Here is a 115,343-nt window from a genome sequence, read left to right as displayed (position 1 = left end):
ATTTCGGCCAACCAATGGATCAGGATTGCGGTCAGTGCACGTATTGCATCGGCGACGGGCCACGGCAAATTCCACGGACGGACCAACGAGTCATCGGCGATGCGGTCAAGCGGGCAATCGAGCAGGTCGCTCGCGAATACCCCGATCATTTCACGACCGCACGTCAAAGGGCGAGGTTCCTATGCGGATTGTCGTCGCCAAAAATGGTACGCTCTCGGTTATCACGACACGCCAGTTTTGGTGTCTGTGAGCAGATTCCTTTTGAAGACGTCTTGAAACAAGTTTGAAATGAAAACCATCGTCGCACCCAACGCCAAAGAAATGGGGCGTTACGCCGCCGAACATGCCGCCGCTAACCTCCGACAAGCGATCGCCGATAAGGGCAAGGCCAACTTGATCGTTGCCACTGGCGCCTCGCAGTTTGAAGTTCTCGATCACTTAGTCAGCCAAGATGGAATCGATTGGTCGCGTGTCGATGGTTTTCACCTCGACGAATACGTCGGTATCGGAAACGACCACCCAGCTTCGTTCTGTCGTTACTTGAAAGAACGCTTCGTCGATCGAGTTCCATTGGCATCGTTTCTTTTCCTTGACGGAAAAGCCAATCCGGCAGAAACGATTCAAAACGCGTCTGAAGTGATTTCACAAATCGACGTCGATGTCGCGATGGTCGGCATCGGCGAAAACGGACACCTCGCCTTTAACGATCCTCCGGCAGATTTCGAGACCGAGCAACCGTATCTATTGGTCGAACTTGATGAACCGTGCCGTCTGCAGCAGGTCGGTGAGGGCTGGTTCGGGTCACTCGAAGAGGTCCCAACGCATGCGATCAGCATGTCGGTCAAACAGATTCTAAAGACAAAGCATATTTACTGCAGCGTGCCCGATGAACGCAAGGCATCGGCCGTCAGCAAGACCCTTTCCGGTCCAGTCACCCCCGATGTCCCGGCAAGTATCTTGGCCGATCACCCCGGCACAACTCTGGTAATCGACGAAGCCGCCGCCAGCCAGATCCCTGCATCTTCCGCCGCATCGCTGGGGCGTGTTCAGTGAGTGGTTACATCGACTTGCAAGTCAACGGATATGGCGGCGTCGATTTCAACAGTGACGACGTGTCGGTCGAACAAATCACCGGCATCGCAGAAAGACTGTGCCAGGAGGGGACGTCGAAATTCCTGCCGACAATCATCACGGCAGACCTGGATGTGATGATCCGGCGGATTGGAAAAGTTGCCGAGGCGATCGAATCGTCGACCAACGCCGCCAACCGCATGCCGGGGATCCACGTCGAAGGCCCATTTATCAGTTCGGAGCCCGGCTACGTGGGTGCCCATCCGATCTCGGCGACCCGTTCGGCGACAATCGATGCGATGGATCGATTGTTGGCTGCCGGACGAGGCCTTGTGCGTCTGGTCACGCTTGCCCCCGAGGTCGACGGTGCCGCCGAAGTAACACGACATTTGGCCAATCAGAACATCACCGTCGCAGGCGGCCACTCAAACGCATCGCTGGATGAGCTAAAGGCGACGATCGACGCCGGGATGGCGCTGTTCACACACCTGGGGAATGGTTGCCCGGTCACGATGCATCGCCATGACAACGTCATCAACCGCGTGCTCTCACTAGCCGAATACCTGCACATCTCACTGATCGCCGATGGGCATCACGTACCGTGGTTTGCAATGCAGAACTACTTGCAAGTGATCCCGGATCGACACGTGGTGATCGTGACCGACGCGATCAGTGCCGCTGGACTTGGGCCCGGAAAACATCGCCTGGCCGATCAATGGGTCGAAGTCGACGAGTCGCTGGCTGCGTGGGGGCAAGGGCGAAAGCAATTCGCCGGTTGCGCGACGGACATGAACCAAATGATGCGACTGATGCAACAGCATTTGGGTGCGGAGCAATCAACGTTGCGACGGTGGACGATCGAAAACCCCGCCCGACTGATCGGACTGTCGGTCTGAGGGTTCATCCGAAATCGGTGAGCCGAACGTGCTAGGGCTTCGTCGACCTTTGAAACTGGGATTAGCCGCGGTTTCGGTTCAGTCACCGGTGCAATAGCCGGGGCTAGCACCGTCGGGTAACGCAAACAGCCGCGAACATCAATTGTCCGCGGCTGTTTCTAAGTCTCGATGGTAATCAGAGCGCTGATGCGTCTTGATTAATTCTTGACCAATTGTTGTCGCTGCAATCCGGCGATGTAGTCACTCGTGATGTTTAGCACCTCGCGGTTGTAAAAATCATCACGGAACACCTCTTGGTCGCTCTGTTGATTGAGCTCTTCTTTTTCTTGCTCCTTCTGAGCGTCGAGTTGCTTTCGACGGGCAAGGAATTTCTCTTCGTTGAGTGGAACTTGCGACTCTTCTTTTTGCTTGACAAACAATGCGATTCGTCGAATTCGATCGAGGAATTCTTCGTTCGATTGAACGCGGGTTTCTGACTTTTGTCGCAGTTCATTCAGCAAGCCAGCGGGGACGAACTTGTAAATGTCGTGTCGTACTCCGTTGATACGATCGGCTTCGAGCGCGTACTGCAAGTCGCCTTCGGCGACGTCAAAGTTCTGCGTAAAGCTGGGCAGAATGATGTCGGCCGACACACCATCGCGTTGGGTGCTTTTTCCATCGGGAAGGTAGAACTGTTGCAAGGTGACTTTGAGCGCGCCAAAGTTATCTCGGTTGCCGCCGAGCAATCCTTCGGCAAGGTTCATCAACGTTTGCACGGTGCCTTTGCCGTGGGTTGCCGGGTCACCGACGATGATACCGCGGTGATAATCTTGGATCGCACCGGCAAAAATCTCGCTCGCCGAGGCGCTGAACTTGCTTGTCAGGACGACCAATGGTCCGCTCCAAACGGTGCCGGAATCTTCGTCGTTGTACTGTTGCACTTCGTCGTTGCTATCTTTCACTTGAACGACGGGGCCGCGATCGATAAACAGTCCGGTAAGGTTGATCGCCTCGGTCAAGGAACCGCCACCATTTCTGCTGAGATCGATCACAACGCCTTCGACGCCCTGTGATTTAAAGTCCAGCAAGATTTTTCGAACGTCACGGGTGCTGCTGCGGAAGTCGGGGCGGTTCTCACGGGCCCCGTCCATGTCCATGTAAAAGCTGGGCAGGTTGATGAAGCCGATCTTTTTAGCGGTGCCATCTTCGAGTTTGTGATCGATAACTTCACCGCGAGCGGCGGAGGTCGCCAGTTCGACGTTTGCGCGTTTGATTTTGTAAACCTTGGTGTCACCTTTTCCGCCGGGTTTAACACCCAACCGGACAATGGTCCCGGCATTACCGCGAATCATACTGACCACTTCTTTCAGCGGCATTTCGACGATGTCGACCATTGGGCCGTCATCACCTTGTCCTACAGAGACGATGATGTCGTCCGCTTGGAGGCGTTTATCCAAGTCGGCGGCCCCGCCGGGGATGACCTGCATGACGACGGTCTTGCCATCTTTTTCGCGGAGTGCTGCACCGATACCTTGCAGCTTCAGCCGCATCGAAATTAGAAAGTCGTTGTACGTCGTTGGCGACATGTAACTGGAGTGCGGGTCGAATGCACTGGTCACCGCCGTCAAAAAGGCTTCCAACAAATCGTCCGAGCTGTACGTTTTGAATCGTCGCGCGTAGCGTTGATAGCGACGACGAAGAACCGAACGCGGGTCTTCTTGTTCGACGCTGGCGTCTGCATCATCATCGCTGTCGTCATCGTCACTGTCACGTAGGTCTAGCAGCGTGTACTTGATTTGTCGGCGCCAGCGTTCCCGAGCTTCTTCGGGGGTTTTAGCGAAGGTGGTTTCGTCTGCTTCAACGACAATGTATTCGTCTTTGGTGTAGTCAAACTCGCCGTCGAGCAATTCGAGCGCCACCGCGACACGTTCGTCGACGCGTTCGGTGTAGCGTATGAAGATCTTGTAGGCCAGATTCAGATCGCCTTTCTTGACGAAGTCATCGATCGAATTGCGATACGCTTGAAATTCGTCGACATCGGACTGATAGAAGTACAGTTTCAGCGGATCGAAACGTTCGATGTAGAGATCCAAGGCGCGTTGACTGATGTCATCATTGAGCTTATCGCCAGAGATGTGAAAACGCTCAATTCGCTGGGCGATGATCTTTGCGATCAAACGATCTTGCACCGAAGGTTTCTGTGCTGCCGCACCGATGATCGGTGTTTCCTGGGCGGAAAGCGGCTCCGCAGTCCAGCCCACGGCGAGCGAAAGAAGAAAGGCGGAAGCGATTGCGCCCAGTCGTCGCTGAAGAACCATATGTATCTACCCAAGGGTCGAGGGGGGACTAATTTCGATGGAATGGTAGGAAAGTGGCGAAATCCAGGCAATGTTGGTTTTGATGCAAAATTTGCCTGCCGTGATTGCCTTCAAAGCTGAACTTGCGATGGTCAGGCACCGTCACATCCCGACACGTCCCGCCGTAGAGCATCACGGCCGAGTCATTTGCCCGCTTCACTTTACTCCCGTTGGATCGTCGACGGTGGCCAATTGCACGGTAAGTTCGACAAGTTTTCCGTCTCGGCGGACAACGATCGGATGCTCGGAACCAATTTTCTGGCGTTCGATCGCACGTTGCAGGGCGGTCGAATCGCGAACTTTTTCGCCGGCAAACTCGACGATCACGTCGAGTCGCTCGATCCCGGCAGCTTCGGCGACGGAGTCTTTGATGATTTGGTAAACGAGAATTCCGGAGTACGGAGGAAGATTGAATTGCTTCGCGATCCGCGGCTTGAGATCCACCAGAGTGGTGCCGATGGCGGCCCGGCGAACCTCGCCATGTTGGTCGAGTTCTTCAGCGATCCAAGCTGCTTGGTTGATTGGGACCGCAAATCCGACGCCTTGGTAAAAGCCCGTCCGGGTGGCGATCGCGGTGCTAATGCCGATCATCTGGCCGTTTAAATCGATCAAGGCACCGCCCGAATTTCCGGGGTTAATGGCGGCATCGGTTTGCAGCATGTTGCTGCGGGGAATCTTTTCGATATGCCGATCTTTGCCGCTGATGATCCCCGCACTGACGGTCGCTTGCAGTTTGAACGGGCTACCGATCGCGAGCACCCAATCGCCGATTTCCAGCTTGTCCGAATCGCCAATCTCGATCGGTTGCAATAATTCGCTGGGTTTGATTCGGACGATGCCGACATCGCTGTCCGGGTCACCGCGGAAAACCTCGGCGTCGAACCAAGTTTCGTCCGGCATTTGCACCACCACGCGAGTCGCATTTTGAATCACGTGGTTGTTGGTGACGATCAATCCATCGGCGGAAAGCACAACGCCGCTGCCCAGCCCGGTTAGCTTGTCCGGATTGGGCGGCAAATCGCTCGCTTGGGGCGGAATCACGGGTGTTTCGGGTGGCTCCATCCGTGGCAGCGGAGGTTCGTCGTTGGATTCATCGTCCCCGGCTTGCTCAGGCTGCCCTTGGCCATAGGCGAATAGCACCACGACCGAACCGGTGGCGCGTTTGGCGGCCATTCGGAATGCGAGCGAAAGCGCTTTGGGACCGGCCTGGACCGCCGCGATCAGATCCTCGTTCGCAGCGGTTTCGTTGACGGCCAGCTCGCGCGATTGGCCGTCCATTGGCTGCGATGCGGTGTTTTGTGTCGATGCTTGCGGAGCTTCAGCGTCTGCTGGATCGCCGTCAGGGTCTGCTGTATCGCCGGGGGATTCTGTTTGACCGGGGGCGGTTTCGTAGGCATGGACATGATTGCCCAAGAGTCCTTGACCGCCGAAGAATCCGGGGTTGGACAGACAATGGTTCAACAGCCCGCTGGCCAGGTAAGTGAAGACCAGCGCCGTGATCATTCGCGAAATCTGCATCAATCAATCCGTTTCAATTCAATGGTTCAGTCAAAGTGTCACTCAACGGGGCGGCGATCGGTCACCTCCGCGACCTGACCGGGATTGCGTCGGCATGTGACATCGCACACTTGCGATCCCGAGCGGATCATTCTACACCTTTTGTCGTGCTCACAGCATTGCACTATAGCCTTCTCACCAACCCCAGTGATCCGAATGCTCGCCGCCAACCTGCTGGTCAAGAAACGTGAGGGAGAGCAGCTCTCCGACGACGAGATCCGTTTTCTGATTGACGGATTCTGCGACGGCAGTGTCACCGATTATCAGATGTCTGCGTTCGCGATGGCGGTTTGCCTGAAAGGAATGTCTCCCGGCGAAACTGAGTGCTTGACCCGCGCGATGCTCGAGAGCGGTGGCCGGATGCCGCGAACTTGTTCGGGTGACACCCCACGCGTGGACAAACACAGTACCGGTGGGCTGGGCGACAAAGTCTCTGTGATTTTAGCACCGCTGTTGGCTGCTTGCGGGGTTCACGTGCCGATGATCAGCGGGCGCGGACTTGGGCTGACCGGCGGGACGCTCGATAAGCTGGAATCGATCCCCGGTTTTCGAACCGATCTAAACGAATCCGAGTGTGACGGGGCCTTGCGCGATGTCGGCGCGTTCATTGTCAGCGCGAGCGACCAAATCGCCCCCGCCGACCGCCGGCTGTACGCCCTACGCGACGTCACCGGAACTGTCGAATCAATCTCGTTGATCACGGCCAGTATCTTGAGCAAAAAACTGGCGGCCAATCTGGATGCGTTGGTGATGGATGTCAAAGTCGGCTCGGCGGCATTCATGCCCAGTCTGAACCAAGCAAGCGCGCTCGCCGAGTCTATCTGCCGCGTCGGTACGGCGTGTGGCCTGCCGACCTCGGTGTTGATTTCAGACATGGATCAGCCGCTAGGCTCCGCCGTCGGAAATGCGATCGAGATCAACGAGTCGCTGGCAATCCTGCGTGGGGAATGTCGCGACCAACCGACGGTGGAGCGAGCGCGTGAATTGACGATGTTGCTTTGTAGCGAATTGTTGGTCGCAACGAAGGCATCGTCCGATTACAAGCAGGCTCGCGATCGCCTGGAAGACGCGTTGCAAGGCGGTCACGCATTGGAACGGCTGATGGCGATGATCGCTCAGCAGCACGGTCGGCTGGATGGACCACTGCCGCTGGCGAAAAAACACGTCATCGAGGCAACTCATGACGGCTGGGTGCGGCGCATCGATAGCCGCACGATCGGATTGACGGTCGTCGAGATGGGTGGCGGACGTCGCCGAGTGGGTGACCCCATTGACCATTCCGTTGGCGTGGCAATGCAGGTGCTTGTCGGTGATCGAGTGGTCCGGGGCCAACCGTTGATGGAAGTGTATTGCTCCAGCCCGGGGCAACAAGACGAAGTCAATCGCCTGAGTGCCACAATCGAGCTGGGTGAACAACCGGCTGAACCGATACCGTTAATCTTGAACGCCGGTTCGTAACCAGCGAAACACGAGTCTTTGCGATGAAGCATCTGGGCACCCCCTCCCGCTTGGAGGTCGTGCGGTTCTTAACCCCTGACTTTACAGACGTCTACGACTTCATCCTCCCCAAGGAGGGTAACGAAAGATGCGTAGATGCCAATGCCCAGTGAAAGGGCCGAGAAGGCGGCGACGCCGGAATTGGCGTCGCCAGAGCATTTCCGGTTGATCGTGATGATCAACTCGGTGGGGTGAATTTCGGTGCGGAGGGTTCGGACGGTTCGTCGTCGTCTTCGTCGGTCGACGAGTTCGTGTTCGAATCCATGTTGAAGGCCTTGGTCGCTTCGTATTCCGCGGCGCGGAATTCGCGTTGGACTTCGTTCAGCCGGCCGCGGAATTCGCGATACATGCCGCCGGCTTGTCGCGCGACCTCGGGCAAGTTGGCGCCGAACAAGACGACGGCAACAACACCGATCACCATCATTTCAAAGGGGCCGAGCCCAAACATAATTACTTATCCACGTCTTTGTCGGACGTGTCGTCGTCTTCCGCAGTCTCACTCATTCCACGTTTGAATTCGTTCGCACTGCGGCCCAAATTGCGCATCAGCGAGGGCAATTTGGCCCCACCGAAGAGCAGCAGGACGACAAAGAGAAAGATCAACATTTCCGTCGCGCCCGGCATGGCAAAGGCCAATGGCGAGAGCCCGGATAGACCGCTAGACAGAACTAAAGACATCGTTTCGCTCCAAAAGAGGCTTGAGAATTGGTAACCCTCACGCACAGATGCGGCGAAAGCGGGTCGGTCGGTTGGGCAAACGCCTCAACCACCTCCAGGACCGTCATGTCGGGGGCGGGCCGAGCCAACCGCACGTCGGCTCGATCTCCACCATTGTAAGCGACCCGGCGTGAACGTCAAACACCATTGCGGTCGTATTTTCTGCCCGCCTGGGCCCGGACCGGGGAGAGTGAAATGACTTAAGCCGAATCATTCGTGTTCAACTGCTTATCACTCCTTCATCCTGGACTGAATCGTCGCGATCGCCTTCTCAGCAACTTCGCCGAGATCGATCGTGGCGTCGTACTGCTCAACCAATGCGATGGCTTTTTGCGTTGGCTGGCAGTGCTGGGCGTAGTAAGAGAGGAGCAGGCCGATCTTGTTGTCTTCAATCGGATGCGGTCGCTTCCAGTGCCAACGATTTTCCGTAGCCTCCTCGGCCAGTTTTGGGTCAAGTTCATAGGCCATGCGAATCATTTCTTCCAGCTTGATGTCATTGGCAATCGTAAGTGGGCAGACGGCCTGGATGACTAAGAATTGCAGCGAACGTTCCAACATCAGGTCCGGAGATTTCTGCGCCGCAGCGAGACCTGCGAGGACAAGCGGTCGTCCCCAGACTTCGCCATAGGCCTGATTGAGTCCATTCTGGTGATCCTTCACTCGATCCTCGATCACTTCGGCCGCTTTTTTCTGGATCAGCGGATCGTCTTCGAGCGATTGCCCAAGAATCCATGACAGCAGGATGGGGGTTTCAACCAAGTTCGAATCGAGGTCCGCAAACGGTGCATCCTCTCGATCGCGAAGGTACTTCAACATGTGCTCCAAAATCTTGTTGAGAGTCTCGCCGTGATCTTGAACCAGTGATTCGTCACCGAAGTGACTTTTAAGGTATATCTGGGTGGGCCAGAGCATCGCGGTGATGCTTTTGTCGTTGTTTTTTTCAAACTCCTCTAGCAGCAACTTGAATCCGTGCTCGGGAAAAAACGATTGCATCAATGACGGAAACCTCACCATGAACCTCTCGCTGGGATCGCCGGCTCCGTTGGAAATCGGACCGCCGTAGAGTCGTGCGACGCGGACGATCGCACGGCCTGCTTCGAAACGTTCGCTGGCGTCTTGGTTCCGTGACAGAACTTCGACGGCTTCCATCGCTTCGATCAACGAATCGACGTCGAGTTCGACTTCCAGCGTCTGCTTCCAGGTCCGAAGTGATTTGCCGCGATAGGTCGATTTACGTGGCGATGTGGATGATGGCGGATCTTCCATGTCCATCCCCATTCCCATGCCTCCCGCCATCTCGCCATAGTCCGTGTCCATTCCCATTCCCATATCCATGCCCATACCCATGCCCATTCCCATATCCGCCGATTTCGTGGCGGAGTTTTGAGAACGCTGCGAACGCTGGATCAACTCGGCTTCGAGCTTTGACCGTTCGTCCTCGGGAACCGCTTCGACGACGCTGATCAGATCGGGGATGGAGTCGAGTGAAATTGCTGGTCCACGCGAAAGGTAGATCGCCGATTCCCTCGCCAATCGTGCCGACGCGGCTTGCTCCTCCGGCGGCATGCCCTGCCATGCGTCGGCGTGCGAAAGTCCGATCAGGCCGCGTAGCAACCGCAGCTTCAAAAACTTCTCATTGCGTTGCCGGCTACCGTCGTCCCCCATGCCCATCCCCATGTCCATCATCGAGTCGTAACCGCCGCCGTAACCACCCATTTCCATTCCTCCACCACGGGAGCGATTCGAGTGCCAACGGTGGAGTGAAACGATGATCGCCGCACGGCTGTTCGAATTCCCGTTCAGCAATTCATCGGCGGAATGTGCATTCCAAACACCCTGGTTGGGTTCGCCAAAGACCTGATTGAAGTACCACATGAAGTACTCCGATGCTTGGTCGGATTCGGTGCTTGTGGAGATCGAAATGACGGGCGGCGATTTTTGGGTGAGACCGCCGAGTGCACGCGAGCGCTCGATGATCGCTGCGATCACACGATCAAGCCAAACGTTGTCCTCCGACAAGCGATCGACGCCCTTGATTGCGGTCGTCATCGCTTGGCCGAGTTTCTCCCAATTGTCTGTCGTCGCGATGGTTTCGATCCAATGTTCCAACGATTCACCGTCGATCCAAACCCCCGATGCTCGTCCCGACACGTTGGCGGTGGATCCCATCATCATCATGTCCATCCCCATCATGTCCGCCCCCATCATTTCATCCATTTCACCGGCCATCATGTCCATCGAATCCATCGATCGGCCGCTGGCCCCCATGCCTAGGTCGTCACCGGACCCCATCATGGCTGCGTCTCTGGGGATCGCCGTGACGTCGATGGTCTGGGGTGATATCGACTTCCCAGTTGGATTCTCATTGACCTGAGCGACTTGATCACTGGGCAACGCCTTGACGGTGATTTCGCGAACCGCGCTGCGGGCAATCGTGACGACTTCGTCGCTTAGTTTTAGTGCTTGGTCACCGCCTTCGATGGCCACTTGATAGCTGCCTTTGTACAACGAGATTTGGTTGTCACCCGATTGAATCTTCAGACGCTCGACGACTTGATCGTTCTGCTTGACCGCCACCGTCAATCCGTCCAGGTCCGAATGGACGACCAGCAATCCACGGTCGGTTTGAATCTTGATGACCAAAGCGGCTAACAGCAGAAAGCCGGCCATCGCCAATCCGACCAACCAGCGGCGAACGATCGGTGGGCGGGCATTTTTTCCGGCAGCCGAAACGCTTGGCCATAGTCCGCTGCGGATCGGGTGCCCCATTTCGTCTCTGCGGCGAGCTTCTTGGATCAGGCGTTTGAGTTGATGACCTTTGCTTGGTCCTTCCAGTCGTTCGGCGACGAGTGACGCGGTCACGGGGCGTTTCTTCGGATCACGCGACAGCAACTCGGCGACAAGCGTGACGACTTCGCGATCGATGTCTTCACGCACCGCATCGAGCGGTGGTGCGTCCTTGCCGGTGATCTCCAGTACCTGCGCGGCCAAGCCTTTGCCGCAGCGATGGGGCGGACGACCGGCGATCAATCGGAAAAGCGTCGCGCCGAGCGAATACAGGTCGGACTGCGGACGCACATCTCGGCTGTCGGTCAACTGTTCGGGAGCCATGTAGGGCATCGTTCCCATCACATGCCCGACCGTGGTCAAGCGTTCGTCGCTGACGAGTGGATCGTCGCCGTCGAGAACTAATCCCAAGTCCAATAGTTTGACTTGGCCGTCTCGGGTAAGCATCAAGTTGGACGGCTTGATGTCGCGATGGACCAGCCCGCAATCATGAATGTGGGCGAGTGCATTGGCGGCTTGTCGGACGACTTCGCAGGCATCGGCCACCGACAGTTGCCCCATTCGTGTGGCCACCTGACCGACATCCAAACCGTCCAGGAACTCCATCACCAAGTAGTGCCATCCCGAATCATGCCCGGCGTCGGTCGCACGGACAATCCCGGGATGTTCCAGTGAGGCGACCGCTGTCATTTCGCGATTGAATCGATCCAGCCAACCGGGGCTCGCGACTCGATCAGGAGGCAGCAGTTTGATCGCACAATGGCGACGCAGCCGTTGATGCTCGGCTCGGAAGACCGTCCCCATGCCGCCGCTACCGACCAATTCCAGCAATCGGTATGTCCCCAGGGATTCGACCGGTGGCGTGGCATGCAATTCGCGGCGTGGGCGGGCATTGAATTTCCCGATGGCGATTTGACAAGCGGTCTCGTTGCGAAACACGTCCACTTCGTCGACTTGGTTGCCGACCGATTTCGTGCTGAGGTCAAGCACGCTCAGTTCAAGAGTCTCGGCTGCTTTGCGGCAATCGCTACATTGATCGAGGTGCGAGATCGCGGAATCAAATTCGCTTTTGGGGACACTGCCGCTTAAAACCGCCCGCAATTGCTGCTGATCCAAGCACTGCCCCGGGGTCCAGGGGCGGGTTTGCCCATTGATTTTGACCATCTGATCACCTTTCGATTGAACGTCGTTGGGCAAGCTGAATTCGTCGCCCTACCGAGACAACGGAGCGATTGGACAGTTCAAATCCATCGTCGCCTTTTGCTCCGCAAGAGTTGCGTTGAGGCACGCTACTTTCGGCGGAGAGTAGCGTGTCTTTCATCGTGAGCGTCGAACGATTTTGGATCCGCGAGGTCTGTTTTCCTCGCCCCGCTTGCGATCGGTTGGGATATTTTGCTGCCCCAGCGAAGCAGGCAGGTGAGAAAAAAACGAGAGCCCTCACCGGGCCGGAGGCCCGACTCTCCCAGCGGGAGAGTGAAGGATTCTTTTTGGCTTAACCCGGACCTTGTTCGTTCCCCTATGGCGTTTAACTCACCGCACAATCGCCAATTCAAAAACAGACGACACACGGTTTTGAACTCGCTACAAGAACCATCTGGAAACACGTCAAAAATCGTCCATCCCGTGCAGTTCGTCTTTCAAACGTTGCAGGACTCGTGCGCGAGATTTGTAGACGGCCCATTTGGAAACGCCCATTTGATCGGCGACATCATGGACGTCACGACCGATGATGGTGGTTTCCCAAAACATTGTCCAAGTCCGGTGGTCAAATCGGGTTCGCAGTAGCTCTAACATTCGGGTGCGAGCTGCCTGGGCATCCGACGCTGCGTCGGTGGGCGGTTCGGAGAGTGGCTCTGCCTCAGGAACCTGTCGCATCGCGAGGTTGGCGGCCGTGCCTCCGGCTGCTTCTTCGTGCTGTAGTAAACGCAAATGGTCACGGATCTTGTTTCGCGTGATGGTCCATAGCCAGCCACGAAACGTCGCCCCGTCACGTTGATGATCGAAACGCTGAAGCGCCGACGCGACGGCGCCCAGTGTTTCCTGCATCACGTCGGCCGCATCGGCAGCTTGGCATCCGCTGCGGCGGGCCCACGCATAAATGATCGGTCCGTAAACTTGCGCCAGTTGTTGCCAGCTTTCGGTGTCGCCATTCTGGGCGCGGGCCAGCATCGAACGACTGGTCGACGGTTCTTCAAGAAATGAAGTTTCGGGCATCATTCCAGCTCGGGCGGAACGGAACCATAAGTCCATCCTTCACCGGCAAATTCTCGCGCCGGCGGTCGCGTCGGTTGCGGCTGTGGCTCAAACTGCCCGGCAAGTTCAACGGCGGCATCGACCAACTGGGGGCCCGCGTTGGTTTCCAAATTGCTGTAGCTGGTCAGACGCGTCTCGTAGCCTCCGCCGTGTTCGCCGAACGCTTCCTCGGTCGGTACATAACCGACGCATCCGTTGGCTAGCGAAACGGGAAACGTCAACGGATGCTGACTGCCTTGTTTAATTTTCAATCCCAGTTCAACGAAGAATTCGGCGGGATCGGTCAGCAAGATAGCCGGTCCGATTTGGATTGCTTGCACCTCGGCATCCGCAACGGGGTGTTCTTGTAATTTAGCGTCGAGCAGCAAGACTTCTTTGGCAAATGTCCAGTTCGTCGCGCCGATTTTACCGGGGTTTTGGGCGACTAGCGTTTGGCATTTTGCGACGCGCTCGGGGCTGGGCCTTCGACGGGGAATTTGCAGGACTTTCGAATCGAATCGGACGCGAACCGAATCGGTGCGTGGTTCGCGAAGCAAAACTTTGACCGCCTCGGCGCCGACAGATCCACCGACAAAGCGGGCGGATTCGACGGAGGGGCGAGCCGCATAGGGTGTCACATTTTCGACCTGCGTGACATCACCGGACGCACCGGCCAAGAACACCAGGATGGCTTGGTCACCGAACGTCCCGCGAAGCACTTGTTCGACGAAGTAAATGTAGTTCGCCGAAATACCCGGGGGATTGGTCGTCGCATGGCAGGAGAAGTTGACGAGACAGCCGCGAAGCTGCCCTTCGTTATTCCAAACCCCGATCACGCCGACTTCGGGATCGGTCGGTCCGGCGGGACGAACGATTTCAGGATTACCGGGACGTGGGTGAGTGAACGTCAGTCCGTTCTTCATGCGGAATCGGCGATTGAATGCGACCTTGTCTTCACTGCCACGACCGAAGCTGGCGGTCGATGGCTTTCGTTCGTTGAAAGCTTCGGCGACCGCATCGACCAATTGGTCTTCGACATGTTGCAAATAACCTGCGTTCGCCATCGACGAACGGTTGTACGCCAGGTCCTGGATTGATTCGGGGGCGAAGTCGTATTCCCCCGGATAAATCATTCCCGTCGGACCCGACGAGTGCGAGTGTGTGGCATGGATCAGAACCGCTTGCGGCGCGATGCCGGTGGCAGAACGGATCCGCTCGCGAGCCGCTTGAACCAACGCGCGGCGAACCAGCAAGGCGTCGACACTGACGACGGCACTGACATTAGTGCCATCATCAAAAACCGCCGCGCGAACTTTGCACGGGTCGTGAATCTTGGTGTGATACGATTTCCCGTATCCACCCGGACGTTCCATACCAATCTCAGGAGTGATGTCACGCTCGGCAAAGCCGGCCTTCAGCGGAGGGTTCGCCGCGGCGTTCTCGTCGGCAACGGCTAGCGAGTGAATCATCAAGGCGACGATAATCGCGGACAGCAAAGGTCGATCGTTCAACATTACCAACCACAACAGAAGTAAGATGGACGCTTTTGGTTGGAAGATATCCTAGCAGCATCGATAGCACGTGATCATGCGATTGAGAAGAATTCAACGATCTCGCCAAAGACGCCGAAGTCCTATCGCGGCGTCTCTCACGATCGCCTTGGTGATCTTGGCAGCGCCGGCGACAGAGATCACCGCGACCGATCCGCCAACTGCAGCCGAGCCAACGGCGCAAGCTTCGTCCGCTTTGGAAGTGATCGAAAGCAGTCGAGGCGGGCGACACTGGATCGACGAATCGACCGATCCGCCCAAAACTCCCGAGCAAACGCTGCAATCGTTTTCGATCGAACCCGGATACGAAATCAGCTTATTCGCTGCCGAACCGCTAGTTCGAGACCCGGTCGCAATCTGCTTTGATGCGGCGGGGAAAATGTATGTCGTCGAATACGGTGACTATCCGATTGGTCCCGAAGACGGCGGCGATCCGTTGTCGCGAATTGTGATTTTGCAGGACACCGATGGCGACGGGAAGGCGGATCAACGAACGGTGTTCGCGGAAAAGCTTGATTTCGCGCACAGCCTAATGCCGTATCGGGGCGGGCTGTTGGTCGGCGCGAAGACCAAGGTCCTTCATTTGGTGGATACCGATGGTGATTCAGTTGCCGATCGCACGACAACATTGCTTGACGGGTTCACCCCGGCCCATCCACAAATGCAAGTCGGCAACCCTCGTTATGGCATCGATAACTGGATTTATTTTAACTACGGCCCCGGCGAAGTCACCACGCTTGAGAATGCGGAACAAACCATCAAGTTGCCTCGCAAGGACTTCCGTCTTGACCCAAAGACTATGGCGATTGAGTCCGAACCGGGAATGGGGCAGTTTGGCAACACGGTCGATCGCTGGGGAAACCGTTTCTACTGCACCAATCGAAATCCGATCATCACGACGCTGCTGCCGACGAACGTACTGAAACGGAACCCCTTTTTAGTTATCAGCGATGCTTCGTATGACGTGGCACCATCCGGCGGTGACTCGCGTGTTTATCCCAAGGTCGCGATGAAGAGCAACTACTTGTCACACGCGGGGACTCACACTTCAGCATGTGGGACGACCGCTTATGTCGGGCCGTTGGGTGACCCTTCGTTTCAAAACAGTGTCTTCGTTTGTGAACCGATCGGCCATTTGGTCACCCGCAGCGTCATCGAAGCCGACGGCGTTGGGCTTCAAGCTCGCCGGGCTCAAGCCAAGGCCGACTTCATCGCTTCGACCGACACTTGGTTTCGCCCGTCGAGTCTGGCGACCGGACCCGACGGAGGCTTGTACCTTGCTGACATGTACCGATTGTGGGTGGAGCATCCAAAGTTCTTGCCGCCAGAGATTGCTGCCAAGCTTGATTGGCGTGCCGGCGAGGACCGAGGAAGGATCTATCGCATCGTCCCGAAAGACGCATCGCTCGGACAATACCAGGCACCACAAACGATCGATGATCAGGTTGCGATGTTGGCAAGTGACAACGGCTGGCAACAATTCACCGCACAACGATTGTTGGTCGAACGCGGCGACGCATCCGTGGCGATGAAAGTCACGCCGTACTTAACCCACGCTCGACCGACCACACGAATCCATGCATTGTGGACTCTGCACGGCTTGGGGAAGCTTGACGCGGAACAGCTTCAAGCGATTTGCGAAGACTCCGATTCACGCTGCCGAACGCATGGTTTAAAGGTCGCCGCTTTGGTTGCCGACGCATCACTAAGAGAATCGATCGCGAAAGCCGCCGCCGATGATCCATCGATTCAAGTTCGTTTTCAACTGGCGCAGTTACTGGGCACCTTGCCAGCGGGGAAAGTGCTGACGGAAGTCGGGATAAAACTGGCACGTCAAGACGGAAGCGATCGCCGGTTTGCCGATGGTTGGCTGACATCGATGTCCAGAAATTCTGGAGAGATGCTGATCAGGCTTGCCGGGACAAACGAGGCATCATTTGGTCAAGGTCAAGCCGGCTTGATCAAACGACTTGCCGAAGTCGTGGGGGCTCGCGGCGACCAAGCCGAACTGCGCCGCGTCCTCGATTCACTTGGCCAAGGTGCGTTAAATTCGACTTTTGAATCGGCGGTCCTTTCTGGATTGGCGAGCGGGCTGAGTCGGTATCGCGGGTCGATGGGGCGGTTGTCGCTTGCCCAGCTAATCAACCAGCCACCGGAGTCACTTGCCGAATCCGTAGCCGGTTTGGACCGAATTTTGGAACGCAACCGCAAGCTCGCTGGGGATGATCGTGCGAGTGTTCGAGAACGCATCGCCGCGATTGAGTTGTTGTCTCATCAGTCATCCGAGGCAAACCAGACGTTGTATCTCGGCATCTTAGAAAACCACCCGACGACCGCGATCCAGTCTGCGGTCGTCGCCGCGATCGGTCGATCACCCTCGACAGAAAACGTGCGTGCTTTAGTGGAGCGATGGCAGGACTTGCGCCCGTCGGTGCGACCGGAGGTGCTGACAATTTTGCTACGCCGCCACGAGTCGACCACGATGATGCTGGACGCGATCGGTGCAAAACAAATCAGCGCCGCCGGGTTAAGCCTGGATCAACGTGTGCGTTTACTCAAGCATCCCAACGAAGCGATTCGTTCGTCGGCGACACGCTTGCTGGGAGGTGCGGTTTCCAAGGATCGCCAAAAGGTGGCCAAGACCTATGAAGCGGCGTTGTCGATGACCGCCGATCCCACGGCCGGAAAGCAGGTCTTTGCCAAAGTCTGTGCCTCATGCCATCGTGTCGCCGGGGAGGGACAATTGACCGGTCCCGATTTAACCGACGCCAGCAATCGATCCAAAGCCGCACTGCTGTATGACATCTTGGATCCGAACTCGAAAGTCGAACCGCGGTTCACCGCGTCGACGGTGTTAACGGTCGATGGCGATGTGTTTAGCGGTTTAATCGACCAGGAAGGCGACGAGGCGATCGTATTGAAGATGGCCGAAGGCAAATCGAAAACCATCGGCCGTTCGGAGATCGAGCAGATCAAAGTGAGTGAAGTCTCGTTGATGCCCGAAGGGATTGAGAAAGACATCACGCCACAACAAATGGCCGACTTGCTAGCGTTTCTGACCGGCCGTTAAGCCAATCGAGTTCGCGCTGCCTGACTAGACACGCTGGAAGTTCAAGCCGTCTTTGTTGGCACCTTCCAGGGTGAACTTGAAACCGTTTCCGCTCGGAACGAAGGTACCGACCATCTTTTGCAGGTCGTTCGAACGAACCAGAGTGAGCTTTCCTTGGTCGATACGGTACTGCCCCGAAAATGACTTGGGTGTTCCGTCACGGTTGACCGTCCAAGTGAACGTGCCGTCATTTCCAAGCTGCAGGTTCACCGCGATCGAACTCGGCAAGGTCGCTTCAAACGTTCCGACGTGCCCCGGTGCCGTTTGCGGCGGTGCTGCAGATTCGGTGGAGACTTGTGCGGCGTTTGTCGACGTTCCTGCCAACGCGGCGAGTGCTGCCAGGGCCGACGTTTCGGCGTCTTGAGCGGGCTTTGTTGCGTTTGACTGCGGTGTCGGGGCAGCCTGCGAATTGGGACGCGACTGCGAAGTCACCGGCGAAGACGTGGGTACGCTTGGAGTGCTCGCGGACTGCGCCTGCGTCACTGCCGATTGCTGGATCGCCGGTTGCTGGATCACTTGCTGCGGCGTCTGTTGTTGGACCGGGGCAGCCTGGATCGGTGACGCCGTTTGGACTCGGCCTTGTGAATAACCGTATTGCTGGGCGTGGGCATAGGTCGGCGTTTGATAGTACTGCGTGCGAGCCGGTGTGTAATGGGACGCATATCCGGCGGTGTAGGCGTTTCGGACGCGAGGCCGCGAGCCTCCGCAAGCCAAAACCGGGGCGGCGGCGCCCAGTGTCGTGGAAGCGATGGCGGTTGCGACGAGGGCTCGTTTGATGACGCGTTTCATGATTCGACCTGCGTTTGGCGTGTTATATTTGTCGCGGAGCGACGGTGACAAACAGCCAAGCGGGGACGGCAGCGAGGTGTTACCAAAAAGACAAAACTTTTTGGCTCACGCAGATCAAATTGCGTCAAACGCGAGGAATTTCAGTGAACCGAAACGATTACAGGTTCAGTTCCTCGTCGACGATTTCTTGTTGGTCACGTGTTCCCAGAGACCCCCACAAACCAAAATTACTTGGTTTTCCTGGGGCTTGCAGCCCTTCGCCGCCCAGAACAATGGTCGCCGATTCGTAGCCGTTGTCGATCGAGTTGGTCATGAACACCACGGCCCCGTCGGCGAGGGAAAGGTGGGTTCCGCCTTGGTGTCGACTGCTTGCCGTGACCGTTCCGACGGTCGTCGAGTCACCGCCGAAACAGAGCCCTGAGTTCGGCGGCAAAATGGTGTTGAACGACGTCATCAGCGGCATCGAATCCGCCCAGCGAAAGCCACGCCCTTGGGCAGCGTTGGTCGGTGTCGTGACGCCACCGGTGCTCCAGAAATGTGGTCGATTGACATCCGTTTGCCGCTTGCAGAAATTCGCATCGGCCAGCACCCCAGTTTGCCAACCGTTGTTGATCGACGGAACGGTGCGGGTATCGGAGTCGCCCAGATCGGTGCAGACTTCGCCCAAAAGGATCGTGTTAGATAAACCGTCATGAATGTCTTCCAAGCGAGTGATCATTCGAGGCACGAACGCCCCACGGCCGGTCGCTTGCATCTGCGTTTCGCCACTGGGAGCCCATTTGTTTGCTTCGTAGCGCCACATGCCTTGGTCAAGCCCTTCGATCGCATCGCCGATACACGCCGCATAGTTCGTTCGTCCAAAACCTGGACTGCCGATCCCTGGGTCCGAGGGGCAGCGGTACAGTGGGATTTCAACCAACCACGGCGAATACGATTCCAGTGACGGGCTGGGGCCCATGCTCGGATAGGGATGTTGGGGCTCGTCCTCAAGCATATCCATCCCATAGTCCATCATTCCCAACCCGGTGTTTTCGTCAAGCGCGTCACCACCGGGCGGCATGCCAACGTACTCGCCTGTGATCGTTTCCCAGGTCGCGACTTGTCCGACGAAGGGCGTGATCGAAACGAGAAAGCTGAGTCTGAATTGGTTGGTCGTGTTGGGATCGTTGGCGTGATTGAATGTGCCGGTCCCATGAGGCGGCAACAGATCGAACGCGGCGTGGTACTGAGAAACACCGAGTGTCACCTGGCGCAGATTGTTGCTGCAACTCATTCGCCGCGCCGCCTCGCGAGCCGCCTGAACGGCGGGTAATAGCAGCGACACCAGCACTCCAATGACCCCCACGACCACAAGCAACTCGAGGAGCGTAAATCCGTTATGCTGATGGCAACGTTTCATAGCGTTTCATTCTGGCGAGAAACAAAAGATTCACTTCGGTTCGTTTTTCTTAAACAAATTCGACACCGTCGTGAATCGTTAGCATTGGTGTTTGGCAGATGCGCCGACGCGTTGACTTTGTTTAGTTAATTTGCAATTTTCACGCCGAAGCATTCATCGCTACCAACATAACGGCTGGCAGCGGATCGCTGGCCAAGAACCGATCCAAAAATTGACGCACTCTGCTCTACTAAGCAATGCCGCTCGTTGGTGCACTCACCTGTTGGTGCCCAGTGGGCGGCGCTACGTGTTGCGGCGATTGGCGTCGGCGGCTTGACGCTTAACGCTATCGGCTGAAACGTTTCAGGTTGGTTCTAGAGTAAGCTTCTTTTTTTAACGAACGATGCAGCTTTCCTTGGCTCCCTTTAAACGCGCGACCGGCGATGCTTCGTTCGCGACCGAGATGGTCAAAGATTGTTTGACGGCCGCGCTCGATTGTGGTGCCAGCGACGTTCATCTTCAGCCTCGGCGTGATTGTTGGGAAGTTTCGTTTCGAATCGATGGCGTACTTCATCTCGCGCGAACGTTCGAACGTCACCCGGAAACCGATCCGGTCACAAGATTGATGGCGCTGGCAAACATGCCAACGTACCGCGGCGGTGCTCCCCAAGAAGGCGCGCTCCGTTGGCAACACGCCGACGGAAAGACGCGTGAAATGCGATTGGGGATCTTCCCCACCGTCCACGGCAACCGCGCGGCGATCCGGGTGATGGAACATTGTCAATCGTTTCGGCAACTCGAGAAACTTGGGCTGGATACTGTTACGCGAAGCGAATTGGAAGCGGTGTGCCATGCCCGAGACGGTTGGTTATTGGTCGCCGGGCCGGCCGGTAGCGGCAAAACCACGACACTTTACGCATGCTTGTCCCACATCGCGAATGCGGACACGCACCGTAGCGTGCTGACAATCGAAGACCCAATCGAATCGGTGATCGATTCGATCAGCCAAAGTCAAGTGCAGCATGGTGGCGGCTTGACGTTGGCAGCCGCCATGCGTGCTGCGGTCCGTCAGGACGCCGAGGTGTTGCTGGTCAGCGAGATTCGTGACGTCGAAACCGCCGAAACCGTCTTGATGGCTTCGATGACAGGGCACCTCTGTTTTTCATCGACTCATGCCGGTTCGATCGGCGCCACGCTGCATCGACTAGTGCAAATGAAGTTGCCGACCTATGCGATCCGAAGCGGGTTACGTGCGGTTCTATGCCAACGACTGCTTCGCCGTTCGTGCGATCAGTGTGACGGAATAAAAACGGCATCCGAGCGTGGCCCTGCAAACGCAAACGCTTGCCCCGGTTGTCACGGCACTGGATACCGGGGCCGACTTCCGGTCGCCCAGCTCGTCGATTTTCAATCGCATCGGGTCGGAGCAGAATTGTTCGACGCGCTCGATCAACATCGCTCCGCTGATGATCTGAACCGTTTATTGTCTGAATCCGGAAACGCAACGCTCTATGATCGTGCGATGGAGCTAGCTGACGCGGGGCTAACCGATGCCGAGGAAGTGTTTCGAGTGATGGGGAGGCAGTCATGACGACACAGATGCCACGACTTGATGACGAATCGTTCGCAATGTTGCTCGACGAGGTTTCCGCAATGGCGGCGGCCGGTCGATCCGTGATCGGCGGACTGGCCGAGCTAGACGATCGCTCGTTAGGAAAGCTGGGCCGGGCGGCTCAACTGGTACGTGCCCGATTGATCCAAGGGGCGCCCATGGCGGATGCGATCGCCTCACTTTCAGGTTCCTATCAAACCCCGGTACGGTTGGCGATCGAGACGATGTCACGGACCGGGTCGACCGAGCCGGTTCGCGAGACGGTTCGCTTGATCCGTGAAGCCAACGAAGACCGTCGCCGGTTTCGCCTAGCCGCGATCAATCCGACGATCAACGTGATTCTGGCCGCTTTGGTTGCGTTCTTCGTCCTGCCGTTGATCTTGATCACAACGGCCGAATTGGAACCGATCAAGTCCCGATTGTCTCCGACCGGTCTGGAGATTGGGCGTCTTTTCGCTCGCAATTTCGCCCTGTCGGCCGTAGCGACCTTGGCCGCCGTTGGTGTTCTGACGGGGCTTTTGTATTGGGCCTTTCGGCGGATCAATCATGCTCAAAAAGAGTATCAAAACGATGCCACATTCTGCCGTTGGTTGGCCCTGCAGATTGACCCGCCACACACCGACGCGAATCAGCATCAACAGGCTGCGATGACAGAACGGTCCGGCTTGGCGCAAGCGATCGAAACCTCCGCGACCGTCATCGGGGAAGGCTATGCACAGCAGTGGCAGCCGACGGCGAAAGCAGTTGCGGCGGGGGCGGTGACGGAGCCATCACTGGCGATCCCCAAGGACGCGCCCGACCTACTGCGTCAATGCGTTGTCGAATTGGCAACGGGGCAGCGTTCGCCGACTGCCATCGGAATCGATCTTCGCCGAGTCGCCGAGTTCTACGCCCAAAAGGCTCGTCGTTACCGATCGTGGTGGGTCGATTTTGTCTTGCGAGCGATTTCAATCGTCCTGATGCTGGGCGTGATTTTCATACTGATCCGCTCGATTTGGCTTCCGCTTTCAGAGGTGCTGGAGGTCATGGTCTGATGAACGAAAATACCGTCAATGACAGTTCGATGAATGCCCCGGGCGGACCCAACTACCTTGATAGTCCCGCTTGCCAAGCCGAGATGCAGATGTGGCAAAGCATCCGAGATGACACGCGCCGGCAATTGACGAAGGTGACCACGTTGGGGTTTTTCTACGTATTGGCGGCTTTGGCGGTCGGCGGCTATTTAATGCAAATCATGCAGCAAGCGGCCCAATATTTCGCCCAAATATCGGGATGGGAATGGGTACCGATTGATGCCTCGTGGATGACATCATTTATTTGGGGATATGCGTTGTTCGCCGTGGTTGCGGTGGCCGCCTATCTGATCGGTCAGCTTTTGATATGGGATCGTTTGCCGTCGTCGCTATACACCATCTGTAGTTGGGTCCCATGGGTGGGGTCGACCATGCGTGCGATCGCGTTGGGAGAGTGGTGTCAATCGATTTATACGTCAGTGTTGGAAGACCGCCCTTACGCGTCGGCACTGGGCCATGCTTCTGAATCGATTCGCAATTCAAGTCTTCGTTATTGGTCGGGGGTGATCGCCAGGCGGATGGAAGGTGGACAATCGCTTGCTCTTCTTATCACGACGTCCCCGATCCGCGACCAGCCAGTCTGTGCGACGTCGGTGTTCCTCGCTGGCGATCATTCGAAACAGGATTCGATTCGGATATGGCGACGGGCGACCGTGGAGTGTCATCAATTGGCTCAATCGCGTTTGGGGCGAACGACGCTTTTTGTTTCGGTGACCTGTTTGTTGATTTCGGTATTGCTGGCAGGGCTGGCGTTGTTCTTGACCGGAAAGTACATGCCAACGATGTGGCAGGCGTTTACGTACTGATGGATAACCTACACTTTATTGCGTTGGGATCGACAGTCGTGTTGGCGATGCTCGCCGGGACGTTGCGATCATTGAAAGGCAACTTGATTTACCGCCCCATACATCAAGCACGTTTCGTAGCGTCGCGGTGCGTGGGAGTCTTGGAGGGCTTTCTGTGGTTTTTGTGCATCGCCTCTCTGCTGGGTTTGGCGCCGCATCCGGTCGCCGTGGTCATTGTGTTCATGATCGTCGCGTCGGTGATTTCATCGTTCGCCATTCGCTACCGCGAAGAGCGGCGTTCGCTCAATCGTTGGCTACGTTTCGCGGGTGACCAACGGGTCGCATTGCCAGAGTTTTTGGACCGCTTCGCCGATGGTTGCCGCAGCGGGATCGCTCGGCGTGCAAAGTATTGTGCGTGGCGAATGGTGATCGGCGAAGACTTGGGGAAAGCCATTCGTCGTTCCAAGTTGCCCGTCGATGCCGATGCGGTTGCGGCTTATCTTTTTCCGGATTCCGAACACCCGCCAATGACCGCTACGGACCGTTCGCCGGTGAGTACGCAACAGGAGATCCAGCGAGATTACGAAGCAGCCCAGTCATCGATCAGATCGAATCAACAATTGATTTACATTGTCGTGACGTTCGTCGTCATGGTTTTCGTCGCCGCGTTTGTGCGGAACTTCATCGTTCCGACGCTGGACCAAATGCAGGAGGAGTTTTTCGACGGAGCGTCACATTCACCGTCGTATTTCTTAAACGATTGGCTGCAACTTTCGGAAACGCTCGGATACTTATGCTTGGTCTTGATGGGCATTCTGGGAGTCTTGGTCCTGCTATCGCCCTGGCTGCCGCGGGCGGCTCTGCGTTGTATTCCGTGGTTCGGCGTTCGGGTCATTGACCGTCGGCGAGGCGAGTTTCTTGAGTCGCTAGGCCGGGGGCTTGCGGCCGGTCAAGCCGAAAGCGAACTATTGAAAACATCCGCCAATATTGCGAAGAGCCATTGGATCCGAGTCGCATCATCGCGAGCGATCTTAATGCTCGTCGACGGTGTCACTGCCGTCACCGCACTTTGCCGAACCGGCTTGGTGACCGAAAAGGAAAAGGTTTGGCTCGCGAATGCTGAAAAAAACAGCAATCTTCCGTCCGCATTGATCCAACTTAAAGATGACTTGCAACGCCGACAAACGTATCGATGGAATCTGCGGATGGCTTGGTTCTTGCCACTGGCGACGATGTTGATCGGGGCCTTCATTTTTCTCCATGCGTTCTACATGTTTCACGTCCTGTGTACCTTGATCGGGAGGATGGCGGTATGAGGCGAAACGAGCTACCACGACACGTCCGCCGACGCGGAATCATGATGCTAGAGGCTTTGATCGCGGCCACATTTTTTGCCGTCACGATGGGGCTCGCCCTTAAGATTCATCAGCAAAGCACCAGCTTCGATCATGCCCGTTATGAGCAGTTGGCGACACGGTTTCAATTGGAAAACGTCGCCGAACGAATTGCCGGATTAGCGGATGACACGTTTGCCGATGAAGCCGCGAAGATCGCCGAGGCAGACGGATTGGAGTGCAAGATCGAAACGTTCGAGGCCGAACCCTACGGCGGAACTCACGTGACCTTGGCGAGCAACGCCGGTGGATTGCGTTTGACTCATCACGTGTGGCGACTGCAGGAGGCGGATTGATGCGACGAAAAGAATCGAATCGGCGGCCGACAAGGGCGGCGTTCACACTGATCGAAATTTTGGTGGTGATGTCCGTCCTATCATCGGTAATGGGCGGAGCGATCGCCCTGACGATCGTGATGCAACAAAGTTTGAAACAGTCGGACGAAAACCTAGTCGCCCGTCAGCAACTGGTACGTTTTGCCGACGACTTTCGAAATGACTTCCATCGGGCCCAGCGACATCGTTTTCAATCAGGGACACTGACGCTTGAATTCGGTGACGAACAACCTGAGGTGGTTTACCAAATCGATTCAAGCTCGATTTCCCGGATGGTTGAGTCAGATGAGACAAAAAAGAAACGCCAAGATTCTTACGTCTTCGGTGCCTCGTTTGCGATCGAACCAATGTCAACTGAGAAAGCCGGCACGTTCGGCTTTCGGGTCACCGATTCCCAAAATCGTCAGTCCGGCCAGCGTCGATCCGTCCAGCGACCCGAGTTCGAAATCATCGCCGTCCGAAGGCTAAGCCAATGACGTCACACATCGCAAAATCGCAGCGATTGCGGCTACACCGCGTGTGCTGTCGTTTCCGCCATGATCGGCGCGGAATCGTAGGGATCATGTTTGTGGTCGTCTTCTCGTTGCTGATCGGGACGTTCGTGTTGGCCCTCGGACGGAGGTCACTCGCCGAACACCAGCGTGACGTTCGGCGGCAAACGATTCGCTTGCTGGAATCGGCGATCAAAAGTGCAGAACAAATTGAGGTGCCGGTCGAACAAGAAATTCGCCTACCGGTTGATCAAACATCAGACGAATGGATCGAAGTCCGCTTGCTCGACGATTCCGATGAACGACGGCGCTACCGGGCGACCCATCGGCGGGGTGATCGCATCGGGATGTCCATTACACGTTCGGAAAGCCGTTCGGTAGGCGGCGAGTGATCTACGGATCGAACACCATTGAGGTGAGCTATTATGTTTAAAAATTGTCGCGCGTTTACCCTGGTCGAGCTACTGGTGGTGATCGCCATCATTGGAATCTTGGTGGGCATAATGGCCCCCGCGCTTCAAGCGATGCGAGAATCGGCCCGACGGACCCAATGCCAGTCAAACCTCATCTCGATTGGACTGGCAATGCAAAGCTACCACGATCGCTGGTCGCAATTTCCGATGGGGACGATTGCCGATTCGGGACCGATTCGCAACGAGCCTTCGGGAAGCCATCACAACTGGCTGGGACGACTCACTGAGTTTTTGGACCAACCGGTGATCGCGGCAAACATCGATCGCTCGGTCAGCATCTATGACGAAAAGAACGCCGATGTCTTGGCGTTGAGCTTCCCCGGTGTGCGATGTCCGTCGGACGTAGGCGTTGTGGCAAACGCCAGCAGTTACGTCGGGCTTCATCACCCGACGGCCAAGCCGATCGAAGAGTCTGATTGGGGGATGTCTGTGCTTAACCAAGCCCTCAATCGTGAGGACGTCTTGGATGGCTTGTCCAATACGGTATTTGTTTCCGAGAAGATTACGACACTCGGTGATTTGGGATGGCTTAGCGGAACTCGGGCGACGCTAAGAAACACCGGCGGCGGAATCCAAACGGATCTACCCGAACAAGTGCTGGAAGTGACCGAAGTTGGAACGATTGGCAGCCGGCACCCCGGAGGCGCGCACCTGTTATTCGGTGCCGGTGAAGTCCGCTTTCAAACCGAAATGACAGACCAACGAATTCTCGAACAACTTGCCGATCGCCGTGACGGTCAACTACCGCTGCAGTTCATGTCGATTGATCAGCAGCGTCGACAAAGCGTTCAATGAGTGCCAGCGACTCTAACTCCGTTGGACGCAATGACGTCGACGGAGTGTTCCTAGGCTGGGCATTTCTTTGGTCCTTGGTACTAATGATCACGGTCGCGGCCATGCTTGCCGGGGACCGGGCAACCGATCTCCCCATGCAGCAACAGTTTTCAGTCGGGCTCGCGTTAGGAGGGCTATCGGCAATCTGGGCGGCCATCGGCTCGTGGGTCAATCTGATCGAACTTCCGGCGATCGGCAACGCGATCGCCGGAGAAGACCAACCGAGAGACACAGAGCCGGTCGATTCCAAGCCCGTTCGTCAACCGCAGCAACGGCATGCGGCACGCTTCCAAGTCGGCGCGATCTTAGTCTTGTCGGTTGTCGCAATGGGATTTGCGATCCGCCATGATCCACAGTCGATCGCACAGGTAGCGCTCGCGGCACTGTTTGCCGTTGCCATCGTGGTCGTCGTGATGCAATGGACAGGACGTCGATTGCACCGTGGGCTCGTCGGAGAAACGGGGCAAAGAAGCATTCGCCAGATCATGCACCTGACGACAACGATCGCGCTATTGGTTGCCATCTTTAAACTCACCAATGACAAAATCGGGCTTTCCGATGAACTGTTCGCGATGGTTGTTTCGCTGGGGGGGCTCTGGCTTGCCTTGATGTTCCTGTTGCTAGGACGTTATTGGTGGCTATTGTTTATCTCGGTCCCGTTGTTGGTAGTTCAGTTGATGGCGATTTCCTTTTTCTTCGATTCTCAAAGTCGGAATTTGGAATCCGACCTGTCTCGCTTCAGCGGAACCGTTGTAGGATTTTATGTCTTGGCGATTCTGGTGCTCGGACTGATGCGTTCGAGTGGACACCGTTGGTTTGGCCGCCGCCGCTGAAAACCTTTCCGAAGGTTCTTTTTCGACGAAACATCGGTGCGTTCGACTGCTCGGTCTCCGGCTGGCTTGATAGTTCCATTTCGAATTGAACTCTGGCTGAATCGACAACTGCGTTTACCCATCTGACGAACGATCGATACGACCATGCGACGGAACTGTTTGATGCGATTCTTTTTGATTTGGATGCTCACCGGCTCGGCCTTGTTCACACTGCGGGCCCAAGAAGCCACAACGGTTCCGCAGGCCCAACAACTTGAACGCATCGACACGCTCGAAATCGATGATCGCTATACGATTCAATTTGACACCACTGAGACACCCGACCTACGACCTTGGGTGCGGAAAGAGTTGATGCCAGTTTGTCGTCAATGGTATCCCAAGATCATCGAAATGCTGCCCAGCGAAGGCTTCAATGCACCCACCGAAGTGAAGGTGACATTCAAGGCTGACATGGATGGTGTTGCCTACGCGTCGGGGACTCAAATTACGGCGGCAGGTCCGTGGTATCGGCGACAACTCCAAGGCGAAGCTCTCGGTTCGATCGTGCACGAGCTTGTCCATGTCGTCCAACAATACCGAAACCGACGAGGTCGCCAGCGCAACCCGAGCTGGATGGTCGAAGGCGTCGCCGACTACATTCGCTGGTTCCTATACGAACCAGCCAAGAATCGGCCGCGAGTTGACCCGAAGCGATCCAACTACGACGACAGCTACCGTACGACGGCCGCGTTTCTGGACTATGCCGTCCGACAGCATGATCCTGAGTTGATTCGAAAGTTCAACGCAGCAATGCGGGAGGGAACCTATACCCCCGATCTGTGGGATCGATGGACCGGCCATTCTGCTAAAGCGATTTGGTCGGAGTATGTAGAGACATTACAGAACTGAGATTCTGGAGAATTGGTCATTCACCGATCAATCGTCCTTTGGTTGCAATCGCCATCAGAACGATGTCATCCCCCCTAGGTTCGGAGGTGACTAGCTCATCCGAATGGTAGGGCGGGGAGTAAAAAAGAAAGAATCCGTATTTTCGGACGGGTTCAAGCGACGGCTTTCGCGATTAGTTTGGTGGCAGGTCTATGAACCGCGCCTTTCCCCAATAACTGTGTCTTGACGATGCACGGGCGTAGTCCCACCTCCTTTTTTCGGTACGAATGTCGAACTCAGCTGACTTGATCCAACGCAATCGAGAGCCCGAGCCACGGGCCTCGTCGCGCGCAGCTCGGCGTCAGCGCTGGCACTCTCGTCGTCGGCGTCGCGAGCTCTTTTTCTTTTGTCTGTTAAACATCTTGGCAATTTTGGCGATCATTGGATTCGTCATGTCCTATCGCCATGTCGCCAGGACCTACCAACCCGTCGACCCGGGGATCATTTTCGGCGAGATTTAGTGCAGGTTGGTTTGGTCGCACGTGAATCGGTTCGCCACGGTGAAGGTTAAAACCGTCGCGATCATCGCGTGATCGATCCAACAACGGTCGTTGCCAACCCATCAGCCGCCACGCGATAGCGTGCGGTTCATACAGCATCGGTAACCGCGAGCTAACGCTCTGCGGCTGATCATGGTGGAAGCTATCGCCCAGCCAGTTCGCTCGCTCGGCGAACCCGCGAAATGCCGATCATGAACGCCGCGTCCCGTAAGGAGATTTCACGTTCGTGGGCGGTTTGCCAAACGTTTTCGAAGGCATCTGAAAGGGTTCGATCCAGTTCCTGGCGAACTCGATCAAGGCTCCAGCGGTAGTGCTGCCGGTTTTGTACCCATTCAAAATAACTCACCGTGACGCCTCCGGCGTTGGCCAAAATGTCCGGCAAGATCGTGATACCACGGTCGTTAAGGATCACATCTGCGTCGGGATCGATCGGGCCATTTGCGGCTTCGATGATCGCCTTAGCTGAAATCTGGTGGGCGTTTTCTTCGGTGATCACTCCGCCGAGTGCGGCGGGGATCAAAATATCGACGTCTTTGAGTGTAAGTAGGGCATTGATCGGTAGGACGTCGCAACGGTCATAACCTTCCAACAAACCCTGGGGATGTTCCAACTTGTGGTGGAACACAGATCCGATGTCCAAGCCTTTTTCGCAGTAATAGGTTCCGGATATATCGCTCACGGCAACGATCGGAAACTGTGATTCGGCGAGGAATTTCGCCGCGTGTGAACCGACATTTCCGAAACCTTGGATCGCCACTCGGGACTGTTCGGGTTTCATGCCCAACCGTTTGGCCGTTTTTACCGTGAGTGATCCGACGCCTCGACCGGTCGCTTCTTCACGCCCTTTGGCGCCGTACTCTTCGACCGGTTTGCCGGTGATAACGGCGGGGTTGAATCCGTGGTACTTTTCCCATTGGTTTCTGAACCAAGCCATGACACGAAAGTCGGTGCCCATGTCGGGTGCGGGGATATCGGTATCGGGGCCGATGATGTCATGAATTTGATCGACGAAGGTTCTCGTCAATCGTTCTTTTTCGCGAAGCGACAGGGAACGAGGGTCAACACCGATGCCGCCTTTGGCACCACCGTAGGGCAGATTCACCACGGCGGTCTTCCAGGTCATCAAACTTGCCAGCGAACGGGTTTCATCCAAGTCGACTTCGTGGTGATAGCGCAACCCACCTTTCATCGGCCCCCGGCTTTTATCGTGTTGCACGCGGAAGCCGACAAAGTTGGCCAGTGATCCGTCGTCACGTTCGATTGTCACTTGCACTTGAACTTCGCGTTGCGGCATCAGCATCGATTCACGAACCCCCATATCCAGGTCTAGGTGGTCGGCCGCCCGGTGAAAGAATCGTCGAGTCGCGTCAAAGGCTTTCATGTGACTGTCTTAGGAAGATGAGAAGGACGACGGAGAAAAATACCAGCGGTGTTCAAGCGGCGCGTTGAGCGACCGGCTGATCGGTTGCGATGGTCCGTAGTTGGCGTTCGAGACGATAGACTTCGATCACGCGTTGCTTGATGTCAATTTCAGCCGGCAACGATTCGGTCAACCTTCCTTCAGAACGACTTTCACGAACGATCGATTTTACGGCGCCGCGATCGGACGCGTTTTTGACAAGCGATTTGACCAAACCGATCGGGGCGGTGACGGCAGCATGACATCGCGCGATCGTCGGGTGACAATTGGGCAATGGGTATCCGATGTACGATTCCGCCTCGGCGGCAGCCCGATCGAGGACCGCCGCAATCAGGGTCAACGAGATTGCGAACAACTCGGCAAAGATTTCGATCGAATCCTGGTCGAGACCAAAGTCGCCGGGCCGGAAGGCGTCCTTGAGACGATATCGTTGTGTCAATAAGTCCGCGTGCTGCGATGCTCGGTGGGCCGCATGCAACATCATCGATCCCAGCCAAGCCGGATCATCGGCCAAGGTCAGATTCACTTCGATTCGTTGGCGATCACAACACGCGAGGATCTGTTCGTAATTCCTCGTCACACTCCACTCGAGTGGTCGATGGATAATGGCTTCACGCGGATCGCTGATGGTATGCAGCGGCTGGACAACGTCACTGACGTAATGCGTGAGCACTCCGGCGGCATGGGCGGCGCTGATAAAATTTTCCTTGCGAAGCGATTTCTGAAGTCGCCGATACCACTGATGGGCAACCCTCGGAGCGCCTCCCCATCCGCCATCGCGGACGTGGACCAGATGATTGTGAAAGTCGCGAAAACGCACGTCCGGATCGACCGCCCCACGCAAATAGTGTGGGTAATATCGCAATAGCCACTTCGCCAAGCGTTTACCGGCATCTGTTCGAAGATGCGACAGGGCATCGATGGCAAACCGATGGTGCGTGGACCGGCAGTGAAGTTGTCGAATCAGACGACAGGTCGGATCCATCAATGTTGTAGCTCCGATTCACAGGGACCTTGTTCCGGCGATCGCCCGAACGGAAAGTCTTAGTCTGAAGCGAAACATGCGTGCTTTGTTCCAGTTCAAGTTTAGGATCAGCCGACGTAGGTCATTCCATCAGTGGAGGTTGATGCCCGACGTGCCGGGCGAATCCGAGGACGCGTCGGAACCTCTTCGTCAGAGGAATCGATACGGTGCAGGTGCACATCCATTTGTGGGAACGGAATCCCAATTCCCGAGCGGTCCAAGCGGCGTTTAATCTCCGAGGTCAGCGATTCTTGCAGTCGCCAAAAGTCACTGCTGGGAACCCACATGCGAACTTTCCATTGCACCGCGCTGTCACCTAGGTTGGCCAAAACCACGGCGGTCCCGCGGCCATCACCATGAATCGTTTCGGAGGCAAATCGATCGAGTGCTTCTTGCAACGTCTGACGCGTCGCATCGATGTCAGATTTGTAGTCAACGCCAACGAGCACTTCGATTCGGCGGTGTGGGTGAAAGCTGATGTTTTCGATCGTGCTGCCACTGATCGAACTGTTCGGAATGATCAGACGTCGGTTGTCGGGAGTATCGAGCGTTGTTGTAAACAAATCGATTTCGTTCACTTTGCCCATGACGCCGGCGATGTTAACCACGTCACCGACTTTGAAGGGGCGGAAGACGATCATCAACACGCCGGAAGCAAAATTGCTGAGCGTACCTTGGAAGGCCAAACCGATCGCAAAACCGGTGGCGGCCAGGACGGCAGTCAATCCGCCCAGTTCGACGCCCAGCGTACTTGCAACCATCGTAAGCAAGCCAAGCATCACGCTGTAGAAGATCGCGTTGCCGACAAATCGCCCCAGCGTTTCATCAACACGTCGGCAAATCGGATTGCTAATCACCCGGGACAAGTATCGAGCGATAAAGTACCCACAGAAGATCGCCACCAGTCCCATCGCCGCGTAGACGATGTTGGTGATCATGCCGGACGAAATCCAATGCGAAGAACCCGACCACAGGTTCTCCATCCACTCGTCGATTGGTGTTCCAACGGTTTCTGATTGTGCCAACAACATGAACATTCCTACTGGTCATCGAGATAGAATTCCTCGACTTGGCGGTATAGGAAAAATGCGGGTGGCGTGACAAGACAAGTTTCCCGTCGAACGACTCGGCGACTCGGCGAGTAGGGAAAAACATCCTCGTGATTTATCCCCGACGCGGTAAACGCCTGCCATTTTCCGACATCCCGTTGGCTTCGAACATTGCCAGATTGAGGGTGTCGTTTTAGAGTGTGCCGAAACATTCACAACGAAAAACATTCGCGTTATGTCTCGACCCTTTCCGCCTCCGCCTTTCAAAATCGGTGACCTCGTCATCGACCCGCCCATCTTGCAGGCCCCGATGGCAGGTTTCACCAATGCGGCGTTTCGCCAAATGGTGCGTGATTATGGCGGATCCGGGCTAATCGCGACCGAGATGGTCAATGCCCGCGGCTTCGCTTGGATGGACGAACATGCGGAGGAGCACCCCGACCGACTTTGGGGGGTGGCCGAAGAAGCACGTCCGCTGGCGGTTCAGATTTGGGACAATGATCCGCAAACAATGGCAAAGGTCGGCCGGCGTTTGGTCGAGGAATACCGTGTGAGCGTTGTCGACATTAACTTCGGATGCCCAGTTCGCCAGGTGACTGAGAAAGCTCATAGCGGAAGTTACCTGCTGCGAACCCCACAGCGGATGTTCGAGATCATTTCAAAGTTGGTTGAAGCTTGTTCGCCGACTCCGGTGACCGCCAAAATCCGACTCGGATGCAGCCCCGAATCGATTAACTGCAACGATGTTGCCAAAGTCGTCGAGGAAGCTGGCGCCGCAGCCTTGACCGTTCATGGCCGGACCGCCAAGGACATGTTTCGGGGGCATGCCGATTGGGATCGCATCAGCGAGATCAAAGGGCACCTGAAGAACATTCCTCTGATCGGAAACGGTGATCTCGATTCGGCCGAGAAGGTCGTTCATGCGTTTAAAACTTATGACGTCGATGGCGTTATGATCGCACGCGCTTGCTTGGGCAGGCCTTGGTTGTTTTCGCAAGCCGCGGCGGCTCTTCGTGGCGATCCGGTTCCGCCGGATCCGACGTTGGCCGAGCAGCGTGATTGCATGTTGCGACACTACCAATTGGTTGTCGATCGGTTCGGAGAAGAAAAGGGGACGGTGCTGATGCGCAAATACGCTTGTTGCTACGCCCAAGGCAAACACGGTGCACGCTACTTCCGGACCAACGTCGCCCGTGTCAACACGGCTGAGGAATTCCACCGGGTGGTCGAAGAGTACTTTCCGTCGTTTTCCAACGAAGAAGTCAAGGCAATGTCCTGACGCGATGATCACGCTTCCAACGGTCGGCTTCGAAACGATAGATCATCGTCGCGATCGGCGCCCCGGCCGGGATCATTGCCGACTGGGCCGGCGTGTCTTTCCAGCAAAAATCTTTTAGTTTCGTTGATCCGACGTCGGCTTCGAATTGCTCGGCCGAAATGCTTTGGTCGTGGCGGGCGAAAAGTGTTCGTTTGACAAAGACGGGGCGTTCGCTCGATCGCTGCTGCCCTAGCACCAAAGCGGGATCGCCCAACAGAGACAGCATTGGACCGTCGCCATCGTTCTCGGCTCGCTCGATTAATTCCATCGTCGCACTGTATCGCGGATTGATTTCCAGTAGCCAAATTCGCCCGGTGCGCGGATCGATGATGAAGTCGATATTCAGGGGGCCTGTCATTCTGAATCGCCGCAACCAGCAATCGGCTAAACGGATCACCGCATCGGAAACGTCTTTGGCAATCTTTAATGGCCCGATAGCCCCGGCGAAGACAAACGGCCGGCCCGTCAAACGCTTTTTCAACAAACGACAAACCCCCAGCAACGAGACTCGGCCTCCTTCGGTGACCAGCGTGGCCCCAAATACCGGGCCACAAACCCGTTGTTGGGCAAAGGAGTCCTCGGCGATTCGGCCATCATCGGCTGCCACGCTGACACCCAGGCCGCCGCTACTCGTCCGTTTTTTAAGCAGCCATCGGTGAGGAACACGCCCTTGTTGGCGAAAATTTGGAAATTCCACACCGGCTTCGGCGGCTATCGCAGAGAGCAAGATTGGATCGGTCGAGGCGGCGAAGACTTCGGCGAGAGCCGCCGAACCGTAAGCACTGGAAATCTGGGGTTCTAGCGGCTCGAGCCAATCGTAGCCGTCTGCAAAACCGCCCACCACGCAGAAACTCGTCGCAACCGGAAGCAGCTTCACCAATCCATCATTTGGCCTGTTTTCACACAAAGGCCTGTTTTCGCACAATTCAGGCTCCCCAGAAGATCGATCGCCTCCAGAATCGGACCCGTTTTTGGACAGACGCAATTGTCGGCGAAAATCTTCTAGATTGGTCCAGCGATGGCTGGCGGCGAGCGTCTCTCGGTCCCCATAGAAATCAATCGCGTGCACCAAATAGCCCGCCGCACGGGCAGATTCCGCCGCCGCGCGGACCGAGGGACCGATCAGAACTAGGGTGGACCGATCAGCTGTGGGTTTCGGGGCGCGACGATCAACCTGGGGTGTTTGCATGGGCGTGTCGGTTTGTTAGCTTTTCTCCCGTCCAGACCCACCCCGAGCGTCGCAACCGGACGGTTCAAGATCCTCTCTAGGACGCTTGTGGGGTAACGGATTCGTGCATCCCCACCGGTCTTCCGATTGACGTTTCTATTGAAGTTAGGTCACTGAAATGAAGTTTTACATTGGTGAAGCCCTGGTGGGCGATGGCAACGAAGTCGCACACATCGACTTGATGCTCGGTAGCAAAGACGGCCCGGTCGGTGTCGCGTTCGCCAACGCGCTGTCGACGCAAAGCGAAGGTCACACCAACTTGCTGGCCGTTTTGGAGCCCAACGTTGCTGTGAAGCCCTCGACCGTCATGATTACTAAGGTGACGCTCAAAGGCATGAAACAAGTCGTGCAAATGTTTGGCCCTGCCCAAGCGGCCGTTGCTAAAGCGATCGCCGATTCGGTCGCCGAAGGTGTCATTCCAGCCGATCAAGCCGAAGATTTGGTCTGCGTTTGTGGCGTCTTCATTCACCCCGAAGCCGACGACGACGAAAAGATCTACAACTACAACTACGAAGCGGTCAAGCAAAGCGTTGCTAACGCGATCGGCGGCAAGCCCACCGCGGAAGAAATGGTTGCCAAGAAAGATTCGGCGGCACACCCCTTCAAGGGCAATTTCTAAGTCGCATCGTTCGATGTTGATATGATCAGCCGCGACGCGATCGCGCGCGGCTCAAACGACGTTGCTCACCGTGGCGATTAACCGCGAGCTATCGCTCTGCGGCTGACGAAGGAGCAATTAACCGCGAGCTAACGCTCTGCGGCTGATGATGGAGCGGAGAAAAAACTGGTGCGATTGATGTTCAAACCGACGATTCGATACTACGCATGACCAAACGCATTCTGTTTCAACTCGATAGCGATCCCCACATCAGCTCCTTTGATTCTGTCGTCGCGATTGATTCGGACATCGATCACTTGGTACCTGTTGCTAACGTTCAGCCAGCCAATGTCGAGTCTCTCGTTCACGGTACGATGTTCACGCGCGGCGGCGACGACCTGAAAGAGACCGCTATCTTTATTGGCGGATCGGATGTCTCGATAGCTGAGGAATTGCTTCGTGGCGTCACCGACACATTCTTCGGACCGGTACGGGTGTCGGTCATGATGGACGCCAACGGATGCAATACGACTGCGGCGGCAGCAGTCGTTTGTGCCGGACGGCACCTCAACCTCGCATCGGCAAACGCAGTGGTGCTTGGCGGTACGGGGCCGGTCGGTCAACGCGTCGCACGGTTGCTTGCCGGCGACGGTGCAGCCGTCACACTGACAAGCCGATCGGTCGACCGCGCTCGATTGGTTTGTGAACGAATCTCGCAGCAACTCGACGGAATCGACCAGGCGGGCGAATTGACTCCTGCGGCAGCCGACTCCGACGAAGCCATCGAACGCATTCTTTCCGATGCACAAGTTGTGATCGCTTGCGGTGCCGCCGGCGTTCAATTGGCCTCTAAAGCAAACTTGTCAAACGCGTCTAAGCTATCTGTCGCGATCGACTTAAACGCCGTTCCCCCGGCGGGAATTGAGGGTATCGAGGCATTCGATAAAGCGAAAGCAATCGAAGGCGGATCCGATGATGCCGTTGGTTATGGTGCGATCGGCGTAGGCGGCTTGAAAATGAAGACCCACAAAGCCGCCATTCGATCGTTGTTTGAATCAAACGACAAGGTTCTCAATGCGACCGAGATTTACGCATTGGCCAAAAACGTCGACGCGTCTTAGTGCACCCAGGATGGGTGTTGCAACGCAACCGAAGCCGGAGCTTTCGATTGCACCAGAGGTCCAGTGCATAGCTCTGGGCCAATCTGATTCCGAATTTTTACTCGAAGGTTCACCCGATGTTCGACTTGGTGCTGGGGACCAACAATCAAAAGAAGCTGATCGAACTCAGGTTGATGCTTCCCGAAGAGCACTACTCGCTACAGTCGCTCGCAGAAATCCCCGGTTCGATTGACGTCGATGAAACCGGGACGACATTCAAAGAAAATGCCGCGCTCAAAGCAACCGAGCAAGCGAAGCATCTGGGGCGATGGGTTCTGGCCGAAGACAGCGGTTTATCCGTCGACGCACTCAATGGCGAACCGGGAGTCTACTCGGCGCGGTATGCGGGAACGCATGGAGACGACGAAGCGAACAACCGTAAACTTCTCTCTGAACTCGATGGCGTTCCGGGCGAAAAACGTACCGCCCGGTACCACTGCGAAATCTGTCTTTCCGATCCCGATGGTATCGTACAGATCACCGCCGGTGGGACCTGCGCCGGTCGTATACGGACCAGCGCATCGGGGGTGGGCGGATTTGGATACGACCCGCTGTTTGAAATCATGGAGTACCACAAGACGTTCGCCGAGTTAGACTTAACGGTCAAGCGTGCCCTCAGTCACCGCAGTCGCGCGCTGCGATTGTTTCTGCCTCAACTCCGTCGACTCGTGGCCAAACTTGATTGATCGATTGGTCCACTGTCGACGTCCTTTCTTCGGAACGCGTCATGTTTCATCGAGACGTGGATGAACAGATTCGCCTACAACTGGCGATGCCTTTTCATGCCGATCAACTGTTTGAACTAACGGACAGGAATCGCGATTTTCTTCGGCCTTGGCTCGGCTGGATTGATGCCACTCGCGGCCCAGACGATTCGCGAACCTTCCTTTCGATCCAACTTGATCGGTTTGGAAAAGGTCAAGCTTTGACCACGATGATTTACTTTGACGGGTTGTTGGTCGGTGTTGCGGGATACCATTCGATTGACCAAGCCAATCGGGTTGGCTGCTTGGGATACTGGCTCGACCAAGGGCACACCGGCAATGGGATCATGACACGAGTGGTACAAGATCTGGTGAACGCTGGTCGCGAATGTTATTCCCTTGGCAGAATCGAAATCCGTTGCTCGACGGAGAACGAACGTAGCCGTTCGGTTGCCCAACGTTTAGGTTTTATGCATCGGGGCACGTGTCGTCACGCCGAAAAAGTCGGCGATGTCTGGCACGACCACGACGTGTACGTTCACGAGAACGTTTAGCTGCTACGAACAGTACGGTAAGGCACCTGACGCCGATAGGCGTCGTCCGAGTTTTCAGATCGTTGATCCGGTGGTTAAACGATCTACCACGTCGGGTTTGAGCCGCGCGACATCGTTAATGTCATTTACATCGTCAGGCTTTAAGAAGAGTTTTGCATCGGTGACGTCTTCGGTTTCGTTGACTAGAAACCAAGAGGATGTCGTCACCACACGCCTGGCACGATCAGATTCGGTTTCGATCAGCGGTTTAAATTCTTCGTCGCGGTGAACCCAAGTCGCTGGTGTCATGCAGGCCTGTCGTTCGATCGCCGCACGCAACACGTTGGGAAACTGATCTGCGGACGTCAACGAGGGCACTCGCAGTGGCGCGTCCGACGAAACGATCAGCGGAAGTCGAAGATCGCCGCTACGAAGTGGACCGGCACGATGACCGATCCACTGATTGTCACCGAATGAAAATCCGCTTGTACCGGCAATGATCAACGTGAAGGGACGCTCCCCCAGGAACTGCATCAACGCGTCCATCATCGTGTCGAGCACAAATACCTGGTTGGAATAACGCTGCATCCATGAAAACAGTAAGTCTGGATGTTGTTCGCCGTCCAAATGAAGGTGTGGAACGTCGGCATTGTCGGGTAGCTGCAGCGGTTCGACTGGCGTTTCGGGTTCGTCGCCGACAAACTCCTCATGAGGTGTGTCGTCGTTTTCGTCGGGATCCGGCAAGGGAACTTCGACCCAATCCCAGCACTCTCGCAACGCGGCCGAATGTAGCCACGCAAGCGTGGTGTCGGGACCGATACGATCCATCAGTTCAAAAAAACTATGTGCCAGACGGGTGCGATCGAGTCCGGCGACGATCGGACCGCCGACTCTGGATTGCAACATCCAGCATTCACCGAAGATCGGATCGTAGTCTGTTTCATTTAGTAACGGATCGTCGGTCACCCAAATCGATTCGGCCGCTTCTGTTTCGAGCAACTCTTTACATTCGCCTAACCATCGTCGGATTAGGCCGGCAGGCTTATCGACCGGACTTGTCCAACGATCGAACACGACCCCTCTTGCGGCCAGATCGTCGATCGTAGGCGTCTCGCCTATGGAGCCCCCGTAGCACCCCAAAGGTGCCGTCGAAAGGGCCTCCAGCGTGATAACAATGGTGATCGGGGTCTGGGATTGGGAAGCAGGCATGCGAAGTCGATACAGTCGAAAAAGTCGTTAGAACGCGGCCAATACGGAGACGGCACAGACATCAACTTTAGCGGGTTCGCCGAAGACACGAACAGGGGACCTAGAGTTTTGCGTTCCTTGCGCTTCGGCAAGGCGGATCGTCTTCCTTTCCCTTGATCATTGCACACAGCTTGCTATGTCTGTTCAGCCGACAGGCTCGTTTCCGAGCGCCGCCCCGGTCACTCCCGTTGTTGTTCCAAAGCAACTGCCGCCCGTGACCGCTCAACCACTTCCCGCGTTGCCACGCTCAACGGTCTGGGAGGTTCCTTTCGATCGAGTAACCCTCGATGAAGCGGTCGAGCGAGTCGAGGCCCTGATTCGACGCGGAGTCCCCAGCTATGTGATCACCGCAAACTTGAACTACGTCATGCTGCATGCGCAAGAATCTGACGTCCCGACGATTACCGAGGAAGCTGACCTAATTCTCGCAGACGGGCAACCGATTGTGTGGCGCAGCCAGCTTGGTGACCAACCGCTACCGGAACGTGTCGCCGGTAGCGAAATGATTTATAAGCTCGCCCAGGTAGCCAGTCATCATCGTTGGGGAATCTACTTTCTTGGTGGCGAGCAAGGCGTGGCAGAGTCGTGCGCGAAGCGTCTCAAACGTGACTACCCTGGGATGGTGATCTCCGGAATCGAGTCGCCTCCATTCCGCCAACTCTCTCCTGAGGAACAAACGGCACAGGACCGACGTATTCGCGAGTCAAAGGCACAGATTTTACTGGTGGCTTTCGGTCAACCCAAAGGCGAACGCTGGATCCACCAGCACTACAAACGATTGGGAGTGCCAGTCAGTATTCAGCTCGGCGCATCGTTTGATTTTGTCGCCGGGACCGCTCGACGTGCCCCAAAGGTATGGCAGAAGGTTGGTGCGGAATGGGCCTATCGTATGTGTAGCGATCCACAGCGTTTGGTTCCCCGCTACGCATCGAACGCAGCTTTCCTGGCAAGCGCATTGGTGAAAGACTGGAAACGAAAAGTCGAAAGCTGGGGCATGGGCATCGAAGCCAATGAGCGAGATTCCCAGTCGCAGCGGTAGCGTGCTGAGACGAAGTTTTCTGTCTCGAAGGAACTGCTTTCGATTTCAGACCCGGCCGCCGAGAGGTTGCAAGTCGAAGCGTATGACGCTTCTTTTCCGGCGTGGCATTTCGTACCGGGCGTCAACTATCCATCGACAGGCTCCTGCGAGAGAACTCACCGCGCTTGTCGTGGGGTTTGATCTTGGCCGAATTTAGTAGTAGAGGCCCGACGCGGATACACACACGCGCGTTCGGTTTGCCGATCGTTCCCTAAAGCGTTTGCCCGCTCTCGGAAAGCCATTGCAGGGACTGTTGGTAGGCGTCGGCGACGGTCGTAAAGCCAATGGTTGATTGGCTGGCCGTGCCGGTTTCATAGTTCAGCACACTACGCAAAATTTCGCCCATCGGTCCTGACTGGTCGAGCAAAGCGTCGTTGATTTCAGTTTCCAAAGGAAGCGATTCCAAGACATCCTCCATCGGCTGATCTAACATCGCATCGAGGACCGAGAAAAGCCCGACGGTGTAAAACCGTTCGGGGTGAGCGCTGTCCGATGAATTAGCGAGCAGCTCACAAGTTTTGGCTCGCGTCATCGCAAGATTGATCAACTCTTTGGGCTTCTTTTCGTCTAGCCCCGTAAGGATCAGCATGGACGCGAGTGATCGCAAGCGATGAATGCCCATCAGTGCCGTCGCTTGCCGCAACGATCCGATCTTACGTGTCGTGCCTGCTGCAGCCGAATTGACAAATCGCAATAGACGATACGATAGGTTCGCATCCATCTGGATGATTGCTTCGACGTCGGTCGGTGTGATGTTGGGGTCTTGCAGCTCCGAAACCAGCCGAATGACCGCCGCAACGTTCGATTGCATTTTGCCTCGGCTGATCACTTGGGGTTTGCTAAAAAAGTAACCTTGGAAAAGGTCACAACCAATATCCCGGCAAAGCTCGAAGTCTTCTTGGGTCTCAACTTTTTCGGCGAGGATGGTTTTTACACCGTGCTCACGAAGCCGACTGACGTGCTCTGCAAGGTCTTCATTGGCGATCGCCGGAAACTCGATCTTGATCAAGTCTGCCAGCTCCACCAGTGGTTCTAATTCGGGTCGATAGACAAAGTCATCGAGGGCGATCGTGTAGCCGGTCTCACGCAATTCACGTAGGGCGTGGAGGATCTCCGGTTCAGGATCAACGTCTTCAAGGACTTCCAATACCATCCGGTCCTGTGGAAGGCAGCTGAGAGTCCCGTCGACTAACAGGTTGCGAGTCGTGTTAATAAACGCTCGTTTGTCGTTAACGAGCGTCTGTAATCCGATGTCTGTGAAGGCGCTCATCAGGACTGTCGCAGTCGCATGATCGCCGTCACGGAAGTCTGCCGCCGAGGTTTCGCTCGAGCGAAATAGTAATTCGTAGCCGTAAACTTCTTGCGCTGGCGTGAAGATGGGCTGCCGTCCGACGAATGCTTTGTCCATGATTCCCTGGATAAATTAGAGTGTCCACGAGAAAGTAGCTTTCGCAAAAACGCAGATGGAGGAAATCCGCGGTCATTGAGGGAGGTCAGACCGCCCCGTGCGTCTAGGTCACATCCGCACGCCGGCGGGGCCGGTCATTTGTCGCCGATTGTGACCAAAGCAGGCAGAACACTTAGATTGATCAAAGTCCCGATGATCAGTGTCCACGCGACCAACGTCCCAAACGTTGCAGTCGGGACAAACTCGCTTGTCGCCAGGACACTAAATCCGGCGACCAACGCGAGGGTCGCCAGCAGTACCGGCGCACCGATATTGCCAGCCGCCGAAACGGCTGACTCGGTCGCGTTACGGCCCACGTCGCGCCGACGCCGATAGACCATTAGCAGGTGGACCGATCCGTCGATCGACAAGCCGACCGAAACGGCCGCGATCATAGCCGCCCCCATGTTGATTGTGCCTCCTCCGAGCGAAACGGTAGCCAGCACAAGAAATGCGGGCAACAGATTCGGGACGAGTGCCGCCGTCGCACGACGAAGACTTTGGGTTGCGATGCTCATCAACAGCCAAATCAATCCCGCCGCCGCGATGAAGCACTTCCATTGATCCTTGACAAGTTGATCGACCAGTCGAGTCATGATGACGTAGTAACCACTGACCGCGACATCGTCGGCTGCGCCGCCCCAGCGCCCGACATGCAATTGAGCCATCGATAACGTGCGCGACATCAACTCTCGTTTTTGATCGGCCGGAAGACCTTCGGGGCTGCGTAGCATCACACGCAGTTTCTGTCGGTCGGGTTGATCTGCTAGCGGTTCGGACACTAACGCATCGATGAAGGAAGGCAGTCGGGTACGCATGGCTTCGATTCGCAGCGCAGCCGGCAACCACTTTCCCGTCGCCGACCGTCCGATGACCTCCGTCGCGTCGGCGATACTGATCGCTTTACTAAGACCGATGGGACCGAGTTGATCGAGTAGCTCTTGTTCGAGCGTGCGAACCTTGGCAAGTTGCTCGCTTGTAATCGGATGATCGACTTCGACAACCAGGTCCCAAACGCCAGCCCCCCCTAAGTTGTTTTCGACGATTCCATAGTCATTGACGATCGCGCTATCATCGCGAAAGTTGCTCAGAAAGCTTGTTTCCGTTTCAGCGTCGGCGACCACAAATACGGTTCCGGCGATCAGCCCGAGTGTTATCGCAGTGGTCAGCCAACGGTGCCGCACGAACCAACTAGATAGTCGAAAGCAAACTCGCCGCATCCATCGCGTCAGGCTTTGATGATGCGAAAATCGGCCGCTACCGAGCGCAAGTTCCGGGATCAAAAAACAAAGCGGCGAAAACAGCAGGATCGCAACGAACACCGATACCGAAGCGAGCGCCACCATCAACCCGAACTGGCGGACCGGTAGGATTTCGGAGAACCACAATGCGGCGAAACCAGCCGCATCGGTCATGCACGTCCAAAAGATCGGCCACCCCATCACCGACATCACACTGAATGTTGCTTCTTGCTGTGTGAGCCCCCGTCGCCGTCGGCCTTGGTACCGCACACCAAGGTGCAAGACTGCGGTTACCGCAATCACGGTGACAATGGCGGTCAAGATTGACGCAATCAAGGACAATTCAATCCCGATCCAATACATCGTTGCTTTCGTCATTACGATCGTCCAACCGATGATCAGAGATAGTAAGACGACCAGACGCAGATCGAGTAGCGAGACGATCAGCACCATCGACAACAAGACGATGGTAGTCATGGCGAGCCGATTGCCATCACGCTCCACGAGCGAAAAGGCTTGGTTTACCAAGACTGGCTCACCGATCAAGGCGACTTGAGAAACATCGGGTTCTTGCTCCCACTGCCGGCTAACTTTCCGGATCTCCGCGACCGCTTCAGAAACTTCGCTTTCGTCAATCATCACCACGACCGCGGCGTGTGAGTAGTTGGCCGAATGGGTGTAGCCTGTGAAGATGTCGTTCAAGCCACTTCCGATTGGGTCGCCGGCTTGCATCAATCGCGGAAGTGAACCGGAGTCGGTGGATCCGAGACCGAACGGAAGTTGGATGTTGCTGATTCCTTCGATCGCTTGGTTCAGTACCCAAGGTGATAGAACGGCCGAGACTCCCGATAGAGTTTGGATTCGTTCGGTCAAGCGACGGCTACGCTCGATGCCTTCGGTGCTATCAAGCTTGCCGTCGCGGTACACCAACACCAGAATTTCATCGTTGCCAAACCACCGTTTTAGTTGATGATATTGGCGGATCGTCGGGTCTTCATCGCCGAACAACGCCTGAACGCTCTGGTCCGTCTGCAATCGTGCCGAGGCAGGATAAGCGACGACCAGGAGAAGAAGGCCAATGACGGATAGAACGAATCGGCCCCGAATTGCGTATCGGATCAAGGTCTGCATCGTGTCGATGCTACGTGGGAACGGCAACAGCCGTCAACCTGCCCATTGTTTCACTTTAGCAACGCGAAAAATCGCCCGCAAAACACGCCTTCCTCAGTTTTTTAACCGCGGTCTCACTTTGTCCCCCCAATCGTTGATACGACCGATCCTGCTGGTTTTGCTCGTCTGCGTTGTGGTTCGAACGGGAGTCTTGGTTACCCGTGAAAATGCGTTCGCCGCCGATTTGGATGCCTATTCGGCGATCGCATCGACGATCGCTCAACATGGTGTTTTTGGTTTGACCTCGGCCGAAGGGGTTCCTCGGGCGATCGCATTCCGCCCTCCGCTCTACCCCTGGCTACTGTCTTGGACGATCACCGACGGGCAACTCTCGTTTCTTGGGATCGGGAGCATCCATGTCTGCCTCGCCCTTGTCACCGTGGTTTGCGTGTTCGATTTGACTCGACGAGTGATCTCGCGTCTCACCGGCGATCGATCCCGTCGGTGCCGCTGGATCGCCGCGTTTGTCGCGGGATTGGTCACCATCGACCCGTTGTTGTTGAACCAATCCAGTGAAGTGATGACCGAGACGCTCGCGACAGCGATCTCAACGGTGGTCATTTATTGTTGGTACCGGTGGTATGACTCCGTTCGGTCGGTTTCGCAGTCGACTCGCATTGGTTTCGGAGTGGGACTCTGCCTCGCAGTTGCTTATCTTTGTCGGCCAACGTTTTTGGTATGGGCAGCCCTGCTCGCTTTGACAACGCTGTGGCTTCATCGTAGCCGTTCCCCGTTTCTGATTTCTCTTGCCATTGGGTTCCCTGTTTTGGTTGCGGTAGTCTGCTGGACGATCCGAAATCAAGCGGTCATCGGGCATCCGGTTTGGGCAACCACACATGGCGGATACACGTTGCTGCTAGGCAATAACGAGTCTTTTTATGACTACTTAGAACAAGGCGCGATCGGGGACGCGTGGGATGCGAGCGAATTCTTTGCCTCTTATGCACACCGCTTCGAAGGGGACCCTACGAACGCATCGTTTTGGAATCGCGATTGGAACGACAAGACGGCGCAAACGGCGTCTGTGACCGAGTACGAAGATGACCGCCTCGCCTATCTATCGGCGGTCGCAACGATCAAACGTCGCCCCACAACATTTGTCTGGTCCGCGTTCGTTCGCGTGGGGCGATTGTGGAGCCCGATGCCTCACCAGATTGATGATCGATCCGCCGCGGCGGTCGTGTTGGTGATGTTATTTTACCTTGGGATCTGGGGCGCGATCTTAATCGCGTTTTACAGGCACCGCAGAAACTTATTCGCAGCACCGTTCGCGGCGATCTGGCTTTTGGCGCTGACACTGACCGCAGTTCATGCGGTGTATTGGAGTAACATGCGAATGCGTTCTCCGATCATGCCGGCGGTGATCATGATCGCATCGCTTGCGCTAGTACCATCGCGAAAGACTCCAGCAACTCCGGGCGACTAGCGAATTGTTCGACTTGAAAATTCGCGTGCGAGTCTTCAGTCGCCGGATGTTTGCATTGGTTATCGATCGAAAACCTTAGCCTAACTTCCTTCGGTCAATGCTGAAATTGAAAGAAACAATGCCTATCGCGTCTCGACCAAAACCGAAGCGATGTCGATGGAGACGAAACCGGCTCGATCTAACTCTGCTTTGAGTTTCGGTGTCATTGTTTCGTGAGTGAATTGCACACGGAAGTCGCGCTGACCGGATTGTTTTAAACCGCACGCAAAGCTGGTCGTACTGCGTTCGCTAGGATTAAGCTGATCGAAAACGAGCGTCAAAATTGGAAGCGCATCACAGTCACCAACGATCATGACCTTGTGACGGTCGCGAAGGAGGCTGACCGTTTCGCGGGCAATCCAGTTGACGGCGTGATTGGGTAAAACGGCCGGAGTGCTGTCGCAGAAGTCGCTTTCCGGTAGTGGCAACGAAATTGGCTTGTCGGTCATCTCGGACTGCGGTAGTTGGTGCTGATCATCCGCCGGAAGAATCAAGTGTCCGAGCGCAAGTGCGGTGCGCGCGAAATCGATCGCGTGATACCCGTACTGAACCAACTGACGGCCAGTCGCGACGAGTGCGCTGGTGACAACCGAAAACCCTCCACGACCGCTGTACTCGGGCGCCCCATGAACGCTCCGTGCGACCACATAATGTGTTTCCGATAGCGTAAAAAAACTCAGTCCCCAGGCGTCTTGAAGGTCACACCGGGGCAATGTCTCGATCGAGTTATGCGACGGTGCTAGCTTGCAAAACGCCGCCGACATCGACGCATCGATTCCAGGCGATTGCCCAATCACCTGGTAGCCTTTCATTCGGCTACGATTTGCCGACCCGTATGTGATCTGTTCGACAAGCATGGTTCAACTGTTTTGAATGGCCCAGTGCAAGGGTTCGATCACACCACGCGGTTGGATGTGAAGCGGCAATCGTGACATCGCACCCGAACTATTGCTCATCAAAACCGAAGATCCGACCACACTGGCGCTAAAGACCTCGTGCCTGGGAAAATTCTGTTCGCAGTAGTCCGTAAAACGGGGCATGTTGTTTTCCATGAACCGCTTTGGATTCGCTTCTGCTTCCGGACAGGTGTCACTTTTTGTAAAAACAACCGCAACGGCAGGGGTCAGATCTTGTGACTTGTCGAGGTGCGATAGCCCTTGCTGTTGCGAAATATAGGACCCGAGTTTCATCGCAAACAAATCTTCACGGGCTCCATTGTCACGAACTTCAATTGAATCACAAAGTAGCAAAAAAGCCGCCGTTCGTTCGACGATATGAGACACCGCTGGGTAAGTCCCCGGATGTTCGAGTTCCATCGCGATCGCTTCGCCGGCGAAGTCAGGGGCGACAAAGTCCACTTGTTTGACTTTGCGTTTAGAAGAGTCCGTCACGACACAGTGAAGCCACTTCCACAAGTCAGACTCGTTGGGGGTTTTCTCGGGGAAGCGTCGATCTTCCAGAGCCGCGACCACTTGTTCTTGCAATCGCAACGAAAACGCGCCGTTGGGGACACCTTTTAGAAAACGTGCGCCGCCGCAAAGTACATCGAGCAGTAGCCCAAGATACACGGTTTTGCCGGCATTACTGGGGCCGACAACCGAAATGAAGTGCGGGCAGACATTCCGCTTAGCAATCGATCGCGTGATCTCGGCCGGGGTATGACAGACTTCACAAAAGTCATCGCTCGCATCCATCTGAGCGTTGCAACAAACACACAAGATGATTTCATCGGTGGATTGCGGATCGTAGGTTTCGGTCGTCATAGTTCGACCCCTTTGAAGTTCACAGAGAAGGATGCCACCGTCCGGCGATGTACCGAACGAGACTGATAGAAAAGTAGTTTTGAGTCTAAATTGGATTGATTACTAGTTCGACGTATCCGGAGGCTCAAGTCCGGTGGCGGAGAAGCAACAACGAAACCCGATATTGGGCTTGCGTGCCGTCAACGTGTCGGCGCTGCGACTTTGACAGGTGGTGTGCGAGTGAAAGTAGCTGTCGTAGGCACCACCGCGAATCTCTGCCATGGGATCGGTCGCGTGCATCGAGACTTCTTCTGTTGCCGCGAGCATGTACTGGGTGTTGATCCATTCCCAGACATTGCCAACGAGTTGGCGGACCCCGTCAGGCGTGTTGCCTTTCGGAAAGTCATGAATCGAGGCAACTTGATGTCGACCGCTCGCCCAGGTGTTGGCGAAACCGGGATCAAAGGAATTGCCCCAGGGATAGCGGCATTCCTGTAAGCTGTCACTGCTGCTCAAGCTCCAAGTCGCAGCGCGTTGCCATTCCGCACTTGTCGGCAATCGTTTTCCCGTCCATTGGGCGTAAGCATTCGCTTCGTACCAGGAAACTCCGGTGACCGGCTGGGCTTCGGTACCGACGATCGGGCTGCCCTTGGCCCATCCGGCTGGTCCCGGCTGCTGGGTCTGATCGACGAACTGCAAGACAGTCGTCAATATCTGCTCTGGCCACAAATTGACATCGTCATAGCCGCCCTCGTCGACGAATCGTTTGTAGTCTGCGTTGGTCACGCACCATCGATCGATAAACAGCGACTCGACATCGCTCGTGCCAAGCGTTTGTGGAATCAGTGACAAGCCGTCGGCTGTTGTCGTCGCGTACTCACCTTGCAGGATTACGGCGCCGCCGGGGACGTAGGCCATGTCATGGTCGATTGCTTTCCAGGCATATTTCAGTGATTCGTCGTCAAACTGCAAGCCGTCTTGGGGCCGCACAATGTGTGCGTACTGTCGCTGCCGCACAAGGATTCGAATGTCGGGCGGTGCGTTCGGAAAATCAAGGACGGGCGCGGCTACCGATTCCGCCTTCGCACGCGACCGACTTGAGGAGCGAAAAAAGCTCAGCGGACGAGTAAATATCGTGGTGATCGACACGGGGGTTCTCCGACGGACGCTTATCGTTGACGGTTGAAACGGAGGGCGCGTTGCATACGCTTGAACTCTTCAATTCTCTGACGGGACTGGGCATCGGCCTCGCAACGTTCTTGCTCGCTCAATCCTTCATCGTCAATCGACGAGTTTGATGTCGGAAGAATCGGACGATTGGCAACCGGTGGGACGCCACTTCTGCTGGCCGCGTTCCCGGCCCCAGTTGGAGACGAAATCGGAGGTGGCTGATGCGACTGATGCGCAGTGTGACCGACCGTCGTCGGCGAACGATCAGAAGGGGCGATTGTTTGTTCGGCATCCCGATCGGCCAAATGAACCGAAGGCGTCGCCTCGGCGGTCGTCCCCGGTGAGGTGGCGTTCGTGATTGTGGTGGGGCCCGTGATTGTGGTAGGGCTCGGGGGAGACACCGAAACCGGTGGGCTTGCCGTGCGTACCACCGGGCCGGCTGTGCCCATCGGCATCGCGCCCATGGGAGCCGCCATGCGACCTCCCTGTAGTGATTTCCTTCGTTCTGCTTCGACTTCCATCCAAGCAGCGGTCAATTGTTTAGCTTGATCGCGTAACGCGAGTTCGCGCTCTGCCGTTCGGCGACTCCATTCGGATTTCTGTTGATCTAATTTGGCGATCGCACCGGCAAGCAGCGACTCTCGCTCAAGCAATTGAGCCGACCGGTTGATGACACGACGGATACGAGTGAACCATTGCCGAGTAAATTGTTCGACCTCATAGGAAATCGAACGCAATGACTCGACATCATGTGCCACCGGCTGGTTTTGTGGCGCCGTCTGCTGCGGGGGTACGGCAGGTTCATCGTGTGACGGACCGGTCGATGGAAAAGCCGTCTGGACGGGATCAACTTCGTAGGAAGGAGATCCCGCAAATACAGACGCAAAGGGATCATTGGACGTCGACATGACAGTTCCGAATTCAGAGATCAATATTGGTCGTCAACACGTTTCCAAAGATTCGAAATTCGTCCGAATAGCGAATCCCCTTTCTGATCACGATCGGCCTTCTCCTCTTCATGAATCTCCCGGAGGTGCTCCCGCAGAGTCTTCAATTTGAAGGCGAACTCGCGATCAGGCTGGTCTTTGGCAACGGGAACGTTGCCAATTTCTTCGAGTTGTTTGGACAACTGAAAACGCATCCGCGAAACGTCGGCTTTCTCTTTGGCCAGTTCCGCTCGAAGCGACTGCACGGACTCGGGATCTTCGCTCTTTAGACGCTCGACTTGTCGCTTTAAACCCGCGACCTGCTTGTTCGCTTCGTCTAGCTGTGAGTGGAGATCCGCGTTGCGACGCTGTAATTCTTTGAGCGTTTCATCATCCAGTGTTTCTTCGACACTTTTGCCGCCGATTCGTTGCTTGGCCGCATGGAGCATCTGCTGTAATTTGTTGCGTTCTTCGCAGGTGTCGTCCAAGCGTTGCCGCAAAGCATCCTGTTCGGCTTGGAATTCCGACTCACGTTGACCGATCCGTTGCTCGATTTCGCTGACCCAAGTTTCAAGACAAGCGCGTTCTTCGTGCTCAGCTTGGTTTTGAACCTCTGCCGTTTGGAGCAATTCTTGCAAGGTGGCAACACGGTCGTCGTGTTCTTCGAGTTCGGCCAAAAGCTCGTCCACTCGATCGGCAAGGTTGGGGGATCCGAAATCAACGTCGTCGGAATCAATCCGTGGCGGTTGGTCGGCGAAACCCTCGGTTCCAGAATACGCGGCCAGTTGCTCGTCTCGTTCGGCGAGTTGGATTCGCAGGTCTTCGATCTCGGATCGTAGGAGTGCAACAACTTCAGGATCCACTTCTTCATCATCGAGCTCCGACGGATCCCAGTCCAGGTCCTGGTCCAAGGCCTGTGTTGGATCGCTAAATGCAGAACCAAACGATGTCGAAGACGCTGGCTCGGAAGGTTCCGGTGCCGAAAGATCCTCTAGAATTGGCATCGCGGCAATCACGTCGTCTTCTTGGCCAATCGACTCATCCAAATCGGATGCATCGTGTTCTTGATCGAAGGCTGGTTCGATCGATCCCAAGGTAACGTCTGTGCCGAAGCTCGCGTCGATAGAATCGGTCGCCACCGCGTTTTTGGCCGGAGCTTCTACAGGTGTCGTTTCTTCGATCAAATCCGGTTCACGCGGCGCCGGTTTTGCTTTTCCACCACCCAATTCAACGCGGACGCTTCCGAGAACGATCGAATCACCTACCTTCATTTCGGTCTTGTCTTCGATTTTGTTACCGTCGATGACTGTCCCCGCGTCGGACGCCCAGTCTTGGACAGAAACAACATCGTCTTCGACATCGATCAAACAATGGATTTCAGCGACTCCGTCACCATCGACGTGAATGCCACACGACGGCCCCCGCCCCAGGAAGACGCTGCGTCCTTCTTCGAGCTGGTGTTGGAGCGAGGATTTTCCTGGGCGATGAATGGTCAGGAAAAATGACGAGACGGTAGGAGAAGTAGATCGGCTCATGAAAGGGCCTCGATTTCTGGATTAGCGTGGTTGGGTCCGACGGCAGTGGCAGCCGCGATCCCGGGGGCAGGACTGTCGGAGGCGTTTTCCGAGCGAGCGATCGGAATCGCATCCAATTGACGCATCGTCTCGATCAGTGTTTCGTACTTATAAGGTGTTTTAATCAAACGATCTGGTACAAAGCCCAACAATCGTTCCCAAGGTACGTTGGGGTCATCAATGACTTGTGCCGGCGCGAGTACGATTTTTCGGGCGTTCGTGAAGGTTTCGGCAGCCGATGTGTAACCGTCGCGGATCGCGTCACAACTTTGTGGCGTGTCGACTGCGAAAAACACCGCGTCAGGCTGGGTCCGTTTGACAAGCAGTTGCAACGTCAGTGTGTCGCGGACAACCTTGCCGACAAACGGTCCGTCCGTTTGCTTGAGAGCACCACGCAATTGGGCGGCGACAATCGAATTCGTTTCGTACGCGACAAACTTACCTTCACTCTCATCCCGTTTGCATTCCAGAACGTCCGCGGCAACGAAGCCACAAAGCACGCGACGTAATTCCTCACGATCCCAGTTCAGACGTTGCTGCAGGTCATCGATCGATCTCGCTTCACTCAATAGATTGAGGACTTTCATATGCTTGGCCGACAAACCCGCTCGATCCAGGTTTTGTCCACGAATCGCTCGACGTACATAACGCAGGGAGGATTCGTCCTGAGGCAACTTGTCGGCGTCGCAGTTCAACGCGTATTCGACTAGAATGCCCATCAGTCCGATTTCGAGTGGAAGGTCTCGCTGCAATGACGGGAATTCGCTGAGGGCGCGGAATTGAAACCCTTTCAACGGGCGATCTTTGACCATTCCGATTAGCATCGCGGCTTGGAATCGCAATAGTTTTGCGGTCAGTCTCGGATCGAGTACTCGCTTATCCATCAACTGAACGAATCCGTCGAATTCTGCCGAGCCACGCCCGGCGATCGTTAGGCGTAAGACTTCCGAGAGATTCTGCAGTGATTCGGGCAGGCGATCGACGATCATCTGCGTTTCTTCAGGCTGAAGTCCCGTCGCGTTGATTCCTTGAACACGTCCGCGGTCGAGGTACACCCACAAACGCAAACGTTCCGCTTCGATTTCCAAAACACCTTTCTTGTTGCCGTTGTTTAGAAAGTCGATGACTTCGCGGACACCAAAGATGTTAAATCGCCCGGCAAAATCAGGTTCAGCCGTTTCGCCGATGATTTCAGGTACCGCAGATCCCTTGCTTTGTGATTCGACAATCATCGCCGCGGTTTCGATCGCGTTCTCGACTGTCGTCTTAAGCAAATTCTCTGTATAGGGTTTGGGCAACATATCGACGACGTTGTCCAGGTCAGCGTATTCCACATACGCTTTCTTTCGCAGGGTCGAGCTGACGACCACGGGGATCATCTGCAGTGTCGATGACGCGGCTAACTGTTGGCAGACTTCGAATCCTGTCGTGCCCGGAAGCTGGTGATCGAGGAGAATCAGGTCTGGGCGTATCTCCTCTGCCAGCTGCAATCCTTCTTCGGCCGTTGGTGCGAGCGTGACAGCGTAACCGGCAGGGCTGAGGTGCGAATCGACCAGCTTTCGAATGGTCGCACTATCGTCGATGACCAAGACTTTTTTTTCGGCCATGAAACTGATTCCTCAAAGACTGTGAAAAGACGGTGATTTGGTAACAAAGGACACGAAGTCCGTCGGTCATTGCCTTGCCGATTCGTCGATCGACGAATCGGCGGGGCACTCGTTGGTTCAAGGTTTCGCCCATGGGAGCGATGCGACGATCGCGTCGAGTCGTTCGGGGACTAACGGTTTTTGCAGGTACTCCAAAGCTCCGTATTCACGTGCTTGTTTTCCCGCTGTATCGATACTTCGGCTACTGATCACGATGACCGGTATGGCCTCAAGACGCGGTTCTGCTTTGATCGTTTGCAATAACTCCAGTCCACTCATTCGAGGCATATCGATGTCGCTGAAGACGGTGACAAAATCGTCCTTAGCTAGGAGCTCCATCGCAGCTTGACCGTCGGCCGCCTGGATGATTTCGACCGAATACTTCTGCAACGCACGCGTGGTTTTCAAGCGAGCACTCTTTGAGTCGTCGACCACCAAAACTTTCGGTTGCTTCGTCGCGGGCGAGATCGATGACTGTGAAATTTGATGTACCAATCGTTTCGACCCGATCGCCGCTTCGGCAACACCGCGGGGATCTAGAAGCAAAACCGTTTCCCCCATCCCGCTGAGAGTCGCTCCGATACAGAGCGGGTGCGACTTAAGCATCGGAGGCATCGGCCGAACGACGACCTCTTCCGGACCGAGGACACGGTCGACCAACAAAGCCAAGTCGGCCGAGAGGCTTCCGTCGAGTGAAGAGCCATTGGTAACAAGTTCAATGACCGAGCGCCGTTCATCTTCTTCAACGATCGTCGCGGGGCTTCCTTGAAGTGAAAGAACGTCGTTTAAATCGACCGGTGATGTTTGACGATCGTGTTCTCCGGTTCTGCGAACGGCTTGAGCGGGTAACGCAAACAGCTGTCCCGCCGAACGAAATACCATCGCGTGCTGAATCATCGACGGCAACGGAAGTGAAAGTCGAATGGTCGATCCACGACCGGTTTCCGATTCGACTTCGACCCAACCACGCATCCTTTCGAGTGTCGCGGCAACGACGTCCATGCCGACACCACGGCCAGATACTTGGCTGGCGGTTTCTTTGGTTGAAAATCCAGGATTGAAGATCAGTCGGGCAAGCTCGGCTCGACTGATCGATTTGTCGCTTTCGATCAATCCACGTTCGATTCCGCGTCGACGGATTGCGTCGTAGTCCAGCCCTCGGCCGTCGTCGCTGACTTCGATCACCAACAAATCTGGACCCGCATGGGCATGAAGTTTCACCACACCATGAGCTTCTTTGCCGGCGGCGATGCGATCGGTCGGTGTCTCGACGCCATGGCTGACCGAATTGCGAACGATGTGAAGCAGGGGCTCGAAGATCCGTTCTTGCAGCGACCGCTCGATGCCAGTGTTTTCGCCAACCAGTTCGACGCGAACTTGTTTCTGTTCGCTTCGTGCGGCATCACTAATCGCACGATGGAGCCGACGAAACAGTCCCGAGACTGGCGTGCGACGAAGCTGGACGAGTTCTAAACGGAAGTTGCGAATGAACTGGGAGACAGCTTGATTGCCATCATCGACCGGTTGGTAGCAATCACGCAGGCGTTGCGCCGATTCCAAGACGTCATTGGCAACCTCATTGAGGTGTGAAAAGGAGACGCCTTCTTCGGCTAGAATCGGATCGGCAAGGTTGTCCGATGCCAACAATGCTTCGCCCTCGTGACTGAGCATTCGAATCCGAGTCACACTGTGAATCAATTCATCATGAATGCCTTTCAGTTCCGAGATTTCGGTGTCGCGTTGGTTCCGCAACATCACCAATTCGCTCAACATATCCATCAAGCGATTCAGTTGTGACGCTTTCACGCGGACGGTTTCGTCGTCGCCATGTGAATCGGATCCGGAAGCCGACTTTCGAGTCGTTTTGGATGCCCCCGGCGCGTTCGCCGCGGGCGTGCTTGCTACCGGCCCTACGTTTGGCGAAGCCGGTATGGCGTTCGACGAAACCGGCACGGCGAGGACGGTCTGTTGAGCCGGAGAGGGTTGAACGACCGCGGATGCCAGTTGGGGAATATCCTCACCGTCCACCCGTGCGCGTACCAAGTCGACGTGCGGCAGTAAGAGTTCCGGCGTGACAGGTTTTCCGGAGTCTTGTGTATAGCGGATCAACTCTTCGACTTCATGGATGTACGAAGCCAAATTGGAAAGGCCAATACTCGCCGAAGCGCCTTTGATGGTGTGAAGTTCTCGACCGATCGCTTTGACGATCGCCGGATCCGAAGGGCTCGATTCTAAATCTAAGAGGGCTTGTTCCATCGATTCCAAGCCTCGTGTCGCGTCATCCATGAACGCTTCCATCAACTCTTCATCGACTTGGACGTTGTCAATTTCGGGTGGGGAAATTCGAGTCGGATCCCCACCGGAACCGGCCGGACGATCGACGAACATTTCCTTCGGCTCGGGAGCCGGCGTCGGCGATACAGGTACTGGGACCGATCCGATAGGCTCGTTCGTTGTCGTTGGTTGCGGTGAAGCTTGTTCCGCCGATGACAGGTCTGATTGGGTTTGGGCGCTCAGCTGTCCAAGGAGCGCCGCGATTTCTTCGCGTGAAGGCGTGACAACATCGGGCGATCCATCGGCTGATTCAAGCGGAGATGAATCATCCCCCCAAGCGTCGACATCTTCGATCTCGGTCGAAAGTTGGCTAATCGTATCACTGCTTTCCAAGCGGACGTCGACCGCTTCGAGTAATAGTTCGAGTTGCTGACGGTCCGGTTCTTGCCCATCATTGAATGCGACTTGACGGATCATGTTGCAGCTTTCGATGACGAAATCCAAGAGATCCATCACGTCGGGATGATCGTCATTAAATTCTGACAACGAAGATTCCACCGAATCAGCCAATTGTCCCAAGCGGTCAACGGCTTCACCCAGCAGGTCATCAACATCTTCCAGCCCGGCTTGTCCAAGTTCGCCAAGGAGCTCGACGGCGGCGGAAAAACTTGTGAGCCGATCGTCGGACTCCGTGGACGCCGGGAAATCGCTCATCGGAAAGGCATTTGAATGATGCTCGCTCATGAAACGTCCTCCCGAATTTCTCCGGCATTCGAATCGACAGAAATCTTCGCGGGCGCCTGATTCGCCAAATCGATCAACTGTCGACGCTGAGCCGGACTCATTTCAAGGTTCGGATTCGTGCATCCTCTCAGACGGTGAATATTGCTGTCCAAATCAATCGCCGTCTTGGCAAGGGACTTGATCGCCCAGGACGCATGGTCGGCCCGTTTTCGATCGGCTTCGTGTGCGTTGGCGATCGAGTCGATGCCGCCCGCAAGACCTTGAACCAGACTTTGTTGTTGGTCGCCTTGCTGCGAAAGATCCGTCGCGACGTGAAGCCCCGTTGAAGTGACTTCGGAAAGCTCGTTGAGCGTCATGCGAATCGATTCGAGAACCGCCATATCGGCCTCGACTTCCGATTGCTCTCGTCCGAGCACGGTGAGTGAATCATTGGTTTGAAGCTCAAGTGACTCCGCAAGGACACCGATTTCACGAGCCGATTGAGTGGTTTGTTCGGCCAGCTTACGGACTTCGTCGGCAACCACGGCAAACCCTCGACCATGTTCGCCCGCACGGATCGATTCAATCGAAGCATTCAGTGCCAACATCTCAGTACGAGCAGCGATGTCAGTGATCGTTCCGACGATGTTCCCGATCTGTCGTGTGGGATCGCCTAGCGAACGGAGCTTCTTTTTACTCGTCTCGCTGCAATTACGGATTCGACCGATTCCTTCGACAAGTTGGTTGGTCTTGGAGATCGCTGCGGAGACCGACTTTTCGGCGTTGCCGATCTGTTGTCGAAGTTGGTTGCATCGATCACTGACCTTACCGACTTCACTCGTCAGGTTTTGTAGCAATGCGGTCGTACGATAGGTCGCTTCGGACTGTTTAGGATTATGAATTTCAGAGTTGCAACGCCCGATCTCGACCAGGTCCTTTTCGAGTTGTCCCATCAATTCGTTCAGCGATCGCCCCATGCCATTGAGGACGGTTTTAAACTCAGACATGTCAACCGAATCGACGCCTTGACGATTGGCCAAACGACCAAGCATTGACTGTAGCTCACGTTGATTTTGGCGACTGGTGACCTCGACTTCGTCATATCGCTGCGCGGTTTGCTGGATCGTCGCACCCAATTCGTCCAGTTCACGAATTCCACTCGATGCCGGTGATTGTTGACGTTCGACGAGCATCGTTTGCAGACGCCGAACCCCTTGCCCAAACTTGTGCGACAGGAGTGCCGTAGCGACCACAGCGGCGATCCCTGCCGAAACCAGCACAACCACCCAACGTATATCGCTGGCCAGTTGGCTGCTTCCGAACGCCGCACCAGTCGCGACGATGGCCACTAAGGTATGACTTGTCAGAAAGGCGAAATTCGTTTTCATTGGTTTATTAAGTTGCGATGGGGTGGTTCGTTGGTTCGGCCGAACGGCGATTCGTGTTGATCGTTACCGCGATCACATTCCTGAAACGGCCGGGGACGAAACCGACCATGGTGAATCAGAACTTGCCCACTGTGACTCAAGCGTCTGTTGGGCGATACGCTGCAAACCATGGACGTCAAGGACGCTGATTACCTTGCCTTGGTATGTAGCCGTTCCGAGCATGAAGTTGGTGGTTTCGTCACTACGCTGAGTGGCGTCGATGTGGGTTTCGATTCCGTCGATCGCAATCACCTTATCTATCGCGATTGACCAATCGCCGAGTTGGTTTTCGATCACGATCAATTGACCGATGGTCGTTTTGCGTCGGGCTTGATTACCGACGATCGGTTCAAGATCGATCACCGGAAGAAACTCGCTGCGAAGATTTCCGATCCCTGATAAAGACGGGTGACTCAGAGGCACACGCGCGATCGTTGGCATGATCGTGACTTCGCGGACCGTGGTCGCAGGAATTGCAAAGATGGCATCCCCACAGCAAAACACGCAGTGCTTGTCGCTGAGGTTTTCGATCCGGGATCGTTGAGGGATTACGCTATCCATCGTCTTATTGGGGTGTTGTGTAATGGTGCTCTGACCACCGCGAAAGTTTCGTCCGTATTGCACTCAGGCGATTCAACGCCTGCTCACGATCACACCGTCACCGTTGTCCGGAGTGATTGTGCAACGCTTGTAACGCTTCAAACGCATCGGTTGCCTCCGTCGTCGTTTGCGGACCACATTGTTCGGCGAGGTCGTTCAGCCGACGAGTGATCTGTGTCGCAAACTGATCGAGTTCAAGCTCCCAAGCGTCGAGGGTTTCGACGGTCAGTTCGAAGTCATCAGGGGCGTTGGCGGCGGTAGGGTGATTCATGAAGAGGCCGTTAACGAGCGACGAGCGTGGTGATCGATTTATCCCAGTTGCTGCGATCGCTCGCAGTTACGTACTGTTGGATGATCTATTGAGCGGTGACCTTACGATCGATCAGCATCGCGACGGTCTCGAGCAACAACTCGGGTTCGGTCGGCTTGGACAGAAAAGCTCCCAGTTCTTCGCCGAGCACGGTCAGGTGCGGAGCGTCAGAACAGGTCAAAAAGATCACCGGGGTATTACTGTCCCAGTTGGAATTGGAGAACAATTCGTGACAAACTCCATACCCATCGAGTTCGGGCATGTTGATGTCGAGAACGACCAAATCTGGCTGTTCAGCGAGTGCGCACGTGACAGCTTGGCGGCCGTCTTCTGCCAATAGGACGCGGTACCCGGCTTCACGCAAGGTGCGATCGATCAGGCGGAGCACCGTGAGACTGTCATCAGCAACGAGGACCGAGCGTTCTCGCGCGGGTGCATGGCGTAGCCGGCCGAGAGTATCGGCGGACGATTGCGTTACGGTCATTCGATAGACTCCGGTATCGACAGGCATCGCAAAGATGCGTCAATACAGTGCGTGGGGTGTTCGTTCGGTAGTGCGGCCATCTCTCTTTGCGGAGAGATCCGTCACTTTGCGTGCACGACCTCGCGGTCGGCTTGCCTTTGTCGCGAGCACCCGGACACCGCCGGATGACTCACTCAAGGCCACCGCATCCACGCTTACACTGCGCAGGAGGTGGCACTCTGCGTGAAGGGTTGGTCACGGTGACAGAGAGTCAAGCGAAACTAGAGAAAGTCAGAAACAATTGGCCGCCCTTGCGGCCGTCACTTTTGACGAAGAGATTCCCGACTTTTGCCTAGGAAATGGATTGCGTTTGTCCGATCTAATTCGCGGCCCCCCCCAGACCTGCTATTAAACGTTCAAACATCGAATCTTCGAGAGCAGCGGAGAGTGAAATCCGTAATCGAGACGTCCCCGGAGGTACCGTCGGTGGGCGGATCGCGGGGACGAACAACCCCAGCTGTCTTAACTGAGCCGCCTTTGCCAAGGCATCACCGTCACCGCCGATGACCCAAGGCACGATCGGTATTCCAGCCTCGATGGTTTCGGTTTGCAGGCCAAGCGTTTGCCTTAGTCGCGCAGCAAATTTTGCAACTCGGTCACGGCGCTCGACCAATCGCTTCGGGTTTTGGAAAAACCGAGAAGCCGATTCGACTGCTAACGGCGACAACGCGGTACTAAAAATCAATGGCCGGCAATGATTAATGAGATAATCAACGATCACTTGCGGCCCGACAACAAAGCCGCCCTGACTGCCGATCGCCTTGCTAAGCGTTCCGATCCGAATCGGCACGCGTCCCTTCAAACCGAATGCTTCGCAAGCCCCCGATAAATGCTGGCCCAGAACTCCCGTACCATGGGCTTCGTCAACGATCAACGTTGCGTCGTAGCGATCGGCAATGTTGACAAGATCCGGCAATGGCGCAACATGCCCATCCATGCTGAATACCGATTCGGTGACGATCCATACCCGGCGATAATGCGATCGTTTCTGCCGCAGCAGTTCGGCAACGAAGGTGACGTCTCGATGGGGATAGACAACACATTCGCTTCGGCTTAGTCGGCATCCATCGATTAGCGATGCGTGATTTAACCGATCACTGAGAATAAGATCATCTGACTTGCAAAGCGTCGCGACGGTTCCACTACAGGCGGCAAATCCGCTCGGAAACAATGCCGCACTTTCGGTTTGCTCGAACTCAGCCAATCGTTCAGCGAGCGCCCCGTGCTGTGCCGACCATCCACAAACGAGGGCACTCGCGCCGGCGCCGCCAACGCTTGTCTTGGCGTTGAAGGGTTCGGCCGCAAGTCCAAGGTAGTCATTGGTGCCGAAGTTTACCAATACTGTTCCGTCGGCATCAATTAGTTCGGTCCCTTTCGATTGTCGCGGAACGAGTCGTCGAATACGCGACTGTTCCTTCAATGAAACAAGTGACGATTCGAAATCTTGCCAATCTTGGTCACGGGACATAGAAGGATCAGTCGAGCGAGTGCAATGTTTCAATCAAAAATGCGGTGTGAACGTCGGCCGACAGAAGTGAGTCCTTGAGATTGCACCCAACCCGAGCGATCGCGATCCGGCGAACCCTAAGATCATATGTGAATCATTGCGTTAGAACAGTCGACCAAGGACTGCAAATACTTGATCAACCGTCACTTCATCGGCGAGTCGCCTCGGAAGATTCCCCGTGGCCGCTTCGGTCCTCATGACGGACTCAGGTTCCGCGTTCGCTTGACGTGCGCCGATTGCATTGAGTACTCGAAGCGCATCTCGTGGTGTGAGTTGCCCATCACCGTTGGTGTCCACGTAATAAGGCGATTGATCCGGCAAATCGATCGTTGATTGTCGGGCGATTTGATTGATCACAATCAACGCATCTAGCGGTGTGGCCGTCCCCGACTGGTCTACATCGGCGAAGTCTAAGACGTTGGTTAGAATCGGGCGGACGTTCCCCTCGATCGAAATTGAAAATGAAAGTGCCTCGAAATCAGTCGAAGCGATGATCGCATAGGTTTCACCAGCGGTCAGTGACGCGGTGATCTGGTTTCCCGCATGGACACCAAGGTCAATACGATCATCGTTAGTGATCCATAATTCACTTCCGATGTGATTTGCCGTGTTAATCTGCAACGTCGAATCGGTCATCGCTTCGACCATCAATGTTTGATACCCAGACCAGGCGGGCAGTGTGAAGTCGCCGTCGACTTTCGTCGTAACGATTGCCTGGTAGCCAACGTCAACGATCGAACGCTGTCGCAGCAGCGAACTCACATCGACATTCTGATTTTGAGTTTGGTATTGAAATTCGACAAGTTGCCGAGTGACTCCGCCGTCCACCCAGTACTCACCGGCGGGCAAGAAAGTCGATAGTCGCCCGACCTGGTCGGCGTCGGTACAAAAGTGTTCTGAAAAAGTGGCATCGATGGATGTCACCAAGACACACCCCTTACCACGATCGCCCAATTGGCCCGGCCCATCCATTCCGATCTGCTCGCCGAGGTCAAACCAACCGTTACGGTTCTGATCGTCAAACATGACGCCTGTCAGATAGCCACCGATCGAAGCGTTTCGTGAGAGTGTATGAGTCGTTAAGAAGTTGGTGTCCGAAGAGACTTGGCTGAAGCCATCGATCGTTTCGTATGCGATGCCAATTGCGTCACGCCGTGGGTGCAGCAGTGCTTCGAGATGACCGAGAGAACCGGAGTTGAATTCCAGGACAAAATTGACGACGTCATAGTAAGCTTGGCGTTGTCGATGACCGTCGCTGCCGACGGCATACGCCTGCCGCGTCGCTGGCATTGTCGGTCCGGATTGGTAGCCGATATTTTCATTAAAAGCTCCACTGCTCCACTCGCCGAGCGTATTTTCTCCGATGCGATCGGGATTACTGGCGGCCCGTTGTGGGTTGTAGGGCAATCCGGGAAGCTGAACGAGGCACGGCGACGCGGCGGCTGATTCGGGAGTGCTATGGGCAAAACAAGTCGACTGCATCCATTGATTATGGTTGTTCGACTCGGCGAACAACGAATCTTCCCAGGCGAGCGGTGGCAGTGGGTCGGTCGAACGCAGCAAGCTAATCGCGGCGGGAACATTCGAGGGCATCAAGCTGACTGAAATGGCTTGACGTAGATCCACCCAAACGGGATCCGTGTTAGCATAACCGTGTCCGCTGGAGGCACGATTGAGCCGCATGTCGTCGAGCACTTCGGCGAACGCCGGCGGATCAGAACGCATCGTGTTGACCAGACGCATGGCGTAGATTTCCATGGGCGTTGCCGCTAACAGACGCCTCGGCTCCAGCCGTTCGAAGCCCTTGCGTCGCGGATGCCGAACGTTCTTGGTCGCCATGAATCACCTGATCAATTGACTTGCTGGATCGCTCGCACATCGGGCGATGGTTATCAGGAGCAAGCGACTTTGGTGTCGATCAGCCAGCTTTGCCCTTAGCCACCATTTTGCCCCAGCTATCACGGAGGGGAACGATGCGATTGAACACCAATTTCTCTGCGTCCGAATCCGGGTCAACCACATAATACCCCAGACGTTCGAATTGGAAACGATCCCCAGCCGACGCCGACTCGATTTCCGGCTCGGCATAGGCGGTCGTGACTTCCAGTGAATTCGGATTCATGTTGTCGAGAAACGTTTTTCCGTCCTCGGTTTGGTCCGGATTTTCGGTGGCGAATAATCGATCGTAGTTGCGGACTTCGACGGGAACAGCCGGATCAGCACTGACCCAGTGGATTGTTCCTTTGACTTTGCGACCGGAGTTGTCTTGCCCCGACTTCGTTTCCGGATCATAGGTGCATAAGATTTCGACGATGTTTCCGTCATCGTCTTTGACAACGTCCTGACAATCGATGATGTAGCCACCACGCAATCGAACCGATCCGCCTTTCTTCAAGCGGAAAAATTTGCGGGGTGCCTCTTCACGGAAATCATCCGATCCGATTAACAGTGAACCGCTGAATGGAACCTCGCGTGTGCCGGCTGATTCGTCCTCGGGATTATTGACGACATTCATCATTTCCACTTTGCCTTCCGGCCAGTTGGTGATCGTCAACTTAATCGGATCGAAAACCACCATGCGGCGAGGTGCGACGCGATTGAGGTGTTCGCGCACCGCGTTCTCCAGACGAATCACGTCGATGGTGCTATTGAACTTCGCCACCCCGACGTCGGTCGCAAAGTTCCGGATCGATTCGGGCGTATAACCACGGCGACGCAATCCACTGATCGTTGGCATCCGCGGGTCGTCCCAACCGCTGACATGATTCTCTTTGACCAACTGCAGTAGCTTGCGTTTGCTCATGACGGTATAGGTCATATTCAAACGGGCGAATTCGATTTGCCTTGGGTGATGAATCCCCAATGATTCGCAATACCAGTTGTAAAGCGGACGGTGATTTTCGAATTCCAGCGTGCAGATCGAAAACGTGATCCCTTCGATCGAGTCACTTTGCCCGTGGGCCCAGTCATACATGGGGTAGATACACCACTGGTCACCGGTGCGATGATGATGGGCATGCATGATCCGATACATCACCGGGTCGCGCAGATTTAAGTTGGGCGATGCCATGTCAATTTTGGCACGCAACGTTTTCGTTCCGTCGGGGAACTCGCCCGCTTTCATCCGATGAAAGAGGTCAAGGTTTTCTTCGGGGGATCGGTTTCGAAAAGGACTATTCTTTCCCGGTTCAGTCAATGAACCTCGGTACTGACGCGTCTCCTCGGCAGTTAAATCGCAGACGTATGCCTTGCCCGCTTTGATCAACTTTTCGGCCCACTCAAACAATTGCCCGAAGTAGTCACTGGCGTAATGCAAAGAGTCCCATTGAAATCCAAGCCAGCGTACGTCCTCTTGAATCGATTCGACGTACTCGGTTTCTTCCTTCGACGGGTTCGTGTCGTCGAAACGAAGATTGCAGGTTCCGTTGTAGTTCTTCGCCAACCCAAAGTTCAGGCAAATACTCTTTGCATGCCCGATGTGCAGATAGCCGTTCGGCTCCGGTGGGAATCGAGTAAAAACGCCCTGCGCCTTATTCGCCGCCAAATCCGCATCGATCGCTTGCTCGATAAAGTGCTTGCTGGGGCGACTAGAAGCGGATTCGCTATCGTTGGCTTTGTCATTCATGGCGTTAATGAAATCGGTGTTGAATCGGTTGAACGGCAGGTGATCGCGGGCGAAAGAGAGCAAACGATCGGCCAGCCTCGTCGCCGTTCTAGCAATATTCTCCGTGAAGCGTTAGCCGAGGTTGGAGGTCAGGTGGCCGAAGGGCAACTACGTCGGTTTCGCCCCTGTTAGCCGGACGGCACCTGCCTGAATGTTTACCTTCGGACGCCCAACGTCGATTGTCAGCAATACGTCGCGACTTCACCGCCCAGACATGCAATCGATCGAGAGCGATTCAGGCTTCTGCAACCTCAGACACATCCGCTTGGGGCGTGTTCGCCGCTTGCTCAGCACCGGCATCGGGCGAGTCGGTTGCGGACGGTTCGCTTACGGTCGGTTCGTTCGGAGCTTCTTGGAGCGACCGGATAAAGTTGATCAGGTTCCAGATATCCTCCTTTTCGTACTCGCCAGGAACAAACGTGCTCGCCGCCGGCATCGGTGAACCATCGATGCCCTGGGTGATTCGCCGGTACAGATCGTCACGGCCGCTGCCTCCCCGGAAGACGCCTTCGGTGAAGTTACGCGGCAATGCGTTTTTGGGCGGCATTGCCCCGCGAGCCATCAGCGGAATCAACGCCTCGAGATCTTCTGGTTTCAGGCCGGCTCGCGAGGTCCAGTCTTTGGTCCAGTCGTCGTAGTCCTTGTTCTGGCCGTCGCCTTTTCCGGAGTTGCCGTGGCACTTGTTGCAACCGGCGATCTTTCCGGTAAATACGTCACGTCCACGCTGGACCGACGCGGCCAATGCGTCGGCTTGGTCACCGTTTTGCATCTCTAGGAACTCGGTGAACGAATCGGGCACAGGAATCTCTTCCGGTGGTGCCGGAACATCGACAATGTCATCTTCGGCCTCCAGCCATGAAAATGCGATGTCCTCGGCCAACTCATCGGCGAATTCCATCGACTCGTCGTACAATTCCAGTTGCTCGGCCAGCTCTTCGGTTGGGTCGGTTTTCTCTTCATCGCCGGACGACACGTCGTCGCCCGCCTCCTCTTTCGCCGCTTCCCAATCGGCAATTTTCTTTTCGATCGCTTCGCGTTCTACTTTCAGTCGTTCTCCGAGTTGACGATTGACGATGCGGTCCCCGGCTTCGAAATCAAGTTCGAAGACAGATTCATCGATCAACGTCCGTTCCAATTCTCCACGCATCGACAAATAGATCACATAATCGATGAGTGCTTCGGTGTCCTCTTCGGTCAGCTCGGGAATTTTCTTCATTGCCGTTCCGTCAATGCCATCGTAGATCACGCGGAACAGATCATCGCGAGTCGGCTTGGCACCGCGTTTGGTCGACTTCCATTTGAACAGCCCCATTCGATAGTCGCGTGGATACGGATCCAGGATCGCGGAGTTTTCGCCGCGGCCGTTTCCGGTGATCCCGTGACAACTGACGCAATGTTTGCGATAGAGTCCTCGACCTTCGCCGTCAGGTCCGGCGGCCTTTTTCAAACGCTCCATCTCGACGAGGCCTTCGAAGTCCTCGTGCTCAAGAACGGCCGGCAAGGTCGGTTCGTCGGGCGTACCGAACATGCCATCGATGATCCAAGTGGTGTCTTCAAGTGCTTCGTCCATTGGGACGTCGTTCTTGATTTGATACTTCATCGCATGAACCAAGTTCGGTTCAAATTCAGCCTTGTACTCTTGGGTACCGCGCCCGCACCCGGTCACCATCGAGAGGAATGGCACGGCGGCGACGGCAATGACGGAAACGATTTTTCGCATGGGACCTGTCAGCGAGATTGTGAACGCGAATGGGTGTGCGTGGAGGATCATCGACCGATGCGTTTGCACGGGCAAACCACGTCCTCGTCCGTAGCATTCGCAATTCGGGGTGGGAATACTCTAAGGCTGCGCCATTTTGGCCAGCGAATCAAGAATCTGCGGCATTTTTGACCGCCTTTTCGATCCGTTCGGCAACTCGTTCGGGGCCGAGAATCGCTAACGTATCGAACATCCCGAATCCGACCGCTGTCCCGGTGACGGCAACCCGGACCGCATGGATGATCTGGCCGATTTTGATGCCCTTTTGCTCGCAGTAGCCTTTCAACAGCGATTCACAGGCATCGGCATCGAACGCCTCCGCATCAAGAACAACCTGACGGAATCCGGACAAGAGGTCGCAGGCGTCCTCCGGTTTTGCGATCCGTTTTTGAAACGCTTTCGGTTCGAATTGAATGTCGTCGCCGAAGAAATAATCAAAATCGATGATGTCACCGGCCACCTTCAGGCGATCTCCCGCCGCGGCAACCACCTTCGAGAGGTTTTCGTCACTTTCGGAAGACACCAGTCCGGCGGCTACCGCGAACGGAGTGACTGCCGCCAAGCGGTCTTCGTGCGGTAGCCCGGCAAAGTGATCGGCTTGGAACGCCATCAATTTCTGCGGGTCGAACGATGCCGGTGATTTGGTCACACGTCCAAGTGAAAAATGCTCGACCATCTCAGCGACAGAAAACTTTTCACGCTCGCCGTCGAGCGACCACCCGAGTAGGACGAGGTAGTTGAGCAATGCTTCGGCCGAAAAACCGATGTCACGATAGAAGTCGACGATCACCGGGTTGAACGTCTCGTCGCTGGTTTCCAAGTTGCAACGTTCGGCGATCCGTTGTCCGTGGGCGAGTAAGTCCGCGAAGTCTTTATTTTTGAGGTACTTGTTCAGCTTGCGTTTACTGAGTTTGGCGGTGCCGCCCGGTTCGGCGACATAAGGCAGGTGTGCGAATTGGGGGCGTTCGTAGCCGAGCGATTCGAGGATAAAAATTTGTCTTGGCGTATTCGGCAGGTGTTCCTCGGCGCGGACGACATGGGTGATGCCGAACTCATGGTCGTCGATCACGCTGGCAAGGTGATACAGCGGGCTACCGTCGGCGCGGGCGATGACATGATCTTGCTCCGTTTCCCAAGCCACTGTGACGGTACCACGGACTAAGTCTTCGATCACGCAGTTGCCGTCGCGAGGCATCTTCAAACGCACCACCGCTTGTCGACCTTCGGCTTCGTATTTCGCCGCCGCGTCGTCGTCTTCGGCCATCCAACGCCGATCATAAAAGTATCGCTCGCCACGTTTCGATGCCGCTTCACGCTCGGCTTGAAGTTCCTCCGGCAACGCGTAGTCGCGATACGCGTGTCCGCTATCGAGTAGTTGCTTGACCGCGGCTTTGTGCAGATCGACACGTTCAGATTGATAGTACGGGCCGTGCGGTCCGCCGATTTCGGGGCCTTCGTCCCAGTCGATCCCGAGCCAGCGAAATCCATCCAGAATGGGCTGAAGCGCTTCGCTGACGTTTCGGCCGGCATCGGTATCGTCGATCCGAAGGATGAACTGGCCGCCCGACTTGCGAGCCAAGAGCCAATTGAAGAGCGCCGTGCGAACGCCGCCGATGTGTAGGTAACCGGTCGGACTAGGGGCAAAACGTGTTCGTATCATGTCAATCAACAGAAGCGATGGAACGGCGCGACAACCGGCAGGTTGCCGGCGAAGTATTCGAGGCCACAAAATATCAACCTGCCGCGAATTCTCGAAGGGCCCGCATCGATATCCATGACGCTCCGTCTGCTAGATCACGTCACACGATCGATGTTTTCGCCCGATCATGGTGCCCCATCGCTTGACAACGGCGGCTACGCGGCGCGTCCGCTGCGACGGAGTTGCTTTCGCAGGCGACGGCGTTCACTTTTGCTGAGCGAATCCCAATCGATGTCGTCGGGATCCATCTGGTCGCTGTCCGTGTCGTTATCCGACGAAGCAGAGCGAGTCGATGCGGCCGGCGTTCGCCGAACCGGTTCCTCTTCGGGAACGGAATCTTGGGAAGCCTCCGCACGTCGCCGGGCTCGCTTGGACGCTCGTGATTCAGACTGGCGAGGCGAGTCCTCTGGATTTGTGTCGTCGGATTCGCCTTCCTCTTCGGAGTCTGCTTTCGGAGTCCGCTTTGGTAGCTTCGCTTTCAGCCGTGCGAACAAACCAGGCTTCGTCGTCGAAGGCTGCTCGTCTTCTTTGCCGGCCGTCGGAGATTCCTCGACCGGCGAATCGGACTGCTCGCTCGCTTGGGGATCCTTCGGCGGCTTCAGACGCATCGAGAACCAGCCTTTGCGTTTCTGTTTGGGCGCTACCTCTTCGGCCTCGCCATCATGCTCCTGATCGTCAGTGTTGTCGACGGGCGCGGGCTTCCGCTTCAGGCGGAACCAGTTTCGCTTTGGCTTATCGCTTTGATCGCTGGGTTGAGTTTCGTCTATCGCATCGGAATCGACGTCCTCGGACACTTCGTGCTCCGGTTCCACCTCGGTTGCCGGGCCCGAAGCTTCCTTTTGGCTGGCTTTCTTTCGTCGCTTCAATCGATCGAGCAACCCACGACGCTGCTTTGGTGATGCGGCGACTTCGGTATCGTTTTCGGACGATTCGTGCAGCGTCTCTGCTTCGTTTTCTGGTTCGTCTGCTTTCTTGTTGGGGGCTGTCGTTGAAGCGGTAGGTCGGCGCCGGACCTGGACATCCGCTGCCGCCGGCCTAAGGTCCGAGGCACCGGCGAAGAAATCGGATTCGATCGGTGCTTGTAGGTTTTTGCGATCGGTCTTCCATTGTTCAAAACGCTCTCTCAGAGACGGACCATCTTCGATCCTTCGTACCTGGCGAAACAAGAGCCTTAAATAGCCGACAAAGCCGAGCATCAACATCGAACAGCCGACGATCGGTGCGGCCAATGCGAGGGTTGATCGGCCAATGGAATCGATCACAATCACATTCCATGCGGCGGCTTCTAAAACGGCAAATGAGGTCGCAGCCAGCAAGATCGCAACGAGCGCCGGCCGACAACGATAGACCTCGTGGACGAGCCGCAGAAACAGGATCGTTCCGCCGACGTCGATCAGGATTCGCAGCCAGCGTCCGCCGGAGAGGACCGCGCGATCACCGAGCCCGAGATCGAGGAACGCCCCTACCCAGTCGACCAAGCCGACCACCGAATGGACGCAAGCGACCAACATCACCACGGTCGTTAACCGCCAGAGTTGATAATGTCCGCGATAGTCGTCGCGGCGATGAAGCCGGAGTCCGTATATCAAGTATGACGCGCCGGCGGTGATCAACAGGTTCATCGTCAACCACCATGCCGCAAAACTATCTGCCCGATCCAATCGCAACGGTCGTGAAATCGAATCGCGAACAGTCAGGGGTGGCCAAGTGACGGCTAAGTGATGCGCGATAACCAACATCGCGGTCAGGCCGAGGGCAGCCGAGGTGACACAGATCATCGCCCTCCTGGTGACCGGAACGAGCGAAAACCAACGCGCCCGTAGATGACGATTCACGCGTGACCCGAACTGGCTCGCCGGTTCGCGAGCCTCACGAGATAACGATGATTCCGGAGGCCGCCCAGAGGCATCGGTCGAAGCGACGTGAGCTTGATAGAGCACACGGCGGCGTCGTTCGCTGGTACGGCGGACGGTTGGCATGGTCGGCTTCGGTTGGCCTGATTGAATCTTTGAAACACGCCGGGGGTATCGGCGACACCAGCCCAAATGAAACGCAACGGCACGGATGAACGGGCGCGGTTGGAACGTTAGGAAAAGTCGCCCTCAAAGGTCAACGGGAATCCCGTTTCTTCTGATCGACTGTGTTCGATGGCGAACCCAAACGCCCATCGGGGGTGTCTGGGCAGGCACTAGGAACCGCAAAAAAAACATGAAAGTCGAATGAGGAACGCGTTCGCGGCCCTGATTGATCCCCCATCGCGTTGGCGTGTTTGGCTAAAATGGCAACGACCTCGGGAGGTCAGCAGGTCCACATCTGTGCGGTTTGCCTGTTCCTTTTCACCAATTCGTTGGCCCGACTGGCAAGTGCGTGCTGGTCAAGTTTCTGCAAGGATTTTGCTGAGATGAGTCAGAGTTTGCTGGACAGTCACGTTCTAATCCTGAATCGCTTCTATATGGCTATCCGTGTGGTCGATGTTCGCCGCACGTTGACATTGCTGTATCGCGAATGTGCCGAAGTAATCAGCCACGAAGCCGGCCAGTTCATCAGCTATGACTTCGAAAGCTGGTGCGAGATGAGCCAGTTAAACTCGATCGAGAAACAACCCGGCGATGAGTTCATCCAGGCGGTCGGATTCGAGTTGCAGATCCCTCGGATCGCTCGATTGACACGGTTCGACCGAATGCCCATGCAAACGGTGCGTTTCAATCGCAAGAATCTGTTCGCTCGCGATGAGCACACCTGTCAGTACTGTGGTAAAGATCTGCCGACGCACAAGCTGAGTTTGGATCATGTCATCCCGCGAAGCCAGGGCGGCCCAACGACCTGGGAGAACATCGTGGCGTGTTGCTTGCGGTGCAATTCACGCAAAGGCGGACGGACTCCGAAAGAGGCTGGCATGAAGTTGATGAACAAGCCGGTCAAGCCGCGATTCAATCCGCTTGTCACCCATTCGGTCGACGACCCTCGATACGACTGCTGGAAAACCTTCCTGCCGGCCGCGGGGTAACGATCGCTCAAGTCGTCGCGGTCGTCGTTGAAGGAGTTCGTGCGGATAAACGAGCTCGTTCCGGACGGCGCGAGGGTGGCAGGTCTTGGTGCGTCGAAGCTCGCACCGGCACACACACCAATCGTTCCGCAAACCAGACACGACGTCCAGCGGAAAGATCTAGGTGAGCCATCCCCACCGAGGTGATGGCTGTCGAGAGCGAGCAAAGTCAGTTTCGGCCGAAAAAGAAAAGCCTTGCCGGAATTTGTCCGGCAAGGCTTTTTTGTTCAGTTGCTCAGAGGTGTTCGGCCAACAGTTTCATTGGCCCGTTGGGATCAGTCGTCCGCCAGCGGCTCTTTCTTTTCCGTGATCACTTCGCACTCTTCCGATTTCTCGGCGTTTAGCTCGATGTAGCTCTTCCATTCATCGGGCACATTGTCTTCGTGGAAGATCGCTTCGACCGGACACTCGGGCACGCATGCTTCGCAATCGATGCATTCTTCGGGGTGGATATAAACCATCTGGTCACCCTCGTAGAAACACTCAACGGGGCAGACGACGACACAATCGGTGTATTTGCAGCCTGAGCAGGGTTCGGCGACAACGTGAGTCATGTTCAAAAACCTTTCATTATGGGAACCTATTTATAGTCACCTCTTTGCCCAATATATCGACCCGGCAAACGATTGACTGCACCCCAATGAGCGGTGCGTAATAGGAATGTTAAACGAATCTACCTTCTCTCCACTAGACGCCCCTTTGATAGAACCGTCGATGCCCCCAGCACCCAACGATCGAATCGAGAACGACGCCACCGAACCTTCCGACACCTCGCCGAGCGACGAGGTTCATGACCGCGACAGGACACCGCAATGGCGTGTCAAACCGGGACGACAGTTCCCGTTTCTTGCCAGGCATCCGTGGGTGCACGCACACGCCTTGATCGGAGGCGGCAAGGCGATCGGTGGCAAAGCTCCAGAAAATGAGACTCAATCTCAATGCGGCGATGTCGTTGATCTCGTTGATATCGATGGAAATTTTTTAGCCCAAGGATTGATCAATCCGGCCAGTCGACTGCGGATCCGACTTTACAGCTTCGATCGCCGGCACCCGATTTGCGATCAGTTCTGGCGTGACCGAATTGACCTTGCGATCGCCCGGCGACGGTTGGCGGCGACCGAGACCGGTGAGGAGGCCGAGCGATTGATCTTTAGTGAATCGGATCTGCTGAGCGGACTGATCGTCGATCGCTATGCCGATACGCTCGGGGTTCAGTTCACGGCCGGGGCGCTGCTGCGCTATCGCGATCTGATTCTTGATCATTTGCGTCAGGCGACCGGGTGCGAAAAAATCGTTGTCCGGATCGATGAACGGACCGCAAAGTTTGAAGGCGTGTCAGCGGAATCTGGAACAATTGTCTCGCCGGAACCGATTTCTCCCGACGGAGTTGCCTATCGTCAGAACGGTCTGGACCTCGTCGTTGACTTGGTCAGTGGGCAAAAAACGGGCGGATATCTCGACCAAAGAAAAAATCATGCGGCCGCTGCGCGTTACTTGCACGGAAAACGCGTGTTAGATGTGTGTTGCTACACCGGCGGATTCGGTTTAGTTGCTGCGAAGGCGGGGGCGGCAGAGGTAATCGGGGTCGACTCGAGCGAGCACGCACTCGAAGCCGCGAAAGCTGCCGCCGAACGGAACGAGCTTTCCGGTCGGATGTCGTTCGTCCGTGACGATTGTTTTGATGCGTTGCGAGCGTTCGCAGATCGAGGAGAGAAATTTGACGCTGTGATTTTAGATCCACCACGTTTTGCCGGTTCACGCAAACAGGTCGACCAAGCTTTGCGAGCGTATCGACGTCTTAACACGATGGCACTCGACTTGATTCCCAGTGGCGGAATGCTTGTCACGTGCAGTTGCAGCGGGCGTGTTTCCAGAGCTGAGTTTGTGGCGATGCTGACCGATGCCGGACGAAAGAAACGCCGAGATATTGTTCTGTTAGAAAACCGCGGTGCCCCGGCCGATCATCCGACGTCGGCGACCTGCCCGGAGAGCGAGTACCTAAAATGTGTCATCGCCCAGGTGATGTAAACTGACCGGCAGACGCCTTCGGGGCCGGTGAACCAGATCCGGCGAACCGACAGGACCACCCGACGCCCCCCGTTTAGACCCTCAGAAACTGCGAGACAATGCGTTCATCAGCGGATATATTGTGCGACTGCTGCACCTTTGTGTTTCAAGTGTCGATCTGCACTCCAATAGACCGGAGCTAGCGCCGCGTTCCAATTCGGATTTCGGCTGACCGATCACATCCAGATTTCCAATTGGAGCAGCGCACTCGCGTCACATACACGCTAGCGCTGCCGGAACGCCACGTATCACTCATCAACTCATCAGCGGAGTCTGCCCATGTCGGGTGTGACATTAAAAGTTTTACACGGCGCAGACCGGGGAAAGGTGTTTCATAACTTGAACCCACCTTTCACCGTTGGACGCGAAGAGATCAACGATATCCAGCTCAATGATGAGCGGGTCAGTCGCTGCCATTTCAAGATCCAGCGTGACAACGACCGCTTGGTGCTGACCGATCTAGACAGCACCAATGGGACCAAGGTAAATGGTGTCGAGTACCCACTGAAAATTCTCCGCAGTGGAGACTTGATCTCGGTCGGCCGCAGCCTGATGCTTGTCGGCTCAGAAGAAGAGATCGCGGCAAGGTTGGCTGCGCTCGGCAGCGACAATCCCACGATGGCGCGTGAGATGTCGTCTTCGGAAAGCTCGGTCGCGCTCGACCTCAGCCAAGAACGCTCTCCATTTCAAATCGATGTCGCGTCACTTCGAGATGCCCCTTCGATCCCCGATAATCTCAGCCCGGGACAACGTGCCCAGCTTTGCGAGATTCTTGACTTTTTGCAGCATCGGATTTGCCGTTTGGTCGACACCGCAAAAATTGACGAGAATAGTCAAAGCGTTTCACTCAAGCTGAGTGCCTGGCAGCGACTGCTCAGCGTCCAAGCGCGACTGAGTGAAATGCATCGCAAGATCTCCGATCCGGAATGGAACGGTGAAAATTGAATCCAAAGATTGGCGAACGGCACAACTCGAGCGCTCAGGCGAAACAGAGTCGCTTTAATTCATCGGCAGATTCGACGCGTCAAATGCGTCGGGAAGCAATTGCGAAAGTGAGCGAATCTGCCGAGCCCCGGTGAGGACGTCCGCCATGATGACTTGTAAGTCCCTACCAAATTCAGACAAGAACTGACGGCACGCCCCGCAAGGGCTGACCCCTCCGACACTGGCAATCGCGATCGCCTTGAATTCGCGATAGCCCTTCATGACCGCCGTCGATGTCGCGACCCGCTCGGCACAGATCGAAAGCGAGTAGCTGGCGTTTTCTACGTTGCACCCCAAGACGATTTCACCGTCGGGAATCCACAACGCAGCTCCAACATAAAAATGACTGTGGGGGGCATACGCTTGGTCCCGGGCATCGATCGCGCTGCGGACCAATCGATCGATTTCCTTGGACTTCAGTTCATTCATACCTGGGATTCCGAAGCGGTCGATCGCAACCTACCATCACCTCCGCCGGGCGATGGGGGCGATGGGGGCGATAGGATCAACCATTGAGTTATTTTCAGTGACGAGCGCGGTGTTTTAACAGATCATTCAGTTCTTCAATTCGGCGATCAAGCCCCGGCCGCGATTAAGAACCTGTCTGAAAACCGAAGCATTCTAATTCGTAAGCCGACAATGCCAGCGGCGTCATTGAGGTTCCGCGACAAAACTAACGCTCGGTTGGGAAAGGATGAAATAGAGCGGTCGTCAATCCGAAGTACCATCCGCCCGACCTGCGAATTGGATCATTCGGCTTCCGGCGTTTGCTCACGCTCGGAGTGCAGGTAATGACTGATCGGAACCGCTGCGACGGAACCGATCACCGGCGCGACCAAGTATACCCATAGGTGCTGCATTTGACCGCCAACGAGTGCGGGGGCGAGGGACCGTGCCGGATTCATCGAGGCGCCACTGATCGGACCACCGCAAAGGACTTCGAATGAAATCACCCCGCCGATCGCTAACCCTGCCGTGATACCTTTCTCTTTGGCGCCGACGGTCACGTTCAAGACAACGAACATCAACATCAGCGTCAGCATGATTTCCAATACGAACGACTGCATCACCGTCCCGTCGGGCAGTGTGGCTCCCAAGCTTTCTTGATCAGGATAGAGGAATCGTAACAACAGGCTTGCCGCGATTGCCCCCGCGCACTGCGCCACGATATACGGCACAACCTTACGGCCTTCGAATCGTTTACCCACCCAAAAGGCGATTGTCACGGCAGGGTTGATGTGTGCCCCCGAAAGATCACCGATCGCATAGATCATCGCCGAAACGACTAACCCCCATGCCATCGCGATGCCGACCAGTGAGACGTCACCGTCGGTGACCGAATTGACGATCACCGAACCGGTACCGACAAAAATCAAAATGAATGTACCGACGAATTCGGCAATGTATTTCTTCATACTCGCGGGCTCTTAGCGGGAGGGGCATCGGTGTGTCGCCGAAGCGAGCGACACTTCGATCGGCAGGGCCATTGTTTTAGCTATCGAGACGGTCGCTTGCAGGTCGTCGACGAAGAATCAATCGCCTTTTCTAGAAAACCGGTGCTCCACGAAAGTCATTGCCGAAAACCATCTTAAAATCTGCTGAATCAGACGGGGCCGATTGATATCCTGTCTTGATCAACATGAGTTTCTTCCACGGTGTTTTCTTGCGATGTTGCGACCCCCAATGAGTCTTCGCCAAATCCTCTTGTCAGTTTTTTGCCTGACTGTCATTGCCGGGATCGATCCATCCAAGGCCGACGCCGACGTCACCAATTTTTTAACCTGGCAACCGATTGCCGATCCGGTCGATCCTGGATTCAGCGTCGCGGCCAGTCCTACGACGGCGAACCTGTTTGCGCTCGATCAGCCCATCGCCGCCGGAATCGACATCGGCTTCGCTTCGGTCAATGGTTCGACCGTCGCCAGTTCGATGACGGGACACTACTTTCGGCCCACGGACAGTTTTGCGTTGGCCATTGACTATGATTGGTCCTTTGCCGGGAACCCAAGTGGGCTGCTGGGACTGGGGTTTGGCATCGGCGAAGATGCAGCGGGAGAGAATTCTGCGGGGATCGGCTTGGTCGCAAACTCTGGGATACCGCTGTTAACTTATGCGGGGGCGGCGCGGGTGAACGATGTCAATCAAAACGCCATGCTTCTTGGCACACCTTCCGAGCTATCGGGCACGCTGTTCGTTTCTTTTCATGCCCCTAACGGAGACATCACCGTCGGTGCGGCCACGACGAAAGGTGCCACGATGGCCGACGACTCAACCACGTTTTCCAGCCTTCAACAACAATGGAACGGCGACAATCTGATGGTTTCGTTCTTTATGCGAAGCGATCAACAGTCGATTCTTCAGAGCTGGCAAGGTGGTCAGTCGGAAGCCGCGTTTAGCAACTTTCGCGTCCTCTCAGGGGCAGCCGTCGCGATCCCCGAACCGTCAGCGGTGATCCTGCTATCATCGTTGACCGGCGGTTTCCTATTACGGCGACGCCGAATGACTTGAAAGAAACTAATTTGAGCTGAAGCAACGTAAAACGAGGCCGCGTGATTGACATGGACCGACAGATCAAGCTTATCGGCTTTGTTTCCTTTTTATTATTCATCAGCTGTTCGTTTTATTTCCCCGGACGCGAGGTTGTTGCCGACGAAGTGTCTCCCGAAAGTCTCGTCGGCGACGGAAAAGTCGACGACACCGCCGCGATCGAAAAACTGATCAAAGAAAACGGAGGTGCGATTCGCTTTCGCCGTGGCGTGTATCGACTGACACGAACGATTGAAATTGACATGGCGAAAGTCGGTTGGACCAGTTTGTCCGGTGATGGCGTCGCCCAATTTCGTATGGAAGGACCAGGCCCGGCCTTCCGATTCGTTGGGACCCACCGAGGAACGGCGAACCCTGGCACGGTTCAACCCAACGTTTGGGAAAATGAACGTACGCCGATGGTCGATGCGATCGAAATCATCGGCGCCCATCCGGACGCTTCGGGTATCGAGGCGGACGGCACCATGCAGTTGACGCTTACACGTGTTGTCGTACGCAAAGCGAAGGACGCGATCCGATTGGTCAACCGAAATCGCAATACAACGCTGTCGGAATGTCATCTATATGAAAATCACGGTGTTGGCGTCTTTCTTGATCACGTCAACTTGCATCAGATCAACATCTGCAATTGCCACATCAGCTACAACGCCGGTGGTGGCGTGGTCGCCAAAGGCAGCGAAATTCGCAACCTGCAGATTACCGGGTGCGATATCGAAGGCAACATGGGAGATTCTGATGCGTCACCGACCGCGAACGTCTGGCTGGACTCGACCGATTCATCGGTCGGCGAAGTTGCGATTGTCGGCTGCACGATCCAGCACACCCATGACGCCCCTGGGTCGGCTAACGTTCGAATCAACGGACTGTCAAATCCCCGTGACTTTACCGACGAACGCCGGACCGGAAATATCACGATCGCGGACAACATCCTTTCAGATGTCCAGACCAACCTCGACTTGTCGCATGTCCGGGGAATCACCATCACAGGCAATACGTTATGGAAAGGCTACACGGCAAACGTAGTTGCAAAGCATTGTGGCCAAGTTGTCTTCAACGGAAACCTCTACGATCGAAACCCACGTTATCACTACGGTGACGGCGCATCGGCAAAGCTGGGCGTTATCCTTGAATATTGTGACGACGTCACGATTGCTTCGGAACACTTCGGCGGAGCGACGAAACAAGAAGCAGATTTGACGCTTCGCAACTGTGATGGTGCAAATATCACCGGTTGCACCTTTGCCGCGATCGACCGAGTCGGTATTGGATTGGAATCGACCACGTTTGCACAAGTGACAAGCTGCTTATTTACCGCCCAAAATCAACAAGCAACGCAAGTACGATTTAGCGGAAAAAAAGACTGCGAGTACCGTAACAATCGATTTCGAGTCGTGGAACCAAAGCAGACTAACGAGCGTTAGTCGATTTCCATCACGAACGGTCTCTGAATTGCTCTCCCCTGACCCGTTTTGACTCGGTCGAAGTGGTACCCTTACGGTGAACACGTCGACGCCATTCTTTTCCAGGGATCGATGCTACCGATGAACGCAGCGACAACGTTTACGTCACCGTATCAAGAACGCACCAAATCACAGTTCGACCTAATCGTGATCGGTAGTGGTCCGGCCGCAAAAACGATCGCGCGGGAGGCCGTGCAATCAAAGCGTTCAGTAGCTTTGGTAGAAAACCGTGAATTCGGCGGGACATGTGCACTGCGAGGGTGTAATCCAAAGAAGGTATTCACCAACGCTGCACTGTTATTCGACCAGATCAGCTTCGATGAAGGCAAGCGATTCGAACATCAAAAGCTTGAGCTAAACTGGCAGGAACTACTCAGTTACAAACGCCAATTCACCGAACCGGTCGCCAAGCACACCGAAGAGAAACTTAACGATCAAGGCGTCGCCACATTTCATGGCCAAGCATCGTTTGTCGACCGACAGACGGTGGAAGTCCACCCATCCAAAAACGACCCCGCGTCCGTAGATCCGGCACGACGGATTCACGCGAAGCGGTTTGCGATCTGCGTCGGTGCGGCCCCTCGACCGCTTTCATTTCCGGGAAGTGGATGGATCATCAACAGCGATGAGTTTCTCGAACAGACACACCTGCCGCGACGAGTCCTGTTCGTTGGCGGTGGCTACATTTCGATGGAGTTCGGGCATGTCGCCCGCAGTTATGGATCGGATGTGACCATCGTTGAGCAGGGCGATCGATTGTTGTCAGGATTCGACCACGACATGGTCGATCAGTTGGTCGCGTGGTCAAAACAGAAAGGAATTCGTTTTCGGACCGAATGCAAGATTCAAGCGATCAAGAAGCAAAGCGGAAACAGCTTTTTAGTCCACTTCAAAAACAACCAGCCCATCGAAGTCGACCTAGTCGTCCATGGCGCCGGACGAATTCCCAACCTTGATCGATTGAATTTATCTGCGGCTGAGATCAAGTTCACGAAACGCGGAATCGCGGTCGATTCATCTTTGCGTTCGACCAGCCATGACGGAGTGTTCGCCGGTGGGGACTGCGCGAACAATGGGGCGCCGATGTTGACGCCAATCGCCAACGAAGATGCCTACGTGATCGGTAAAAATGTATTCGCGGACCAGCCCACTCATCGAGCGAACTATCGAGGGATCGCCGCAGTCGCCTTCACTTGCCCGCCGATCGCAACGGTCGGCATGACCGAAGAGGAAGCAAGCGAGCGGGGAATTGAGTTCGACATCCACACCAAAGATACGTCGACTTGGGGAAGTGTTCGAAAAGCTGGGTTGACCTGTGCGGGCTACAAAATATTGGTCGAAAAATCATCTGGGTTGATCGTCGGAGCACACTTGCTGGGCGTCGGGAGCGAAGATCAGGTCAATTTGTTTGCCTTGGCTATCCGTCATCAGATCCCAGCGAAGGAACTCAAGGCGATGCCATTTGCCTACCCCACCTTCACCGCCGACATCAAAAGAATGGTATAGCAAGTTCTCCTAAATGAACGATCTATCACCGACCTACGTAACCTTTGTTGCGATTCATGATTGTTCGACTTTCAACGCGGGGAATGTTCGATGGTGGATGGATCGAATTCGAATCGGCTAATTAAGCTGGCCGTTGGTCTGTTGTCATTGAAAGTCTTCTTGCTGATCCTCTATCAGTATCGCTGGTACTTTCCCGCCGACTTTGATTCCTCACCGTTTCTCGCCGGTCGTCGCTATACCTTTCATGGGGTTTATGTACTGGCATTCTATCTGCATTTACTGGTCGCCCCGCTAGCCTTAATCGTCGGCACACTACTGATCACACGGCGAGTGGCCGGAACGCTCCATCGACGCCTCGGTCGACTTCAACTCGTTGTTGTTTTGTTTGGCGTCGTGCCATCAGGATTGTTAATGAGTCGTCAAGCGTATGGCGGTTTGATCTCAGAGATTGGATTCATGACTCAATCAGTATTGACCGGTTGGACAATTTTGCTTGCGTCGAAAGAAGCCATCGCCGGAAAGTTTGATCGACATCAAACGTGGGCGATGCGTTGCTATCTGCTCCTTTGGTCGCCGTTATTGCTAAGGATAATCGCGGGGATCACGATCGTTAGTGGGACCGAATCGGAGTGGACCTACCGCATCAACGCATGGGCGAGCTGGATGATCCCGATTGGGATTTACGAGTGTTGGCGAGTCAGTCGATGTCGCCCGGGGAATCGGTCTTCGGCAGCTGGGGGCGATCGAGTGGCGGTGCGTCCTCAGGCGGCGCGTGGATTAACGATCGTACAACTGTTGGTCGTTCTCGCCGCGATCGGTCTGGTCATCGGATTGTTGCTCCCCGGGGTTCGAACCTCGCGCGAAGCTGCTCGGCGGATGAGTTGCTCAAACAACCTGCGTCAGATCGGATTGGCCCTGCATAATTATCATTCCGAGTTCAAACAGCTACCGATTCAAATGGGCGGAACTTCTGCAGTAGGGAGAAACAATCCTGGGGATCGCGACCACAACGGACGAAGGCTAAGTCTGTTCGTTGGCCTGCTACCGTTCTTGGAACAGCAAGCGTTGTACGAATCTATCTCTAAGGGGGATGCCTTCGTTCCGATGGGACCGCCACCGTGGACGCAATCTTATGTTCCGTGGACAACCGAAGTTCCTGCATTGCGTTGTCCGTCGGATGTTGGATCCGGAAATCCGGCAATGGGACGCGTCAACTATGCTGCTTGTCTAGGTGATGCGATCGAAAACCTAGACACGGGATCAGCGTATTGGGACGAGTCGACTGCGGGATGGATCGAACGCCCGGCCGAGGACGTTGACGCAACCGGTCGCGGTGTCTTCGTTCCTCGTCGAGCGATTCGATTTCGTGAAATTTTGGACGGATTGAGCAATACGATCATGCTGGGAGAGATCATCACAGATCTTGGTGATGGCGATGTACGCGGAGCCGCGTCACTTCATAATGCGATGCACGCTGTCATCGATCAGCCAATACATTGTGAAGACCAACGCGACCCCGAACGCCCGAAGTTTTGGATCGATGTCGGGAAAGATTCGCATCAACGGTTCGGACCGCCGAATCGCCGCCGTGGCTATCGATGGGCGGACGGGGCGGCGTTGTATACGGGATTCAACACCATCCTGCCGCCGAACCGTGAACTCTGTCTCGGTGGCGACGATGAATCGATTGGAATTCTTCCGTCGGCCAGTCGACACCAGGGTGGAATACATGTGCTGATGGCCGACGGTGGTTGTATCTTCATGACCGATTCCGTCGATTGTGGTGACCTAAGCAAGGGAACGGTGACGCTAAACGGGACGGAAGATCGTGCCCCCGGAGCTGGCAGCCCCTACGGTCTTTTCGGTGCGTTGGGCACTCGCCAAAGTCGTGAGGTAATCGATGAGCAGCTGAATCAGTGATCGAGCCAGTTCGGTCACATCGGCCATCGTCAGCACGAGCGAAATCTGTGCCGGATCGTATTGGGGCATCTGCTGCGCGGCGAGCGCATGTGGTTGTGGGATGACCGCGAGCGGCAACACGGGCCTGCACATTCACATGTGGATGCAGATCGGTGAATGCCGATAGGTAGCGGCACCACGCGAGACCCCTTTGGGAAAACCGTCATTCAGAAAAAATGACGGTTTGTCCTTAATTGGATGCATTTGTCGCCATCCGATGTCGTGTCGATTTGATTGCGTTAGGGGGCGAGCTAGGTTCGGACGTCTTGCCATTTTCTCTCAGATTTATGCAGCCAGCTCAGCAACGGAAGAGGCGTTCGATCGATGATTCGCAAATCGCTACAGCAAAAGCCCCTGGAAACTCTGGACACCCACCAGAAAGCTCTCGAGGTCAATCTCGATCCTCGTCGATACGGCACGTTTGCCGAAATCGGTGCCGGACAAGAAGTGGTTCGCTGGTTCTTCCGTGTCGGTGGTGCCGCGGGAACGATCGCCAAAAGCATGTCCGCCTATGACATGAAAGTGAGCGACGCAATTTATGGACGAGCGTCACGCTACGTTTGCCGTGAACGCCTGGAAGCAATGCTGGACTACGAACACAAGCTGAACATCGATCGCTTGAAGGAGCAACGTGGCGATACGACAACGTTCTTCACTTTCGCCAACACCGTTTCGGCTCGAAATTTCCATGGCACTAATGCCTGCCATGGTTGGATCGGCATCAAGTTCCAGGCACACCCACAAGACGAAGACAGCCAGATCATTTTGCACGTCAAAATGCTCGACGACGAAGCCGCACTGCAGCAAGAAGCACTAGGCATCGTCGGTGTGAACTTAATTCATGGTGCCTTCGCGCTGCACCACGAACCGGAACTTTTGGTTGCGTCGTTGCTCGATGAATTGTCAACATCGCGAATCGAAATCGACATGATCGAGTTTTCCGGAATTGCATTCCGTCACGTCGACAACCGCCTGATGAGTTTGCGACTGGTCGAGTTGGGGCTCAGTGGCGCGGCGATGTTCGCCGCCGATGGCACCGTGTTGCAACCATCAGAGTATTTTTACCGCAAAGCGATTCTGGTCGAACGAGGAAGCTTTCGCCCAGTCTGTAACGTCAACTTAGACATGCTCCGTTGTGCGAACGAGAAATTTTCTAAATTGCCGAGCGTCGCCGGGAAAGAAGTCGCCCAGGTCATGGAACTGACGATGAATAACTTGAAAGCTGGAGGCGAGATCGATCTAAACGATTTCCTGGCCCGCGCCGATGTGATGTCAGCTTGCGGGATGCCCGTTCTGATTTCTGATTATTTCCGCTACTTCCGCCTTGCCGCGTATCTCTCATCACTAACCAAAGAACCGATCGCGATCACGATGGGATCAGGCAGCGTTCAAGAACTGTTCGACGAGCAATACTACGCCAGCCTTGACGGCGGAATCCTGGAAGCGTTCGGAAAACTGTTTAAGAACGATTTGAAGATTTATTGTTATCCGATGCTGTCCTCTGATTCGGGGGAACTGATCACTTGCAATAATCTTCAAGTCGATCCACAGTTAAAACAACTGTTTGGTTACCTCCGAGACCGAGGATGTATTCAAGACGTCGAGGATCACAACCCCGATTGCCTGCGAATCCGATCGCGAGAAGTGCTCAAGAAAATAAAGCAAGGCGATATGAGTTGGGAGAAGATGGTTCCAGAGAAAGTCGCTGACGTGATTAAACGCAAACGCTACTTTGATCACAATCCTGAATTCGAAGCGATCGAATACTGATCGAACACCCCCTCCGCGATCGATTGACCATGTAGTATCAGGAGACGCTGCTCGTCATCAAATGACCTTTGCCAAGACCGCGCTGACTTTGCTAAGATTGAGCGGTCATGCATGGGGCAGGTGAGTGGATCCCATGCATCTCCGTCCGCCCAATTGGAATCGGGATCGACGGAATGCTGTCTTGTCATACCGGGGGACCCGATCGTGCGACGCACTGCTTGCATTAATACCACTCGTGGGACCGATTGGTTGCTTTTGGCGATTGCCGCTTTCGTCTTGCTGTCGGTGCTTTCCGTCAAGACGCTTCGTCGGCGACTTCACGCCCGCGCGATTCAGTGTCAAAACAATTTGAAGCAGCTTGCACTGGCGACACTGAACTATCATGCCAGTTACAAGCAATTTCCGATGGGAGCCGGTGGTACTGGCGCCGGGGGTGAAAAACCAAGCCGTGGCAACCATCTATCGCTCAGTGCTTGGGTCGCTTTGTTGCCGTTTTATGACGAGCAAAAAGCTTGGGAACAAATCTCGAATCCCTTTGACAAGGGTGGCCTTTCATTTCCACCGATGGGACCTCATCCGCGTTTCGATCCACAGCGATACACGCCTTGGGCGAAACGCCCCACTGCGTTGGCCTGCCCCGATGATCTTGACCACCAGACGCGATCACAAGCCTGCAGCTATGTGCTTAATTATGGTGATGCGATTTACTTGGCAGGCGACCTGTGTGGCTACTTTGAATCGGATTTCCGCAAGATTACAACGACATTGGCAACGCATCGCGGAGTCTTTGCGCGGGAGAGAAAAATCCGCATCCGTGACATTATCGACGGAACATCCAACACACTGCTTTTCGCCGAGGCAAGAATCGCGGGGCTTACGGTAGCGAAGGATATCGCTGGATTGGCGGAGAACCCATCGCTCGCACTCGGCGACTTCTCCGACGATCAACGATGGTCCAACGGTCGCGACTCGGTTTGGTGCGACGGACGACTACGTTCGGCGGGCTTTCAGACGATTTTGTCGCCCGGATCCCCTTCTGCCACGTCATCGCTGGGGGAACACACCAGTGTCATGTCGGCGTCGAGCCACCACGGCGACGGTGTTCATGTCGCTTTCTCTGATGCCCAAGTTCGTTTCGTCGCCTCGACAATCGACCACGGTGATCCCAGTAGTCCTAGCGTTGGCCCACCGCCCCAACAAACCGGTGGGGCCAAGTTATTGCCACCAGGAAGCCAGAGTCCTTACGGCGTATGGGGTGCAATGGGGACACGTAGCATGCGAGAAAAGATCTCGCGTGACCAGGTCGAAGCCGTCATCGATCCCAACCAACCGAATCCGATCACACCGACGGAAGCGACTCGTAATCCATTGATCACGCCAACCAAACCGAAGCCGACTCCAAGCCCGAATCCTGCTCCGCCGGCAATCCTGAAACCAGGCCAGGCAAAGGAGATGACGCCCTCGAACAATGTGGCGACTCCAGCGATAGAAGCGACGCCGTCGCAAACTGCCCCGCCGAAGGCTATCGATTCACCCACCAATCCTTCGACCACCCCTCAAACACCGCCGCCACGGGATTGGAATCTTGCTACGAAGACCAAAGATGGATCGCCAGCAAAGGTGACCGGCTGGATCGTCTCCTGTAGCGACGAAGGCGACGTCGTCTTGAAGACGCCCAAAGGCCAAACGATGAATCTGACGTTGGCCGACTTTAGCTCTCAAGACGCTTATCGAATCGTGGCAGACAAGCGTGGTGATTGGAAACGGGCGGTCGATGAACTTCCCGATCAAATTCAGGCAGCGGTCAGTTTGCTCGAAGACCGAAAGTTCAACGCGTTCGTTCAACGGTACTACCACCCAAATTTGACCACGGCCGAACAACGTGAACAGATTCTCGCGCGGGTCTCCGCCCGACGCGGTGATTTGATTCAAATTTTCGAAGACGCGATCCGATCAATCGACAACGGTGACTACCGCATCGAAGTGACCGATCAAGATCGCACGGCGCAAGGGTTTTCCGCCGAAATCAAATCTGCGACTCAAGATAGCCAAACGCCATTATCCATGATGTACCTCAAAGGAGCTTGGTATATCTCAGTCGCGGATGGAGAGTCGTGAACTTGATTTGGCGGTAGCAGAACTCACGGAGAATTTCGGTGGCTTTCGCTACGGGCCGAACCGCCGTGACTGCTTGCTCGCAGACCATTGATGAAATGAGACGCGACTTCTACATTCGATTCGATCCTCATCGGCCAATTCAATCATGAATCAAGAACCAAGTCGTCTTGTCAATGTGCTGATGGTTCTTATTGGTGGACTCATATTTCTGACAATCCTCCCGGGGCAATTGCTCGAACAACGTGGAAGTGCGCGAGCGGCGCGTTGCGCGACAAACCTCAGACAAATCGCCCTGGCGTGTCAAAACTATGGAGACGCCTTCAAACAACTTCCTCCCGGGACCGGTGGGACATGGTCTGGTAAGGACCCCGCGCGGAGTAACCAAGGCCGACTGGGATCGCTGGTCGGTTTGTTACCGTTTCTGGACGAACAATCGACTTGGGAACAGATCGCGAAACCCTACCAATCACCGCAAGGCCGTGTGTTTCCAGCGATGGGACCAACCCCTACCTACAACCCGGAACTGTATCCCCCTTGGGCGATGGCGCCATCCATGTTGCTCTGTCCGGCGTCGGCCAAGATCTCGGTGAACGATGCACCGATCATTTCTTCGCTACGAGTCCCCACCGCCAAACTAACCTTGACGAGCTACGTTGCCAGCTTTGGCGATGGCACCACAATGCAAGGAGAAGTGCTCGATCCATCTAATTCGCTGCTTCGTGAGCTGAACGATCGTCGTCTGGCGGCCAATCGTGGGATGTTTATGACCGGCAAAGGCGTGCGACAACGAGACTGCACCGATGGGCTTTCGAACACAATTCTGTATTCGGAAACCATCGCTAGCTTGCGTCGTGTCGAAGGGCAAAGCGAAATCATTCGTAATGTCGAGGGACTGAGCAAGCAACCCTCGCGATGCCTGGAAACCATCACAAAGGAAGATCGACAGTTCTGGAAATTCGGTCGTGGGGCTCGCTGGTGCGATGGATGGCCACTGCTGACAGGATTTCAAACGGTTCTTCCACCAAATTCGCCTTCATGCACGTCGACGTTTGGGCCAACCGATCCTGTCGTTAGCGCAAACAGTTTGCATGCCGGGGGCATCCACGTGGTCTTCTGTGATGGGGCAACACTTTTCGTCACCGATGACATCGATTGCGGTGACCTTCATCAACCAGGTGTCGCCCATGGTGAAGATTACACGACACCAGGTTCAGAAAGTCCTTATGGTTTGTGGGGGGCGCTGGGGAGCCGGGCGGCACAAGAAGCCTTGCTCGACGACTTGAGCGAAGACCGGTCAATTCAATCGGCCATCGAATCCGATTTGGCAAACCAACCGAGACCCACACTTCCCATATGGACCGACAATCAAACTGGGGACCAGTTGGTGGCGGAGTTTATTGAGGTCAAGGATCAGACCACCCTTCGGTTAAGGCATACCTTGGGAAGCGTCCACGAAGTTCCACTCAACTCTTTAATCCCTGCGGACATCCACCGAGCGGTCGAACTTGATCTGCTGCGTCAAGCAAGAATCGAGTTGCAGTCGCATTGAGCAGATGATCGATCAACGGCGCCCCCACCACTTGTTTTTCTCGCGAGGTGGTCGGTCTAACATCGCCTGCAGGCGTTCACCGATCACGGCGGAAGTTTCCGCGTCGGACCATTCAAGATCAACGCAAAGCGGTTCGACCCATGCCGACCGACCACTCGCGACTAATCCGCCGGTGATCCAGCGAGCCAGTGCCTGAGTATCGGAACTGATACGGAAGGCAAGCGATCGTGATAAGTCATTGTGCCAATGCTGGAAATAGCGATCCCAACCACGAAGACTACTGCCAACGTCGATCAGCCGGACTTCATGATCATGTCCGAGCACCATATTAGATTGCCGAACCGAACCGTGTGTGGCTCCGGATCGATGGGCCGCGGCGATCGCAAACGCCGCTCGTACCGCAAGGGCGAGTCTTTCATCGGCAGTTCGATTCCGCTCGGAATTGTGATCCGATAGCGGAGTACCGAACACCCATGGCCGAATGACTGCCAAGTGAGAACGGTTCATCGCGGCGATTCGAGGAGGCACCCAACAAGGGTGCGAAACATTGCTCGCTTGTTCACAGAGATCCAAAATGCGCGTCTTCTGTGTTTGATCGGCAGTTTGAGGAAAGGGGATGACTTTCATCACGACCACATCACCGCGGTCGGCATCGCGCCCTTTAACAAGCCAGCTTCGCCCCAACGGCCCAAGGGTGGTCGCGATACATTTCGCACCGATCATCCAATCGGGCGGCTTGATCGGTAGTGGGACATCGATCGAATCCTCTCGCGGTGCCGGGGACTCGTTATCTTCCTGCGGCCCGACGAGTTGCAGCCCGACGAGGGGATCGACACCAGCGATCGTCAATTCACGCTGCAGCTCGAATTCGCTCGAACCTATGTTAGGTGGCTTCGCGGACGAGCTCCCATCGTTGCAGGCGCCTGCCGGCTCGATCACCGGCTTAGCCGTTCCCGCCGAACCGAGGACATCACTACTTGCGGCAATGCTACTTTCGATACCGCTGCCTTTCATGGGGGCTCCATCTAAATAGGCGAGCTGCAGGATCGGGGTTGCTAGGTCAGGAAATCGTTTGGTCAATTGATCGATATCGACGGACACCTTCAGCTCTCGGCAAATGCACATTTCGGCATCGATCAGATCCAGCACGCTGCTTTCTGATTGGGCGAGCTCGGGAAATTGCTTCAAATAGTCTTCGGTAGGAGTCCGATGCCCACGCCGCCAACTGAGCATCAAGTCGAGGGCGGCCAAGTCGACCAGCAAATCTCGATGAACTTCACAGCCGTCGAGCAGTTGGATGAGCGGCGCGGTAGGGTTTTCGGCACGAATCCGTTTCAGCCAAGTGCCCAACTCATCAATCGACACACGGCTATCATCGAAAGGGTCGATCGATGAATCATGGTCACGAGTTGGACTGCCGGACATCACTCAGACTCCCGCAAGCCGATTTCATCGCGGACACGTTGCAGTGCCCTGCGGACACGCATACGGGCGGTGTCCGCTTTGACACCTAGGCGTTCTCCGATTTCGCTCCAGTCGCGATTTTCGAGCATCATGTCGACTGCGACGGCATCTTGTTCCCCCAGAATTGAACGGACACGATCGGCAACTTCGCGGCGCAAGGCAACTTGACTAGGCGACGTTTGTTCGGTTCGCAACTTGATGTCTTCGACCGGTGTCGATTCGTTACGGCGAAAGTCTCGGCAATGGCGGGCGAGTGTTCGGAAGGTATCGACGACCTCGTTATCGATCGCCCGCAGGATATAACTCAGAATGTCTTCGGCGGTCAGTTGGTCGGCGTCGCTTCGTCTGGCCAGGTCCACCATCACTTCGTTACAGATGTCCATCGACTCGGTTTGGCCGGTCAATCCGTACTGCCGTAAGCGAGTCCTAGCACGCCGTCTCAGTTGGCTTCCGAATGCATTCCAAACCTCATCAAGTGAGGCCGACCCTGAAGCTGACGTCGTCTCACGAGGCAGGCCGGATGAATCGGAAGGAGATTGATGGTCAGCCATGAAGCGTGATTGTACCTACGAGTCGGTCTTGGTTTCGACGTTGGTCGCCGACTGATCTTGTTCCATTTGCTTGGCACCGACGATCGCCAACACACCGAGGATCAACAGCAACGTACCGATCAGCCGAAGCAGTGATACCGGCGACCGTGGATTCCCCAGCCAACCGTAGTGGTCTAAGAATAGTGCCGCAATCGTTTGCCCCGTCATCACCGCAGCAAACCATGGTAACGAACCGACGCGTGGAACCAAAAACAAAGACGTCGAAACCATCACCACACCGATCGCCCCGCCGGTCCAGGCCCACCACGGTAATTGCGATGGCGACACCACAAATCGCGGAGGAAAGCCGCCGCCGACTGTCAACGTCAACACCAGCAGCACCGCTGTCCCGCAGCTGAACGAAATCAACGATGCTTGCAGCGGATGAGCAACGCTCTTTCCCAACAGGCCGTTGACGCTCGGTTGTGCCCCGAGCAGACCCCCTGCCAATAGCCCGATCACGACGGCGACAATCAAAACGGTCGATGGCTGGTTCAAGAAAAACTCGATCAGAGTAGAAATCTATCGACCGCCGGGCGATCGCGTACAACTTGGCGATCCATTTCGTTCACGCGCCATCAGCTCACCGGGGCACTTTGAAATGGCCACGCGCACGCGGTGAACACACGTGGAGAACTAACAGGCAGTTCCGCCACCGACTTGGACACCTTGGGGAGACTCCCCCTCGGTGGGACGGCGTTTGGGGCCAGGAACTTCGGGCCCCAAATGGGCGATACGATTCTGGTCGTCAACGAACACTAACCTTGGACGGTGCGTCTTGACCTGTTCTTCGGGAACGAACGCGTAGCTGGCGATGATCACTTTGTCACCGGGGTGAATCAGGTGGGCCGCGGCACCATTGGCGCAGATATCTCGAGTTCCCGGTTCACCGGTGATCGCATAGGTTTCCAACCGAGTCCCTCGGGTGACGTTCCAGACGTATACCGATTCATACGGAACGATTCCCGAAGCATCAAGCAGATCGGGTGGGATCGTGATGCTGCCTTCGTAATCCAAATCGGCGCCGGTGATGGTCGCGCGATGGATTTTGGCGGACAGCATTTTTCGAAACGGGCTATTCATGATCCCAGATAAGGCTGGAGCAATTCAACGGTTTCGGGATCCCGCATCGCGAGTTTGCCGAAACCGAGAACACCACCGGCAGCCACGGCCGCCTGCTGGTGTTCTTCATAGTTGGTGACCAACATGACAGGTGTATGACCGACTTCGTCGTCGGCCTTAATGATTTTCACCACATGGATGCCATCGGTATAGTCCCGATCCAATTTTCGGTTCACGGTCACCAAGTCAACTTGACGACTTCGCAGGACCTTCAGGGTGTCATCCGCATTGTGAGTTTGGATGACCACCGCATCAAAATTGGACGTCAAGAACTGACGAATGGAGTGAAAGTCAGGACCACAGTTTCCGCAGTCGACAACCGTCTTCGTCATTACTCTTCCGACGCTTCGATGGCGAACAACTTGTCTTTGGTGCTGATATAGATGCGACCATTGGCAGCGATCGGCGTGCTGTAAACACTGCTGCCCATGTTGATCTCGTCCATCGGTTCGTTGTATTGCGAACCGAATTGAAAGATCGCCACATCACCGTCTTCGTCACCGACATAAACGTGACCGTCGGCGATCAGTGGACTTCCCCAGCTTTGAGCCAACATGTCGTACGTGAAGTAGACCTTCGCTTGGCCGTTTTCGCCGCGAGCATCCAAGCAGTGCAACAGCCCGGAGAAGTCGGCCACGTAGATCAAGTCGTCTTTGATCGCAGCGGTACCGATCGTGCGGTGCATTTCTTCTTCGAAGTCGATCTCGCCGTCATCGTTGATGTCCGAGAGCGAATAGTGCCAAACGACGGCCGAATTGGGATTGTCGACCGCGATTTCGCCTTCTTCAGGTTCGACCGCTTGGATTCGCTTGTGAGGAATCTCAACGCGTCCGTCGCCTTCGACTTTCATCGCCAGTTGTGGTGAGACGTTTCCGCGTTTGGTCGGATCGATGCACCAGAAGTGCCCTTCGCCCTCGCCGTGTTCGGGGTCTTGCCCGACAGCGACGTAGACGAGGTCGTTGTAAACAACCGGAGTCGCGATGATGTTGTTCCGCGTACCTTCACCACCGAGAATCCACTTCGACTCCTTGGGGTTACAGTCAAATTTCCACAGCAGTTCGCCCTTGCCATCTTTGCCGGGGCCGGCTTTGAAGCTGTACATCCATCCGTCGCCACCGGCGAACAGAACTTGGGGAACGCCACCGAGGACTGCCACCGCGGGGCTAGACCATTGACCGTGTAGGATGTTCGTGCCCGGTGAGGAATCTTGCCACAACAGTTCGCCGGTGTTCTTGTTCAAGCAGATGAACGTAGGTGCGTCGGGCGACGGCAAATTGATGTGCGATTCGTCCAAACCGTTACTGGTGTTAACGAACAAGTAGTCGCCATAGCTGGTCACGCTACACGAACACATGTTGTGCTGGCTGGTGTTCAACTGGTCCATCATGTTGTAGATCCAGATCGTGTCGGCATCACGCTTGTCGTGAACCCCAAGCTTCTTGAAAAAGCTGACGTTCGGACCGGCTTTCTTGACCGACAGTGTTCGATCGACGCCATTGAAGTTGCCGGTCACGGTCCAGGCCGACCCGTCGGTGACGACTTCGACCTTGGCATCACCTTCGACCGGCTCGCCCGCATTTTCCAACGCTTCGAGGACGGCATCGGCCAACTTTCCTTCGCCCAGCCCGGCCATCGCGGCCTTTCCGGCGTCAGATGACAATGCGATGTCGGTCACGCGGGCGGTTTCTGCGGTGACAGGACCGTCGTCTTCGTCGTCGTAGTAACCTTCGGTGTCCAGGCAACGAACTTCGCCGCGGTTGGTCACGAACCACAGTCGCTTGCCCTCGACTAGCGGTGCACAGCAGATGCCCTGAAGCGGCCAGTCATGAACGCGTCCGGTGATCAGTTTTTCGCTGCTGTGCTGCCATAGAAACGAGCCGTCTTTTTCTGAAAACGCCAGGAGGCATCCGAGGTCGACCTGCGGCGGATAACGTTTCAGGTGACCGGCACCATTGTTGGTCCCGACATAAACTCGGCCGTCAGCAACGACGGGGTTCCCATACGTTTGGCTGCCCAGGTTTGCATACCAAGCGATGTTGGTCGCTTTAGAGCTGTCCCATTCACCGCTGCGGCGATCGAATTTGCCGATGTTCCATTCCTGAGGCAGGCCGGTAACGCCGGGGACATTGTTCTTGAATCGCGATCCACCCCACTGAGGCCAATCGCCACCGGCGGCAAGGACTTCTTCGGGAGAAGTTTCTTCTTTGACCAGCGTCGTGGCATCCGCTTGCGCGGTCGAGGATTCCTCGGCCGCGACGGCTTCGCTAGGCTTCGCGGCAACCGTGGCGTCGGGAGCTTCGGCGGCCTCCTTCGCGGGCTTCATTTCTTCGCTCGCCGTTTCGCTGTTTGCTTCATCGGTGGTTTCCGCAGGCTTTGCGGCGACCGGTTCGGTCATTTCTTTCGCAGCCGGTGCGGCAGGTTCTGCGGCCGACTCGGGTTTGGCTTCGACAGGTTCTTCGATCACAGCGATCGGTGTTTCCGAAACCACTGCGACAGCCGCGGTCACGTTGTCCCCGGTCGTGTTGCTCGAATCGCTATCAGAGACGGCGGCGTCGGCAAAGGTTGCATTGTTCGCCGTCGCATTATCCGAAGCGGCACGTGGGACGGCGGTGGGAGGTTTGCATCCGCTTGTTGCCGCGGCAGTGATACTGCCGAGGACAAACGCCGCGACGATCATCGAGAACGCTGAAAGTTCGTTTTTTCGCATTGCGATAATGGGGGTCGATGGACCGATTTTTTAAGGGAGGTGGGAGCGTTTGGGACCGAGCAGCTCGGTCGGCAGGAAACGCCACAAACGCGGCACCGACTCCGGTGCCGCGGATTGATCACACTTGACTCGATCGTGGATCGATGATCATTCGAAAATGATCAGGCTATTATTCGCTGTCGTCGTTGGGGACGACTTCGATGTTGTCGAGATACAGTTCGGCGACTTTCGCGTTGCCGTACAAACCGGGGCTAGAAGCCAGGTTTGGCGACTCGTCACGGGCGGTCACCGTCCATTCTTTGGGTTCATCCTCGTCACGTGGCCAAACCTTCCCGCGTAGCACAGCAACGGTCGCCGGGCCTTCGCTTTCCAGGTCAACACGGAACTTCATTCGATACCACTGATCTTCCTTCCATGGAAATTTAACCGACTCGGCCATCCGCAATTGGGCCGACCATGTGCGGATCTGCAATTGCTGACTTTGCCCCATCAGGTCCAAAACGTAACCGTGGGCGGTCAAACCGATGTCGGGAAGCTGCGCGTTCATGCGTGACCCGCGAACGTCGGCCGAAATGGTGTACTCGGACAGATCACTCGGCCCCATCCATGCGCGGCTGCGTGCGCCTTTGGGGATCGTATTGACCTTGGTCAAGGCGGCCGATCCATCGATGTCACGAATCACGTGACGGTACCGGGCACCGACCCAGGAAAGCGGTGGGTCGGTCATCCCATCGAATGTGAATTTCCAAGGCAACGGCGGGACGATCCGTGTGCGGGCATGTCCCGTTTGACCGTTGACTTCGGCGGTAATTTGGACGCCGGTGTGGGCGGCATCTTTGCTCGCGGTGAGCTTATTGCCTTCGATCGAGGCCCCGTCACCGACCACCGAAAATTTCACATCGGCGGGGGTTTCGAGTTGTTGACCGTTGGTATTGTACACGTTGACAGTGTATTCGATCGACTCGCCGGGTTGAATCAAGCCTTCACAGGGAACGATTTGAACCTGAGCGATCTCGGTGTCTTCTTCGACCGGAGTCTCTGGCTTCAGGCCACCGGCAAGGGTCTGTGGGGTCTGCTTGCCTTCGCCCGACGCGACGCAGTACAGCGCCGTCGTGCTTTGGAAATACAGCCGTCCGTCGGCAACGATCGGCGAGGCACCGAAGCCGGTGTCCCGGATGCGTCCTTTGCTGAGCACATCGAACCCGTCTTCGGTCGGTTCGACGATAGCCCAACGGCCGTTCTCGGTGGTCACATAAATTTTGCCGTCGGCATAAAGCAACGCTGATCGTTGGCGGCTGCCGGCGAATGCTTTCCGCTCGACAATTGCTTCGCCAGTTTCGGCATCGAAGACCCACATTTTGCAGCGGTCATCAACCCAGTAAACCCTGCCGTCGACATAGACCGGTTCGCTGTAACCGCTGACGACTTCCAATTGCTTCCACATTTCGGAAACCTTCGTGTCGGCGCCGCGACCGGAGATTTTTAATCCGGCGACGGCCCCCATCACGCTCGCATCGTCAGCGTTTTCTTCGCTGTGCCCACAGAACACCATGTCGCCGACGACCAGCGGTGTTGCGAACAGACCACGACGCGACAACTGGTAGTTCCAGAGAGGTTTTCCCGTGCGAGGCTGAAATCCCCAAACTGCCCCGTCGCCGCAACCCATGATCAGCTGGCGTTGGCCATCGACGGTGACCAAGCTGGGGGCCGAGTATGTAGTGTCATAAGGCAGGTCCCGTGTCCCGCTAAACCAAACAAACTCGCCAGTATTCTTGTTCATCGCCAGCAACCGGTGGTTGGGCTTTGCGAAGTCCCCCCAGTTGATGATGATGCCGCTAATGATCACCAAGTCTTCGTAGACGATCGGGAAATTTGTCCGACCACCGTAGGTGCTCAGCATCCCGAATTGCTCATGCAATGGAACCTTCCAAAGCGTCTCGCCGGATTCCCCGTCGATACAAAGGAAGATATCGCAGGCACCGAGAACATAGATGTTGCCGGATTCTTGATCGCCGACGACGCTCGACCAGCCCACACGTTCGGCCGGAACATCGCTCAGCCAGACGTTGTAATTGTTTTCCCAGATCGTTTCGCCACTGGCGGCATCGATGCAGACGACTCGTTCGCCTTCACGCGCGGTGCCGGCGAGGTATCGCTGGATGCTATACAGCCGACCGTTCATCGCGATCGGTGTGCATGGCCCCCCCAAATCGTCGCGTTTCCACACGACGTTGCTGCCTTCGCCCCCATCGGGATCCCAATCATCGGGCAACCCAGTGACTTCCGCGGTGCCGTCCATGTTCGGACCACGCCAATAGGGCCAATCGGCGGTCTGACCGAGCAGCATTGATGGCATCAGCAGTAGGCTCGCCAACGACCAGAGCCAGCGATCTCGAAGTGTCAAGTTCATTGATTTTATCAGACAGATAGACTGGGGAGAGGGTTAAGGCAGGACGGATGCTCGCGAACATACGAGACAAACCGCTTGGGTAGTTTAGCTGCCCGGCGAGCGGATTGTCATCGTGTTCTCGCCGGCCAGGACCGTGTTTCAGTCAAAGTGCTCATCTTCGGGATCAAACTTGGGCAAACAGACGATCATCACGTTCATCTCGCCGACCGCCCGATGGCGGGTTCCCGGTGGAATCAAAACCGACGTCATCGGTCGAACGGGGTGCAGCCGCCCGTTCAACTCGATCGCCGCGTCTTCGCCGCATTCCAGCACCACATAAACTTCCGTATGTTCGCGATGGTAGTGCGTCTTTGCGTCGCACTGAATTTGTGTCCAGTGAACGGTTCCCGGGAAGTCCTCTCGTTCGGCAAACGCCCGTCGCGCGACGCCACAGGGGCATTCCACGCCAGGGAGTTCGGTTAAATCAACAACTTCGGGGCCGAGCATGAAGGCGATGAATGAGGGCAGTGCTAAGTGAGTGCGATAAAAAACGGTTGATAGAGCAGGAGCGGGGACGCCGGAACTGCTTGAAATCAGAGCGAATGGGCTGCTAGGGCAGAATTGACGGTGAACCCTGGGGGGTACGGCGGAGAAAGTTGACCGGCCGGTTTCGGGCACCCGATTGCGTCGGAGGCCGTCAAATCGAGCCGTCGCAGTAGTCTATACGGTTCGCGACGATTCTTCCACGCGAGCAACCGGAGTATCGCAAACAAGGCGAAAACCTACGAGAGTTTCTCTATCCGGCAAAGTCTTCCAAGCAATCGAAAATGCCACCTAACAGTGATTATCCGCCCGGGGCTTTCCGATAGGTGTAGTGATCCCGGCTGGCGACCGGTTGTGACCTGCAATCACGCCGGCTGACGATCGACCCAGAAACTTCGACGCACAGGACGCGTCGGAGAGTTGAAAAGCAGAGATTGTGTGCAACCTTCGATTTGCCATTTTTTGGCAAACGTTGTTCCACCGCAACCGATGCCATCGAGCTGAACGAAGTCGGCGGGCTGTGATTCCCACCGCAGGCCGTCCGTGCTCGAAGGGTGTTTTTCGGATGCGATCGCCGGCAACTTCGTCCAGCGACCGCATCTGATCGGCAAGTCGGCGGCCATCACGCTCGGCTTTTCACGAATCGACCCGCGTAAATGAAGGGAGACGTGGCTCCGATGATCCGGACACTGTTGACTTTGACTCTTGTGATTGGCACGACGGCATGTAGCCAAACGCAAGGTATGGACCTACTTGAAAAATTGATGGGCCGCTGTGGCACATCAAGCTGCTGCGATACCGCTGCTTGCGACACTGGTTGCTGCGACCTCGAGCCCGCTTGTGGTTGCGAAGCACCCGCTTGCGGCTGTGCCGCAGACCCAGCATGCGGCTGTGCTGCTGAGCCAGCTTGCGGATGCGAAGCACCCGTTTGTGGCTGTGCCGCTGAACCCGCTTGTGGCTGCGAAGCACCGGCATGCGGTTGCGCCGCTGAGCCTGCTTGCGGTGCCGAAATCGCTTGCGGATGTGGCAAGAAGAAAGGTTTGCTCGCCGGCCTGTTCAACTGCAAGAAAAGCTCTTGCTGCGAACCAGCTTGCGGATGCGAAATCGCTTCACCTTGCGGATGTGCAGAGCCCACCTGTGCCGCTCCCGCTCCTTGCGGATGCGACCTGGGCGGATGCGACAGCGGTTGCGACTCTTGCTGCAGCACCAAAAAGTGCGGTGGCTTGTTGCACAAGCTGTTCGGCAACCTGAAGAAGAAATCGTGCTGCGACAGCGGTTGCGACGCACTCGGCTGCGACAGCGGCTGCGGATGCGGAGCACCTGCTTACGTCAGCCCAGCAGCACCTGCACCGGCACCCGCCGCTGCTCCTGCTGATGCAGCTCCAATGCCTCCCGCTCCGATCGTTGATCCGAGTGCGAGCGTGACACAAAAGCGACGCGTCATTCAAGCGAGTGCCCGCTACGTTCGCTGAAACATGCGAAAGTAGCTCTCAGGTTTCGGCCTGAACACTAGCTCTCAAGACGTGATACGCGAAAGCGGCCTGGCAACTCGATTGTCAGGCCGCTTTTTTTATGCGCCGAACACTCACCGGAACCTTCCCGGCACGGCTGGCCCAATCGCTCCGGATTGCCGGACTGTTCGATTCTTCTGGTTGCCCCTACCCTGTAGCGTGGCCTTTTCGGACGCCATTTACCTCCGCTGCATTCTGTCCCCACGCGTTTTTATGCCTACCGACGAAGCTTCGATCCGACAACTGCTCGATTCTCACCCCGATCCTGAAACCGGTCGCCCGATGGGTTCGATGGGCCAGATCGGGGCGATTGAAATTCAGCCCGATAACATCGCCATAGAGATTGGCCTATCGTCGCACTCGATGCCGATTCAAGCGGACGTTTGTGACGCCATTGAATCCAAGGTCGTGGCATCCAACCCTGGTCAAGCCGTCAAGGTTTCGGTCAACGAGCACCCACGACCGGCGGCCCGTGTCGGGCAAACCGCGTTGCGGGCCAAGAGTGTGATCGCGGTTGGCAGTGGTAAAGGTGGCGTCGGCAAAAGCTCTGTCGCCGCTTCGATCGCCCTCGCGCTGCGTCATCTAGGATCCAAAGTCGGGTTGATGGACGCCGATGTCTACGGCCCTAGCCTACCGCACTTGCTGGGGCTCGGCGGACGACCCGCAATGAGCGAAGACAAACGCATCGAACCGATCACGTTGCGTGATGATGCCGCAGGCCGGCCGATGCCCGTGATGTCGATGGGCTTTCTGGTCGAACCCGATCAAGCGGTCATCTGGCGAGGTCCGATGCTGCACGGATCGATCAACCAGTTCCTCGGTATGACCGATTGGGGCGAACTGGATTATTTGATCATCGACATGCCCCCCGGCACCGGTGACGTCGCCCTCACGCTGTCGCAAGCCGTTCCGCTTTCGGGAAGCGTGGTCGTTTGCACGCCACAGGAAGTCGCACTTTTGGACGCCGTCAAAGCGATCGCGATGTATAAGAAGGTCAATATCCCCATCCTTGGCATCGTCGAAAACATGAGCGGGTTCTTGTGCCCGGACAACGGCAAGACCTACGACATTTTTGGTTCCGGTGGCGCCCGCGAAAAAGCAGAGGAACTGAAGGTGCCGTTCCTTGGCGGGTTACCGATCGATATCGAACTGCGAAAGGCATGTGACGACGGCCTCTTACCGGCCCTGATTCGTGACAACGAAACGGCACGTCGGCCCTTCGAGCGAATCGCACAGTCGCTCGTCCGCACGATTGCTTCGCGCAACATCACCGCCCCCCCCAAGCCCAGCCTGCCGACGCTGTAGCGGTTCGTCGTATCCGAGTCCTCCGGTTCGGCTCATCAGCCGACGGGGGTGAGCCTAGCTTGCCTTTGCATGGCCCAACACCAGCTCACAAGGCTAGTGTTTTAGGCCCGCACAAGCTCTGCATCAGCCGGATGGCGTTGGCCACGGTTGCCGTGGAGCGACGACGCGGCAAACGCCATGGGGCTGGACCTAAAGCGAGGCTCGAAACGCACCTGCGTTCTCGACAGCGTGGAACACACACATCCGGGCGTTAGACGCTCACCGCGCATGAAAAAACCACTCGGAAGTGAACCTCCGAGTGGCCAAGATGAATCAGCTCGACGGGAAGAGCCGCCGAAGGAAGAAGGACTAGCGACGCTTCTTAGCAGCCTTTTTCTTGGTTGCTTTTTTCTTGGTGGCTTTCTTTTTAGTTGCCTTCTTTTTGGTCGCTTTTTTCTTCGACGCTTTCTTTTTGGTCGACTTCTTCTTGGTCGCTTTCTTCTTAGCTACCTTTTTGGTCGACTTTTTAGTTGCCTTCTTCTTGGTTGCCTTTTTCTTGACAGCCTTCTTCTTCGTTGCTTTCTTCTTGGCCACGTTATTCCTCCGCGGAATTGGAACACGATGGTGAGTCATTGTGACTTGAAAGGAACAATGCCAATCAAGTCACCGGCCACGGCTCACCATACGCTAGTAAGTGTCAAACAAAGTTGAGATCGGTCATCCAACCGGCCAGCAACTTTGTTTGACGTAAACCTGCGGTATTTGTACGCGCTGCTACAAATTCCGCAACATCTTTTTGCACATTTTATGCTTGCAAGAAAGAGCAGTTCTGCTATGCGGATGCAAACATGCAAGCGTTCGCTTTCGATAGATCGACGACAGACGTCAGTCGCATCGCAGGCGTTGCCGAACAAGCAACGCAACATCACGCGATCATGTTGCGATCGATTGGTCATCGAAGGTGTTATCGTAACTATCGGTATATCAATGTGTTGTGCGCATCGGCAGGCGATGCTGATGTCGCCGTCTTCGCTTGATCGCTTGATCGATCATGACTTGTTGTCGATCGTTGTTCGTACCGAATTGAATCATTGTTGCAACGCATGGACGCGTTCAAAATTCACTCGTTGAACGCCACAAAACTTTTTCGTTTTTTTTTGCCATGCAAGCGACTTTGCCTTCGATTGATGACCACAACGATGCGCGCTAACGCCATCCGTTGTTCATTGGTGTCATCATTTGGTAGTTGCTGAAGGCAAACATTCCAAAGAAGATCGCCATCATCGTTTGTCCATTCTGCAACGCGTAAATCGCTAGCCCGGCACTTGCGATCACACTAACCCACAGCGATTGAAGGACCGTACCGCCATTGAGCACGATCAAGCTTCGTGCAATTCGACCACCATCGAGTGGATACACTGGGACCAAGTTCAACAGCGCCCACAACACACTCGGCAGGATGTAGAACGTAATCAACGACAGCAGTCCTCGATTATCCAACATGTCGCCTTCGGTCACCCATGGCAAACCAGCCAAGAACGATGGCATCAGGTGAAACGCGAACACTTGGTAACCGGCGAGCTTCACCAACAAGATGACGACGAACGCGGAAAGCAACTGCAACGCAGGCCCCGCTGAGGCGATGATTAAGTCGCGTTTTTCATCCATCCGAGGTGCCGCATAACTTGAAAACGATGCCCCAGACGGAATGGCCAAGCCGCCAAAGTGATACAACACGATCGAGGACTCGATGCCGTAGTATCGGAACGCCAGCGCGTGCCCAAGTTCGTGGATCAAAATCGACAGCAACAAGCATCCCGCCCAGCCGATCAGCAAGGGCGCCACGCCGATTTCACCACGAAAGATCACTTCAGACGCGAACCGCGCCAATTCGTATCCAAAAACGACCGCACCGAGCCAAAATGTGACCGCGATCCGCACCGGAAACCCTAGCACCGTGAATCGCAAGTCGTAATCGGTGTTGGGTGGTTCTGCGAGCAACATGGCAATAAGGGGCTAGGAACAAACGTGAAATCAAGCGACCGATTATAGGTCTGCATTCGCTTTTAGATCGCGAAGCGCGGGGAACTTTTCCCGCCATCGACGCAATTCACCAAAGTCCAATTCGGTTTTCAATGCCTGAACTTGGTCGCTAGCTTCGAATAAGCAGTTTCCCAAGTGATCGAACGCGCTCGATCGACCATCGAACTTCAAGCTGGGTTCCTCGCCGCAGCGATTGACCCCCACCACGTAAGCCAGGTTTTCAATCGCCCTCGCTTGCATCAACCGAACCCAATGTTCAGATCGCTTCGCCGGCCAACAAGCGATCAATGTGATCAATTCGGCGCCATCCTTGACCGCGGCACGAAACAATTCGGGAAAGCGAAGGTCATAGCAGACGAACGGTGCGATCTTGACCCCTTGCCATTCAAAGAGGCGGTACTGCGTGCCAGCACCGTAGTGGTCGGCTTCGCCAGACAGCGAGAACGGTCGCATTTTGCGATAGCGAACCAATTCCCTTCCGTCCGGGGCAAACGCGACACACTCATTGGCGACATCACCGGCGGAGTACTCGTTGACGACCCCACCCATCATCGCGACGTCGTACTTTGCCGCCAATCGTCGCAGCAATGCCTCGCCTTCGCGATCTTCGGATTGCTTGGTGCGTTCAGGGTTCATGCTGAACCCCGTCTCAAACATCTCTGGCAACATCACCAGCGAACCAGGTGCGATCGCCGTCGCGTCGATCAGTTGTTCGACACGTTGATGGTTCGCCGCGCGGTCTTCCCAGACCATGTCGAGTTGAATTGCGACCACTTGCATATAACTGTTTCCTCTAAAACGTTCGCTTCAATGCCTATCGGCTTGTCGGGAGGTGATCTGCAGTGTGAATCACACGCCGCTCAATCGGTCAGGATTTCCGTCAGCCCTCGTTGCAATCGCCCCATGCCTTCGGCCACCGTCGCCTGCTCGAGTGCGCCGTAGGAAACGCGTAGCGTACACCCTTGCGCACCAAAGGCACTGCCGGGGAGCACTGCGACACGGTAGCGAGTGATCAATTGACGGACGATGTCCATATCGGATCGATCACTTTGCAGGCGAAGAAACAAATAAAACGCACCGCCCGGTGTCGCAATTTGGCAACGATCCCGAAGACTCGACAGGCTATCAAGTGCGATGTCTCGGACGGCGGGCAAACCGTCGATACGTTTGATGCACCAAGCTTTTCCGGCATCGAGCGCCGCCGACGCAGCCACCTGACAAATCTGTGGCGGACAGATGAGGTCGGTGTCCTGGATTTTGCGTAACGCATCGAGAAGCTGATTGGGAACCACCATGTACCCCAATCGCCAACCGGCAAGTGCATATGATTTTGACAGCGAGTACAGCGAGATCGTATGTGAATCCGCCCCGTCAACCGAGCCAACCGAAAAGTGCGGTTGATCGTGCACGAAGTATTCGTAGGCTTCGTCAGCGATATGGAACAAATCGCGGTCGGCACACACGGCATTGATCGCCCGTAGCATCGACTCGGAATAGACGACTCCGGTCGGATTGTTTGGGGACACCGTGACGATGGCTCGCGTCTTGGGCGTAATCGCTTGCCGGATCAATTCGAGATCGGGTTGGCAATCCTGATCGGTTTGCACAACCACCGTTCGGCAACCCGCCAATTCAATCGCCATTCGGTGATTGAAGTAATACGGTGCCAGCAGAATGATCTCGTCACCCGGGTTGGCAATTGCCAGAACGGCATTAAAGAAAGCCATGTTCCCGCCAGCGGTACAGACGACCGATGCGTCGGCACGTCCAAGGTCGATGCCGTTTTCGTGGAAAAGTTTGCCACGTAATTTTTCCAACAGCGATACTTCGCCAAGCACCGGACCGTAGCGATCGAGCGATGGTTCGGCCGCACAACGACTAACCGCGTCAAAGACAGCTTGAGGCGGTCGGTAGTGCACCACGCCTTGCCCCAAAGAGATTGTTCCTGCGTTTTCCCGAGCCAGATTGGCCACGATCGGGATCACTGGATCCTGGACTTCGAGTGCACGGGTCGATTGCACCGTCATCGATGACTCCTGAGCAGAATAGATGAATGCGATAGGGCGACCAAAAAGATACGGATCGAGCCCATTGTCGTCGAGCATCACTCGGCGATCATAGAAGCAGGGCAACGTTGACCTGCGACACTAAAGAGACACCTCGCCCGGTTTCAGTTGAACCATTGCAACTCAACTGTGCCAGGCGTCTTACCGCTGATGCTGCCGTCAAATCATGGCACTGCGTCGGCGGGGGCCCACCGTCAATTGTGTTTCGCATCAAGGAAATCGAGGAAGTACCCCCAGTCTTGATGCTTTAAATTGTGTTCGCCGCGACGAATGTGATATCCGGTCGCCTCGGTGTGTCGCGGTGAATCAAGCTCTGGCATTGAGCGTCGTTCGATCGTTTCTTTGCCAAAGAGCTGATAGACCGGCGCCGCCGAAACGACGGACAAGTATTCGCCGCGTGGATCCGCCCAAAGGTCTTGGTCCGCACTCGCCACGTAGACTCGACGCGGGGCGATCAAGGCAATCAGATCGTGTTGATCGATCGGCAACTCATTGACGCGATCGTTGTACGTTTTAAATCGATCGCAGAACCAATACGGAAACGAGCGATTGATTCTTGCCACCGTTTCGCCAAAAGCCCGACGCGACAGGGCCGCGCCACCGCACCCCGAATCGTTGCTGTATGCAACGGCGAATCGCTCATCTTCGGCTGCCGCCCAAAGGGCCGTCTTGCCTCCACGCGAATGTCCCACGATCGCATGTCCCGAATCGGCGATGCCGTCTTGCCGAAGGACGTAATCAAGTACGCGGCTTCCCGCCCAGCCCCATGCCGACAACGACTTCCAACGGGACATTGGATCAGAATCGCCGTCGTCCAGAAGTGCACGCACGCCTTCGTCATAACCGTCACGGCGATCGGGATCGACGTGTTTGGTATGAAACGAGGCCGTCGCATAGCCGCGACTAACGATCGTCTTGACCGGCCAAAAAGGATCTTCGTCGGCAAGGATCTGGTCGAGCGAAAGGAAATAGCGGTTATTGATGTGAACGATTGCCGGGACGGGCCGCTCGGATTTAGGGATGCACATCACAAAATCAAACGACAGCGACTTACCGTTTCGATCAATGGTGGCGCGAACCTGCTTGGCAATGGCTGTCCCGTCGAACGCGTTGGATTCTTCTTGGACGATTTCGTAACTGATTTCAAATTCGGTATCGGGGCGATTGCCGTAGACATGATCGCGAAACGTTTGCAGCAACACCGGTCGACGCTCTTGGCTCCATTGTTGAGCCGACTGAACCCTCCCGTTCCCGTCAGAACGACGAAGCGGATCGGGCAACTCAAAATCCGGGACGTTTTGTTCGCGATAGTTGAAATCAGTACGTTTCTTCGAGAGCGACTCGATCAATTCAGGATCCGCCTGCCATCCGCCCCCGCCACTCGAAGATGATTGAGCAAACAATGTGGGCGAACCAACAATCCAGGCAAGGGCAACGTAAACAGTCAGGCGAACACAGGTTGCCGCTGGCAATCGTATCATGGTGGGCAATCAAAGCTGTCGGGGAGGTGTGTGGGGATGACGCGTATTATATCAGCGTTCGATTCATCCGATCAGATTGCCCAAAAACGCTCCGACCAGATAAGCGAGCAAGGCCGCCGCCCCTCCCACAATTAGGGTTTCACCGCCGGCGAAGTACCAACGCTCGTCGACAAATTTGGATTTGATGGCTCCGACGGAAAAAAAAGCGACTGCGGTCAAAAACGTACTCGTCATATACGGATGCGTCATCATCTGCGGTGCGAACCAAGCGATGACGAACGCAAGCAACGGAATAAAACCGATGACGTTGAAAGCGATCATCGTCGCCACAGCGGCGCGCACCGGCGATCGACGAATCAGGCTCAGTCCGTATTCGTCGGTCAACATCGTGTCGATCCAGCGATTGCGATCTTGCGTGATGATTTCGACGGCGCGTTCTAAGTCGTCACCTTCGAATCCCTTTGCCGCAAAAATTTGGCGGACTTCTTCGCGTTCGCCTTCGGGGTATACGTCAATATGATGTTTCTCCGTTTCGCGAACGTCGTCATGCAATTGCTGCTCGACCCGAGTGCCAAGATAATTGCTTGCCGCCATCGAAAAACCGTCTCCGATCAGATTGGCAAACCCCAAGATGATCACGATATCTGACGACAACCCCGCCCCGGCGACACCGGACACAACGGCGAACGTTGTTACGGTCCCATCGATTCCGCCATAAACCGCGTCGGATAAATAGCCGGCTCGGTTTTCGGTCTCTAATCGAGTTCGAATTTCAGCGGTGCTATGCTGACGAATTAGCTCTTGCCGACTGGGCCGTGCTCTTGCCATCAATCATCCTGACTTTGGGAGTAACAAAGTTGCACGCTATGATAGCGAGATCGGCCTGACAATCGACGCCCCGATGGGCCCGAAAGAAACACGGGACGCATTGTCCTTGGAAGCCAAACGTGAACGCAGCGACTTCATGAAGTCAGGCGCGTTCGGCAACGTCGCTTTCTACAAGCCCCACTCCCATGGCACATATTCGCAGGGCCATGATTGCAAGATCATGTTTGCAAGAATGTAGCCTTACGAGGAATACCCGCCAATCAAATGAGCGAAAGCACTACCGATCAGCAGTCACGACCGCGTCACGCTACCCCGGGCGATGTTGTCTTTCGTGTCCACGGCTTGACGAAGGTTTACCCAATGGGAGAAATCGAAGTCCATGCGCTTCGCGGCGTCGACCTGGAGCTGTATGCGGGTGAGTTCATCGTTATTTTGGGGGCCTCGGGAAGCGGCAAGTCGACACTGCTGAATATTCTGGGCGGATTGGATGTTCCCTCGTCGGGGCAGGTGATGTTTCGAAATGCAGAACTGACCGATAGTGACGAGGACGAATTAACGTGGTACCGACGTCGGCACGTTGGGTTTATCTTTCAGTTCTATAATTTGATCTCAAGCCTGACGGCACGTGAAAATGTTGCCTTAGTCGCCGACATCGCGGCTGATCCGATGCTTCCGCACGACGCATTAGAATTGGTCGGATTGGCTGACCGAATGGATCACTATCCGTCACAGCTTTCTGGCGGACAACAACAGCGTGTCGCGATCGCACGCGCTATCGGAAAACGCCCCGATGTTCTGTTCTGTGATGAACCGACCGGAGCGTTGGATGTTAAAACCGGCGCCGTGGTGCTCGAAGCGATCTCACGAATCAATGCACAACTTGGCACGTTAACCGCGGTGATCACGCACAACGCGGCGATCGCCGAAATGGCCCATCGCGTCATCGTACTGTCCGACGGACGTGTCTCGGAGATCCGTGTCAACGAAGCACGCAAGACGGCAAGCGAAGTAGTCTGGTGATCCGATGAGTACGCTCGACCGCATCTTGATCGCCGACGTCCGGCACATGTGGCGTCAGTTTTTAGCCATCGGGGTTTTGCTCGCCTGCGGGATCGCGATTTTCTTGATGAGTGGCAACACGATTGTCTCACTCGAAACCAGCCAACGTCTCTACTACAACGACGGGCGATTTGCCGAGGTCTTTGTCAGCCTGGTTCGAGCTCCCAACCGACTTGCATCGCGAGTCAAACAGATCCCCGGCGTCCGCCGAGTTCAAACGAGATTGGTTCGCGATGTTTTGTTGGACATTCCCAGTATGGTCGAACCGGCGTCGTGCAAATTGGTATCGATCGACCCCGATCCGAGCCAAAGTCTGAACCGTTTGTTTCTTCGTCGTGGACGGATGCCCCGGCCGACAGGGCGTGTGGAAGTCGTCGTCAGCGAGTTGTTCGCCGAGAAACAAGGCTTCCAACCAGGAGACCAAGTGCAAGCGATTCTAAGTGGCCGCAAGGAAACGCTGACGATCGTCGGTATCGGACTATCCCCGGAGTTCATCTACGTCGTGCAGCCAGGACTGATGGTGACCGACGACCGCCGTTACGGTGTGATGTGGATTCCACGCCGACAAATGGAAGCGGCATTTAGCATGGAAGGCGCCTTCAACAATTTGTCGGTCTCACTGCGTCCGAAAGCCAACGTCGCCGAAGTGCGTTTTCAGCTCGATCGCCTCACGCGGCCTTATGGTGGCACCGACAGTTACGACCGCGACGATCAACCGTCTCATCGCAGGCTTACCGACGAAATTGATCAAATGAAAACGATGGCCTTCGTCACGCCGTCGATTTTCATGGCGGTGTCTGCGTTTCTGTTCAACATTGTCTTCTCGCGTTTGATCGGCCAACAAAAAGAACAGATCGCGACGCTGCGAGCGTTCGGATACTTGCCTCGCGAAATCGTCTTCCACTATATCAAGATGGTCGCGGTATTGGTCGGCGGCGGCGTGGTGCTTGGCTTGGGGCTCGGGGTTTGGATGTCGGGATGGATTCTCGTCCAATATGCGAGATTCTTTCGCTTTCCGACAATGCTTCACGAGTTCTCGTACAACAGCGCCCTGATCGCCGCGGTTCTGGCACTGACAATCTCATTGCTAGGGACTTATTCGGCGATTCGACGTGCCAGTCGACTGGTCCCTGCCGAAGCGATGCGTCCGGAGGCTCCCAGGAACTACCGTGGCCTATGGGCCGAACGACTCGGACTCGCGCGGTTCCTTTCACCGATCGGTGCGATGATCGTGCGACGTTTGGAAACCAATCGTCGCGCAACGCTACTTTCTGTCCTCGGTATGTCATTGGGACTGGCGGTCTTGGTGCTCGGTTCATTCATGGAAGATACCGTCGACTTCGTGATCGATTCGGAGTTTCAACGTTCACAACGACAAGACGTCATGCTGAACTTTGTTGAAACACGTTCGGCCGACGCGGTGCATGATGTCGCCCATTTGCCGGGAGTAACCCGTGTCGAAGCCTTTCGTACCGTTCCCGCTCGGGTCAACCACGGACGACGGTCCTACCGGGTCGCGATCATGGGACTCGTCGAACACCCGACGTTGTATCGTATTCTTGACGAACACCAACAAGCGATCCGGCTACCCGAGCGCGGTGGCCTAACCATCACACGGAAACTGGCCGAGATCCTGAATGCTCGCGAAGGCACCCCGCTTCGTGTCGCCGTGCTCGAAGGTGATCGTTTGACGCTCGAACTTCCGGTCGCAAAAGTTTTTGAAAACTACACCGAGCCCGGCGCCTACATCAATCGACTCGAACTGAATCGATTACTTCGCGAAAGCAACGAGGTTTCCGGAGTCGCCCTGTCAGTGGCCCCAGGATCGATTCAAGACCTTTATCAAGAAGTAAAACAGACCCCGAGCATTGCCGGGGCGATGGATAAACAAGCGGCGATGGAAAACTTTCGCGATCTGGTTGCCGAAAGCACTTCGGTGATGCGGTCCGTCAATGCGATCTTCGCGACACTGATCGCGTTCGGCGTGATTTACAATTGCGCGATGATCATTCTTTCGGAACGATCACGCGACTTGGCAACACTTCGTGTGATGGGATTCACGAGGCTCGAAGCCGCCTGGGTTTTGCTTGGTGAAATCGCCATCATTACGGCGTTGTCGATCCCAGTCGGATTGCTCTTCGGATATGCCTTCGCCTACCTGATGGCTTTCGCGATGGATACCGAATCGTTTCGATTCCCGTTGGTAATCGAAACATCGACTTACGCTTACTCGGTCGTCGTTATTTTGATCGCCGCCCTGGTCAGTAGCCTTTATGTGCGGCGTCAGGTCAACGACCTCGACATGATCGGTGTACTCAAAGTCAAAGAGTGATGCGTCAGGAAATCCATGACCCTTGTGTCACCGTGATCAAGCGAAACGACTTAGAAAGAGTGCGTCCCAGTACGATCGTCCTGCCGCATCTCACCCGATTGAACCCCCTCGACAAATCTCATGAAACGACCCAAACGATTCCTGCTTTGGGGATCAATGATCATCGCCGGCGCGTTCGCGTTGTACTTCGGTTTTCGTCCCCCGCCGATTGCGGTGGACTACGTTTCGCCGGTTCGCGATCAACTTGAAATCACCGTCGATGATGACGGAGAGACACGCATTCGCGAAAAGTACACGGTGTCCGCACCGGTGACCGGAAAATTGTTGCGAGTCGTCCTGGATCCCGGTGACGAAGTGACCCAGGGAGAAACAGAATTGGCGCAGATTAAACCGGTCGATCCTGCGCTTTTGGATGTTCGCTCACGCGCCGAAGCAGAGGCCCGGGTTCGGGCCGCCCAAGCCGCGATGCAGCAGGCGGATGCGGCCGTCGTCCGAGCGAATGAGACGTTGCAGTTGGCCGAGCAAGATTTGAAACGCGCCGATCGTCTGCGTGCAAAAAACGCCCTCTCCGACGCGGACTATGACCAAGTCCAATCACGACACCGTATCGCAGTTGCGGAACGACGTTCAGCCGAATTTGCGGCCCGCGTTGCAACCTACGAAGTTGATCAAGCCGAGGCGGCGTTACAGTACACCGCGTCCGACGACGGCGATCTGCCTGACGAAACCGCGTTCCGTGTCCTGTCGCCGATCAACGGGCGCGTCCTCAACGTGTTTCTAGAGAACTCCACCGTTGTTAGTGCGGGAGAGTCATTGATGGAAGTCGGCGACCCCAAAGACATGGAACTTAAAATCGATGTGCTGTCGATCGATGCCGTTCGTGTGCGGCCCGGCAACTCGGTTTACATCGAACATTGGGGCGGCGACCAAACGTTACGCGGAACCGTGCGATTGGTCGAACCTGCCGCATTCCTGAAAGTCTCCGCGCTTGGTGTCGAAGAGAAACGAGTCAACGTGCTCATCGACTTTGATGATCCATGGGAAGTACGCCAGACGCTGGGCGACGGCTTCCGAGTCGAAGCTCGCATTGTGATCGATCAGTCGGCCCCACAAGGGCTGATCCTTTCGTCGGCAGCCCTGTTTACCGAACAAGACCAATGGATGGTGTTCAAAGTGCTCAATGGCATTGCGACCAAGCAACTGGTCGAAGTCGGCAAGACAAACGGCATGTTCACTGAAATATCGAGCGGCCTTGAAGAGCAAGACGTCGTCATCGAGCATCCGCCCGACACGTTGACCGACGGGACCAAGGTGCGTCCGATCCGCTAACGACGCTAAGCATGCGAGTTCCACCTATGAGCGGCGATTGGGAACCTCCCTCAACCCCGCAAGACGACTTCTCATGGGCGTGGATTACGACTTAAAATTCACCTGCCAGGATCCTTATCGCGCGTTCTGTGCGTTCCGACATCGTTGCCGAAACAACGCCGACACCATGACTCCGCCCGAGTCGTGGTGATTGAAATCCATGGGCAGACCACGCGCAGAGCAAAAGACGAGGCCCCGATGTCCATCGAACAAGAACTTGAACAATTCATGTCGGGGCTCAAAAAACGCAACCCCCATGAAGAAGAGTTTCATCAAGCGGTCGAAGAAGTCGCGACGTCTGTGTTGCCGTGGTACATGGATCACGAGGCTTATCGCAAAGCTCAGATTCTCGAACGTGTCACCGAGCCCGACCGCATCGTGACGTTCCGTGTTTGCTGGGAGACCGATGAAGGGGACGTTCGAGCCAACCGCGCCTGGCGGGTTCAATTCAATCACTCTCTCGGTCCGTACAAAGGCGGCTTGCGTTTTCATCCCTCGGTCACGCAAAGCATTCTCAAATTTCTCGGTTTTGAGCAGATCTTTAAGAACAGCTTGACGGGGCTACCGATGGGTGGCGCCAAAGGCGGATCCAACTTTAATCCCAAAGGCAAGAGCGAACGCGAGGTCATGCGATTTTGCCAATCGATGATGACCGAGTTGCATCGCCACATCGGTGAAGACGTCGACGTTCCGGCTGGCGACATCGGCGTCGGCGGGCGTGAAATCAGCTACTTGTTTGGCCAATACATGCGTCTTGAGAATCGTTGGAGTGGTGTGTTGACCGGCAAAGGCCTTTCGTTTGGTGGTAGCGCCGTACGGACCGAAGCGACAGGTTATGGCTGCGTTTATTTCTGCGAACACATGCTGGCTCAGCACGGAGAAGAAATCGCCGGGAAAAAAGTCGTCATCAGCGGCAGCGGAAACGTTGCCCTGTACGCGGCCGAGAAAGCGATCGAAAAAGGTACCAAAGTCGTCACGCTCAGCGACTCCAGTGGCTTTGTTCACGTCACCGATGGATTGACCGAGCAGCAACTGCATTTCGTCAAAGAACTCAAAGAGAATCGCCGCGGGAGGATCTCGGAACTCGCCGATGAATTTGGGTCAGTTAAATTCTATCCTAAAGCGCGCCCTTGGGGTGTCGACTGTGACGTGGCGTTGCCGTGCGCCACGCAAAACGAAATGGATGCCAGTGACGCGATCGAACTCGCCAGGTCGGGGTGCCTGGCGGTCTGCGAAGGAGCCAATATGCCACTGACCGCCGATGCCGCCAAAGTCCTCGCCGATCACAAGGTCTTGCATGCCCCGGGCAAAGCGTCCAACGCCGGTGGCGTGGCCGTCAGTGGACTCGAGCAGAGTCAAAACGCGATGCGGATTAGCTGGTCGCGTGAAGAAGTCGATGAGCGTTTGCGTTCGATCATCGCCAACATTCACGCTCGATGCGTCGAGTACGGCCATCAACAAGGACGCGTCAATTATGTCGACGGAGCCAACATCGCTGGCTTCAAAAAGGTCGCCGACGCTATGCTCGCTTACGGTGTCGTCTAACAGGTGCACGCCCCCCGTTGTCGTCGCGCGGCGATTCCAAGCTCGCTCGCTACTCACCGGCGATTGAACGCTTTTCTCGTCGGACTATGCGTCCGCCGCCTGCGGTCTGTCGTCCTATCGCCTGCCGTCTTTTCTGATTTCCCAGACGCGGCGCTCCTTCGGCGGGGACGCGACATCAACTTGATCGTCCTTTAAAGTAACCGGATGGTCCCTCGAACTGCCGATTCGGCACAAAAACGTCGGCACGGCGTTTGCCGTAGCGGTTCTCAGGCAAAAATACACGGTTCCGATGTGTAAGATGGACGCCATCACTGCGGTATCCCGAACAAATGGCTTCCCGACGCCGTGTATTTTGGCCTGTACCAGCAAGTTTGTGTTTCCGAATCATCGTTTTCGCTGACGGCAACGCGTTTGCTGAAGTCTTCCGGTTCAAAGCAATTGAGTGATAAATAACCAAATGAAACGATCAGACAACAACGAAAACTGGCTGGCCGCCCTGCCTGTGTTCAACGAAGTTGACTACGTGGACGAGATACTGGACCGGGTCGTCAAATTCGCCGATCATGTTTTGGTTGTCGATGACGGTTCAACAGACGGAACGGCTGAAAAACTCAGTGGTCGCAACGACGTGGTCGTGATCCGGCATCAAACAAACCAAGGCTACGGCGCGGCTCTGAAAACGGCCTTTGATTACACGCTGGGGCAATCGTTCGACGGTGTCGTCACGCTCGATTGTGACGGCCAACACCAGCCCAAACGGATTCCCGCCTTTATCGACATGGCCCGTTCGGCCGACATCGTTTCGGGAAGTCGCTACCTGCACCACTTTGAAGGTGATGATGCCCCACCGGAAGAGCGACTGCTGATCAATCGCCGCATCACGGCCGATTTGAATCGGCGTCTGGGGCTGCAATTAACAGATTCTTTCTGTGGTTTTAAAGCGTATCGTGCCGAAGCACTTCGCCAATTCGAAATCACAGATACCGGTTACGCGATGCCGCTACAACTGTGGGTCCAAGCCGCCGCCGCCGGTTTGCGAGTCGTGGAGATGGCGGTCCCATTGATCTATCTCGACTTGGCTCGTTCGTTTGGTGGTTCACTCGATCACGCACAGACCCGACTGGATTACTACAACCGGGTGATCGAAAGCGAGATCCACCGACTGCACGCCAACGGACAACAGGTCTTCCATGCGATCAGTGGCGAACCCGTTTGCCCAGATCAGCCGAGATAATTGTTGATGGCCGATTTGAAGGTGACCACTTCGCTGCGGCGAAACGATGACGTGTCCAAGTCGCGGTTTAAACCCTATCGCGCCCCGAGGCAACATGGTGAAAGTCTGATCGAGCCGTCGTTGGCAAACGCTGAATCGATGCTGCGCGACAACCAACAGGCATTGGGTAGCCTGCCTTCGTCGCTGCAACAGTTGCGTCGACCGGCGCGAGAAACGTTGCTGCGTGATTCGTTGAAATACACCCGTGCCTATCGCGATGTCGATACGACGGATTTGTCAAGTGATTCGATCGTCATGGCAGGTCACCAGCCGACGCTGTTTCATCCGGGGGTTTGGTTCAAAAACTTTGCGCTCGATCGAGTCGCCAAGTTATCGGCCGCGACGGCGGTCAATCTTGTCGTCGATAGCGATGTTGCCCACTCTAGTGCGATCCGTGTTCCGCAACTGAACCGATCAACGGGCCAAGTCCAAAGCACCAGCGTCGCCTTCGACCAGCACAGCGGCGGAGTTCCTTATGAACAGTCCCTGATCGAACATCGCGAGTTGTTTGACAGCTTTGACGCTCGTGTTCGGGACTCGGTCCAATCAATCGTCGCCGACCCGCTCGTCGATCAACTCTGGCACCACGCCCGCGAAGCAATTCGTCGGTGCGGCTTTGCCGGTTGTGCGCTCGCACAGGCTCGGCATGCACTCGAACATGACCTCGGACTCTCGACACTTGAGGTCCCACAAAGCGTTGTCTGTCGCACCGAATCGTTCGCCAACTTTGCGATGCAGGTTTTGTGTGACTTGCCGCGGTTCCATGCGTGCTACAACGATTCCGCTGATCTTTATCGGCAGATCCATGGCATCCGCAGCAACGCGCATCCGGTTCCCAACCTGGCTCGCGATGGCGATTGGTTCGAGGCGCCCTTTTGGCTCTACGGCAACCGATCGGCAAAGCGTCAAGCCGTTTGGGTTCGTTACTGCGATGGTGGCAGTGCGATCGAAATTGGTGACCGACAGAACCGGACTCGCAAGATCGCAAACGCGAATTCGGAGTCGGCTTACGAGGCTTTGCATGCGTTACAGAGTCCAGAATTCAAGCTGCGTAGCCGCGCGTTAGTGACGACGATGTATGCCCGTTTGGTCCTTAGTGATCTCTTTCTACACGGCATCGGTGGCGGAAAGTATGACCAGCTCGGCGATCTGATCAGTCAACGGTATTGGGATTGTCCGACGCCACAGATGATGGTGCTATCGGCCACCGTGATGTTGCCCGGACACGAATCGTTTGCCCCGCAACTGATTCAGCAACGACAAATCGAAGTTGACCGTCAGCTGCGCGACCTCGATTTCCATGGCGAGTCCTTTCGTGACCAAGCCGATTCGCCGGAGCCAGAGCTCGAGCAGTGGATCACACGCAAACGGCAATTGCTCGATGACATTCCACCTCACGGTCAACGGCTTCAGTGGCATCGTGAAATCACTGCGATCAATCGGCAGCTCGGTGAATCGCTTCACGTGCTTCGGCAACAACTTACGCAGGAACGTTCGCGCCTGAGTCGACGTGAAAAAGATGCGGCGCTGTTTTGCAGTCGCGAACATTCTTTCTGCTTCTACCCTCTGCCATACCTGCAAGCAACCTATGAAGGGATGCTCCGCTAGCACGTTCGAGTGAGTGTCGTCGCTTGTCCAAGCGTTGACGGTCGACCGATAGGCGTTCCCAGAGGAATCGCCGCGGGGCGGGAGCGGGCCATTCAACATGACTGAAGGTCCAAGACTTGCGCCGACGTTGCTCATCGCGGCACGTTTTCATCATCCGACCACAAGGCTCTGGAAATTCGATTATGCTTTTTGCTGATCGAGTTTTTCCTTTTACGGATCGAGCCATGAGTCACTCGCTAAATCGTCGTCAAGTGTTGAAAACCGGATCGGCCGCTGCCGGTCTCGCTTGCTTCTCAACTTCCGCTGCCAATGGGCAAGCCACTCCTTCGCAAAAATTCCGGACGGCTCACATCGGCGTCGGCGGAATGGGGGGATCCGACCTACGTTCGATCGCATCGCACGGTTCGGTCGAAGTCGCTGCGTTGTGTGACGTCGACGCAAAGCGATTGGCCGAGGCGGCGGCGAAACATCCCAACGCAAAGACCTTCACCGACTATCGCGAGATGATCGCAACGCTCGGAGATTCGATCGATGGGGTTGTCGTTTCAACTCCCGATCACACCCATGCCCCCGCCGCGATGGCCGCCATGAATGCCGGCAAGCCTGTGTATTGCCAAAAGCCGCTAACCCACGAAGTGGTTGAAGCGCGGCGGCTACGCGAAGTTGCCGAGGAAAAAAACTTGGTGACCCAAATGGGGATCCAGATTCATTCCAGCCGTGCTTATCGGCAAGCAGTCCTGATGATTCAAGACGGTGTGATCGGTAAGGTAAAAGAAGTCCACGCGTGGTCGAATAAGAATTGGGGCTACGACAAGCCGTCGCTGCCCGAACCCGCAGCCGCTCCTGATCACCTGAACTTTGACCTTTGGCTGGGCACGGCGGCGGATCGAGAGTACGTCCCCGGCGTTTACCACCCTGGCCAATGGCGGAAACTGATTGACTTTGGCACCGGAACGCTCGGTGACATGGGAGTCCATATCTTCGACACACCTTACGCGGCTCTCGAACTGACCGCACCAAACTGGGTGAAAACCGATTGTCGTCAGCCGACCGGTGTCGGGCATCCTGAACGCAATGTTGTCGAATACGAATTTCCACAAACGCGTTTCACGACCGAAACGATGAAGTGGAAATGGTACGACGGTTCGTTCGCACCACCATCGCCTAGCGAAGTCGGATTGCCCGAAGGCACCCAATTGCCCGGACAGGGTTCATTGTTTGTCGGTGAAGACGGCCACCTGCTTCTTCAGCACATCGCCGACGCGGTCCTGTTCCCGACAGAGAAGTTCAAAGACTACAAGCGTCCAGAAGTCGAAGGTGAAAGCCACTATCATCAATGGGTCGATGCCTGCATGGGCAAGGGAAAGGCGAGTGCACCGTTCTCCTTCGGTGGGCCGTTGACCGAGGCGTTATTGCTGGGCGTGGTAGCCAACCGCTTTCCCAATCAAAAACTGCTTTGGAATGCCGAACAAATGGCGATCACCAACCATGAAGCTGCGAATAAGCTGCTCCGAAGTGACTATCGTCAAGGCTTCGAAGTCGAAGGGCTGTCGTAATCGATCGACGGTTGGTGACACTGATCCGTTCTTCCCACCCTGGTTAATTCGTCCCTAATTTTTGCCATGAACATGAAACGTCGAACCTTTATCGCCGCGACCGCATCGGCCGGCGCGATCGGATGCCTATCGAACTCTCATCTGCCGGCGGCCGAGAAGATGTCT

General features: G+C 55.7%; 91 protein-coding genes and 1 riboswitch (2 of these 92 running past the window's edge). Of the genes, 41 read left to right on the top strand and 50 right to left on the bottom strand.

From position 1 onward, the window contains the following. The 3 genes in view from FYC48_RS01010 to FYC48_RS01000 are tightly spaced (at most 1 nt apart) and all read left to right on the top strand, a layout consistent with a single transcriptional unit that may run on beyond the window. Window positions 1-287, top strand: the end of a protein-coding gene (locus tag FYC48_RS01010; RefSeq protein WP_200836508.1) for a RecQ family ATP-dependent DNA helicase. 1,753 nt of this gene lie to the left of the window's left edge; only the last 287 of its 2,040 coding nucleotides appear in the window; its start codon lies off the left edge, out of view; its stop codon occupies window positions 285-287. A 1-nt stretch (window position 288) separates the two neighbouring features. Further along, window positions 289-1,053 (top strand): glucosamine-6-phosphate deaminase, encoded by a 765-nt coding sequence (locus FYC48_RS01005; protein ID WP_235034008.1) that lies wholly within the window; start codon window positions 289-291, stop codon window positions 1,051-1,053. Then, on the top strand, window positions 1,050-1,967 hold the full coding sequence (locus tag FYC48_RS01000; RefSeq protein WP_149494846.1) for an N-acetylglucosamine-6-phosphate deacetylase: 918 nt from the start codon (window positions 1,050-1,052) through the stop codon (window positions 1,965-1,967). Before FYC48_RS01005 ends, FYC48_RS01000 begins: the two co-directional genes overlap by 4 nt. A gap of 197 nt (window positions 1,968-2,164) precedes the next feature. On the opposite strand, the gene FYC48_RS00995 is transcribed toward FYC48_RS01000, so the two are convergent. Next, window positions 2,165-4,264, bottom strand: coding sequence for a carboxy terminal-processing peptidase (locus FYC48_RS00995; protein WP_149494845.1), 2,100 nt, complete (start codon window positions 4,262-4,264; stop codon window positions 2,165-2,167). 195 nt (window positions 4,265-4,459) lie between these two features. Then, a complete protein-coding gene (locus tag FYC48_RS00990; RefSeq protein ID WP_149494844.1) occupies window positions 4,460-5,821 on the bottom strand; it encodes a S1C family serine protease in 1,362 nt (453 codons plus the stop codon). A 195-nt stretch (window positions 5,822-6,016) separates the two neighbouring features. Here FYC48_RS00990 and FYC48_RS00985 point away from each other — a divergent pair, with 195 nt between their 5' ends. Beyond that, window positions 6,017-7,318, top strand: coding sequence for a thymidine phosphorylase (locus FYC48_RS00985; protein ID WP_149494843.1), 1,302 nt, complete (start codon window positions 6,017-6,019; stop codon window positions 7,316-7,318). A gap of 217 nt (window positions 7,319-7,535) precedes the next feature. On the opposite strand, the gene FYC48_RS00980 is transcribed toward FYC48_RS00985, so the two are convergent. The 5 genes from FYC48_RS00980 to FYC48_RS00960 all read right to left on the bottom strand — a co-directional run bounded on the left by FYC48_RS00980 (window position 7,536) and on the right by FYC48_RS00960 (window position 14,607). Then, the gene (locus FYC48_RS00980) at window positions 7,536-7,805 is read right to left on the bottom strand and encodes a Sec-independent protein translocase subunit TatA/TatB (protein ID WP_149494842.1); all 270 of its coding nucleotides are present in this window, start codon (window positions 7,803-7,805) and stop codon (window positions 7,536-7,538) included. A 2-nt stretch (window positions 7,806-7,807) separates the two neighbouring features. Beyond that, complete coding sequence (gene tatA, locus FYC48_RS00975) at window positions 7,808-8,035, bottom strand: twin-arginine translocase TatA/TatE family subunit (RefSeq protein ID WP_149494841.1); 228 nt, start codon at window positions 8,033-8,035, stop codon at window positions 7,808-7,810. Window positions 8,036-8,305: 270 nt separating this feature from the next. Further along, window positions 8,306-12,058, bottom strand: a complete 3,753-nt coding sequence (locus tag FYC48_RS00970; RefSeq protein WP_160149256.1) for a serine/threonine protein kinase — start codon at window positions 12,056-12,058, stop codon at window positions 8,306-8,308. 408 nt (window positions 12,059-12,466) lie between these two features. Continuing rightward, the gene (locus FYC48_RS00965; RefSeq protein ID WP_235034007.1) at window positions 12,467-13,075 is read right to left on the bottom strand and encodes an RNA polymerase sigma factor; all 609 of its coding nucleotides are present in this window, start codon (window positions 13,073-13,075) and stop codon (window positions 12,467-12,469) included. Beyond that, entirely contained in the window at window positions 13,075-14,607 is a 1,533-nt protein-coding gene (locus FYC48_RS00960) for a hypothetical protein (RefSeq protein WP_200836507.1), read from the bottom strand. Before FYC48_RS00960 ends, FYC48_RS00965 begins: the two co-directional genes overlap by 1 nt. Window positions 14,608-14,680: 73 nt before the next feature. Between FYC48_RS00960 and FYC48_RS00955 the strand changes: the two genes are divergently transcribed. After that, a complete protein-coding gene (locus FYC48_RS00955) occupies window positions 14,681-17,713 on the top strand; it encodes a PVC-type heme-binding CxxCH protein (RefSeq protein ID WP_149494838.1) in 3,033 nt (1,010 codons plus the stop codon). A gap of 24 nt (window positions 17,714-17,737) precedes the next feature. Here FYC48_RS00955 and FYC48_RS00950 read toward each other — a convergent pair whose 3' ends face one another. Together FYC48_RS00950 and FYC48_RS00945 are read right to left on the bottom strand one after the other, a co-directional pair. Then, complete coding sequence (locus FYC48_RS00950; RefSeq protein ID WP_149494837.1) at window positions 17,738-18,541, bottom strand: hypothetical protein; 804 nt, start codon at window positions 18,539-18,541, stop codon at window positions 17,738-17,740. A gap of 157 nt (window positions 18,542-18,698) precedes the next feature. After that, window positions 18,699-19,940, bottom strand: a complete 1,242-nt coding sequence (locus FYC48_RS00945; RefSeq protein WP_149494836.1) for a DUF1559 domain-containing protein — start codon at window positions 19,938-19,940, stop codon at window positions 18,699-18,701. A gap of 382 nt (window positions 19,941-20,322) precedes the next feature. Here FYC48_RS00945 and FYC48_RS00940 point away from each other — a divergent pair, with 382 nt between their 5' ends. From FYC48_RS00940 to FYC48_RS00900, 10 genes are all read left to right on the top strand, one after another. Beyond that, window positions 20,323-21,510, top strand: coding sequence for a GspE/PulE family protein (locus FYC48_RS00940; RefSeq protein WP_149494835.1), 1,188 nt, complete (start codon window positions 20,323-20,325; stop codon window positions 21,508-21,510). After that, window positions 21,507-22,565 carry a type II secretion system F family protein gene (locus tag FYC48_RS00935; protein ID WP_149494834.1) on the top strand — a complete coding sequence of 353 codons (1,059 nt, stop codon included), beginning with the start codon at window positions 21,507-21,509 and terminating at the stop codon, window positions 22,563-22,565. The genes FYC48_RS00940 and FYC48_RS00935 overlap by 4 nt, the downstream gene beginning before the upstream one ends. Beyond that, window positions 22,565-23,410 carry a hypothetical protein gene (locus FYC48_RS27535; protein WP_160149255.1) on the top strand — a complete coding sequence of 282 codons (846 nt, stop codon included), beginning with the start codon at window positions 22,565-22,567 and terminating at the stop codon, window positions 23,408-23,410. Before FYC48_RS00935 ends, FYC48_RS27535 begins: the two co-directional genes overlap by 1 nt. Beyond that, entirely contained in the window at window positions 23,410-24,705 is a 1,296-nt protein-coding gene (locus tag FYC48_RS00930; protein ID WP_160149254.1) for a type II secretion system F family protein, read from the top strand. Before FYC48_RS27535 ends, FYC48_RS00930 begins: the two co-directional genes overlap by 1 nt. Then, the gene (locus FYC48_RS00925) at window positions 24,702-25,079 is read left to right on the top strand and encodes a type IV pilus modification PilV family protein (protein ID WP_149494832.1); all 378 of its coding nucleotides are present in this window, start codon (window positions 24,702-24,704) and stop codon (window positions 25,077-25,079) included. The genes FYC48_RS00930 and FYC48_RS00925 overlap by 4 nt, the downstream gene beginning before the upstream one ends. Beyond that, window positions 25,079-25,594, top strand: a complete 516-nt coding sequence (locus tag FYC48_RS00920) for a PulJ/GspJ family protein (RefSeq protein WP_149494831.1) — start codon at window positions 25,079-25,081, stop codon at window positions 25,592-25,594. The genes FYC48_RS00925 and FYC48_RS00920 overlap by 1 nt, the downstream gene beginning before the upstream one ends. Further along, window positions 25,591-26,001, top strand: coding sequence for a TadE/TadG family type IV pilus assembly protein (locus FYC48_RS00915; RefSeq protein ID WP_149494830.1), 411 nt, complete (start codon window positions 25,591-25,593; stop codon window positions 25,999-26,001). Before FYC48_RS00920 ends, FYC48_RS00915 begins: the two co-directional genes overlap by 4 nt. Window positions 26,002-26,034: 33 nt before the next feature. Next, a complete protein-coding gene (locus FYC48_RS00910; protein ID WP_149494829.1) occupies window positions 26,035-26,877 on the top strand; it encodes a DUF1559 family PulG-like putative transporter in 843 nt (280 codons plus the stop codon). Next, window positions 26,874-27,749: a hypothetical protein gene (locus tag FYC48_RS00905; protein ID WP_149494828.1), complete on the top strand. Its 876-nt coding sequence runs from the start codon at window positions 26,874-26,876 to the stop codon at window positions 27,747-27,749. The genes FYC48_RS00910 and FYC48_RS00905 overlap by 4 nt, the downstream gene beginning before the upstream one ends. 144 nt (window positions 27,750-27,893) lie before the next feature. Further along, a complete protein-coding gene (locus FYC48_RS00900) occupies window positions 27,894-28,637 on the top strand; it encodes a basic secretory protein-like protein (protein WP_149494827.1) in 744 nt (247 codons plus the stop codon). A gap of 681 nt (window positions 28,638-29,318) precedes the next feature. Here the strand turns inward: FYC48_RS00900 and FYC48_RS00895 are convergent. The 3 genes from FYC48_RS00895 to FYC48_RS00885 all read right to left on the bottom strand — a co-directional run bounded on the left by FYC48_RS00895 (window position 29,319) and on the right by FYC48_RS00885 (window position 32,651). Further along, on the bottom strand, window positions 29,319-30,557 hold the full coding sequence (locus tag FYC48_RS00895) for a Glu/Leu/Phe/Val family dehydrogenase (RefSeq protein WP_149494826.1): 1,239 nt from the start codon (window positions 30,555-30,557) through the stop codon (window positions 29,319-29,321). Window positions 30,558-30,609: 52 nt separating this feature from the next. Further along, on the bottom strand, window positions 30,610-31,581 hold the full coding sequence (locus FYC48_RS00890; protein WP_149494825.1) for a zinc dependent phospholipase C family protein: 972 nt from the start codon (window positions 31,579-31,581) through the stop codon (window positions 30,610-30,612). A gap of 107 nt (window positions 31,582-31,688) precedes the next feature. Then, window positions 31,689-32,651, bottom strand: coding sequence for a mechanosensitive ion channel family protein (locus FYC48_RS00885; RefSeq protein ID WP_230774157.1), 963 nt, complete (start codon window positions 32,649-32,651; stop codon window positions 31,689-31,691). 253 nt (window positions 32,652-32,904) lie between these two features. Between FYC48_RS00885 and dusB the strand changes: the two genes are divergently transcribed. Continuing rightward, window positions 32,905-33,948, top strand: a complete 1,044-nt coding sequence (gene dusB, locus FYC48_RS00880) for a tRNA dihydrouridine synthase DusB (RefSeq protein WP_149494823.1) — start codon at window positions 32,905-32,907, stop codon at window positions 33,946-33,948. Here dusB and FYC48_RS00875 read toward each other — a convergent pair. Then, window positions 33,932-35,176, bottom strand: coding sequence for an ATP-grasp domain-containing protein (locus tag FYC48_RS00875; RefSeq protein WP_149494822.1), 1,245 nt, complete (start codon window positions 35,174-35,176; stop codon window positions 33,932-33,934). The genes dusB and FYC48_RS00875 overlap by 17 nt on opposite strands. A gap of 157 nt (window positions 35,177-35,333) precedes the next feature. Between FYC48_RS00875 and fae the strand changes: the two genes are divergently transcribed. From fae to FYC48_RS00855, 4 genes are all read left to right on the top strand, one after another. Continuing rightward, on the top strand, window positions 35,334-35,834 hold the full coding sequence (gene fae, locus FYC48_RS00870; protein WP_149494821.1) for a formaldehyde-activating enzyme: 501 nt from the start codon (window positions 35,334-35,336) through the stop codon (window positions 35,832-35,834). 206 nt (window positions 35,835-36,040) lie between these two features. Then, a complete protein-coding gene (locus FYC48_RS00865) occupies window positions 36,041-36,934 on the top strand; it encodes an NADP-dependent methylenetetrahydromethanopterin/methylenetetrahydrofolate dehydrogenase (protein WP_149494820.1) in 894 nt (297 codons plus the stop codon). A 116-nt stretch (window positions 36,935-37,050) separates the two neighbouring features. Then, on the top strand, window positions 37,051-37,659 hold the full coding sequence (gene rdgB, locus FYC48_RS00860; RefSeq protein WP_149494819.1) for an RdgB/HAM1 family non-canonical purine NTP pyrophosphatase: 609 nt from the start codon (window positions 37,051-37,053) through the stop codon (window positions 37,657-37,659). Between the two features lie 41 nt (window positions 37,660-37,700). Next, entirely contained in the window at window positions 37,701-38,231 is a 531-nt protein-coding gene (locus FYC48_RS00855; RefSeq protein WP_149494818.1) for a GNAT family N-acetyltransferase, read from the top strand. Window positions 38,232-38,285: 54 nt separating this feature from the next. On the opposite strand, the gene FYC48_RS00850 is transcribed toward FYC48_RS00855, so the two are convergent. Then, window positions 38,286-39,419, bottom strand: coding sequence for an alkaline phosphatase family protein (locus FYC48_RS00850; protein ID WP_149494817.1), 1,134 nt, complete (start codon window positions 39,417-39,419; stop codon window positions 38,286-38,288). Window positions 39,420-39,594: 175 nt separating this feature from the next. Between FYC48_RS00850 and FYC48_RS00845 the strand changes: the two genes are divergently transcribed. After that, window positions 39,595-40,497, top strand: a complete 903-nt coding sequence (locus FYC48_RS00845) for a WecB/TagA/CpsF family glycosyltransferase (protein WP_149494816.1) — start codon at window positions 39,595-39,597, stop codon at window positions 40,495-40,497. A 250-nt stretch (window positions 40,498-40,747) separates the two neighbouring features. Here the strand turns inward: FYC48_RS00845 and FYC48_RS00840 are convergent, their stop codons facing one another. After that, a complete protein-coding gene (locus tag FYC48_RS00840) occupies window positions 40,748-41,944 on the bottom strand; it encodes an EAL and HDOD domain-containing protein (protein WP_149494815.1) in 1,197 nt (398 codons plus the stop codon). A gap of 134 nt (window positions 41,945-42,078) precedes the next feature. Next, window positions 42,079-44,355: an efflux RND transporter permease subunit gene (locus FYC48_RS00835; protein ID WP_149494814.1), complete on the bottom strand. Its 2,277-nt coding sequence runs from the start codon at window positions 44,353-44,355 to the stop codon at window positions 42,079-42,081. A gap of 133 nt (window positions 44,356-44,488) precedes the next feature. Between FYC48_RS00835 and FYC48_RS00830 the strand changes: the two genes are divergently transcribed. Beyond that, entirely contained in the window at window positions 44,489-45,820 is a 1,332-nt protein-coding gene (locus FYC48_RS00830) for a hypothetical protein (protein ID WP_160149253.1), read from the top strand. A 122-nt stretch (window positions 45,821-45,942) separates the two neighbouring features. On the opposite strand, the gene FYC48_RS00825 is transcribed toward FYC48_RS00830, so the two are convergent. The 17 genes from FYC48_RS00825 to FYC48_RS00745 form a co-directional block, all read right to left on the bottom strand. Continuing rightward, window positions 45,943-46,716, bottom strand: a complete 774-nt coding sequence (locus FYC48_RS00825) for a GAP1-N2 domain-containing protein (RefSeq protein WP_149494812.1) — start codon at window positions 46,714-46,716, stop codon at window positions 45,943-45,945. 3 nt (window positions 46,717-46,719) lie between these two features. Then, entirely contained in the window at window positions 46,720-47,622 is a 903-nt protein-coding gene (locus FYC48_RS00820) for a TRAFAC clade GTPase domain-containing protein (protein ID WP_149494811.1), read from the bottom strand. A gap of 102 nt (window positions 47,623-47,724) precedes the next feature. Continuing rightward, a complete protein-coding gene (locus tag FYC48_RS00815) occupies window positions 47,725-48,750 on the bottom strand; it encodes a formylglycine-generating enzyme family protein (protein ID WP_149494810.1) in 1,026 nt (341 codons plus the stop codon). Window positions 48,751-48,770: 20 nt separating this feature from the next. Continuing rightward, the gene (locus tag FYC48_RS00810; RefSeq protein WP_149494809.1) at window positions 48,771-49,679 is read right to left on the bottom strand and encodes a hypothetical protein; all 909 of its coding nucleotides are present in this window, start codon (window positions 49,677-49,679) and stop codon (window positions 48,771-48,773) included. A 20-nt stretch (window positions 49,680-49,699) separates the two neighbouring features. Next, window positions 49,700-51,232, bottom strand: a complete 1,533-nt coding sequence (locus FYC48_RS00805; RefSeq protein ID WP_149494808.1) for an FHA domain-containing protein — start codon at window positions 51,230-51,232, stop codon at window positions 49,700-49,702. Beyond that, complete coding sequence (locus tag FYC48_RS00800) at window positions 51,229-52,878, bottom strand: response regulator (protein ID WP_149494807.1); 1,650 nt, start codon at window positions 52,876-52,878, stop codon at window positions 51,229-51,231. The genes FYC48_RS00805 and FYC48_RS00800 overlap by 4 nt, the downstream gene beginning before the upstream one ends. A 117-nt stretch (window positions 52,879-52,995) precedes the next feature. Next, a complete protein-coding gene (locus tag FYC48_RS00795; RefSeq protein WP_149494806.1) occupies window positions 52,996-55,935 on the bottom strand; it encodes a response regulator in 2,940 nt (979 codons plus the stop codon). Then, window positions 55,932-57,302, bottom strand: coding sequence for a methyl-accepting chemotaxis protein (locus tag FYC48_RS00790; RefSeq protein WP_149494805.1), 1,371 nt, complete (start codon window positions 57,300-57,302; stop codon window positions 55,932-55,934). The genes FYC48_RS00795 and FYC48_RS00790 overlap by 4 nt, the downstream gene beginning before the upstream one ends. Window positions 57,303-57,374: 72 nt before the next feature. Then, on the bottom strand, window positions 57,375-57,902 hold the full coding sequence (locus FYC48_RS00785; protein WP_149494804.1) for a chemotaxis protein CheW: 528 nt from the start codon (window positions 57,900-57,902) through the stop codon (window positions 57,375-57,377). Window positions 57,903-57,999: 97 nt separating this feature from the next. Beyond that, on the bottom strand, window positions 58,000-58,212 hold the full coding sequence (locus FYC48_RS00780) for a hypothetical protein (protein ID WP_149494803.1): 213 nt from the start codon (window positions 58,210-58,212) through the stop codon (window positions 58,000-58,002). An 85-nt stretch (window positions 58,213-58,297) separates the two neighbouring features. Beyond that, window positions 58,298-58,762 (bottom strand): response regulator transcription factor, encoded by a 465-nt coding sequence (locus FYC48_RS00775; protein WP_149494802.1) that lies wholly within the window; start codon window positions 58,760-58,762, stop codon window positions 58,298-58,300. Window positions 58,763-58,798: 36 nt separating this feature from the next. Beyond that, window positions 58,799-58,881, bottom strand: a riboswitch (cyclic di-GMP riboswitch). Between the two features lie 212 nt (window positions 58,882-59,093). Then, window positions 59,094-60,242 carry an aminotransferase class I/II-fold pyridoxal phosphate-dependent enzyme gene (locus FYC48_RS00770; RefSeq protein WP_149494801.1) on the bottom strand — a complete coding sequence of 383 codons (1,149 nt, stop codon included), beginning with the start codon at window positions 60,240-60,242 and terminating at the stop codon, window positions 59,094-59,096. A 141-nt stretch (window positions 60,243-60,383) separates the two neighbouring features. Further along, window positions 60,384-62,120 (bottom strand): dockerin type I domain-containing protein, encoded by a 1,737-nt coding sequence (locus FYC48_RS00765; protein WP_149494800.1) that lies wholly within the window; start codon window positions 62,118-62,120, stop codon window positions 60,384-60,386. A gap of 79 nt (window positions 62,121-62,199) precedes the next feature. After that, on the bottom strand, window positions 62,200-63,906 hold the full coding sequence (locus FYC48_RS00760) for a glutamine--tRNA ligase/YqeY domain fusion protein (protein ID WP_149494799.1): 1,707 nt from the start codon (window positions 63,904-63,906) through the stop codon (window positions 62,200-62,202). Window positions 63,907-64,180: 274 nt separating this feature from the next. Further along, a complete protein-coding gene (locus FYC48_RS00755; protein WP_149494798.1) occupies window positions 64,181-65,665 on the bottom strand; it encodes a cytochrome c in 1,485 nt (494 codons plus the stop codon). A 148-nt stretch (window positions 65,666-65,813) separates the two neighbouring features. Then, entirely contained in the window at window positions 65,814-67,364 is a 1,551-nt protein-coding gene (gene gltX, locus FYC48_RS00750; protein WP_149494797.1) for a glutamate--tRNA ligase, read from the bottom strand. Window positions 67,365-67,558: 194 nt separating this feature from the next. Continuing rightward, window positions 67,559-69,382 (bottom strand): hypothetical protein, encoded by a 1,824-nt coding sequence (locus tag FYC48_RS00745; RefSeq protein ID WP_149494796.1) that lies wholly within the window; start codon window positions 69,380-69,382, stop codon window positions 67,559-67,561. Between the two features lie 422 nt (window positions 69,383-69,804). Here FYC48_RS00745 and FYC48_RS00740 point away from each other — a divergent pair, with 422 nt between their 5' ends. Further along, complete coding sequence (locus FYC48_RS00740; RefSeq protein ID WP_149494795.1) at window positions 69,805-70,410, top strand: HNH endonuclease; 606 nt, start codon at window positions 69,805-69,807, stop codon at window positions 70,408-70,410. Window positions 70,411-70,724: 314 nt separating this feature from the next. Here FYC48_RS00740 and FYC48_RS00735 read toward each other — a convergent pair whose 3' ends face one another. Further along, a complete protein-coding gene (locus tag FYC48_RS00735) occupies window positions 70,725-71,003 on the bottom strand; it encodes a ferredoxin family protein (RefSeq protein WP_149494794.1) in 279 nt (92 codons plus the stop codon). Between the two features lie 160 nt (window positions 71,004-71,163). On the opposite strand from FYC48_RS00735, the gene FYC48_RS00730 reads away from it, so the two are divergent. Continuing rightward, on the top strand, window positions 71,164-72,477 hold the full coding sequence (locus FYC48_RS00730; protein ID WP_149494793.1) for a class I SAM-dependent rRNA methyltransferase: 1,314 nt from the start codon (window positions 71,164-71,166) through the stop codon (window positions 72,475-72,477). 318 nt (window positions 72,478-72,795) lie between these two features. Then, window positions 72,796-73,461, top strand: a complete 666-nt coding sequence (locus FYC48_RS00725; RefSeq protein WP_149494792.1) for an FHA domain-containing protein — start codon at window positions 72,796-72,798, stop codon at window positions 73,459-73,461. A 54-nt stretch (window positions 73,462-73,515) separates the two neighbouring features. Here the strand turns inward: FYC48_RS00725 and FYC48_RS00720 are convergent, their stop codons facing one another. Continuing rightward, the gene (locus FYC48_RS00720) at window positions 73,516-73,929 is read right to left on the bottom strand and encodes a cytidine deaminase (RefSeq protein WP_149494791.1); all 414 of its coding nucleotides are present in this window, start codon (window positions 73,927-73,929) and stop codon (window positions 73,516-73,518) included. 320 nt (window positions 73,930-74,249) lie between these two features. Next, window positions 74,250-74,915, bottom strand: coding sequence for an MIP/aquaporin family protein (locus FYC48_RS00715; RefSeq protein WP_149494790.1), 666 nt, complete (start codon window positions 74,913-74,915; stop codon window positions 74,250-74,252). 268 nt (window positions 74,916-75,183) lie between these two features. Between FYC48_RS00715 and FYC48_RS00710 the strand changes: the two genes are divergently transcribed. From FYC48_RS00710 to FYC48_RS00680, 7 genes are all read left to right on the top strand, one after another. Next, window positions 75,184-76,008, top strand: a complete 825-nt coding sequence (locus tag FYC48_RS00710; protein ID WP_160149252.1) for a PEP-CTERM sorting domain-containing protein — start codon at window positions 75,184-75,186, stop codon at window positions 76,006-76,008. Window positions 76,009-76,058: 50 nt separating this feature from the next. Then, window positions 76,059-77,468: a right-handed parallel beta-helix repeat-containing protein gene (locus tag FYC48_RS00705; protein WP_149494788.1), complete on the top strand. Its 1,410-nt coding sequence runs from the start codon at window positions 76,059-76,061 to the stop codon at window positions 77,466-77,468. A gap of 120 nt (window positions 77,469-77,588) precedes the next feature. Beyond that, window positions 77,589-79,013 carry a dihydrolipoyl dehydrogenase family protein gene (locus FYC48_RS00700; protein ID WP_160149251.1) on the top strand — a complete coding sequence of 475 codons (1,425 nt, stop codon included), beginning with the start codon at window positions 77,589-77,591 and terminating at the stop codon, window positions 79,011-79,013. 90 nt (window positions 79,014-79,103) lie between these two features. Beyond that, window positions 79,104-80,933: a DUF1559 family PulG-like putative transporter gene (locus FYC48_RS28700; protein ID WP_160149250.1), complete on the top strand. Its 1,830-nt coding sequence runs from the start codon at window positions 79,104-79,106 to the stop codon at window positions 80,931-80,933. 363 nt (window positions 80,934-81,296) lie between these two features. Beyond that, window positions 81,297-82,742: a TonB-dependent receptor gene (locus FYC48_RS00690; protein ID WP_149494786.1), complete on the top strand. Its 1,446-nt coding sequence runs from the start codon at window positions 81,297-81,299 to the stop codon at window positions 82,740-82,742. A gap of 204 nt (window positions 82,743-82,946) precedes the next feature. Continuing rightward, complete coding sequence (locus FYC48_RS00685; protein ID WP_160149249.1) at window positions 82,947-84,860, top strand: DUF1559 domain-containing protein; 1,914 nt, start codon at window positions 82,947-82,949, stop codon at window positions 84,858-84,860. Between the two features lie 145 nt (window positions 84,861-85,005). Beyond that, window positions 85,006-86,409, top strand: coding sequence for a DUF1559 domain-containing protein (locus tag FYC48_RS00680; protein ID WP_149494784.1), 1,404 nt, complete (start codon window positions 85,006-85,008; stop codon window positions 86,407-86,409). A gap of 12 nt (window positions 86,410-86,421) precedes the next feature. Here the strand turns inward: FYC48_RS00680 and FYC48_RS00675 are convergent, their stop codons facing one another. The 8 genes from FYC48_RS00675 to FYC48_RS00640 form a co-directional block, all read right to left on the bottom strand. After that, window positions 86,422-87,834 carry a serine/threonine-protein kinase gene (locus FYC48_RS00675; RefSeq protein ID WP_149494783.1) on the bottom strand — a complete coding sequence of 471 codons (1,413 nt, stop codon included), beginning with the start codon at window positions 87,832-87,834 and terminating at the stop codon, window positions 86,422-86,424. Then, window positions 87,834-88,424: an RNA polymerase sigma factor gene (locus FYC48_RS00670; protein WP_149494782.1), complete on the bottom strand. Its 591-nt coding sequence runs from the start codon at window positions 88,422-88,424 to the stop codon at window positions 87,834-87,836. Before FYC48_RS00670 ends, FYC48_RS00675 begins: the two co-directional genes overlap by 1 nt. A 15-nt stretch (window positions 88,425-88,439) precedes the next feature. Continuing rightward, entirely contained in the window at window positions 88,440-88,961 is a 522-nt protein-coding gene (locus FYC48_RS00665; RefSeq protein ID WP_230627435.1) for a DMT family transporter, read from the bottom strand. Window positions 88,962-89,099: 138 nt separating this feature from the next. Further along, window positions 89,100-89,546 carry an aspartate 1-decarboxylase gene (gene panD / locus FYC48_RS00660; RefSeq protein ID WP_149494781.1) on the bottom strand — a complete coding sequence of 149 codons (447 nt, stop codon included), beginning with the start codon at window positions 89,544-89,546 and terminating at the stop codon, window positions 89,100-89,102. Next, entirely contained in the window at window positions 89,543-89,917 is a 375-nt protein-coding gene (locus FYC48_RS00655) for a response regulator (RefSeq protein WP_149494780.1), read from the bottom strand. The genes panD and FYC48_RS00655 overlap by 4 nt, the downstream gene beginning before the upstream one ends. Further along, the gene (locus FYC48_RS00650; protein ID WP_390622109.1) at window positions 89,917-91,908 is read right to left on the bottom strand and encodes an outer membrane protein assembly factor BamB family protein; all 1,992 of its coding nucleotides are present in this window, start codon (window positions 91,906-91,908) and stop codon (window positions 89,917-89,919) included. Before FYC48_RS00650 ends, FYC48_RS00655 begins: the two co-directional genes overlap by 1 nt. Before the next feature lie 553 nt (window positions 91,909-92,461). Beyond that, on the bottom strand, window positions 92,462-94,702 hold the full coding sequence (locus FYC48_RS00645; protein WP_149494778.1) for an outer membrane protein assembly factor BamB family protein: 2,241 nt from the start codon (window positions 94,700-94,702) through the stop codon (window positions 92,462-92,464). Window positions 94,703-94,840: 138 nt separating this feature from the next. After that, window positions 94,841-95,188: a cupin domain-containing protein gene (locus tag FYC48_RS00640; protein ID WP_149494777.1), complete on the bottom strand. Its 348-nt coding sequence runs from the start codon at window positions 95,186-95,188 to the stop codon at window positions 94,841-94,843. A 1,760-nt stretch (window positions 95,189-96,948) separates the two neighbouring features. On the opposite strand from FYC48_RS00640, the gene FYC48_RS00630 reads away from it, so the two are divergent. After that, a complete protein-coding gene (locus tag FYC48_RS00630; RefSeq protein ID WP_149494776.1) occupies window positions 96,949-98,040 on the top strand; it encodes an Mrp/NBP35 family ATP-binding protein in 1,092 nt (363 codons plus the stop codon). Window positions 98,041-98,388: 348 nt separating this feature from the next. Here FYC48_RS00630 and FYC48_RS00625 read toward each other — a convergent pair whose 3' ends face one another. From FYC48_RS00625 to FYC48_RS00600, 6 genes are all read right to left on the bottom strand, one after another. Next, the gene (locus FYC48_RS00625) at window positions 98,389-98,613 is read right to left on the bottom strand and encodes a hypothetical protein (RefSeq protein WP_200836506.1); all 225 of its coding nucleotides are present in this window, start codon (window positions 98,611-98,613) and stop codon (window positions 98,389-98,391) included. Window positions 98,614-99,225: 612 nt separating this feature from the next. Next, window positions 99,226-100,023, bottom strand: coding sequence for a site-2 protease family protein (locus tag FYC48_RS00620; protein ID WP_149494775.1), 798 nt, complete (start codon window positions 100,021-100,023; stop codon window positions 99,226-99,228). A 42-nt stretch (window positions 100,024-100,065) separates the two neighbouring features. After that, window positions 100,066-100,842 carry a nitrilase-related carbon-nitrogen hydrolase gene (locus tag FYC48_RS00615; protein ID WP_149494774.1) on the bottom strand — a complete coding sequence of 259 codons (777 nt, stop codon included), beginning with the start codon at window positions 100,840-100,842 and terminating at the stop codon, window positions 100,066-100,068. Window positions 100,843-100,922: 80 nt separating this feature from the next. Further along, a complete protein-coding gene (locus FYC48_RS00610; RefSeq protein WP_149495762.1) occupies window positions 100,923-102,089 on the bottom strand; it encodes a pyridoxal phosphate-dependent aminotransferase in 1,167 nt (388 codons plus the stop codon). A 233-nt stretch (window positions 102,090-102,322) separates the two neighbouring features. Further along, window positions 102,323-103,609, bottom strand: a complete 1,287-nt coding sequence (locus tag FYC48_RS00605) for an alpha/beta hydrolase family protein (protein WP_149494773.1) — start codon at window positions 103,607-103,609, stop codon at window positions 102,323-102,325. A gap of 63 nt (window positions 103,610-103,672) precedes the next feature. Then, a complete protein-coding gene (locus FYC48_RS00600) occupies window positions 103,673-104,437 on the bottom strand; it encodes a VIT1/CCC1 transporter family protein (protein WP_149494772.1) in 765 nt (254 codons plus the stop codon). 264 nt (window positions 104,438-104,701) lie between these two features. On the opposite strand from FYC48_RS00600, the gene FYC48_RS00595 reads away from it, so the two are divergent. From FYC48_RS00595 to FYC48_RS00560, 8 genes are all read left to right on the top strand, one after another. Continuing rightward, the gene (locus tag FYC48_RS00595; RefSeq protein ID WP_149494771.1) at window positions 104,702-105,457 is read left to right on the top strand and encodes an ABC transporter ATP-binding protein; all 756 of its coding nucleotides are present in this window, start codon (window positions 104,702-104,704) and stop codon (window positions 105,455-105,457) included. Window positions 105,458-105,461: 4 nt separating this feature from the next. Beyond that, complete coding sequence (locus FYC48_RS00590; RefSeq protein ID WP_149494770.1) at window positions 105,462-107,828, top strand: ABC transporter permease; 2,367 nt, start codon at window positions 105,462-105,464, stop codon at window positions 107,826-107,828. 120 nt (window positions 107,829-107,948) lie between these two features. Further along, the gene (locus FYC48_RS00585) at window positions 107,949-109,157 is read left to right on the top strand and encodes an efflux RND transporter periplasmic adaptor subunit (protein ID WP_149494769.1); all 1,209 of its coding nucleotides are present in this window, start codon (window positions 107,949-107,951) and stop codon (window positions 109,155-109,157) included. Window positions 109,158-109,394: 237 nt separating this feature from the next. After that, window positions 109,395-110,741 carry an NADP-specific glutamate dehydrogenase gene (gene gdhA / locus FYC48_RS00580; protein WP_149494768.1) on the top strand — a complete coding sequence of 449 codons (1,347 nt, stop codon included), beginning with the start codon at window positions 109,395-109,397 and terminating at the stop codon, window positions 110,739-110,741. Between the two features lie 457 nt (window positions 110,742-111,198). Then, window positions 111,199-111,975, top strand: coding sequence for a glycosyltransferase family 2 protein (locus FYC48_RS00575; RefSeq protein WP_149494767.1), 777 nt, complete (start codon window positions 111,199-111,201; stop codon window positions 111,973-111,975). A gap of 6 nt (window positions 111,976-111,981) precedes the next feature. Continuing rightward, window positions 111,982-113,622 (top strand): hypothetical protein, encoded by a 1,641-nt coding sequence (locus FYC48_RS00570; RefSeq protein ID WP_149494766.1) that lies wholly within the window; start codon window positions 111,982-111,984, stop codon window positions 113,620-113,622. Between the two features lie 224 nt (window positions 113,623-113,846). After that, on the top strand, window positions 113,847-115,178 hold the full coding sequence (locus tag FYC48_RS00565; protein ID WP_149494765.1) for a Gfo/Idh/MocA family protein: 1,332 nt from the start codon (window positions 113,847-113,849) through the stop codon (window positions 115,176-115,178). 72 nt (window positions 115,179-115,250) lie between these two features. Beyond that, window positions 115,251-115,343: the beginning of an SGNH/GDSL hydrolase family protein gene (locus FYC48_RS00560; RefSeq protein ID WP_230627413.1), read on the top strand. 642 nt of this gene lie beyond the right edge of the window; 93 of the gene's 735 nt are visible here — the first part of the coding sequence; it begins with the start codon at window positions 115,251-115,253; its stop codon lies off the right edge, out of view.

Origin of the sequence: Roseiconus lacunae (assembly GCF_008312935.1) — a bacterium.
In the GTDB taxonomy this organism is placed as follows: Bacteria; Planctomycetota; Planctomycetia; order Pirellulales; family Pirellulaceae; genus Stieleria; species Stieleria lacunae.
Note: the sequence above shows the minus strand (reverse complement) of the source record. Positions and strands in the feature narration are given on the sequence as shown.

Bases quoted from the DNA above. Each gene is read 5' to 3' on its own strand.
- FYC48_RS01005 (WP_235034008.1), top strand. From the start codon at position 289: ATGAAAACCATCGTCGCACCCAACGCCAAAGAAATGGGGCGTTACGCC.
- FYC48_RS00995 (WP_149494845.1), bottom strand. From the start codon at position 4,264: ATGGTTCTTCAGCGACGACTGGGCGCAATCGCTTCCGCCTTTCTTCTT.
- FYC48_RS00990 (WP_149494844.1), bottom strand. From the start codon at position 5,821: ATGCAGATTTCGCGAATGATCACGGCGCTGGTCTTCACTTACCTGGCC.
- FYC48_RS00985 (WP_149494843.1), top strand. From the start codon at position 6,017: ATGCTCGCCGCCAACCTGCTGGTCAAGAAACGTGAGGGAGAGCAGCTC.
- FYC48_RS00980 (WP_149494842.1), bottom strand. From the start codon at position 7,805: ATGTTTGGGCTCGGCCCCTTTGAAATGATGGTGATCGGTGTTGTTGCC.
- tatA (WP_149494841.1), bottom strand. From the start codon at position 8,035: ATGTCTTTAGTTCTGTCTAGCGGTCTATCCGGGCTCTCGCCATTGGCC.
- FYC48_RS00965 (WP_235034007.1), bottom strand. From the start codon at position 13,075: ATGCCCGAAACTTCATTTCTTGAAGAACCGTCGACCAGTCGTTCGATG.
- FYC48_RS00960 (WP_200836507.1), bottom strand. From the start codon at position 14,607: ATGTTGAACGATCGACCTTTGCTGTCCGCGATTATCGTCGCCTTGATG.
- FYC48_RS00955 (WP_149494838.1), top strand. From the start codon at position 14,681: ATGCGATTGAGAAGAATTCAACGATCTCGCCAAAGACGCCGAAGTCCT.
- FYC48_RS00950 (WP_149494837.1), bottom strand. From the start codon at position 18,541: ATGAAACGCGTCATCAAACGAGCCCTCGTCGCAACCGCCATCGCTTCC.
- FYC48_RS00945 (WP_149494836.1), bottom strand. From the start codon at position 19,940: ATGAAACGTTGCCATCAGCATAACGGATTTACGCTCCTCGAGTTGCTT.
- FYC48_RS00940 (WP_149494835.1), top strand. From the start codon at position 20,323: ATGCAGCTTTCCTTGGCTCCCTTTAAACGCGCGACCGGCGATGCTTCG.
- FYC48_RS00935 (WP_149494834.1), top strand. From the start codon at position 21,507: ATGACGACACAGATGCCACGACTTGATGACGAATCGTTCGCAATGTTG.
- FYC48_RS27535 (WP_160149255.1), top strand. From the start codon at position 22,565: ATGAACGAAAATACCGTCAATGACAGTTCGATGAATGCCCCGGGCGGA.
- FYC48_RS00930 (WP_160149254.1), top strand. From the start codon at position 23,410: ATGGATAACCTACACTTTATTGCGTTGGGATCGACAGTCGTGTTGGCG.
- FYC48_RS00925 (WP_149494832.1), top strand. From the start codon at position 24,702: ATGAGGCGAAACGAGCTACCACGACACGTCCGCCGACGCGGAATCATG.
- FYC48_RS00920 (WP_149494831.1), top strand. From the start codon at position 25,079: ATGCGACGAAAAGAATCGAATCGGCGGCCGACAAGGGCGGCGTTCACA.
- FYC48_RS00915 (WP_149494830.1), top strand. From the start codon at position 25,591: ATGACGTCACACATCGCAAAATCGCAGCGATTGCGGCTACACCGCGTG.
- FYC48_RS00910 (WP_149494829.1), top strand. From the start codon at position 26,035: ATGTTTAAAAATTGTCGCGCGTTTACCCTGGTCGAGCTACTGGTGGTG.
- FYC48_RS00905 (WP_149494828.1), top strand. From the start codon at position 26,874: ATGAGTGCCAGCGACTCTAACTCCGTTGGACGCAATGACGTCGACGGA.
- FYC48_RS00900 (WP_149494827.1), top strand. From the start codon at position 27,894: ATGCGACGGAACTGTTTGATGCGATTCTTTTTGATTTGGATGCTCACC.
- FYC48_RS00895 (WP_149494826.1), bottom strand. From the start codon at position 30,557: ATGAAAGCCTTTGACGCGACTCGACGATTCTTTCACCGGGCGGCCGAC.
- FYC48_RS00890 (WP_149494825.1), bottom strand. From the start codon at position 31,581: ATGGATCCGACCTGTCGTCTGATTCGACAACTTCACTGCCGGTCCACG.
- FYC48_RS00885 (WP_230774157.1), bottom strand. From the start codon at position 32,651: ATGTTGTTGGCACAATCAGAAACCGTTGGAACACCAATCGACGAGTGG.
- dusB (WP_149494823.1), top strand. From the start codon at position 32,905: ATGTCTCGACCCTTTCCGCCTCCGCCTTTCAAAATCGGTGACCTCGTC.
- FYC48_RS00875 (WP_149494822.1), bottom strand. From the start codon at position 35,176: ATGCAAACACCCCAGGTTGATCGTCGCGCCCCGAAACCCACAGCTGAT.
- fae (WP_149494821.1), top strand. From the start codon at position 35,334: ATGAAGTTTTACATTGGTGAAGCCCTGGTGGGCGATGGCAACGAAGTC.
- FYC48_RS00865 (WP_149494820.1), top strand. From the start codon at position 36,041: ATGACCAAACGCATTCTGTTTCAACTCGATAGCGATCCCCACATCAGC.
- rdgB (WP_149494819.1), top strand. From the start codon at position 37,051: ATGTTCGACTTGGTGCTGGGGACCAACAATCAAAAGAAGCTGATCGAA.
- FYC48_RS00855 (WP_149494818.1), top strand. From the start codon at position 37,701: ATGTTTCATCGAGACGTGGATGAACAGATTCGCCTACAACTGGCGATG.
- FYC48_RS00850 (WP_149494817.1), bottom strand. From the start codon at position 39,419: ATGCCTGCTTCCCAATCCCAGACCCCGATCACCATTGTTATCACGCTG.
- FYC48_RS00845 (WP_149494816.1), top strand. From the start codon at position 39,595: ATGTCTGTTCAGCCGACAGGCTCGTTTCCGAGCGCCGCCCCGGTCACT.
- FYC48_RS00840 (WP_149494815.1), bottom strand. From the start codon at position 41,944: ATGGACAAAGCATTCGTCGGACGGCAGCCCATCTTCACGCCAGCGCAA.
- FYC48_RS00835 (WP_149494814.1), bottom strand. From the start codon at position 44,355: ATGCAGACCTTGATCCGATACGCAATTCGGGGCCGATTCGTTCTATCC.
- FYC48_RS00825 (WP_149494812.1), bottom strand. From the start codon at position 46,716: ATGCTTGTCGAACAGATCACATACGGGTCGGCAAATCGTAGCCGAATG.
- FYC48_RS00820 (WP_149494811.1), bottom strand. From the start codon at position 47,622: ATGACGACCGAAACCTACGATCCGCAATCCACCGATGAAATCATCTTG.
- FYC48_RS00810 (WP_149494809.1), bottom strand. From the start codon at position 49,679: ATGTCGACGTCCAATGATCCCTTTGCGTCTGTATTTGCGGGATCTCCT.
- FYC48_RS00805 (WP_149494808.1), bottom strand. From the start codon at position 51,232: ATGAGCCGATCTACTTCTCCTACCGTCTCGTCATTTTTCCTGACCATT.
- FYC48_RS00800 (WP_149494807.1), bottom strand. From the start codon at position 52,878: ATGGCCGAAAAAAAAGTCTTGGTCATCGACGATAGTGCGACCATTCGA.
- FYC48_RS00795 (WP_149494806.1), bottom strand. From the start codon at position 55,935: ATGAGCGAGCATCATTCAAATGCCTTTCCGATGAGCGATTTCCCGGCG.
- FYC48_RS00790 (WP_149494805.1), bottom strand. From the start codon at position 57,302: ATGAAAACGAATTTCGCCTTTCTGACAAGTCATACCTTAGTGGCCATC.
- FYC48_RS00785 (WP_149494804.1), bottom strand. From the start codon at position 57,902: ATGGATAGCGTAATCCCTCAACGATCCCGGATCGAAAACCTCAGCGAC.
- FYC48_RS00780 (WP_149494803.1), bottom strand. From the start codon at position 58,212: ATGAATCACCCTACCGCCGCCAACGCCCCTGATGACTTCGAACTGACC.
- FYC48_RS00775 (WP_149494802.1), bottom strand. From the start codon at position 58,762: ATGCCTGTCGATACCGGAGTCTATCGAATGACCGTAACGCAATCGTCC.
- FYC48_RS00770 (WP_149494801.1), bottom strand. From the start codon at position 60,242: ATGTCCCGTGACCAAGATTGGCAAGATTTCGAATCGTCACTTGTTTCA.
- FYC48_RS00765 (WP_149494800.1), bottom strand. From the start codon at position 62,120: ATGGCGACCAAGAACGTTCGGCATCCGCGACGCAAGGGCTTCGAACGG.
- FYC48_RS00760 (WP_149494799.1), bottom strand. From the start codon at position 63,906: ATGAATGACAAAGCCAACGATAGCGAATCCGCTTCTAGTCGCCCCAGC.
- FYC48_RS00755 (WP_149494798.1), bottom strand. From the start codon at position 65,665: ATGCGAAAAATCGTTTCCGTCATTGCCGTCGCCGCCGTGCCATTCCTC.
- gltX (WP_149494797.1), bottom strand. From the start codon at position 67,364: ATGATACGAACACGTTTTGCCCCTAGTCCGACCGGTTACCTACACATC.
- FYC48_RS00745 (WP_149494796.1), bottom strand. From the start codon at position 69,382: ATGCCAACCGTCCGCCGTACCAGCGAACGACGCCGCCGTGTGCTCTAT.
- FYC48_RS00740 (WP_149494795.1), top strand. From the start codon at position 69,805: ATGAGTCAGAGTTTGCTGGACAGTCACGTTCTAATCCTGAATCGCTTC.
- FYC48_RS00735 (WP_149494794.1), bottom strand. From the start codon at position 71,003: ATGACTCACGTTGTCGCCGAACCCTGCTCAGGCTGCAAATACACCGAT.
- FYC48_RS00730 (WP_149494793.1), top strand. From the start codon at position 71,164: ATGCCCCCAGCACCCAACGATCGAATCGAGAACGACGCCACCGAACCT.
- FYC48_RS00725 (WP_149494792.1), top strand. From the start codon at position 72,796: ATGTCGGGTGTGACATTAAAAGTTTTACACGGCGCAGACCGGGGAAAG.
- FYC48_RS00720 (WP_149494791.1), bottom strand. From the start codon at position 73,929: ATGAATGAACTGAAGTCCAAGGAAATCGATCGATTGGTCCGCAGCGCG.
- FYC48_RS00715 (WP_149494790.1), bottom strand. From the start codon at position 74,915: ATGAAGAAATACATTGCCGAATTCGTCGGTACATTCATTTTGATTTTT.
- FYC48_RS00710 (WP_160149252.1), top strand. From the start codon at position 75,184: ATGAGTCTTCGCCAAATCCTCTTGTCAGTTTTTTGCCTGACTGTCATT.
- FYC48_RS00705 (WP_149494788.1), top strand. From the start codon at position 76,059: ATGGACCGACAGATCAAGCTTATCGGCTTTGTTTCCTTTTTATTATTC.
- FYC48_RS00700 (WP_160149251.1), top strand. From the start codon at position 77,589: ATGAACGCAGCGACAACGTTTACGTCACCGTATCAAGAACGCACCAAA.
- FYC48_RS28700 (WP_160149250.1), top strand. From the start codon at position 79,104: ATGGTGGATGGATCGAATTCGAATCGGCTAATTAAGCTGGCCGTTGGT.
- FYC48_RS00690 (WP_149494786.1), top strand. From the start codon at position 81,297: ATGATTCGCAAATCGCTACAGCAAAAGCCCCTGGAAACTCTGGACACC.
- FYC48_RS00680 (WP_149494784.1), top strand. From the start codon at position 85,006: ATGAATCAAGAACCAAGTCGTCTTGTCAATGTGCTGATGGTTCTTATT.
- FYC48_RS00675 (WP_149494783.1), bottom strand. From the start codon at position 87,834: ATGTCCGGCAGTCCAACTCGTGACCATGATTCATCGATCGACCCTTTC.
- FYC48_RS00670 (WP_149494782.1), bottom strand. From the start codon at position 88,424: ATGGCTGACCATCAATCTCCTTCCGATTCATCCGGCCTGCCTCGTGAG.
- panD (WP_149494781.1), bottom strand. From the start codon at position 89,546: ATGAATAGCCCGTTTCGAAAAATGCTGTCCGCCAAAATCCATCGCGCG.
- FYC48_RS00655 (WP_149494780.1), bottom strand. From the start codon at position 89,917: ATGACGAAGACGGTTGTCGACTGCGGAAACTGTGGTCCTGACTTTCAC.
- FYC48_RS00650 (WP_390622109.1), bottom strand. From the start codon at position 91,908: ATGAAGCCCGCGAAGGAGGCCGCCGAAGCTCCCGACGCCACGGTTGCC.
- FYC48_RS00645 (WP_149494778.1), bottom strand. From the start codon at position 94,702: ATGAACTTGACACTTCGAGATCGCTGGCTCTGGTCGTTGGCGAGCCTA.
- FYC48_RS00640 (WP_149494777.1), bottom strand. From the start codon at position 95,188: ATGCTCGGCCCCGAAGTTGTTGATTTAACCGAACTCCCTGGCGTGGAA.
- FYC48_RS00630 (WP_149494776.1), top strand. From the start codon at position 96,949: ATGCCTACCGACGAAGCTTCGATCCGACAACTGCTCGATTCTCACCCC.
- FYC48_RS00620 (WP_149494775.1), bottom strand. From the start codon at position 100,023: ATGTTGCTCGCAGAACCACCCAACACCGATTACGACTTGCGATTCACG.
- FYC48_RS00615 (WP_149494774.1), bottom strand. From the start codon at position 100,842: ATGCAAGTGGTCGCAATTCAACTCGACATGGTCTGGGAAGACCGCGCG.
- FYC48_RS00610 (WP_149495762.1), bottom strand. From the start codon at position 102,089: ATGACGGTGCAATCGACCCGTGCACTCGAAGTCCAGGATCCAGTGATC.
- FYC48_RS00605 (WP_149494773.1), bottom strand. From the start codon at position 103,609: ATGATACGATTGCCAGCGGCAACCTGTGTTCGCCTGACTGTTTACGTT.
- FYC48_RS00600 (WP_149494772.1), bottom strand. From the start codon at position 104,437: ATGGCAAGAGCACGGCCCAGTCGGCAAGAGCTAATTCGTCAGCATAGC.
- FYC48_RS00595 (WP_149494771.1), top strand. From the start codon at position 104,702: ATGAGCGAAAGCACTACCGATCAGCAGTCACGACCGCGTCACGCTACC.
- FYC48_RS00590 (WP_149494770.1), top strand. From the start codon at position 105,462: ATGAGTACGCTCGACCGCATCTTGATCGCCGACGTCCGGCACATGTGG.
- FYC48_RS00585 (WP_149494769.1), top strand. From the start codon at position 107,949: ATGAAACGACCCAAACGATTCCTGCTTTGGGGATCAATGATCATCGCC.
- gdhA (WP_149494768.1), top strand. From the start codon at position 109,395: ATGTCCATCGAACAAGAACTTGAACAATTCATGTCGGGGCTCAAAAAA.
- FYC48_RS00575 (WP_149494767.1), top strand. From the start codon at position 111,199: ATGAAACGATCAGACAACAACGAAAACTGGCTGGCCGCCCTGCCTGTG.
- FYC48_RS00570 (WP_149494766.1), top strand. From the start codon at position 111,982: ATGGCCGATTTGAAGGTGACCACTTCGCTGCGGCGAAACGATGACGTG.
- FYC48_RS00565 (WP_149494765.1), top strand. From the start codon at position 113,847: ATGAGTCACTCGCTAAATCGTCGTCAAGTGTTGAAAACCGGATCGGCC.